This window comes from Streptomyces sp. NPDC045998, from assembly GCF_056430285.1.
In genome coordinates, this window is sequence record NZ_JBWKLJ010000001.1 from 172310 (window position 1) to 287652 (window position 115343).

Annotated in this window: 92 protein-coding genes and 4 tRNA genes (2 of these 96 running past the window's edge); 70 read left to right on the forward strand and 26 right to left on the reverse strand. The window is 72.0% G+C overall.

Annotation, left to right across the window (positions count from 1 at the left end):
* Both malQ and AC07FJ_RS00760 read left to right on the forward strand, forming a co-directional pair.
* Window positions 1–1295 carry the 3' portion of a 4-alpha-glucanotransferase gene (malQ, locus tag AC07FJ_RS00755; protein ID WP_479043852.1) on the forward strand. It extends 826 nt beyond the left edge of the window, so the window shows 1295 of its 2121 coding nt (coding positions 827–2121); its start codon lies off the left edge, out of view; the stop codon is at window positions 1293–1295.
* 20 nt (window positions 1296–1315) lie between these two features.
* Window positions 1316–1546 carry a hypothetical protein gene (locus AC07FJ_RS00760; RefSeq protein WP_468290884.1) on the forward strand — a complete coding sequence of 77 codons (231 nt, stop codon included), beginning with the start codon at window positions 1316–1318 and terminating at the stop codon, window positions 1544–1546.
* 100 nt (window positions 1547–1646) lie between these two features.
* Here AC07FJ_RS00760 and AC07FJ_RS00765 read toward each other — a convergent pair whose 3' ends face one another.
* Window positions 1647–2177 carry a MarR family winged helix-turn-helix transcriptional regulator gene (locus AC07FJ_RS00765; protein WP_479043855.1) on the reverse strand — a complete coding sequence of 177 codons (531 nt, stop codon included), beginning with the start codon at window positions 2175–2177 and terminating at the stop codon, window positions 1647–1649.
* A gap of 103 nt (window positions 2178–2280) precedes the next feature.
* On the opposite strand from AC07FJ_RS00765, the gene AC07FJ_RS00770 reads away from it, so the two are divergent.
* Together AC07FJ_RS00770 and AC07FJ_RS00775 are read left to right on the forward strand one after the other, a co-directional pair.
* Window positions 2281–3225, forward strand: coding sequence for an EamA family transporter (locus AC07FJ_RS00770; RefSeq protein WP_479043856.1), 945 nt, complete (start codon window positions 2281–2283; stop codon window positions 3223–3225).
* A gap of 28 nt (window positions 3226–3253) precedes the next feature.
* The gene (locus AC07FJ_RS00775; RefSeq protein WP_479043859.1) at window positions 3254–4192 is read left to right on the forward strand and encodes a DMT family transporter; all 939 of its coding nucleotides are present in this window, start codon (window positions 3254–3256) and stop codon (window positions 4190–4192) included.
* A 143-nt stretch (window positions 4193–4335) separates the two neighbouring features.
* On the opposite strand, the gene AC07FJ_RS00780 is transcribed toward AC07FJ_RS00775, so the two are convergent.
* Window positions 4336–4878 carry a peptidase inhibitor family I36 protein gene (locus AC07FJ_RS00780; RefSeq protein WP_479043861.1) on the reverse strand — a complete coding sequence of 181 codons (543 nt, stop codon included), beginning with the start codon at window positions 4876–4878 and terminating at the stop codon, window positions 4336–4338.
* Window positions 4879–5129: 251 nt separating this feature from the next.
* Here AC07FJ_RS00780 and AC07FJ_RS00785 point away from each other — a divergent pair, with 251 nt between their 5' ends.
* Complete coding sequence (locus tag AC07FJ_RS00785) at window positions 5130–6032, forward strand: LysR family transcriptional regulator (protein WP_479043864.1); 903 nt, start codon at window positions 5130–5132, stop codon at window positions 6030–6032.
* Between the two features lie 72 nt (window positions 6033–6104).
* On the opposite strand, the gene AC07FJ_RS00790 is transcribed toward AC07FJ_RS00785, so the two are convergent.
* A complete protein-coding gene (locus AC07FJ_RS00790) occupies window positions 6105–6761 on the reverse strand; it encodes a TetR/AcrR family transcriptional regulator (RefSeq protein ID WP_479043867.1) in 657 nt (218 codons plus the stop codon).
* A 143-nt stretch (window positions 6762–6904) separates the two neighbouring features.
* Here AC07FJ_RS00790 and wrbA point away from each other — a divergent pair, with 143 nt between their 5' ends.
* On the forward strand, window positions 6905–7516 hold the full coding sequence (wrbA, locus tag AC07FJ_RS00795) for an NAD(P)H:quinone oxidoreductase (RefSeq protein WP_479043869.1): 612 nt from the start codon (window positions 6905–6907) through the stop codon (window positions 7514–7516).
* A gap of 81 nt (window positions 7517–7597) precedes the next feature.
* The gene (gene alc, locus AC07FJ_RS00800) at window positions 7598–8743 is read left to right on the forward strand and encodes an allantoicase (RefSeq protein ID WP_479043872.1); all 1146 of its coding nucleotides are present in this window, start codon (window positions 7598–7600) and stop codon (window positions 8741–8743) included.
* A gap of 331 nt (window positions 8744–9074) precedes the next feature.
* Here alc and pepN (AC07FJ_RS00805) read toward each other — a convergent pair whose 3' ends face one another.
* From pepN (AC07FJ_RS00805) to AC07FJ_RS00820, 4 genes are all read right to left on the reverse strand, one after another.
* On the reverse strand, window positions 9075–11654 hold the full coding sequence (gene pepN, locus AC07FJ_RS00805; protein WP_479043874.1) for an aminopeptidase N: 2580 nt from the start codon (window positions 11652–11654) through the stop codon (window positions 9075–9077).
* Window positions 11655–11776: 122 nt separating this feature from the next.
* On the reverse strand, window positions 11777–12793 hold the full coding sequence (locus AC07FJ_RS00810; RefSeq protein WP_479043877.1) for an aspartate-semialdehyde dehydrogenase: 1017 nt from the start codon (window positions 12791–12793) through the stop codon (window positions 11777–11779).
* 166 nt (window positions 12794–12959) lie between these two features.
* Window positions 12960–16301: a S8 family serine peptidase gene (locus AC07FJ_RS00815; RefSeq protein ID WP_479043879.1), complete on the reverse strand. Its 3342-nt coding sequence runs from the start codon at window positions 16299–16301 to the stop codon at window positions 12960–12962.
* A 199-nt stretch (window positions 16302–16500) separates the two neighbouring features.
* A complete protein-coding gene (locus AC07FJ_RS00820) occupies window positions 16501–17049 on the reverse strand; it encodes a CGNR zinc finger domain-containing protein (RefSeq protein ID WP_479043881.1) in 549 nt (182 codons plus the stop codon).
* A gap of 133 nt (window positions 17050–17182) precedes the next feature.
* On the opposite strand from AC07FJ_RS00820, the gene AC07FJ_RS00825 reads away from it, so the two are divergent.
* From AC07FJ_RS00825 to AC07FJ_RS00835, 3 genes are all read left to right on the forward strand, one after another.
* On the forward strand, window positions 17183–17644 hold the full coding sequence (locus tag AC07FJ_RS00825; RefSeq protein ID WP_479043884.1) for a VOC family protein: 462 nt from the start codon (window positions 17183–17185) through the stop codon (window positions 17642–17644).
* A gap of 13 nt (window positions 17645–17657) precedes the next feature.
* Window positions 17658–18572 (forward strand): pyridoxamine 5'-phosphate oxidase family protein, encoded by a 915-nt coding sequence (locus AC07FJ_RS00830; protein WP_479043886.1) that lies wholly within the window; start codon window positions 17658–17660, stop codon window positions 18570–18572.
* 90 nt (window positions 18573–18662) lie between these two features.
* Complete coding sequence (locus tag AC07FJ_RS00835; RefSeq protein ID WP_479043888.1) at window positions 18663–19829, forward strand: serine hydrolase domain-containing protein; 1167 nt, start codon at window positions 18663–18665, stop codon at window positions 19827–19829.
* Between the two features lie 22 nt (window positions 19830–19851).
* Here AC07FJ_RS00835 and AC07FJ_RS00840 read toward each other — a convergent pair whose 3' ends face one another.
* Both AC07FJ_RS00840 and pepN (AC07FJ_RS00845) read right to left on the reverse strand, forming a co-directional pair.
* Window positions 19852–20847 (reverse strand): hypothetical protein, encoded by a 996-nt coding sequence (locus AC07FJ_RS00840; protein ID WP_479043891.1) that lies wholly within the window; start codon window positions 20845–20847, stop codon window positions 19852–19854.
* A gap of 323 nt (window positions 20848–21170) precedes the next feature.
* Window positions 21171–23726 carry an aminopeptidase N gene (gene pepN, locus AC07FJ_RS00845; RefSeq protein ID WP_479043894.1) on the reverse strand — a complete coding sequence of 852 codons (2556 nt, stop codon included), beginning with the start codon at window positions 23724–23726 and terminating at the stop codon, window positions 21171–21173.
* Window positions 23727–23860: 134 nt separating this feature from the next.
* On the opposite strand from pepN (AC07FJ_RS00845), the gene AC07FJ_RS00850 reads away from it, so the two are divergent.
* Window positions 23861–24502, forward strand: a complete 642-nt coding sequence (locus tag AC07FJ_RS00850; protein ID WP_479043897.1) for a mycothiol-dependent nitroreductase Rv2466c family protein — start codon at window positions 23861–23863, stop codon at window positions 24500–24502.
* A gap of 175 nt (window positions 24503–24677) precedes the next feature.
* Here the strand turns inward: AC07FJ_RS00850 and AC07FJ_RS00855 are convergent, their stop codons facing one another.
* The 4 genes from AC07FJ_RS00855 to AC07FJ_RS00870 all read right to left on the reverse strand — a co-directional run bounded on the left by AC07FJ_RS00855 (window position 24678) and on the right by AC07FJ_RS00870 (window position 29639).
* Window positions 24678–25322, reverse strand: coding sequence for a superoxide dismutase (locus AC07FJ_RS00855; protein ID WP_361415110.1), 645 nt, complete (start codon window positions 25320–25322; stop codon window positions 24678–24680).
* An 89-nt stretch (window positions 25323–25411) separates the two neighbouring features.
* Window positions 25412–26506 carry a glycerophosphodiester phosphodiesterase family protein gene (locus AC07FJ_RS00860; protein WP_479043900.1) on the reverse strand — a complete coding sequence of 365 codons (1095 nt, stop codon included), beginning with the start codon at window positions 26504–26506 and terminating at the stop codon, window positions 25412–25414.
* Between the two features lie 132 nt (window positions 26507–26638).
* Complete coding sequence (locus AC07FJ_RS00865) at window positions 26639–28102, reverse strand: amino acid permease (RefSeq protein ID WP_479043902.1); 1464 nt, start codon at window positions 28100–28102, stop codon at window positions 26639–26641.
* A gap of 136 nt (window positions 28103–28238) precedes the next feature.
* Window positions 28239–29639 (reverse strand): amino acid permease, encoded by a 1401-nt coding sequence (locus AC07FJ_RS00870; protein ID WP_479043905.1) that lies wholly within the window; start codon window positions 29637–29639, stop codon window positions 28239–28241.
* Between the two features lie 259 nt (window positions 29640–29898).
* Between AC07FJ_RS00870 and AC07FJ_RS00875 the strand changes: the two genes are divergently transcribed.
* Window positions 29899–30486, forward strand: a complete 588-nt coding sequence (locus AC07FJ_RS00875) for a biotin transporter BioY (RefSeq protein ID WP_468290945.1) — start codon at window positions 29899–29901, stop codon at window positions 30484–30486.
* Between the two features lie 118 nt (window positions 30487–30604).
* Here AC07FJ_RS00875 and AC07FJ_RS00880 read toward each other — a convergent pair whose 3' ends face one another.
* Window positions 30605–32038 (reverse strand): amino acid permease, encoded by a 1434-nt coding sequence (locus AC07FJ_RS00880; protein ID WP_479043907.1) that lies wholly within the window; start codon window positions 32036–32038, stop codon window positions 30605–30607.
* A 161-nt stretch (window positions 32039–32199) separates the two neighbouring features.
* Here AC07FJ_RS00880 and AC07FJ_RS00885 point away from each other — a divergent pair, with 161 nt between their 5' ends.
* Together AC07FJ_RS00885 and AC07FJ_RS00890 are read left to right on the forward strand one after the other, a co-directional pair.
* Window positions 32200–32688, forward strand: a complete 489-nt coding sequence (locus tag AC07FJ_RS00885; protein WP_479043910.1) for a ribose-5-phosphate isomerase — start codon at window positions 32200–32202, stop codon at window positions 32686–32688.
* Between the two features lie 236 nt (window positions 32689–32924).
* Complete coding sequence (locus tag AC07FJ_RS00890) at window positions 32925–33740, forward strand: Fpg/Nei family DNA glycosylase (protein ID WP_479043913.1); 816 nt, start codon at window positions 32925–32927, stop codon at window positions 33738–33740.
* Here AC07FJ_RS00890 and AC07FJ_RS00895 read toward each other — a convergent pair.
* A complete protein-coding gene (locus tag AC07FJ_RS00895; RefSeq protein WP_479043915.1) occupies window positions 33728–34957 on the reverse strand; it encodes a GNAT family N-acetyltransferase in 1230 nt (409 codons plus the stop codon). The genes AC07FJ_RS00890 and AC07FJ_RS00895 overlap by 13 nt on opposite strands.
* A gap of 106 nt (window positions 34958–35063) precedes the next feature.
* Between AC07FJ_RS00895 and AC07FJ_RS00900 the strand changes: the two genes are divergently transcribed.
* Both AC07FJ_RS00900 and AC07FJ_RS00905 read left to right on the forward strand, forming a co-directional pair.
* The gene (locus AC07FJ_RS00900) at window positions 35064–36209 is read left to right on the forward strand and encodes a SpoIIE family protein phosphatase (protein WP_468290960.1); all 1146 of its coding nucleotides are present in this window, start codon (window positions 35064–35066) and stop codon (window positions 36207–36209) included.
* Between the two features lie 6 nt (window positions 36210–36215).
* Window positions 36216–36665 carry an HD domain-containing protein gene (locus AC07FJ_RS00905; RefSeq protein ID WP_468291236.1) on the forward strand — a complete coding sequence of 150 codons (450 nt, stop codon included), beginning with the start codon at window positions 36216–36218 and terminating at the stop codon, window positions 36663–36665.
* Here AC07FJ_RS00905 and AC07FJ_RS00910 read toward each other — a convergent pair.
* A complete protein-coding gene (locus tag AC07FJ_RS00910; RefSeq protein WP_479043919.1) occupies window positions 36652–37842 on the reverse strand; it encodes an acyltransferase family protein in 1191 nt (396 codons plus the stop codon). The two genes, AC07FJ_RS00905 and AC07FJ_RS00910, sit on opposite strands and share 14 nt — an antisense overlap.
* Before the next feature lie 389 nt (window positions 37843–38231).
* Here AC07FJ_RS00910 and AC07FJ_RS00915 point away from each other — a divergent pair, with 389 nt between their 5' ends.
* Entirely contained in the window at window positions 38232–38426 is a 195-nt protein-coding gene (locus AC07FJ_RS00915; protein ID WP_479043922.1) for a hypothetical protein, read from the forward strand.
* 107 nt (window positions 38427–38533) lie between these two features.
* Here the strand turns inward: AC07FJ_RS00915 and AC07FJ_RS00920 are convergent.
* A tRNA-Gly gene (locus AC07FJ_RS00920) sits at window positions 38534–38604 on the reverse strand.
* 129 nt (window positions 38605–38733) lie between these two features.
* Here AC07FJ_RS00920 and AC07FJ_RS00925 point away from each other — a divergent pair.
* The 5 genes from AC07FJ_RS00925 to clpX all read left to right on the forward strand — a co-directional run bounded on the left by AC07FJ_RS00925 (window position 38734) and on the right by clpX (window position 43461).
* A tRNA-Pro gene (locus AC07FJ_RS00925) sits at window positions 38734–38810 on the forward strand.
* Between the two features lie 186 nt (window positions 38811–38996).
* On the forward strand, window positions 38997–40394 hold the full coding sequence (tig, locus tag AC07FJ_RS00930) for a trigger factor (RefSeq protein ID WP_479043924.1): 1398 nt from the start codon (window positions 38997–38999) through the stop codon (window positions 40392–40394).
* A gap of 288 nt (window positions 40395–40682) precedes the next feature.
* Window positions 40683–41300: an ATP-dependent Clp protease proteolytic subunit gene (locus AC07FJ_RS00935; RefSeq protein ID WP_361413483.1), complete on the forward strand. Its 618-nt coding sequence runs from the start codon at window positions 40683–40685 to the stop codon at window positions 41298–41300.
* Between the two features lie 66 nt (window positions 41301–41366).
* Window positions 41367–42041, forward strand: coding sequence for an ATP-dependent Clp protease proteolytic subunit (locus AC07FJ_RS00940; protein ID WP_361413486.1), 675 nt, complete (start codon window positions 41367–41369; stop codon window positions 42039–42041).
* Window positions 42042–42177: 136 nt separating this feature from the next.
* Window positions 42178–43461 (forward strand): ATP-dependent Clp protease ATP-binding subunit ClpX, encoded by a 1284-nt coding sequence (clpX, locus tag AC07FJ_RS00945; RefSeq protein WP_355360976.1) that lies wholly within the window; start codon window positions 42178–42180, stop codon window positions 43459–43461.
* An 84-nt stretch (window positions 43462–43545) separates the two neighbouring features.
* Here the strand turns inward: clpX and AC07FJ_RS00950 are convergent, their stop codons facing one another.
* Entirely contained in the window at window positions 43546–44499 is a 954-nt protein-coding gene (locus AC07FJ_RS00950; protein ID WP_479043928.1) for a hypothetical protein, read from the reverse strand.
* Between the two features lie 138 nt (window positions 44500–44637).
* Between AC07FJ_RS00950 and AC07FJ_RS00955 the strand changes: the two genes are divergently transcribed.
* The 18 genes from AC07FJ_RS00955 (at window position 44638) to AC07FJ_RS01040 (ending at window position 71667) form a co-directional block, all read left to right on the forward strand.
* On the forward strand, window positions 44638–47259 hold the full coding sequence (locus AC07FJ_RS00955) for a valine--tRNA ligase (protein ID WP_479043930.1): 2622 nt from the start codon (window positions 44638–44640) through the stop codon (window positions 47257–47259).
* A 71-nt stretch (window positions 47260–47330) separates the two neighbouring features.
* A complete protein-coding gene (gene folC, locus AC07FJ_RS00960) occupies window positions 47331–48848 on the forward strand; it encodes a bifunctional tetrahydrofolate synthase/dihydrofolate synthase (RefSeq protein ID WP_479043932.1) in 1518 nt (505 codons plus the stop codon).
* Window positions 48849–48855: 7 nt separating this feature from the next.
* A complete protein-coding gene (locus AC07FJ_RS00965; protein WP_479043934.1) occupies window positions 48856–49224 on the forward strand; it encodes a DUF4233 domain-containing protein in 369 nt (122 codons plus the stop codon).
* 96 nt (window positions 49225–49320) lie between these two features.
* Window positions 49321–49734 carry a nucleoside-diphosphate kinase gene (gene ndk, locus AC07FJ_RS00970; RefSeq protein WP_403551320.1) on the forward strand — a complete coding sequence of 138 codons (414 nt, stop codon included), beginning with the start codon at window positions 49321–49323 and terminating at the stop codon, window positions 49732–49734.
* A 272-nt stretch (window positions 49735–50006) separates the two neighbouring features.
* A complete protein-coding gene (locus AC07FJ_RS00975; protein WP_355360994.1) occupies window positions 50007–51026 on the forward strand; it encodes a rod shape-determining protein in 1020 nt (339 codons plus the stop codon).
* 150 nt (window positions 51027–51176) lie between these two features.
* Entirely contained in the window at window positions 51177–52157 is a 981-nt protein-coding gene (gene mreC, locus AC07FJ_RS00980) for a rod shape-determining protein MreC (protein WP_479043937.1), read from the forward strand.
* A gap of 4 nt (window positions 52158–52161) precedes the next feature.
* The gene (mreD, locus tag AC07FJ_RS00985) at window positions 52162–52827 is read left to right on the forward strand and encodes a rod shape-determining protein MreD (RefSeq protein ID WP_361413506.1); all 666 of its coding nucleotides are present in this window, start codon (window positions 52162–52164) and stop codon (window positions 52825–52827) included.
* Window positions 52828–52845: 18 nt separating this feature from the next.
* The gene (gene mrdA, locus AC07FJ_RS00990) at window positions 52846–55038 is read left to right on the forward strand and encodes a penicillin-binding protein 2 (protein WP_479043940.1); all 2193 of its coding nucleotides are present in this window, start codon (window positions 52846–52848) and stop codon (window positions 55036–55038) included.
* Between the two features lie 10 nt (window positions 55039–55048).
* Window positions 55049–56251 carry a rod shape-determining protein RodA gene (gene rodA, locus AC07FJ_RS00995; protein WP_361413512.1) on the forward strand — a complete coding sequence of 401 codons (1203 nt, stop codon included), beginning with the start codon at window positions 55049–55051 and terminating at the stop codon, window positions 56249–56251.
* A gap of 29 nt (window positions 56252–56280) precedes the next feature.
* Window positions 56281–57804 carry a CYTH and CHAD domain-containing protein gene (locus AC07FJ_RS01000; protein ID WP_479043941.1) on the forward strand — a complete coding sequence of 508 codons (1524 nt, stop codon included), beginning with the start codon at window positions 56281–56283 and terminating at the stop codon, window positions 57802–57804.
* 59 nt (window positions 57805–57863) lie between these two features.
* On the forward strand, window positions 57864–59789 hold the full coding sequence (locus AC07FJ_RS01005) for a TIGR03960 family B12-binding radical SAM protein (RefSeq protein WP_479043943.1): 1926 nt from the start codon (window positions 57864–57866) through the stop codon (window positions 59787–59789).
* Between the two features lie 83 nt (window positions 59790–59872).
* Window positions 59873–60928, forward strand: coding sequence for a hypothetical protein (locus tag AC07FJ_RS01010; protein ID WP_479043945.1), 1056 nt, complete (start codon window positions 59873–59875; stop codon window positions 60926–60928).
* A 124-nt stretch (window positions 60929–61052) separates the two neighbouring features.
* A complete protein-coding gene (locus AC07FJ_RS01015) occupies window positions 61053–61838 on the forward strand; it encodes a TIGR03936 family radical SAM-associated protein (RefSeq protein ID WP_361413521.1) in 786 nt (261 codons plus the stop codon).
* A 186-nt stretch (window positions 61839–62024) separates the two neighbouring features.
* Window positions 62025–66221 (forward strand): Rne/Rng family ribonuclease, encoded by a 4197-nt coding sequence (locus AC07FJ_RS01020; protein WP_479043947.1) that lies wholly within the window; start codon window positions 62025–62027, stop codon window positions 66219–66221.
* Between the two features lie 400 nt (window positions 66222–66621).
* Window positions 66622–67749: a DegT/DnrJ/EryC1/StrS family aminotransferase gene (locus tag AC07FJ_RS01025; protein WP_479043950.1), complete on the forward strand. Its 1128-nt coding sequence runs from the start codon at window positions 66622–66624 to the stop codon at window positions 67747–67749.
* A complete protein-coding gene (locus AC07FJ_RS01030; protein ID WP_479043952.1) occupies window positions 67746–68759 on the forward strand; it encodes a Gfo/Idh/MocA family protein in 1014 nt (337 codons plus the stop codon). Before AC07FJ_RS01025 ends, AC07FJ_RS01030 begins: the two co-directional genes overlap by 4 nt.
* Window positions 68756–70387: a glycosyltransferase family 2 protein gene (locus AC07FJ_RS01035; RefSeq protein ID WP_479043955.1), complete on the forward strand. Its 1632-nt coding sequence runs from the start codon at window positions 68756–68758 to the stop codon at window positions 70385–70387. Before AC07FJ_RS01030 ends, AC07FJ_RS01035 begins: the two co-directional genes overlap by 4 nt.
* The gene (locus tag AC07FJ_RS01040; RefSeq protein WP_479043958.1) at window positions 70384–71667 is read left to right on the forward strand and encodes a nucleotide sugar dehydrogenase; all 1284 of its coding nucleotides are present in this window, start codon (window positions 70384–70386) and stop codon (window positions 71665–71667) included. The genes AC07FJ_RS01035 and AC07FJ_RS01040 overlap by 4 nt, the downstream gene beginning before the upstream one ends.
* Before the next feature lie 145 nt (window positions 71668–71812).
* Here AC07FJ_RS01040 and AC07FJ_RS01045 read toward each other — a convergent pair whose 3' ends face one another.
* From AC07FJ_RS01045 to AC07FJ_RS01055, 3 genes are all read right to left on the reverse strand, one after another.
* Entirely contained in the window at window positions 71813–74071 is a 2259-nt protein-coding gene (locus AC07FJ_RS01045) for a glycosyltransferase family 4 protein (protein ID WP_479043960.1), read from the reverse strand.
* Complete coding sequence (locus AC07FJ_RS01050; RefSeq protein ID WP_361413540.1) at window positions 74068–75402, reverse strand: glycosyltransferase; 1335 nt, start codon at window positions 75400–75402, stop codon at window positions 74068–74070. The genes AC07FJ_RS01045 and AC07FJ_RS01050 overlap by 4 nt, the downstream gene beginning before the upstream one ends.
* Window positions 75403–75538: 136 nt before the next feature.
* Complete coding sequence (locus AC07FJ_RS01055; RefSeq protein ID WP_479043962.1) at window positions 75539–76150, reverse strand: acyltransferase; 612 nt, start codon at window positions 76148–76150, stop codon at window positions 75539–75541.
* A 327-nt stretch (window positions 76151–76477) separates the two neighbouring features.
* On the opposite strand from AC07FJ_RS01055, the gene rplU reads away from it, so the two are divergent.
* The 12 genes from rplU to AC07FJ_RS01115 all read left to right on the forward strand — a co-directional run bounded on the left by rplU (window position 76478) and on the right by AC07FJ_RS01115 (window position 91981).
* Entirely contained in the window at window positions 76478–76798 is a 321-nt protein-coding gene (gene rplU / locus AC07FJ_RS01060) for a 50S ribosomal protein L21 (protein ID WP_479043965.1), read from the forward strand.
* A 14-nt stretch (window positions 76799–76812) separates the two neighbouring features.
* Window positions 76813–77067, forward strand: a complete 255-nt coding sequence (rpmA, locus tag AC07FJ_RS01065) for a 50S ribosomal protein L27 (RefSeq protein ID WP_093613107.1) — start codon at window positions 76813–76815, stop codon at window positions 77065–77067.
* Between the two features lie 101 nt (window positions 77068–77168).
* Window positions 77169–78605: a GTPase ObgE gene (gene obgE / locus AC07FJ_RS01070; RefSeq protein ID WP_479043967.1), complete on the forward strand. Its 1437-nt coding sequence runs from the start codon at window positions 77169–77171 to the stop codon at window positions 78603–78605.
* Window positions 78606–78946: 341 nt separating this feature from the next.
* Complete coding sequence (locus tag AC07FJ_RS01075; RefSeq protein ID WP_479043969.1) at window positions 78947–80968, forward strand: glycosyltransferase family 4 protein; 2022 nt, start codon at window positions 78947–78949, stop codon at window positions 80966–80968.
* Between the two features lie 209 nt (window positions 80969–81177).
* Window positions 81178–82677 (forward strand): SDR family NAD(P)-dependent oxidoreductase, encoded by a 1500-nt coding sequence (locus AC07FJ_RS01080; RefSeq protein ID WP_468291044.1) that lies wholly within the window; start codon window positions 81178–81180, stop codon window positions 82675–82677.
* Between the two features lie 213 nt (window positions 82678–82890).
* A complete protein-coding gene (locus AC07FJ_RS01085) occupies window positions 82891–85041 on the forward strand; it encodes a hypothetical protein (RefSeq protein WP_479043971.1) in 2151 nt (716 codons plus the stop codon).
* Window positions 85042–85241: 200 nt separating this feature from the next.
* The gene (locus tag AC07FJ_RS01090) at window positions 85242–86525 is read left to right on the forward strand and encodes a glycosyltransferase family 2 protein (RefSeq protein ID WP_479043973.1); all 1284 of its coding nucleotides are present in this window, start codon (window positions 85242–85244) and stop codon (window positions 86523–86525) included.
* Between the two features lie 305 nt (window positions 86526–86830).
* Window positions 86831–87979, forward strand: coding sequence for a glutamate 5-kinase (gene proB, locus AC07FJ_RS01095; RefSeq protein WP_468291053.1), 1149 nt, complete (start codon window positions 86831–86833; stop codon window positions 87977–87979).
* 123 nt (window positions 87980–88102) lie between these two features.
* Entirely contained in the window at window positions 88103–88606 is a 504-nt protein-coding gene (locus AC07FJ_RS01100; protein ID WP_479043975.1) for a hypothetical protein, read from the forward strand.
* A gap of 248 nt (window positions 88607–88854) precedes the next feature.
* The gene (locus tag AC07FJ_RS01105) at window positions 88855–90159 is read left to right on the forward strand and encodes a glutamate-5-semialdehyde dehydrogenase (protein ID WP_479043977.1); all 1305 of its coding nucleotides are present in this window, start codon (window positions 88855–88857) and stop codon (window positions 90157–90159) included.
* 79 nt (window positions 90160–90238) lie between these two features.
* Window positions 90239–90844 carry an SCO2584 family spore wall biosynthesis protein gene (locus AC07FJ_RS01110; RefSeq protein ID WP_479043979.1) on the forward strand — a complete coding sequence of 202 codons (606 nt, stop codon included), beginning with the start codon at window positions 90239–90241 and terminating at the stop codon, window positions 90842–90844.
* Between the two features lie 63 nt (window positions 90845–90907).
* Complete coding sequence (locus AC07FJ_RS01115; protein ID WP_479043981.1) at window positions 90908–91981, forward strand: SCO2583 family membrane protein; 1074 nt, start codon at window positions 90908–90910, stop codon at window positions 91979–91981.
* A gap of 14 nt (window positions 91982–91995) precedes the next feature.
* Here the strand turns inward: AC07FJ_RS01115 and AC07FJ_RS01120 are convergent, their stop codons facing one another.
* Window positions 91996–93093, reverse strand: coding sequence for a M48 family metallopeptidase (locus AC07FJ_RS01120; RefSeq protein WP_479043984.1), 1098 nt, complete (start codon window positions 93091–93093; stop codon window positions 91996–91998).
* 225 nt (window positions 93094–93318) lie between these two features.
* Between AC07FJ_RS01120 and AC07FJ_RS01125 the strand changes: the two genes are divergently transcribed.
* From AC07FJ_RS01125 to AC07FJ_RS01160, 8 genes are all read left to right on the forward strand, one after another.
* A complete protein-coding gene (locus tag AC07FJ_RS01125; RefSeq protein WP_355355970.1) occupies window positions 93319–93480 on the forward strand; it encodes a hypothetical protein in 162 nt (53 codons plus the stop codon).
* A gap of 52 nt (window positions 93481–93532) precedes the next feature.
* Window positions 93533–94153 (forward strand): nicotinate-nucleotide adenylyltransferase, encoded by a 621-nt coding sequence (gene nadD, locus AC07FJ_RS01130; protein WP_468291070.1) that lies wholly within the window; start codon window positions 93533–93535, stop codon window positions 94151–94153.
* A gap of 19 nt (window positions 94154–94172) precedes the next feature.
* Window positions 94173–95927, forward strand: a complete 1755-nt coding sequence (locus AC07FJ_RS01135; protein ID WP_479043988.1) for an LCP family protein — start codon at window positions 94173–94175, stop codon at window positions 95925–95927.
* A gap of 82 nt (window positions 95928–96009) precedes the next feature.
* Window positions 96010–96447, forward strand: coding sequence for a ribosome silencing factor (rsfS, locus tag AC07FJ_RS01140; RefSeq protein ID WP_361413588.1), 438 nt, complete (start codon window positions 96010–96012; stop codon window positions 96445–96447).
* Window positions 96444–97097 (forward strand): histidine phosphatase family protein, encoded by a 654-nt coding sequence (locus AC07FJ_RS01145; protein WP_479045216.1) that lies wholly within the window; start codon window positions 96444–96446, stop codon window positions 97095–97097. Before rsfS ends, AC07FJ_RS01145 begins: the two co-directional genes overlap by 4 nt.
* A 155-nt stretch (window positions 97098–97252) precedes the next feature.
* Window positions 97253–97325, forward strand: a tRNA-Ala gene (locus tag AC07FJ_RS01150).
* 376 nt (window positions 97326–97701) lie between these two features.
* Window positions 97702–97869 carry a hypothetical protein gene (locus AC07FJ_RS01155; RefSeq protein ID WP_479043990.1) on the forward strand — a complete coding sequence of 56 codons (168 nt, stop codon included), beginning with the start codon at window positions 97702–97704 and terminating at the stop codon, window positions 97867–97869.
* A gap of 3 nt (window positions 97870–97872) precedes the next feature.
* A complete protein-coding gene (locus tag AC07FJ_RS01160) occupies window positions 97873–98106 on the forward strand; it encodes a hypothetical protein (RefSeq protein ID WP_010468484.1) in 234 nt (77 codons plus the stop codon).
* On the opposite strand, the gene AC07FJ_RS01165 is transcribed toward AC07FJ_RS01160, so the two are convergent.
* Complete coding sequence (locus AC07FJ_RS01165; protein ID WP_479043992.1) at window positions 98085–99395, reverse strand: glycosyltransferase 87 family protein; 1311 nt, start codon at window positions 99393–99395, stop codon at window positions 98085–98087. The two genes, AC07FJ_RS01160 and AC07FJ_RS01165, sit on opposite strands and share 22 nt — an antisense overlap.
* Before the next feature lie 133 nt (window positions 99396–99528).
* Between AC07FJ_RS01165 and AC07FJ_RS01170 the strand changes: the two genes are divergently transcribed.
* Window positions 99529–99601, forward strand: a tRNA-Ala gene (locus tag AC07FJ_RS01170).
* Window positions 99602–99654: 53 nt separating this feature from the next.
* Here the strand turns inward: AC07FJ_RS01170 and AC07FJ_RS01175 are convergent.
* Together AC07FJ_RS01175 and AC07FJ_RS01180 are read right to left on the reverse strand one after the other, a co-directional pair.
* Entirely contained in the window at window positions 99655–101247 is a 1593-nt protein-coding gene (locus AC07FJ_RS01175) for an NADH-ubiquinone oxidoreductase-F iron-sulfur binding region domain-containing protein (protein WP_479043995.1), read from the reverse strand.
* On the reverse strand, window positions 101244–102569 hold the full coding sequence (locus AC07FJ_RS01180) for a ferric reductase-like transmembrane domain-containing protein (RefSeq protein ID WP_479043996.1): 1326 nt from the start codon (window positions 102567–102569) through the stop codon (window positions 101244–101246). The genes AC07FJ_RS01175 and AC07FJ_RS01180 overlap by 4 nt, the downstream gene beginning before the upstream one ends.
* Window positions 102570–103175: 606 nt before the next feature.
* Between AC07FJ_RS01180 and leuS the strand changes: the two genes are divergently transcribed.
* From leuS to holA, 7 genes are all read left to right on the forward strand, one after another.
* The gene (leuS, locus tag AC07FJ_RS01185; RefSeq protein WP_479043998.1) at window positions 103176–106055 is read left to right on the forward strand and encodes a leucine--tRNA ligase; all 2880 of its coding nucleotides are present in this window, start codon (window positions 103176–103178) and stop codon (window positions 106053–106055) included.
* A gap of 137 nt (window positions 106056–106192) precedes the next feature.
* On the forward strand, window positions 106193–106993 hold the full coding sequence (locus AC07FJ_RS01190; RefSeq protein WP_479044000.1) for a hypothetical protein: 801 nt from the start codon (window positions 106193–106195) through the stop codon (window positions 106991–106993).
* A 67-nt stretch (window positions 106994–107060) separates the two neighbouring features.
* Entirely contained in the window at window positions 107061–107906 is an 846-nt protein-coding gene (locus AC07FJ_RS01195) for a DegV family protein (protein WP_479044002.1), read from the forward strand.
* Between the two features lie 175 nt (window positions 107907–108081).
* Window positions 108082–109128: a ComEA family DNA-binding protein gene (locus AC07FJ_RS01200; protein ID WP_479044005.1), complete on the forward strand. Its 1047-nt coding sequence runs from the start codon at window positions 108082–108084 to the stop codon at window positions 109126–109128.
* The gene (locus tag AC07FJ_RS01205) at window positions 109125–111635 is read left to right on the forward strand and encodes a ComEC/Rec2 family competence protein (protein ID WP_479044008.1); all 2511 of its coding nucleotides are present in this window, start codon (window positions 109125–109127) and stop codon (window positions 111633–111635) included. The genes AC07FJ_RS01200 and AC07FJ_RS01205 overlap by 4 nt, the downstream gene beginning before the upstream one ends.
* 11 nt (window positions 111636–111646) lie before the next feature.
* Window positions 111647–111892 (forward strand): hypothetical protein, encoded by a 246-nt coding sequence (locus tag AC07FJ_RS01210; protein ID WP_361413614.1) that lies wholly within the window; start codon window positions 111647–111649, stop codon window positions 111890–111892.
* A gap of 112 nt (window positions 111893–112004) precedes the next feature.
* A complete protein-coding gene (gene holA / locus AC07FJ_RS01215) occupies window positions 112005–112997 on the forward strand; it encodes a DNA polymerase III subunit delta (RefSeq protein ID WP_479044011.1) in 993 nt (330 codons plus the stop codon).
* A gap of 34 nt (window positions 112998–113031) precedes the next feature.
* Here holA and AC07FJ_RS01220 read toward each other — a convergent pair whose 3' ends face one another.
* Entirely contained in the window at window positions 113032–113487 is a 456-nt protein-coding gene (locus AC07FJ_RS01220; protein ID WP_479044013.1) for a DUF6223 family protein, read from the reverse strand.
* A gap of 218 nt (window positions 113488–113705) precedes the next feature.
* Between AC07FJ_RS01220 and AC07FJ_RS01225 the strand changes: the two genes are divergently transcribed.
* On the forward strand, window positions 113706–114857 hold the full coding sequence (locus tag AC07FJ_RS01225) for a sensor histidine kinase (protein WP_479044015.1): 1152 nt from the start codon (window positions 113706–113708) through the stop codon (window positions 114855–114857).
* Window positions 114854–115343, forward strand: the 5' portion of a protein-coding gene (locus tag AC07FJ_RS01230) for a response regulator (RefSeq protein WP_479044018.1). Its footprint extends 173 nt past the window's final position; the window shows 490 of its 663 coding nt (coding positions 1–490); the start codon lies at window positions 114854–114856; the stop codon falls past the right edge of the window. Before AC07FJ_RS01225 ends, AC07FJ_RS01230 begins: the two co-directional genes overlap by 4 nt.

The following is a 115343-nucleotide window of genomic DNA, read 5'->3' on the forward strand; positions in this document are numbered from 1 at the left end:
TGTACGCCGTACCGCTCGGCCCCGGCCGCGACGCCGCGCTGCGCGACTTCCGGGCCGCGCAGGGGCGCGCGCTGGAGGACCACGCCACATGGTGCGCGCTGGCCGAGCGGTACGGCGCCGACCGCGCCCAGTGGCCCGAGGACGTGCGCGACCCGCGTTCCGCCGCCACCGCGCGCGTACGGGCCGAGCTCGCCGACCGGGTCGACTTCCACTGCCGGCTCGCCTGGCTCACCGACGAGCAGCTCGCGGCCGCCGCGCGGGCGGCGCGCGAGGCGGGCATGGACGTCGGGATCGTCCACGACCTCGCGGTGGGCGTGCACCCGGACGGCGCCGACGCCTGGGCGCAGCAGGACGCCTTCGCGGCGGGCATGTCGGTGGGCGCCCCGCCGGACGCGTTCAACGCGCGCGGCCAGGACTGGGGCCTGCCGCCCTGGCGCCCGGACGCGCTCGCCGCCTCCGGCTACGCCCCCTACCGGGACCTGCTGCGCGGGCTGCTGCGGCACGCGGGCGCCCTCCGCATCGACCACGTGATGGGGCTGTTCCGGCTCTGGTGGGTGCCCGAGGGCCGCGAACCCACCGAGGGCACGTACGTCCGGTACGACGCCGAGGCCATGCTCGCGGTCCTCGCCCTGGAGGCCCACCGCGCGGGCGCCGTCGTGATCGGCGAGGACCTCGGGACGGTCGAGCCCGGTGTACGGGAGGCCCTGCAGCGGCGCGGCGTCCTCGGCACGTCGGTGCTGTGGTTCGAGCGGGACTGGGAGGGCGACCGGCGGCCGCTGGCCCCCGAGGCGTGGCGCGCGGACTGCGTGGCCACGGCGACGACGCACGACCTGCCGTCCACGGCGGCGCGGCTCACCGGCGAGCACGTCGAGCTGCGGCACCGCCTCGGCCTGCTGGCCCGGCCGCTGGAGGAGGAACGGGCCGAGGACGCGACCGAGGTCGCCGAGTGGCTCGCGTACCTGCGCGAGCTGGGGCTGCTGGAACAGGAGCCGGACGACGGGGCGGGCTCGCGCGACGAGGAGGCCGAGATCCGCGCCTTCTACCGCTTCCTGCGGCGCACGCCCGCGCGCATGACCGGGGTGTGGCTGCCGGACGCGGTGGGCGACCGCCGCCCGCAGAACCTGCCCGGGACGTGGGACCAGTACCCGAACTGGCGGCTGCCCGTCGCGGACGCGGAGGGCCACCCCGTCACCCTGGAGGAGCTGGCCGCCTCACCCCGGCTGCACGCCCTCATGGCGGTGCTCGGGACCGGTGCGGAGCCTCCTATGGGACCCCCGGGCGCGCGGCGCCTTTAGGCGTTCGCTACGTTTGCACCGTGGACAAGAAGAACGCCCTGCGCGCCGGCGCCGTCGCGGCCGGTACGACGCTGATGATGCTGCTCATGTCGTCCCCTGCGGTCGCGCTCGTCCGCGACGACGGCGACGACCCGGGCCCCGGCCTGAGCCTGATCGACACGCTCGGCCTGTTCGTGGGCGCCCCGATCCTGCTGTTCCTGGTGATCGCGGGTCTGGTGATGGTGCTCGACAAGTCCAAGAAGCAGGTCTGACGCCTCACTGAGGCTTTCCGAAGGCGCTGCACGGTGGTGAGACCGCCGTGCGGCGCCTTCGTGCGTTCTCCCGCGCCTTCTCCCGCGCCTTCTCCCGCGTTCACGCGCCCGTCGTCTTGAGCAGCTTGCGCAGCAGGGCCGCCAACTGCTCGGCCTCCTCCGGCTCCAGGGCGGCCGCCAGGGCCTCCCGCTGGACCGCCAGCCCGGCCGCCACGGCCGCGTCCACGAGCTCGCGGCCCCGCTCGGTGAGCGTCACCCGCAGGCCCCGCCGGTCGTTGGGGTCGGGGTTGCGGGTCAGCAGCCCGGCGCGCTCCAGCTTGTCGAGGCGGCCCGTCATGCCGCCCGTCGTGAGCATCAGCGTCGCCGACAGCTCGCGCGGCGAGAGCGTGTACGGCTCGCCCGAGCGGCGCAGCGTCGCCAGGACGTCGAACTCCCCGCGGGAGACCCCGAAGGGCGCGTACGCCTTGTCGACGCGGGCCCCCATGGAGTGGGTCAGCCGGTAGACGCGCCCGAAGACGGCCATGGGGAGGGTGTCGAGGTCGGGCCGTACGACCGCCCACTGGGCGGTGATCGCGTCGACGGCGTCCTGCTGCTCGGGGCCGGGGCCGGGGGCCGGAGTGGTCGGAGTCATGAGCGCAGTTTCCTTCGCGGTGCGTACGGGCGCAAAAGATGCTTGCAAGTAAGTTGCTTAGCGTTAAGCTACTTACCATCAAGCTAGTCGAAGGGGGATCCCGATGTCCCACAAGGCCGCAGTCGTAGCCCTCACCGCCCTCGCCCCGATCTCCTGGGGCTCCACCTACGCCGTCACCACGGAGTTCCTGCCGCCGGACCGGCCTCTGTTCACGGGGCTCATGCGGGCCCTGCCCGCCGGCCTGGCGCTGCTCGCGCTCACCCGGATGCTCCCGCGCGGCGCCTGGTGGGGGAAGTCGGCGGTGCTCGGGGCGCTGAACATCGGGGCCTTCTTCCCGCTGCTCTTCCTCGCCGCGTACCGGCTGCCCGGCGGTGTGGCCGCGGTCGTCGGCTCGGTGGGGCCGCTGTTCGTCGTCGGCCTCGCCGCGCTGCTGCTGGGGGAGCGGCCCACCGTGCGGGCGCTGGTGGCCGCGATCGCCGCCGCCTTCGGGGTGAGCCTCGTCGTGCTGAAGGCGGGCGCCGCCTTCGACCTCGTCGGCGTCCTCGCCGGGCTGGCCTCGGCGGCGTCCATGTCGGCGGGGACGGTGCTGACCAAGCGCTGGGGCCGGCCCGAGGGCGCCGGGCCACTGGCCATGACCGGCTGGCAGCTGAGCGCCGGCGGCCTGCTCATCGCGCCGGTCGCCTTCCTGGTGGAGGGCGCCCCGCCGGCCCTGGACGCGCGGGGGCTCGCCGGGTACGCGTACCTCGCGCTCGCCAACACCGCCGTCGCGTACTGGCTCTGGTTCCGCGGCATCGAGCGGCTGACCGCCACCGCCGCCACCCTCCTCGGGCCGCTCTCGCCGCTGACCGCCGCCGTCGTCGGGTGGGTCGCGCTGGGGCAGGCGCTGGGGCCGGTGCAGCTGATCGGCATGGTGATCGCCTTCGGTGCGACGCTCGCCGGGCAGTGGGCGACGAGGCCGCGACCCGTCACCACGGGAACGTTCAGCTCTACTGAAGAGAAGGCTCAGGAACTTTCGATGGACGCGATCGGTCCGGGGGTGCGACGGTAGGTCCACCGCACACCAGAAGGGGATCACCGTGGCAGTCCTGGACCGCGTCCGTAACGGCGAGACGACGACCGCGAGGAGAGGGGGGAGAGCCGGGCAGGCCGCCGGCCTCGGTCTCCTCCTCGCAGCCGTCGCCACGGTCGTCTGGTCCGGCAGCTTCGTCACCTCCCGCGCCCTGCACGACTCCGTCCCGCCCGTCCAGGCCGCCTTCTGGCGCTGGGTCGTCGCCATCCTCGCCGTCGCCCCCCTCGCGGCCCGCGCGACCTGGCGTCAGCGCCGGGTCATCCGGCGGCACTTCGGCTTTGTCACCCTCGCCTCGCTGCTCGGCGTCACCGTCTACAACACCCTCGTCAACCAGGCCGGGCTCACCACCTCCGCTTCCACCATGGGCATGGTCATGGCCGCCTCTCCCGTTCTGATGGCGGTGTACGAGCGGCTGGGAGGCGCCCGGCTCGGGCCACGACGGCTGGCCGGCCTGCTGATCGCCTGCGCCGGAGTGGTGCTGCTCGTGGGCAAGGGGTCCCTCGTCCCGGACTTCGCCGCCGGAGACCTGTGGATGGTGGCGGCGGCCGTCTCCTTCGCCTCGTACAGCGCCCTGCTCAGGCGGCGCCCGGCGGAGCTCGGCGGGACCGTCTTCCTGCTCACCACCTTCGTGCTGGGCGCGGTGATGCTGCTGCCGGCCTACGCGATCAGCGTCGCCGTGCAGGGCGGCTTCGAGGTGTCGGCGGGCACGGTCGGACCGCTGGTGTACGTCGGGGTGTTCTCCTCCGCGGTCGCCTTCTTCGCCTGGAACAAGGCGGTCTCGCTGATCGGCGCGGCCCGGGCGGGGGTCGTCTACTACCTCCAGCCGGTGTGCGTGGCCCTGCTGTCCTGGCTGCTGATCGACGAACGGCTCGGCGTGCTGCAGGGGGTCTGCATGGCGCTGATCCTGGGCGGCGTGATCCTCGGGACGGCCCGCGCGAAGGCGTGACGGCGGGGACGACGTGAGGGCCTCGGCCGCCGGTGGTCAATCGGCGGACGAGGCCCTCACGTGCTCGGGGTGGGGGAGGGAGGGTGCCGGGGTGACGCGGGGAGGTGCGTCACCCCGGCGAGGGGGGGTATCGGGTGCCGGTGTCAGCAGTTGACGACGTACCAGACCGGGTTCCAGTTGTAGCTGGAGGAGGCGGAGTACGCGCCCGGCGTGGTGAAGATGGTGTTCCGGTTGCTGTCCAGGAAGCGGGCCCGGGTGCCCGGCGTCTGGTTGTTGATCCAGGAGCCGTAGCCGGTCCAGTTGTCCAGGGCGTACGTGGCGCACCGGTAGAGGTTGAACTGCGCGCCGGTGAAGTTGGTGCCGGTGAACATGCAGAAGTTCTGGGCCGGGCAGTCGGCGCGGCCCTGTCGCGCGCCCGGCAGCGGCAGCACGATCTCGCCCTTTCCGTCGATCACGATCCGGTTGAGGGCGACCTGCGTGCCGCCGTGGCGGGCGAGGTGGGTGTCGACCTGCTCCTGGAGGTCTTCGGCCTCGTCGTCGTCCAGGCCCGCCGCCTCCGCCTCCGCGGCGAAGTCGTGGTGGCCGAGGACGGACGCGGCGGCGGCCGGGTTGGTCAGGCCGAACGCCATCGCGGCGACGAGTGCCATGACCGCGAACAGCGCCGCGGTCAGCTTGCGCAGTGTCATGCGGTGTTCCCCCTGTTTTCGGGACGAATGCCGTCGCGTGTGCGGCGGGCATGACTCTGAGTGTCCAAGCCTGTGCGAGCGCCAGGCAACCGGTTCCCGCGTTGCTGTCCGGTAGACGCCAAAGCCGCCTGGAGCGGCGGGAGTCGGCGGGTGCCGGCGGGTGCCGGCGGGTGTGGATGCGCGTCGGCGGGTGACGGTGTGCGTCGGGGCGCATCGGATGCGGCGGGGCGGCGGCGGATAGGTTGCGGACCATGACCGAGTGGGACATCAAGAAGCTCCAGATCCTGCGCACGCTGCGGGACCGCGGCACCGTGACCGCGACGGCGGAGGCGCTGCTGATGACCCCCTCGGCCGTCTCGCAGCAGCTGTCCAACCTCTCCAGGCAGCTGGGCGTGCGGCTGCTGGAGGCGCACGGGCGGCGCGTGCGCCTCACCGACGCCGCCCACCTCGTGCTGCGCCACGCCGAGGTGGTCTTCGCGCAGTTGGAGCGGGCGGACGCGGAGCTCGCCGGATACCTCCAGGGCGAGGCCGGCGAGGTGCGCGTCGGGGCCTTCTCCACCGCCGTGCCCGCTCTCGTCGTCCCTGCGGTCCTGCGGCTGCGCACCGCCCACCCGGGCCTGGAGGTGCGGGTCCGGGAGGCGGAGGCGGCCGAGGCGTACGAGCTGCTGTCGGCGGGGGCGGTGGACCTGGCGCTGTCGCTGGCTGCGCACGCGCCGACGGCCCGGGACCCCAAGTTCACGCGCGTGCCGCTGCTCGCCGATCCGCTGGACGTCGCCCTGCCGGCGGCGCATCCGCTGGCGGGGGCGCCGGGGCTGCGGCTGGCCGACCTGTCGGGGGAGCGCTGGATCTTCGGGGGCAGCGGCCCGTGGTCGGAGATCACCACGGCGGCGTGCGAGGCGGCCGGGTTCGTCCCGGAGCAGGCCCACTCGGCGGCCGGCTGGACGGCGATCCTGGCGATGGTGGAGGCGGGCATGGGCATCGCCCTGGTGCCGCGCATGGCGGCGGCGGAGCGGGCGACGGGCGTGGTGATGCGGGTCCTGGAGGCCGACCAGCCCCGCCGCCACGTCGTCGCGGCGGCCCGGCGCGGCGCGGAGTCGGCCCCGGCGGTCGCCCGCGTGCTCGCGGCCCTGCGCGAAGTCGCGGCCCTGAGGTAGGGCCTGCGTCGGGGCGCCGGCGTGGGATAGGGCCTGTGCCGGCGCCGGTCGGGCGGTGCGGGCCCGCGCCCGTCAGGCCGCCGGGGGTCTCGCCAGGCCCAGGAGGAGTTCGTCCGTCGCCGCCTTGACGCCGTCGAGCGTGCGGCCCTCGACGTGCGTCACACGGTGCATGAGGCTCGGCATGAACGGCGCCAGCAGCATGTGCGCCAGCAGCGCAGCGTCCCCGTCGGGCCGGATCCGGGCCACGAGCATCGCCGTGTGGGTGTGCATCGTGGCGTAGGCGCCGCTGTCGTAGCGCGCCAGCGGTCCCGCCTCCTCCGCCGCCAGCATCATGTCCCGCTGCTCGGCGACCCGGTCGGCGAGCGCGTGCAGGAACGCGCGCAGGCGCTGGAGGGGCGGTGCCTCCGGACCGAGCGGTGGCGGGCCGGACATGAAGGCCTGCTGGAAGCGCTTCTCGCGCTCGTCGAGCAGCGCGAACAGCAGCTGCGCGACATCGCCGAACCGGCGGTAGACCGTGCCCACGCCGATGCCGGTCGCGTGCGCGACCGCGTTCATGGTCAGGGCCCCCGGCCCCTTCTCCGCCACGATCGCGGCGGCGGCCTCCAGGATCCGGCGGCGGTTGTCCGCGGCGTCCGCGCGCTCCTGGCGCTCCGGACGTGCGGCGGCGGGCCCGTCCAGCAGCGGCAGGTCGATGCGGCGGGGCGGGCGCTTCGACGGCGGCGTGCTCATGGCCCGAGCATAGCGGAGTACCGGAAAACTATCCGGTTTCGCTGCCGGGAGCTCTTGCCATGCGGATTTCTATCCGCTTAACTCGTGGGTGACAGGAAGCGGATAACGATCCGCTTTCCCCGTATGTGTCGAAGGGTTACGTCATGGCTCCGAAGATCGCCGTTGTCTACTACTCCTCCACCGGCAACGTCCACCGCCTCGCCGAGGCGGTCGCCGAGGGCGCCGAGAAGGCCGGCGCCGAGGTCCGGCTGCGCCGCGTACCCGAGCTCGCCCCCGATGCGGCCATCGACTCCAACCCCGCCTGGCGCGAGCACGTCGAGGCCACCCGCGACGTGGAGGTCGCCACCCTCGACGACCTGGCCTGGGCCGACGCGTACGCCTTCGGCACGCCCACCCGGTACGGCAACGTCGCGGCCCAGCTGAAGCAGTTCCTCGACTCCACCGGCGGCCTGTGGCAGCAGGGCGCGTTCGCCGACAAGCCGGCCACCGGCTTCGTCAGCGCGTCCAACGCGCACGGCGGCAACGAGTCCACGCTGCTCGCGCTCTACAACACCATGCACCACTGGGGTTCCCTCATCGTCTCGCCCGGCTTCACCGACCCGTCGGTCTTCGCCGCCGGCGGCAACCCCTACGGCACCTCGCACGCCTCCGCCGCCGGAGCCCCCGGCGACAACGTGCTCACCGCCGCCCGCTACCAGGGCCGGCGCCTCGCCACGATCACCGCGCGCCTCGCCGGTACCGCGACCGCGTTCTGAGGCGACCTTTCAGCTGAGCTGAAGATCTATTGAAGGAACTTTCGATGGACCTGTTGGTTCCGCAGGGCCGACAGTAGGTCCATGACCTTCGACCCGAGCACCCAGGACGCCCCGGACCAGGACCCGCACGCCAACGACGCCGCGCCCTACGGCGGTGGCGACCCGTACGCCGACTACCGCGCCGGTGACTTCCCGTTCACCGACCTCGTCGACCTGGCCGACCGCCGCCTCGGTGCCGGAGTCGTCGCCGCCAACGACGAGTTCTTCGCCGAGCGCGAGAACCTCCTGGTGCGCGAGCGCGCGGTGTTCGATCCGGAGCACTTCGGGCACAAGGGCAAGATCATGGACGGCTGGGAGACCCGCCGTCGGCGCGGTACCGACGGCGAGAACCCCTTCCCGGCCCCCGAGGACCACGACTGGGCGATCGTCCGCCTCGGCGCCCCCGGCGTCATCCGCGGCGTCATCGTCGACACCGCGCACTTCCGCGGCAACTACCCGCAGCGCGTCTCCCTCCAGGCCGCCTCCGTCGAGGGCAGCCCGAGCCCCGAGCAGCTCCTCTCCGACGACGTGAAGTGGGAGGAGATCCTCCCGCCCACCCCCGTACGCGGCCACGCCGCCAACGGCTTCGCGATCGACGCCGAGCGCCGCTTCACCCACGTGCGCGTCTGCCAGCACCCCGACGGCGGCATCGCCCGCCTCCGCGTCCACGGCGAGGTCGTCCCCGACCCGGAGTGGCTGGACCTCCTCGGCACCCTCGACCTCGTCTCCGTACTCAACGGAGGCGTGTACGAGGACGCGTCCGACAAGTTCTACTCCTCGCCGACGCAGATCATCCTGCCGGGCACCTCCCGCAAGATGGACGACGGCTGGGAGAACCGCCGCCGCCGCGTCCGCGGCACCAACGACTGGGTGCGCTTCCGCCTCGCCGCGCAGGGTGCCGTACGGGCCGTCGAGATCGACACCGCGTACCTCAAGGGCAACTCCGCCGGCTGGATCTCCCTCCAGGGCCGCGACGGCGAGGACGGCGACTGGTTCGAGCTCATCCCGCGCACCCGGCTCCAGCCCGACACGCTCCACCGCTTCAAGCTGCCCGCCGAGGCCGTCGTGACCCACGTACGCCTCGACGCCTTCCCCGACGGCGGCATCGCCCGCATGCGCCTGCACGGCTCCCTCACGGAGCAGGGCGCGGCGGACCTGCGCGCCCGCTACGCGCGGCTCAACGGCTGACGGCCCGCTCGTTGGCCCGCTTGACGGCCCGCTCGATGGCCCGCTCGATGGCCGGCTGACCCGTCGGCCCACGGCTTCCGCCCGGCGGACGGCGCGCACGAACGCCCGCCCGCCGGGCGGATTTCCATCCACGACGAAGGGGCGCCCCCCGGGGGGAGGGCGCCCCTTTTTTTGGCGCTCGGTTCGGCTCCGGGGCGCCTAAGACGGTGTCGACGGTCGATCGTGCTCGGGTCGATCGTTCCTCACGACCCTCCGCGCTCCCCCTACCTTCGGCGGGGGGACCCCCATTCCTTTCGACACCGCCGCGCCCCTTCACCTCACTCGCGAGGTCTCACGCACCCGCCGCCCTGTCCGCCGCCTGCGCCTTCAGCGCCCGCTCCACGCCCGAACGGGACTCGGAGACCAGGCGGCGCAGCGCCGCGTTCGGCTCCGCGCTCGCGAGCCACGCGTCCGTCGCCGCCAGCGTCTCCTCGGAGACCTGGACCGCCGGGTAGAGGCCGACCGCGATCTGCTGGGCCATCTCGTGGGAGCGGGACGCCCACACGTCCTTGACCACGGCGAAGAACTTCTCCGTGTACGGGGCCAGCAGCTCGCGCTGGTCCGTCTGGACGAAGCCGCCGATCACGGCCTCCTGCACGGCGTTCGGCAGTTTGTCGGAGTCGACGACCGACGCCCACGCCTCGGCCTTGGCCTCCGACGTCGGGCGTGCCGCCCGCGCGGTGGCCGCGTGCCGCTCGCCCGCCGCCGTCTTGTCGCGGTCGTGCTCGGCGGCGATCTCCGGCTCGTCGTACACGCCCGTCGCGGCCAGCCGCTCCACGAACGCCCAGCGCAGCTCCGTGTCCACGACCAGGCCCTCGATCGTCTCGCGGCCCTCCAGCAGCGCCGCCAGCAGGTCCAGCTGCTGCGGCGTACGGGCGGTCGCCGCGAAGGCCCGCGCCCACGCCAGCTGGTGGTCGCTGCCCGGCTCGGCGGTGCGCAGGTGCGTCAGCGCCGCCTCCGTCCAGCGGGCCAGGCCCGTCTCGCGCCACTCCGGCGCCGCGTACAGGTCGAGGGCCAGCTTCACCTGGCGGTGCAGCGACTGCACCACACCGATGTCCGACTCCTTCGCGATGCCGGACAGCACCAGCTCCAGGTAGTCGCGCGTGGCCAGCTCGCCGTCGCGCGTCATGTCCCACGCCGACGCCCAGCACAGCGCGCGCGGCAGCGACTCGGTGAAGTCGCCCAGGTGCTGCTTCACCGTGGCCAGCGACTCCTCGTCGAGGCGCACCTTGGCGTACGACAGGTCGTCGTCGTTGAGCAGCACCACGGCCGGGCGGCGCACGCCCGCCAGCTGCGGCACCTCGGTGCGCTCGGTCGCCGTGACGTCCAGCTCCACCCGGTCCGTACGGACCAGCTTCCCCGACCCGTCGAGGTCGTACAGGCCGATCGCGATCCGGTGCGGCCGCAGGACCGGCTCGCCCTTCGCGCCGGCGGGCAGCGCGGGGGCCTCCTGGCGTACCGCGAAGGAGGTGATGACACCGTCCCCGTCGACCTCGATCTCCGGGCGCAGCACGTTGATGCCGGCCGTCTCCAGCCACGCCTTCGACCACGTCTTCAGGTCACGCCCGGAGGTCTCCTCCAGCGCGCCCAGCAGGTCCGACAGGCGCGTGTTGCCGAAGGCGTGGCGCTTGAAGTACGCCTGCACGCCCCGGAAGAACTCGTCCTCGCCGACGTACGCCACCAGCTGCTTCAGCACGGAGGCGCCCTTGGCGTAGGTGATGCCGTCGAAGTTGACCAGGACGTCGTCCAGGTCGCGGATGTCGGCCATGATCGGGTGCGTCGACGGCAGCTGGTCCTGCCGGTACGCCCACGTCTTCATCTGGTTCGCGAACGTCGTCCACGAGTGCGGCCAGCGCGAACCCGGCGCCGCCGCCTGGCAGGCGATGGAGGTGTAGGTGGCGAACGACTCGTTCAGCCACAGGTCGTTCCACCACTCCATCGTCACCAGGTCGCCGAACCACATGTGGGCCAGCTCGTGGAGGATGGTCTCGGCGCGCACCTCGTACGCCGCGTCCGTCACCTTCGAGCGGAAGACGTACTGGTCGCGGATGGTCACCGCGCCCGCGTTCTCCATCGCGCCCGCGTTGAACTCCGGCACGAACAGCTGGTCGTACTTGGCGAAGGGGTACGCGTAGTCGAACTTCTCCTGGAACCAGTCGAAGCCCTGCCGCGTCACCTCGAAGATCGCGTCCGCGTCGAGGAACTCGGCGAGCGACGGACGGCAGTAGATGCCCAGCGGCACGACCTGCCCGTCCGGGCCCTCGTACGTGCTGTGCACCGCGTGGTACGGGCCGACGATCAGGGCCGTGATGTACGTCGAGATGCGCGGCGTGGGCTCGAAGACCCAGACGTCGTCCTTCGGCTCGGGCGTCGGGCTGTTCGAGATGACGGTCCAGCCGGACGGCGCCTTCACGGTGAACTGGAAGGTCGCCTTCAGGTCCGGCTGCTCGAAGCTGGCGAACACCCGCCGCGCGTCCGGCACCTCGAACTGCGTGTAGAGGTACGCCTGGTCGTCGACCGGGTCGACGAACTTGTGCAGGCCCTCGCCGGTGTTCGTGTACGCGCAGTCCGCGACGACCGTCAGCTCGTTGCGCCCCTGCTTCAGGTGCTTCAGCGCGATCCGCGAGTCGCGGAAGACGGCCGCGACGTCCAGCGCGTGGCCGTTCAGGGTGACCTTGTGGACGGCCGGGGCCACCAGGTCGATGAACGTCTCCGCGCCCTCCTCGGCGGAGTCGAAGCGCACGGTGGTGACGGACCGGTAGGTGCCGCCCTCCTGCGCGCCGCTGAGATCCAGGTCGATCTCGTACGAGTCCACGGTCAGCAGCTTCGCCCGCTGCTGCGCCTCTTCACGGGTCAGGTTCGTGCCAGGCACCCGGTCATCTCCTCGTTGTGTGACGTTTGCGGCCATCCTTCCACGGACGCCAAGGGGCCGCCCCACCGTTACGGCGGGGCGGCCCCATCGGCATGAAACCCGAGGTCAGCCGGGCGGTGACGTCAGCCGTTCAGCTCGGCGGCGACCAGCTCCGCGATCTGCACGGCGTTCAGCGCCGCGCCCTTGCGCAGGTTGTCGTTGGAGAGGAAGAGCGCGAGGCCGTGCTCGACGGTCTCGTCCACGCGGATGCGGCCGACGTACGAGGCGTCCTTGCCGGCGGCCTGGAGCGGGGTCGGGATCTCGGAGAGCTCGACGCCCTCGGCGTCCTTCAGCAGCTCGTAGGCGCGCTCCACGCTGATCGGGCGCTCGAAGCGGGCGTTGACCTGGAGGGAGTGGCCCGAGAAGACGGGGACGCGCACGCAGGTGCCGGAGACCTTGAGGTCGGGGATCTCCAGGATCTTGCGGGACTCGTTGCGGAGCTTCTGCTCCTCGTCCGTCTCGAAGGAACCGTCGTCGACGAGGGAGCCGGCCAGCGGCAGCACGTTGAAGGCGATGGGGCGCTTGTAGACGCCGGGCTCGGGGTAGTCGACGGCCTCGCCGTCGTGGGTGAGCTCGGTGGCGCGCTCGGCGACGGCCTTGACCTGGCCGTCCAGCTCCGCGACGCCCGCCAGGCCCGAGCCGGAGACGGCCTGGTAGGTGGTGGCGACCAGGGCGGTCAGGCCCGCCTCCTGGTGCAGCGGCTTCAGCACCGGCATGGCGGCCATCGTGGTGCAGTTCGGGTTGGCGATGATCCCCTTGGGGCGGTCCTTGATCGCGTGCGGGTTCACCTCGGACACGACCAGCGGCACCTCGGGGTCCCGGCGCCAGGCGGAGGAGTTGTCGATCACCACGGCACCCTGGGAGGCGACCTTCTCGGCGAGCGCCTTGGAGGTGGCGCCACCGGCGGAGAAGAGCACGATGTCCAGGCCGGTGTAGTCGGCGGTGGAGGCGTCCTCGACGGTCACGCCGTCCAGGACGGTGCCCGCGGAACGGGCGGAGGCGAACAGCCGCAGCTGGTCGACGGGGAACTTCCGCTCGGCAAGGATCCTGCGCATGACCGTGCCGACCTGACCGGTCGCTCCGACGATTCCTACCTTCACGGGGACTCCTCCGTACGTGCTTGTCGGCCCTGGCGGCCTGGGTGCCTCACCCATGATGCGTATCACCTGACCGGGCTTGTCCAATTCATTGTCCGCGACGTGAGAAGCAGCACGCGAAGGGCGGGCGCCCGCAGGACGCCCGCCCTCACTCACCGTACGAGACGTGCTACGGCGTGACCTTGCCGATCATGACGCTGCCGCTGCCCGCGACCGTGCCGCGCGCCGTCACCAGCGACACCTCGCCGAAGAACTGCCGGCCCTCGGGGGCCTCGCCGTTCACCAGCACCTCGGCCGCGACCTGCGCCGACGCGCCCGTCGCCAGCTTCACCGGCTTGGCGGCGTCGACCTTGACCGTGCCGAGTGCGGACGAGAAGTACACGTCCTTGTAGTCGTACGTGGTCGAGCCGGCCGGGATCTCGTAGCCGATGACCTCGATCGTGTACGTACCGGCGGCCGGCTTGATCAGGGAGACGGACTCCTCCGAGTCGCCGTCCGCCGACGAGCCGACCTCCACGCCGTTCAGCGAGACGGTCAGGTCCAGGTCGGCCGCCTTGTCGGAGGTGTTGCCGATGGCGACGTCCAGCCGCTCGACGCCCTCACCGAGGGTGACCGTGCTGGTGTGCGTGGCGTGGTTGGCGAGGGTCGGCGTGGCGACCTTCGCGGAGCCGAGCGGGCCGCCCTTCAGCGTGCCGTCGATCGCGGCGAAGCCGTTGGTGACCTTCCAGTCCACCGCGGCCGGCGTGCCGACCTTCGCCTCGGGCACCGTCCGCACCGCCGGGTCGAAGGCCGCACCCAGCAGGGACACGTCCAGCTTGTACGGGTTGTCCAGGTCCGGCGAGGTGCGCCGCGCCTCGACCTCGATCTCCCAGACGCCCGGCGTCGGGTTGGCGTACGAGCGCGCGTCGGGGCGGCACGTGTTCGCCGGGTTGTAGTGCGGGTAGCACGCGTTGGACGCGGTGGTGTCGACGGGCACGCCGTACGGGTGGATGGCGATGAACCGGGTCTGGCTCTTCTCCTTCAGCCCGCCGAGCGCGACCTCCAGCGCCTTGGCGCCCTTGGGCACCGTGACGAAGTAGGACTTGTGGCTGTTGCGCTGCACGGTGCCGGTCGCGCTGTAGGCGTACGCGCTCGGCGCCGCCAGGTCGTACGCGACGACGACGGTGGCGAGGATCTGCTTGTCGACGCCCTCGGTGTCCTCGTCGTCGGCCTCCAGGATGGCGCTGTGCACGCCCGCGGAGCCCGGCTTGGCCTGCACCTTGACGGTGACGGGCTTGTTCAGCGGCAGGTCCACCTCGTCGTCGCCGAGGATGCGGAAGGTGCCGTCGTTGTACTTCAGGTCCAGCTCGTGCTCGATCGGCCGGTCCGGGCCGGTCGTGCGCGTGATGGTGACGTCGTAGACCTTCTTCTGGCCGGCCTTGAGGCCGCCCTCACGGTCGTAGATGCCGGTGCCGGGCTTCTTCAGCTCCTGCTCCAGCGCCGTGTCGACGGGCGCGGCGACCGTGTACTCGTGCGCGGTGGCCCCGTCCGTGATGGACTCCCAGGCGTCGACGACGTCGATCAGACCGGCGCCCTGCTCGTGCGCCGCGACACCCGAGATGCGGTTCGCGGTGCTGGTGAGCGCGGTGCGCAGGCTCAGCGGGGAGAGCGCGATCTTCCGCTGCTTGGCGGCGGAGATCAGCAGCGCGCTCGCGCCGGCCGCCTGCGGCGACGACATCGAGGTGCCGTTGAGCATGCCGTAGCCGGCGGGCAGCTTGTAGGAGGTCTCCGGGACGCCGGCGCCCGCCATCCACGTCGGGATGGTGTTGATCGCCGAGCCGGGCGCGGAGATCGTCGGGGTGAGGCCGCCGTCCTCACGCGGGCCGCGCGAGGAGAAGGGGAACATGGCGTACTTCTTCTCGACGACCGAGGCGTAGTTGGCGGCCCACGTCTCCTTGGAGATCGCGGCGCCGACCGAGACGACCTTGTCGGCCAGGCCGGGGTCCCCGATGGTGTTCAGGCCCGGGCCGGAGTTGCCGGCCGAGATGACCAGCTGGACGCCGTAGGTGTCGATCAGGCGGCCGTAGAGCGCGGCGCGCGCGTTGTCGCCGGAGTTGAGCGCGGGCAGGCCGCCGATCGACATGTTGACGATGTCGACACCGCGGTTGACGACCAGGTCCGCCATGCCCTCGGTCAGGGCGGTGTTGGTGCAGCCGCCGGACCAGGTGCAGGCGCGCGAGGAGACCAGCTTGGCGCCGGGCGCCGCGCCGTTCATCTTGCCGCCGAACAGACCGTGGGCGGCGGTGATGCCGGCCACGTGCGAGCCGTGGTCGGAGTTGACGACGCCGATGTTGACGAAGTCGGCCTTGTCCTTGTTGGCGTTGTAGACGACGTCCTTGCGGATCTCGACCACGAACGGGATGCGCTCCACGACGTCGGTCTCCGGCTTGTCCGTGCCGAAGTAGCCGACCTGGAACCCGTCCTTGTACGGCTTCATCGCGACGTCGTCGGTGAAGTCGTTGTTGCCGTTGAGGTCGACGCGCACGGTGCCGGCGGCCGCGTCGTACAGCACGCCCCACACGTCGGTGGTGTCACCGTCGCGGTTGAGGTCGCCGTTCATGTCGCCGCCCTTGGTGGCGGCCTCGCGGAAGTCGCGGTAGCGGTACGAGCCCTCGGGCGCCGTCCAGGTGCGGCCGTCGGCGGTGAACGTCGGGCCGGCCACCGCCGGGTTGTTCATCGGGCGCCAGGTGCCGTCGCCGTCGGTGACGGGGTGGGTGGCGGTCACCCAGTCGACGATCTTGCGCTCGCCGGTGGTGGTCTTCTGCAGCGCCGGGTGGCCCAGGTCCACGCCGGAGTCGAGGATGCCGATGGTCACACCGCGGCCGTCGGCCTTCGGGTACTTCTTGACGAAGTCCACCGCGCCGGTCTCGAAGGCTGGGTTGTACGGGTTCTTCGCCGGCGTCCGCGCGTCGGGGCCGGGGTACGTGGTGGCCGTCGAACCGGTCGTGGTACCGCCCTCCCCGACGGTACCCGCGTCCGGGGACGGGTCTTCCAGCGCGATCTCGTACTGGAGGTCGATGCCCTGCACCGAGGAGAGCTTGGCGGCCGCGGTGAGCGCGGACTTCGCCTTCCCGGTGGGCAGCGTGGCGCGGACGTAGCCGAGCTTGTCGTACGTCGTGCCGACCGTGGCGCCGGCGACGTCGTCGAACTGCTGGGCGACCTGCTCGGTCTGGCCGGGGGCCGTGGCCACCATGACGGTGACGGTCCGGTCGCCCTGGGCCTCCGCCTCGGCCAGCCGCTCGGCGTCGGCGGCGCCGAGCTTCGCGTCGGCGGCGGAGGCGTCCGACTTGGCCGGGGCCGTACCCGCGGGGGTGCCCGCCGGGTCGTCGGCGGCGAACACCGGGGCGGTGCCGGCCGCGGCCAGCGCGGCCACCAGGCCGGCGGCGACGACGCGGGCGGTGCGCCGAGCCGTCCGTCTGTGGCCGGGGGTCGAGCTCCCTGGTATGGAGCTCTGGGATTCGAGGGTGGTCATCTGCATCCCTGTATGTGAAAGAGACGGTCCGGTATGTGGTGCCGGATGACCGCTCACCCTTTCGCACGGGACAGGGGTTTGTGGAGAGCTGCCGGAGACGGGATGCGGGTTGTGGCGCACATCCGCCACTGTCGCTGATACGCCATGGGGGATGAACGGGGTCAAATCCCCGGTTTACGCAGGCTGTTCGGCTGAGCGTTCAACTTTCCTTGGTGCGCGCGTAGTGGCGGGAGGCCTTCGCGCGGTTGCCGCACACCGCCATGGAGCACCAGCGCCGGGTGCCGTTGCGCGAGGTGTCGAAGAAGTGCAGGACGCACGCCTCGTGGGCGCAGGCGCGGATCCGGTCGGGCGCGGTGCGCAGCAGGTCCAGGTAGTCGCGGGCGGCGAGCCAGCCGGGGCCCCAGGAGGGGTCGGCGAACTCGGCCTCCTCGGCGGGGCCTTCCGCGGTGAGCACGGCGCGGATGCGGCCGTGCGCGAGGACCTCGTTGAGTGCGGCGGCCGCGGCGGTGTCGCCGGGCCGGTCGACGGCGGCGGCGAGTGCGTCGCGGGCGGTGAGGGTGCGCTCCAGCGTGGGCGCGTCGGCCCGGAAGCGGGCGTCGGCGTCGAGACCGTTGGCCGCCAGCCAGACGGCCAGACCCTCGGGGCCGGTCAGCAGGTCCTGGGCGGCGCCGTCGTGCACCCAGCGGGTGTTGAGCAGATCGAGGGAGACGGGTTCGCCGACGAGCGGCCGCGGGTCCGGTGCGGGCATCTGTGGGCTCCCTTTCGCTGCCTGGCCGAGGCGCCTAACCCCTCAATCTTACGTAACTGGTTGCGCGCCCCCGAATCTAACCTCTAAAGTTCCAATCACAGGTTAGAAGCACGCCCAGGAAAGGGGCACCGCCATGACGGCGACCACCCACAGCACGCTCCGTACCGGCCACGTCGGCATCAACGTCACCGACCTCCCGCGCTCCCTCGCCTTCTACGGGGACGTCCTCGGCTTCGACGTCCTCGTCGAGGGCAAGGAGGACGGCCGGCGGTTCGCCCTCCTCGGCCGGGACGGCCGGCTCGCCCTCGCCCTCTGGCAGCAGGCCGAGGAGCCCTACGCCCCCGCCCGCGCCGGCCTGCACCACCTCGCCTTCGAGGTCGACACCATGGACGAGGTCCGGGCCGTCGAGGCCGAACTGCGATCGCTGGACGTGACGTTCGCGTACGACGGGGTCGTCGCGCACCGCGAGGGCGCGGCCTCCGGCGGGATCTTCTTCCACGACCCCGACGGCACCCGCCTGGAGGTCTACGCCCCCGTCGGCGCCGAGGAGGCACCGGCCCCCCACGCCGCCGCCCCCACCTGCGGCTTCTTCTAGGAGGCGGTCACCCGTGTCACGCCCCTACCACCAGGGATCGCTCGCCGTGCAGACCCGCGTCGGCGTCCGCGGCCTCGCCGACCACGTCGGCCGCTCCATCGGCCAGGACATCCGCCGGGTCGCCGCCGCCTTCCTGGAGCTCCAGCCCCTGCTGGTGATCGGCGCGCAGGACGAGCACGGCCGCGTCTGGAGCTCCCTGCTCACCGGCGCGCCCGGCTTCGTCCGGGCCACCGGGCCGCGCTCCGTGGCGGTGGCCGGGGGCGTGACGGACGGCGACCCGCTCGCCGCCACGCTGGCCCGCGCCGCCGACACCCCCGTCGGCACGATCGCCCTCGACCCGCGCACCCGGCGCCGCATGCGGCTCAACGGGACGGCCCGGCCCAGCGCCTCCGGCCTGGCCATCGCGGCGCGGCAGGTCTTCTCGAACTGCCCGAAGTACCTGCAGAAGCGGGAGCTGTACGCGCCCGGCGACGGCGCGGCGGCGCGTCCCGGCGCCGTACGCCGGAGCGACCGGCTCACCCCCGCGCAGCAGGAGTTCGTCCGCGCCGCCGACACCTTCTTCATCGCCACCGTCGCCCCCGGGCACGGCGCCGACGCCAGCCACCGGGGCGGCAACCCCGGCTTCGTCCAGGTCGCCTCGCCCACCGAGCTCGGCTGGCGGGACTACGCGGGCAACGGCATGTTCCTCACCCTCGGCAACCTGGAGGCCGACGCCCGCGCGGGACTGCTGTTCCTCGACTGGGCCACCGGCACCACGCTCCAGCTCACCGGCACCGCCCGCACCGCGTTCACCGCGACCGGCCGCACCGTCCGCTTCACCGTCGACGGGGTGCTGGAGCACGAGGGCGCGAGCCCGCTGCGGTGGTCGGCGGTGCCGGAGTACTCGCCCCACAACCCGGAGGCGGCGGAGGTGATCGAGGAAGGCTGAAACCGGCTCAACCCGGCGGCCCCGGTCAACTCCCCGCGCACCGGCGCGGTCCCCTCCACCGACCGCAGTCGAACAGCGAGGGGAACAAGCATGGCGATACGCAAGACGGCCCTGACGGCGGCGATCGTGGCGGCGGCCGTCGCCACCACCGCCTTCACCGTCCCGGCAGCCGCCACCGACCGCACCGACCGCACCACGCGCACCACGGACGGGCACGAGCGGACCCAGGCGGCCCTCGAAGCCGTCGTACGGGAGGGAGTGCCGGGCGTGCTCGCCCAGGCGCGGGACGGCGACGGCGTCTGGAACGGCACCGCCGGGGTCGCCGACCGCGACACGGGCCGCGAGCGCCACCCGAACGACCGCTACCGCGTGGCCTCCATCACCAAGACCTTCGTCGCCACCGTCGTCCTGCAACTGGAAGCCGAGGGCAGACTGGACCTCGACGACACCGTGGACCGCTGGCTCCCCGGCGTCGTACGCGGCAACGGCCACGACGGCCGGAAGATCACCCTCCGCCAACTGCTCAACCACACCAGCGGCATCTACGACTACACCTCCGACCCCGGGTTCCGGGCGAAGGTCTTCGGCCCCGGCTTCTTCCAGCACCGCTACGACACGTGGACTCCGCGGCAGCTGGTCGGCGTCGCGATGGGCCACCGGCCGAACTTCGCGCCCGGCACGGACTGGGCCTACTCCAACACCAACTACATCCTCGCCGGCATGGTCATCGAGAAGGCGACCGGACGGCCGTACGGAAAGGAGATCGAGCGCCGCCTCATCAAGCCGCTCAAGCTCCGCGCCACCTCCGTGCCCGGCACGGACGCGCGGATGCCGAAGCCCAGCGGCCGCGCCTACTCCACGCTCATGGCGGCGGAGCCGAACGCACCCGTCCACGACGTCACCGAGCTGAACCCGTCAGGGGCGTGGGCGTCCGGCGAGATGATCTCCGACTCGGCCGACCTCCAGCGGTTCGTACGGGCGCTGCTGAAGGGGAGGCTGCTGCCGCCGGCGCAGATGAAGGAGCTGACCACCACGGTCCCGGTCAGGGAGGGCGTGCCGTCCCCCCGCTACGGCCTGGGCGTGTACGTGGTCAAGCTGAGCTGCGGCACCGAGGTGTGGGGTCACACCGGCGGCATCCACGGGTCCGTCTCCAACGTGGTCGCCACCCGGGACGGGGAACACTCACTGGCGCTGAACCTCAACGGCGACTGGGCGGGCAACACGCAGGGGATCGTCGAAGCCGAGTTCTGCGGCTGAGCCCTCGCCGTAGCCCTCGCCCTCACCTGGGCAGCACCACGAGGTACGCGGCCGGGGCCCGGTCCCCGGCCGCCATCAGGGCCGTCCGCACCACGACCGCCTGCTGCTCCAGCGCCTCGCGCAGCTTGCGGGGCGTGAGGTGGACGACGGTGACGCCGAGCCGCTCCAGGTGCTCGCGCTTGCGTGTGTACGCGGTCCAGGTGCTCTCGTCGTCGTCCCGGCGCGACGAGCGGGTGTCGAGCTCGACGGCGACGGCCTGGTCCGGCCAGTAGGCGTCCACGCCGCCGAGGTGAGGGCCGCCGGGCAGCCGGAGGTCCACGTTCCACAGCGGGTCGGGCAGTTGGTGCACGCGCACCATCTCGTACAGCCGCTCCTCGGCCAGCGCCCGGCCGTCCGCGAGGAGCGCGTCGACGGCGTCCACGACGTGCGGCCGGGTCAGCAGCCGGGCGCGGTTGAACTCCCGGACGACGGCGGACGGTTCGCAGTACCCCTTCCGCACGGCCTCGGTGAGCAGCCGGCGCACGGTGTGGGCGTCGGCGAGGTGCGGGACGGCGTCCGCGAGGGCGCGGGCCACCGGGGCGACCGGGAGGCCCGTCACCTCCCGGGCCACCGGCGGGTCCGCCGAGGCGCGCACGATGCGCACGCACCCGGTGGACCGCAGCCGCCGGGTGCGCGGCACCAGCACGTCGATGTGGTCCAGCGCGGGCAGCGGCGGCGCGGCGGCGAACCGGTACAGCGCCAGCGCCGCCAGCCCGGTGATCATCGCCGCACCCTCACCGCCGGGCCGCCGCTCGGCGTACAGCAGCGCGGCGTGCAGCCGCTCCTCGCTGGTCGGCTGCCCGGGGCGCAGCAGGTACACGCCCGGCAGCACCTGCTGCCAGGGCCCGCCGGCCCGGCAGTGCGCGCCGGCCTCGGCGGCGGACACGCCCTGGGCCCGCAGCTGCGCGGCGGACAGCACGCGCCGCCGTACGTCGGAGGAGCCGGAGAGAGGACGGGGGGAGAGCGGGGTGTTGGTCATGCCCCGGGACTTCCCGCCAACTCCCCGCCCTCTAACCGTTGTTACAAGTCCGTCGACAATCCGGGACAACCCCGTCCTAAAGTACGGGCGTTCGACTGCCGATCAGGAACTCCCGCCCCCCCGGAACCCGCAGACCGAAGCCGCCGCCCGGCCCCCAAGCGGGCCCCGCCGGCCGGAGGGAACAGCCGCGCCCTAGCCGGGCGCCGTCGGGCGGGCCGGGCTCAGCCCGAGCCGCAGGCGGGCGCCGTCGGCAGCCCGGGGCCGCCCCGGCGCTCAGCCGGGCGCAGCCCGGCCCCAACCCGGGCCCGCCCCCAACGCCGGCCTCAGCCCGCCGCCGCGTCGCGCGCCTGGGCGCGCAGTGCGCGGGCCAGGTCGTCGCGGGCCTCCAGGACCAGGCGGCGCAGGGCCGGGGCGGACGCCTCGTGGGCGGCGAGCCAGGCGTCCGTCGCCTCCAGCGTCGACGGGTCGTCCTGGAGCGACGGGAACAGGCCCCGCACCACGTCCATGCCGATCTGGATGGACCGCTCCCGCCAGACGCGCTCGATCGCGTCGAAGTACTTCGGCGCGTACGGCGCGATCAGCGCCCGCTGCGACGGCTGGGTGAAGCCCGCGATCGTCGCCTCCACCAGCGCGTTCGACAGCGCGTCGGACTCGACGACCTGTGCCCACGCCTGCGCCTTGACCGCCTCCGACGGGCGGGCCGCCAGGCACCGCACCTGGTGGCGCTTGCCCGAGGCCGTGTCGTCGCGCGCCAGCTCGGCGTTGATCACGCTCTCGTCGGCGCGGCCGTGCGCGGCCAGCGGCCCCAGGAACGCCCAGCGCAGCTCCTGGTCGACGTCCAGCCCGTCGATCTTGGCCGAACCGTCGAGCAGCCCCTGCAGCAGCGCGAAGTCCTCGTCCCCGCTCGCCGTCGCCGCGAAGAACCGCGCCCACGTCAGCTGGTGCTCACTGCCCGGCTCCGCCGCCCGCAGCTCCCGCAGCGCGCCCTCCGCGACCAGCCGGCCGCCCTCCTCGCGCCACGCCGGGGCGGCGTAGTGCGTCAGCGCCGACTGCGCCCAGGCGTGCAGCATCTGCAGGACGCCGATGTCCGACTCGCGCCCCGCGAAACGCAGCACCAGCGCCACGAAGTCCCGCGCCGGCAGCAGCGCGTCCCGCGTCAGGTTCCACAGCGCCGACCAGCACAGGGCCCGCGCCAGGGGGTCGGTGATGTCGCCGAGGTGCTCGCGCAGGGTGTCCAGCGAGCCCTCGTCGAAGCGCACCTTGGCGTACGTCAGGTCATCGTCGTTGACGAGCACCAGCGCCGGGCGCTCGCTGCCCGCCAGCTCCGTCACCACCGTGCGCGCGCCGGTGATGTCCACCTCCGCGCGGGCGTACCGCACCAGCTCGCCGCCCTCGGACCGGTACAGGCCCACGGCCGCCCGGTGCGGACGCGGCTCGTCGCCCTCCTGCTCGACCGCGAGCTCCGCCACCCGGCCCTCGGCGTCGCACGTCACGGCCGGCGTGAGCACGTTGACGCCCGACGTCTGGAGCCAGGACCGCGCCCACGCCGTCATGTCGCGCCCCGAGGTCTCCTCCAGCACCGACAGCAGGTCGTCCAGGCGCGTGTTGCCGTACGCGTGCCGCTTGAAGTAGCGCCGGGCGCCCTCCAGGAAGGCCTCCCGCCCCGCGTACGCCACCAGCTGCTTCAGGACGGCCGCGCCCTTGGCGTACGTGATGCCGTCGAAGTTCAGCTTGGCGTCCTCCAGGTCACGGATGTCGGCCGTGATGGGATGGGTGGACGGCAGCTGGTCGGCCCGGTACGCCCAGGCCTTGCGGTTGTTGGCGAAGGTGACCCAGCTGTTGGTGAAGCGGGTGGCCTCGGCCAGCGAGAAGGACCCCATGAAGTCCGCGAACGACTCCTTCAGCCACAGGTCGTCCCACCACTTCATGGTGACCAGGTCGCCGAACCACATGTGCGCCATCTCGTGCAGGATGACGTTGGCCCGCCGCTCGTACGCCGCGCGCGTCACCTTGCCGCGGTAGATGTACTCCTCGCGGAAGGTCACCATGCCGGGGTTCTCCATCGCGCCGAGGTTGTACTCGGGGACGAAGGCCTGGTCGTACTTCCCGAAGGGGTAGGGGTAGTCGAAGTTGTCGTGGAAGAAGTCGAAGCCCTGCTTGGTGACGAGGAAGACGTCGTCCGCGTCGAAGTGCTTCGCCAGCCCCTTGCGGCACATCGCGCCGAGCGGGATCTCCAGGTCACCGCGCCGGTAGGTGTCCGTGACGTAGTGGTACGGGCCGGCCACCACGCAGGTGATGTACGTCGAGATCGGCGCGGTCTCCGCGAACCGCCAGACCCCTCCCTCCCGCGACTCCTCCACGCCGTTGCTCCACACCGTCCAGCCCTCGGGCGCCGTCACCTCGAAGCGGTACGGCGCCTTGAGGTCGGGCTGCTCGAAGTTGGCGAACACGCGCCGGGCGTCCGCCGGCTCGTACTGCGTGTAGAGGTAGACCTCGCCGTCCTCCGGGTCGACGAAGCGGTGCATCCCCTCACCCGTCCGGCTGTACGCGCACTGCGCGTCCACCACCAGAACGTTCTCCTCGGCCAGCCCCTCCAGGGCGACCCGCGTGCCGTCGAAGACGACTGCCGGGTCCAGCTCGCGGCCGTTGAGCGTGACGGCGTTCACCGACGGGGCGACCAGGTCCGCGAAGGTGGTGGCCCCCGGCGTGGCGCAGCGGAACCGGATCGTCGTCACCGACCGGAAGGTCCGCCGCTCGGACCCGCCGCCGGCGGCCTCCCCGACCGCGGACCGCAGGTCGAGAGCCACCTCGTACCCGTCGACGGTCAGCAGCTCGGCCCGCTCGCGGGCCTCGTCGCGGGACAGATTCTCACCGGGCACGGGCACTCCTTCGTAGCTCGTTCTGACAGCAGTGATCCTCCCATGTGCCTCTGACCGCCGGTATGGGGAATGCCGGTGGCGCCCGGTGGTGTTGCCCCCCTCAGGCACGCCCGACCCATCAGCTGAGGAGACGCATGTCCGAGAGCAGGACCACCGCCGACTTCTGGTTCGACCCCATGTGCCCCTGGGCCTGGATGACCTCCCGCTGGATGCTGGAGGTGGAGAAGGTCCGCCCGGTGGACGTGCGCTGGCACGTGATGAGCCTCGCCGTCCTCAACGAGCCGAAGATGGACGAGCTCCCCGAGGACTACCAGGCACTGCTCAAGACGGCCTGGGGCCCGGTGCGCGTCGCCATCGCCGCCCAGCAGCTGCACGGCGACGACGTGCTCGGCCCCCTCTACACCGCGATGGGCACCCGCTTCCACAACAAGGGCCAGGACGCCACCGACCGCGCGGTCCTGGAGGCGGCCCTGGAGGACGCCGGGCTGCCCGCCTCCCTCGCGAGCTACGCCGACAAGGACACGTACGACACGGAGCTGCGCGCCTCCCACAAGGAGGGCATCGACAAGGTCGGCCAGGACGTCGGGACGCCGGTCATCGCGGTCCCGGGCGCGGACGGCGAGCAGATCGCCTTCTTCGGCCCGGTCGTCACCCCGGCGCCGCAGGGCGAGGCGGCGGCCCGTCTGTGGGACGGCACGCTGATGGTGGCGTCGACGCCCGGCTTCTACGAGATCAAGCGGACCCGGACCGCCGGCCCGGACTTCAGCAACCTGTAACCTCCGGCGACCCGTAGGCCGGCGCCCCCCCGGACGCCGGCGTACGACAGCGGACGGCCCCCCGCGATTCACGTCATCGCGGGGGGCCGTCCTTCATCCGCCTGCCCGGTGAAGGTTGAGAAGACGATCACGAGCAGGACGATTCAACAGCGCCCCGGTCCGAGGGGCGCACGCGTCACGGCGCGATCAGCGGCGTGCGCTCCTTGGCCTGGGCGTACCGCTTGGCCACGTCCTGCCAGTTGACGACCTCCCACATGGCCTCGATGAAGTCCACCTTCTGGTTCTTGTACTGCAGGTAGAAGGCGTGCTCCCAGGCGTCGAACACCAGGATCGGCACCGAGCCCTGGCCGACGTTGCCCTGGTGGTCGTAGACCTGCTCGACGATGAGCCGGCCGCTGACCGGCTCGTACGCGAGGACGCCCCAGCCCGAGCCCTGCGTCGTCGCGGCGGCCTTGGACAGCTGCGTCTTGAACTTGGCGAAGGAGCCGAAGGACGCGGCGATCGCGTCGGCGAGCTCGCCCACGCCGTCGGCCGCCAGCGGCTCGCCACCGCCGCCGTTCTTCTTGCCGGTCATGTTGTGCCAGTAGATGGAGTGCAGGATGTGGCCGGAGAGGTGGAACGCGAGGTTCTTCTCCAGGCCGTTGATCGAGCCCCACTGCTCCTTGTCGCGCGCCTCTTCCAGCTGTTCGAGGGTGTCGTTCGCGCCTTTGACGTAGGCGGCGTGGTGCTTGTCGTGGTGCAGCTCGATGATCTGCGGGTTGATGACCGGCTCGAGCTCGGCGTAGTCGTACGGAAGTTCAGGAAGTGTGTAGATCGCCATGTCCGTGCCCTCCGACTGCTGCTGCATTCTGCTGCTTATTGCAAAGGCTGTGCAAGTGCAGGCTAACAGCAGGAAGGGTCGGAAGTTGATCAGCCCTTCGTCCTAGGCCGCGCGTCCCCGTCGCGTTCCCGCCACGCGTCCCGGGCGATCACCGCGAGATCGGGGAAGTCGGTCACCACGGCGTCCACCCCGAGCGCGTAGTGGCGCTCGTACTCGGTGAAGGCGTCCCCGAAGCCGTCCGGGTCGGTGCCGCGCCGCAGGTCGGCGGGGAGGTAGCGGTTCTCGGCGCGGAAGGTGTAGGCGCCGACGCGCAGCCCCGCCGCGTGCGCGTCCGCGAGCAGCGGGGACGGCGGCAGGAGGGACGACTTGTCGGGCCCGATCCAGCGCGCGTACGCGGCGATGGCGCGCAGCCCGGCGGGCGTCGTCATCTCCGCGTACGTGGCGGAGTGGGCGTACGGGCCGCCGCGCGTGCCGAGGGCCTGCCACAGCGGCACGCGCAGCCGCTCCTCCTCGGCGAGGCGCAGCAGGCTGGACGGCTCGAAGGACTGGATGACGCACTCGCGCGGACCGAGCCGGTTCCGGCGTACGGCCTCGGCGAGGACCGGCTCCAGGGGCAGGCCGAGGGAGCGGAAGTACGTCGGGTGCTTGGTCTCCGGGAAGACGGCCACGGTCCGGCCGTACCGCCGCGACAGCCCGCGCGCGAGGTCGACGACCTCCTGGAAGGTCAGCACCCGCTCGCGGCCGTCGAAGACGGTGTTCCGGTCGCGCACGAGGGGGAGGCGTTCGGCCGCCCGCAGGGTCTTCAGCTCGGCGAGCGTGAAGTCCTCGGTGAACCAGCCCGTCACGGACCGGCCGTCGACGGTCTTGGTGGTGCGGCGCCCGGCGAACTCGGGGCGCCGGGCGACGTCCGTGGTGGCCGAGATCTCGTTCTCGTGGCGCACCACCAGGTGGTGGTCGCGGGTGGCGACCAGGTCCGGTTCGATCCAGTCGGCGCCGCACTGGACGGCGAGGGTGTACGAGGAGGCGGTGTGTTCGGGGCGCCAGCCGGCCGCGCCGCGATGGCCGATGACGAGGGGGCCCGCATGGGGGGAGCCGGCGGCCCGGGACGGGGGAGCGGCCGGGGGAGCGGACAGGGCGGCCGTGGCACCGGCGCCCGCGGCGAGGAGGACGGAACGACGTCTCATACCGCCGGACGGTAGGCGGCCCCCGCGCACGGACCGGGCCGGTTCACCCGCCGTACGGCCGGGTTTCACCGAAAACGCCGAGGGCCCCGGCGCACACGGTGCACCGGGGCCCTGCAGTGGTTAAGGCTCGGGTCAGACCTTCTCGGGGGCCTTGGCCTCCGGCTGCGCGGACTCCGCGCGGGTCATCTGGAGGATGTAGCCGATCACCGCGAGCGTCAGCGTCAGCCCGCCCGTGAAGTAGAGCTGCTCGCGCGTGCCCTCGTCGCGGGCCATCAGCACGAAGACCGCCGCCATGCCGGCCAGCGCCACGTACGTCAGGTACGGGTACGCCCACATCTTCACGACCAGCTTCTCGGGCGCCTCCCGCTCCAGCCGGCGGCGCAGCAGCAGCTGCGAGACCGCGATGAAGAACCAGACCACGAGGATGATCGCGCCGATGGTGTTGAGGAGCCAGCCGAAGAGCCGGTCCGGGCTCCAGTAGCTGAGCAGCACGCAGACGAAGCCGATGACCGACGACGCGAGGACGGCGACGCGCGGCACACCGCCGGAGAGCTTCCCGAGCAGCTTGGGACCCCACCCGCGGGCGACCAGCGAGTTCGCCATGCGGGAGGCGCCGTAGATGTTGGCGTTCATCGCGGAGAGCAGGGCGATCAGCACGACGACGTTCATGGTCTGCTCGGCACCCGGGATGCCCAGGTGCTCCAGCGTGGCGACGTACGGGCCCTTCTTGGCGACCGACTCGTGCGTCCACGGCAGCAGCGTGACGACGACGGCCATCGAGCCGACGTAGAAGATGGCGATCCGCCACATGGCCGTGCGGACGGCCTTCGCGACGCCCTGCACGGGGTTCTCGGACTCGGCCGCGGCGATCGTGACCGTCTCCAGGCCGCCGTACGCGAAGACGGAGGCGAGCAGGCCGACGATCAGGCCCTCGGAGCCGTTCGGCATGAAGCCGCCGTGGCCGGTGAGGTTGCCGGCGCCGGGGGAGTCCGTGCCGGGCAGGAGGCCCAGGATGGCGAGGACGCCGATGCCCAGGAAGAGCACGATCGCGCCGACCTTGAGGGCGGCGAACCAGAACTCGAACTCGCCGAAGTTCTTCACGGCCGCGAGGTTCGTCCCGCAGAACACCACCATGAAGAGGGCGACCCACATCCACGGCGGGCTGTCCGGGAACCAGCCGACCATGATCTGGGAGGCGCCCATGGCCTCCAGGCCGACGGCCACGCAGAGCAGGAACCAGAAGGACCAACCCGCGGTGAAGCCCGCCCACGGCCCGATGGCCCGCTCGGCGTGCACCGAGAAGGAGCCGGACGCCGGATTGGCCGCCGCCATCTCGCCCAGCATGCGCATCACGAGCATGACGAGCGCGCCGGATATCGCGTACGCGAGAATGATCGACGGGCCGGCGGCGGCGATGGCGGTGCCGGAGCCGACGAAGAGGCCGGCGCCGATGACGCCGCCGAGGGCGATCATCGACAGATGCCGCTGCTTCAGTCCGCTGGCGAGCGGTACGTCGACGACCGGCGACGAGGTGCCGGCAGGCGTCGACTCGGCGGGGGCCGAGTCGGCGGATGCGGGCGCGGGGGTCCGAGACATGGGTGTGCCCTGTTCGTAGCTGAGACGGGGGGCTGCGTGTGGCCCACAGTCTGTGGGGGCGCACCGCTCACAGGGAACAGCGGACCGCTATACGGACACCGTGCTCACACATTGTGAAGGAATGAACACGAATTCTTCACAAATGGCGGCGCGTCCGCCACTCCCGGGCCGCCGCAACGATCAGGACAACCGCCGTCGCCCCGCCCGACCACAGCACCTGGGGGCGCGTCCCGTCGTCGGCCAGCATCAGCGCCACCACCGCCGCCATCGCGGCCAGCGCCGCGTACGTCAGCCACGGGAACCCCCACATGCGGAGGGACAGCCTCTCCGGCGCCTCCCGCTCGATGCGCCGCCGCAGCCGCAGCTGCGACACGGCGATCAAGCTCCACACGAACAGCAGCACCGCGCCGACCGCGTTGAGCATGTAGAGGAACACGGATTCCGGCCACTTGAGATTGAGCAGTACGGAGACGAAGCCGAACGCCACCGACGCCAGCACCGCCCGCCGCGGCACGCCTCCCCGTGACACCGCCAGCAGACCCTTCGGTGCCTCGCCGCGCTCCGCCAGCGAGAACACCATCCGTGAGGACCCGTACAGATTGGCGTTGAGCGCCGACAGCAGGGCCACGAAGACCACGATGTTCATGATCTGTCCGGCCGACGGCACCCCGACCGCGTCCAGCACCGCGACGTACGGGCTCTTCCCGGGCTCCATCGACGTCCACGGCAGCAGCGTCACCACGACCAGCATCGAGCCGACGTAGAAGAAGAGGATCCGCCACACGGCGCTGCGCACCGCGCGTGCCACGTTGCGCGCCGGGTCCTCGGACTCGGCGGCGGCGATCGTCACGACCTCCAGGCCGCCGAAGGCGAAGACCACCACCAGCACCCCGGAGACCACGCCGTCCCAGCCGGCCGGCAGGAACCCGCCCTGTCCGGTCAGGTTCGCCATCCCCACCGGATCCGTCTCCGGCAGCCACCCGAGGATCGCCGCCACCCCCAGCGCCAGGAACAGCACGATCGCGCCGACCTTCAGCGCCGCGAACCAGAACTCGAACTCGCCGAAGTTCTTCACTGCCGTCAGGTTCGTGGCCGTGAACACCACCATGAACACCAGCACCCAGGCCCACTGCGGCACGCCCGGCACCCAGCCGTGCGCGATCCGCGCCGCGCCCGACGCCTCCACCGCCAGCACCACCACCAGCAGGAACCAGTACAGCCAGCCGACGCTGAACCCCGCCCAGCGGCCCAGCGCCCGCTCGGCGTGCACCGAGAAGGCACCCGAGGCGGGCATCGCCGCCGACATCTCGCCGAGCATCCGCATGATCAGCATCGCCAGCGCGCCCGCGATCAGGTACGACAGCACGATGCCGGGCCCGGCGACCGCGATCCCGGCGCCCGAGCCGACGAACAGCCCGGCGCCGATCACCCCGCCCAGGCCCAGCATCGTCAGATGACGCTGCTTCAAGCCGTGCGAGAGGGGCTCGGGCTCCGGGGCAAGCGGGGCCGAGGGGGCGGCCGGAGGGGCGTCGTGCATGGTGCTCGTACTCTCGCAAAGGGTGCTGTTTGGTGGGAGCCCACAGTCTTCCCGCTGGAGCGCACCTGGCGCAAAAAGGACGGTCCGTCAGGACGTCCTAGTGACAAGGGTCACGCCGGACAGGGTGTGGGCGGCCGCCTTTGTACGAACTCCACCAAGTGCTCGGCCGGCGCTTTGTCATCGGCTGACGGTGATCGCCCGTTCACTCCTGGGCTAGCGTCAGCCTGTCCTCACCTGCCCTCACCCCGCGGAGCCCCCGATGAGCACTGCCGCCGCCCCCACCGTCCGTACCGGTACGGTCCTGGCCGACCTCCTGCCCGCCAGCCGCACCCGTGACATCGCGCTCGTCGTCGGCGGTGCCGCGCTCACCGGTATCGCCGCCCAGATAGCCGTCCAGCCGCCCGGCTTCGCGGTCCCCGTCTCCGGCCAGACCTTCGCCGCGCTCCTCGTCGGCACCGCGCTCGGCGCCCGCCGCGGCTTCCTCTCCCTCGCGCTGTACGTGATCGCCGGCGTGGCGGGCGTGCCGTGGTTCGCGCAGTCGAGCTCCGGGTACGCCATGCCGTCCTTCGGCTACATCCTCGGCATGCTGCTCGCCTCGACCGTCGTCGGCGCCCTGGCCCGGCGCGGGGCCGACCGCTCCGTGGCGCGCATGGCGGGCACGATGGCGCTCGGCTCCCTGATCATCTACGCCGTCGGCGTGCCGTACCTGGCGCTCGCCACCGGCATGACGCTGACCGAGGCCGTGGCGAAGGGCATGGTGCCGTTCCTCATCGGCGACGCCCTGAAGGCGGCGCTGGCGATGGGCGCGCTGCCGGCCGCGTGGAAGCTGGCCGGCCGCAAGGGCTGAGGCGGCGCCTCCGGCCGTACGAACCGGCCGCACGAACCGGCCGCACGAACCGGACGTACGAAAAGGCTCTCCGCACCCGATGGGGTGCGGAGAGCCTTCTCATGTCCCTCTGGTGTCCCTACGCGCGGCTCTGGCGCCGCATCGCGTCGCGCACCAGCGCGATCACCAGGACGACCGCGGCCACGGCCAGCGACAGGACGACCTGCTCACGCGCGTCCCCGCCCTTGTAGAGCATGTAGCCCAGCACGAAGGTGATCATCGCGATCGTCGCCCACGTCAGGTACGGGAAGAGCCACATCCGCACGACGAGCTTCTCGGGCGACTCGCGCAGGATGATCCCGCGCATCCGCAGCTGCGTGACGCAGATGACCAGCCACACGAAGAGGGCGACCGCGCCGGAGGAGTTCAGCAGGAACGCGAAGACGGTGTCCGGCCACTTGTAGTTGAAGAAGACGGCCACGAAGCCGAACAGCACCGACGACAGGATCGCGGCCTGCGGCACGCCCCGCGCGTTGGTCCGCGCGAACGCCCGGGGGGCCTCACCGCGCTGACCCAGCGAGAACGCCATCCGGGAAGCCGTGTACAGCCCCGAGTTGAGGCACGACAGCACGGCGGTGAGGACGATGACCTCCATGACCGTGCCGGCGTTGGGGATGCCGATCGAGTTCAGCGCGGCCACGTAGGAGCCCTTGTCCACGATGGACTTGTCGTTCCACGGCAGCAGCGTCAGGACGACGAAGATCGAGCCCAGGTAGAAGACCGCGATGCGCCAGATCACGCTGTTCGTCGCCTTGGTGACCGCCCGCTGCGGGTCCTCCGACTCGCCGGCGGCGAGGGTCACGATCTCGCTGCCCATGAACGAGAAGACCACCATCAGCACACCCGTGAGCACCGCTCCGGCGCCCATCGGGAAGAAGCCCCCGGTGTCCGTCAGGTGCGCGAAGCCCGCGCCCGGGTTGTCCGAGCCCGGCAGCAGGCCGAAGACGGCGAGCAGGCCGACCGCCACGAACGCGGCGATCGCCACGACCTTGATCCCGGCGAACCAGAACTCGAACTCTCCGTACGAGGAGACCGAGGCGAGGTTCGTCGCGGTCAGCACCACCATCACGATCAGGGCCCAGCCCCACTGCGGGACGGCCGGTATCCAGTGCTCCAGGATCTGGGCGCCGGCGGTGGCCTCCACGGCCAGCACCACGACCCAGAAGAACCAGTACAGCCAACCGATCGAGAAGCCGGCCCAGCGGCCGAGGGCCTGCTCCGCGTAGGCGGAGAAGGAGCCGGAGGTCGGGCGCGCGGCGGCCATCTCGCCCAGCATGCGCATCACGAACACGACCATCGCGCCCACGAGGGCGTACGACAGCAGGATGGCCGGGCCGGCGGCGGCGATACCGGCACCGGACCCCACGAAGAGGCCGGCGCCGATCACTCCGCCGATGGCGATCATGGACAGGTGGCGGTTCTTGAGTCCGGCCTTGAGACCGTCGGAGGACTGCGAAATGCCGGGGTCTCCGGTCGTTCCGCCTTCCTTCGGGAGGGTCGGCTGCGTCGTCATGGACGATTCCTTACGTCTGTGCGGTACTCGGGTGACGAGTCCGTGCATGCAAACACGGGACCCGTGAGGGCCGAAAGTCCCGATTCCGGATCGTGACCCTCGGGCACCCCGAGGGGCCCCGCTGACCGGCCATGGCCCGGGCGCGTGCCACACTCGTCCGCATGCGCGTGTACCTCGGTTCCGACCATGCCGGATACGAACTCAAGAACCACCTCGTCGAGTGGCTCAAGGCCCACGGCCACGAGCCCGTCGACTGCGGCCCCCACATCTACGACGCCCAGGACGACTACCCGCCGTTCTGCCTCCGCGCCGCGGAGAAGACCGCCGCGGACCCGGAGAGCCTCGGCATCGTGATCGGCGGCTCCGGCAACGGCGAGCAGATCGCCGCGAACAAGGTGAAGGGTGTCCGGGCGGCCCTCGCCTGGAGCGAGCGGACGGCCGCGCTGGGCCGCGAGCACAACAACGCCAACGTCGTCGCGATCGGCGGCCGCATGCACTCCCTGGAGGAGTCCACGAAGTTCGTGGAGACCTTCCTGAACACCCCGTACTCGGGCGAGGAGCGCCACACGCGCCGCATCGAGATGCTCTCGGCCTACGAGACCACCGGCGAGCTCCCCCCGATCCCGGCGCACCACCCCCAGCAGGACTGACCCCGGCAGACGAGAGGCCCCTCCCGACGGGTGGGGCCTCTTCCGCTGCGGCCACCCGGGCGCGGCACTCCCGCCGGGGGCCGCGCAGGATCACGGGGGCCTCGGCAACGGCCCGAGCCGTGAGCTCCCGGTTCCGGATGGGGGACGCCCCCGCTCCGTGAGGCCTCCGCCCGCGAGACGCCCCCGCTCCGAGAGGCCCCGCCCCACGAGGCCCCCGCCCCCGAGAGGAGAACCGCATGCCCGAAGGGCACACCATCCACCGCCTCGCGCAGGACCACCTCGCCCGCTTCGGCGGCCGCGCGGTCCGCGTCTCCAGCCCCCAGGGCAAGTTCTCCGACAGCGCCGCCCTCCTCGACGGCCGGGTCCTCACCACCGCCGACGCCCACGGCAAGCACCTCTTCCTCGGCTTCGACGAAGACGGGACCGACTGGGTCCACATCCACCTCGGCCTCTTCGGCAAGCTCGGCTTCGGCCCCACCCCCGCGCCCCCGCCGACCGACACCGTCCGCCTGCGCCTGGTCAACGGCGAGCACTACGCCGACCTCCGCGGCCCCACCGCCTGCGCCCTGATCACCGAGCCCGAGAAGCGGGCGATACACGAGCGGCTCGGCCCCGACCCGCTCCGGGACGGCGACGACCCCGGCAAGGCGTGGCGCCGCATCTCCCGGAGCCGTACCACCATCGCCGCGCTGCTCATGGACCAGAAGGTCATCGCCGGCGTCGGCAACGTCTACCGCGCCGAGGTGCTCTTCCGGCACGGCATCGACCCGTACCGCCCCGGCAAGGACCTCACCGAGGGCGAGTGGCACGCCATCTGGGACGACCTCGTGGCGCTGATGCGCGAGGGCGTGCGGAACAACCGCATCGACACCGTACGGCCCGAGCACACGCCCGAGGCGATGGGACGCCCGCCCCGCGTCGACGACCACGGCGGCGAGGTGTACGTCTACCGCCGGGCCAACCTGCCCTGCCACGTCTGCGGCGGCGAGATCCGCACCGCCGGCCTCGCCGCCCGCAACCTCTTCTGGTGCCCCGGCTGTCAGAAGCCGTGAGGCAGCCAGGGCGCGACGGATGAGCCGAAGGCCAGGGACGCCTCGGCCAGCGCGCCCCGCCGCAGCTCCCGCACCCGGCCCGCGGCCGCGAGCGACGCCAGGCTGAACCCGCCCAGGTACGCCGCGCCCAGGTCCCGTACCGACAGGGCCAGGTCCGGCGTGTCGCGCGTCCGGGAGCAGACGGCGCCCTTGGCGTCGCCGGACAGCCGCCAGCGGCCGGCGTTCCAGGGGCAGAAGGGGTCCTCCACCTCCAGGACCACGTCCACCGGCGTCTGGTAGGCCCGTGCCTCCAGCGCCGCGCCCGCCTCCACCAGCCGCACGTAGAGCCCGTCGCGCGGGCTCACCCCGCAGCGGCGGATGTCCGAGACGAGCAGCTGCCAGGCGTCGTCCACCGGACGGTTCCAGAACTGGACCGTCGTCGTCAGGTCGATGCCGAAGAGGTACCGCCACAGCGCCGCGTACGCCGCCGGGTCCAGCGCCCCCAGGTACCGCACGGTGATACGCCCCTTGGCGCCGGCCGGCTCGAACCCCGGCGTGTTGGTGTGCAGCGCGTACCCCACCACCTCACCGGCCCGTTCGGCCAGCACGCACTGGAGCGGCGAGGCGCCCCCGCGCTCACCCGGCGGGTCCAGCAGCGGCAGCCGCTCCCAGCCGGGCTTGCGGGCGATCATCCCCGGCCGCTCCGTCACCATGCGCGCGTACACCGCCTCGCACGCCGCGCTCGCCTCCGCGGGCGCCACGAGCCGTAGCCCTACGTCATCCGTCCCGTCCGGCACGGACAGCCGGACCCGAGTCGTGTCGATCTCCGCGCGCAACTGCTGGGTCGCGACGCCGTATCCGAAGCGCCCGTAGATGGGTTGCTCGGACGCCGTCAGCACCGCCAGCGGCTCCCCCCACTCCCGTACGTCATCGAGCTGGCGCCGCATCATCGACGTCAGCACGCCCCGCCTGCGGTGCGTCGGCGCCACGCTCACCATCGACACGCCGGCCGCCGGCACCAGCGCCCCGCCCGGCACGGAGAGCCGGAAGGAGAACGACCCGGCCGTACCGACGCAGGTCCCCCCGTCCCAGACGCCCAGCGAGCGCTCGCACTCGGTCAGCTCACGCCACAGCTCGCGCTCCTCCGGAGCCTCCGGCACGCCCCCGAACGCCAGCTCGAGCTGCCCGTACCAGCGGTCCCATTCGTCCGGGTGGAGCACCCGTAATTCCGTCGTCATATGCCATGCCTAGCAGCGGGGAGCGCCCGGGGCGACCCAATTTCGAACGCATTGTCATAGGGGTCCCCCTGCACGCGGGCCGACCGGATGGATAGGGTCCAGGCCAATGGCCCGTAGCGCACGAGTGGACGCGTACCTGGCCCGGATGCGGAAGTCGACGCGCCGGGCCCGTATCGCCCTGCGCAAATCCGCCGTGGACTACTTCCGCGGCGACGGCTCCGACTGGATCGCCTTCGCGGGCCTGCTGCTCACCGTCCCGGCCATCACGCTCTTCACCATCGCCAACCCCGTGTGGGCCGCACCGGCGGCGCTCGTCCTGCCGATCGTCGCCGGCGGCCTGCTGCTGCGCCCCGCGAGCCTGCTGGGCCTGTACGCGGCGGCCGCCGCGGCGCTGATCGTCGAGTCGCTGGCCCTCGGCCCGTATACGGAGGGCGCGGCGCGCGTCACCCCCGGCACGGTGCTCGTGGTGGCCGCGTGCGGCCTGTTCGGGCTGCTGCTGGCGCAGTTCCGCGCCCGCGTCGGCGTGCCCTGGCGGCGCGGCGGCACCATGCTGTTCGACCTGCGCGAACGCATCCGGGTCCAGAGCGCCCTGCCGGAGCTGCCCAAGGGCTGGCACCACGAGATGGCGCTGCGCCCGGCCGGCGGCCAGTCCTTCTCCGGAGACTTCGTCGTCGCGGCCCGCACCCACGGCGGCCGCACCCTGGAGGTCGTCCTCACCGACGTGTCCGGCAAGGGCATGGACGCGGGGTCGCGCGCCCTGCTGCTGTCGGGCGCCTTCGGCGGCCTGCTCGGCTCGCTGCCGCCGCACGGCTTCCTCCCGGCCGCCAACGGCTACCTGCTGCGCCAGGACTGGCAGGAGGGCTTCGCCACCTCCATCCACCTCGTACTGGACCTGGACTCCGGCGACTACGAGCTGCTGTCGGCGGGGCACCTGCCGGCGCTCCAGCTGCACGCGGGCAGCGGCCGCTGGGAGGAGAAGACCGGCGAGGGCCCGCTGCTGGGCGTGTACGACGGCGCCGAGTTCCACCCGGTCAAGGGCTCCCTGCGCCCCGGCGACGTGCTCATGCTCTTCACCGACGGCCTGGTCGAGGCGGCGGACCGGGACATCGCCGAGGGCATCGACCGCCTGACGGGCGAGGCGGACCGCTACGTCGCCTCGGGCTTCGAGGGCGCGGCCTGGCACCTCATCGAGGCGTGCGCGAAGGACGTCAACGACGACCGGGCGCTGCTGCTGATCACCCGGGAGGCGTAGGCGGCGATGACGTACCTGACGCTGGAAGAGGTCGAGGCGCTCGCCCGCGAGGCCCACGCCGGCCAGACCGACAAGGCGGGCCGCCCCTACGCCGAGCACCTCCGGGCGGTGGCCGAAGGGGTACGCGCGCGAGGCGGCGACGACGCCCAGACGGCGGCCGCGTGGCTGCACGACGCGGTGGAGGACGACCGGCTGTCCGAGGAGTGGCTCGCGGCCGCCGCGCTGCCGCAGGAGGTCAAGGACATCGTCCTGGCCCTCACCAAGCGGCCCGGCGAGGACCCCGCCGCGTACGCCGCCCGCGTCCTCGCCGTGCCGGGCGCCCGCCTCGTCAAGGAGGCCGACCTCGCACACAACGCGGACCCGGACCGCCTCGCCGTACTGGACGAGGCGACCCGGGCCCGGTTGACCGCGAAGTACGCGACGATGCGCGCGCTGCTGGGGCTCAGCCCTTCCTGAGCCCGTCGGGCTCCCTGCGGAACGCCCACTCCATCTCCGGCTCCGTCACGCACCGCAGGACGCGCCGCACCGGCGGCGTACACAGCAGCGTCACGGCCGCCGCGGCGGCCAGGGTCGTGGCGACCAGGCCGGCCGGCTCGGTGAGCCAGGGGTGCGCGGGGACGACCTCGAAGTAGTCGAGGGACTTCGTCAGGAAGCCGTGCAGCAGGTAGCCGCAGATGGTGCCCGCGCCCAGCACGGTGAACCAGGTCCGCCGGCCCGGCACCCACGCCAGGAACGCCACCGTCAGCAGCAGCGCGCAGGCGAACAGGCCCAGCGTCATCAGGGGCCCCGTCCACCAGGCGTACCCCAGCTCCGGGGCGCTGGTGGAGCGGTAGAACCAGCCCATCCGCACCCGCGGTGCCACCCAGTACGCGAACACCAGCGCCCCCGCGGCCAGCGGGAGCGCCGCCAGCCGCACCGGCCGGCTCCGTACCAGCGCGAAGTGCTCGGGCTTCAGGGTCACGCCCAGGACGAAGAACGGCAGGAACTGCAGGATCCGCTGGAGGTCCAGGTCATCGCTGATGTCCGGCGTGAGCGAGGCGAGGCAGGCGATCACCAGCGCCACCGGCAGCGGATGGCGCAGGGTGCGCCACAGGGGCGCGGTCAGCCGCCACACGAACAGCGCGATCAGGAACCAGGTCAGGTAGAAGGGGTCGGTCAGGCTGAAGACCTGCGCGGGGTCGCCGGCCCAGCGCCGGAAGAGCGTGTACGCCGTCTCGAACACGAGGTACGGCACGGCGATGCCGGTGACCAGCCGCCGCATCTGGTGCGGCTTGGCGGTGAAGGTGCGGGAGAAGTAGCCGGAGATGAGGATGAAGGCCGGCATGTGGAAGGTGTACACGAGCATGTAGAGGGCCCGGGTCGCCCGGCTGCCCTCCATGACGGGCTCCCACGCGTGCGCCACGGCCACGAGCACGATCGCCAGGTACTTGGCGTTGTCGAACCAGGGGTCGCGCCCGGCGCCCTGCGCACCCGTCGCGGCGCGCCGCGTACCCGTCCCGGCACCCGTCTCACCCGTCCTCACGGGTCTGTCGACGGTGCGTGCCTCCGGTGCCTCCGGTTCCTCCCGTGCTTGCGGTGCCTCTCGGGCCGGCGGGAGCGGGGCCCTTTGATTTCCCTGCGGAGCGTGGAACATCCCAGGCACCTTAGTAGCGCTCCGGCGTATTCGTAAAACGCTTGGGAAGGCGCGCCCATTCGCGGCTGACACGACCGTCAACCGTGCGATATGCCCCAATTAATCCCTCTTAAATGGGGCATATCGTTACGTGATTTTCGACGAAGAATTACCACACGGACACGCTGCGAATTTCTTGTGACCACCCTGTGTGCGGAGCGGAACCATCACTTGGAATGAGCAGTAATTTTTTCGGAACGCGCGGTGGCGGGATGGTTCGGTCCGTCGACGATGCGTCAGGGGGGCGGGATCCGGGCAAGGTTGGTGGCACGATGAGCCGAACGGGGGTGCGCCGGGCTGCCCGCCCCCGGCCGGCAAGCGGAGACCGACCGACCGAGGGTGTGATCAGTGTGGCCATCTCACTGTCCATGGTACTGCTGTTGGCGATCATCCTCGTGGTGATGATCCGCAGCGGCTCGATCAAAGCCGGGCCCGCGATCGTCGCCGCGCTCTTCGGCTTCTTCCTCGCCTCCACCGGGATGGCGCCGTCGATCCAGAAGTTCCTGGACTCGATAGCGTCCTCCATCAACCAGATCCGCTTCTGACGCCCCGGCCGCGCGGGTGCGCGCGCCGCACGCGGAAGCGAGGTGCGGCGAAACGCGTCAGGGCCAGGTCGGAGGATGAACCTCCGACCTGGCCCTGAGCCGGTGAGAGCGGGCGACGGGAATCGAACCCGCGTAGCTAGTTTGGAAGACTAGGGCTCTACCATTGAGCTACGCCCGCAAGCGGCGCACCGCAGGTCACGTGGGCCGCGGCACGAAGAGCATCGTAACGGGTCCGGGCCCGTCGCCGCACGCCCCTCAAACATGCCGACGCACCGCCCGCGGCCATGTACCCTACGTGTCGCACCGACGGGGTGTGGCGCAGCTTGGTAGCGCGTCCGCTTTGGGAGCGGAAGGCCGTGGGTTCAAATCCCGCCACCCCGACCATTCCCCCTCCGCGTTCCCGTCGCCGGGCGTGCCGCGCAACCAAGATCACATTGTGGGCCCGATCCCGCTTGCGGTTACTATGCAAGCTGCGTGCCCGTGTGTCTCTGTGACCGGGCCGATCAGCCGGGCCGCCCGACCAAGCGGCCCCGGCAGAAACCAAGAATCAGTCACCAAGGAGACCGAACCGTGAAGAGCGCCGTGGAGACCCTGAACCCGACTCGGGTTCGGCTCACTGTCGAGGTGCCCTTCGAGGAGCTCAAGGCCAGCCTCGACGCGGCGTACAAGAAGATCAACCAGCAGGTCACGGTCAAGGGCTTCCGTAAGGGCAAGATCCCTGCCCGGGTGATCGACCAGCGGTTCGGCCGGGGTGCGGTGCTGGAGGAGGCCGTCAACGACGCCCTCCCGAAGTTCTACACGGAGGCCATCAACGAGGCCGACGTCAACCCGCTGGGCCAGCCCGACGTGGACATCACCGAGCTGAAGGACGGCGAGCTGCTGGCCTTCACCGCCGAGGTCGACATCCGTCCGGCGATCGAGATCCCGGACTACTCCGGCATCGAGGTCACCGTCGACGCCGTCGAGGTCAGCGACGAGGACGTCGAGAAGTCCGTGGAGCAGCTGCGCGAGCGCTTCGCCTCCACCTCCCCGGTCGAGCGCGCCGCCGCCGAGGGCGACGTCGTGACGATCGACCTCGAGGCCAAGGTCGACGGCGAGGTCCTCCCGGACGGCGTCGCGAGCGGCGTGCAGTACACCATCGGCTCCGGCGAGCTCCTCGAGGGCATCGACGAGGCCGTCACCGGCCTGGAGGCCGGCGGCGAGGCCACCTTCACCTCCACGCTGAAGGGCGGCTCCGCCGAGGGCAAGGAGGCCGAGGTCACCGTCAAGGTCACCCAGGTCGCCGCCCGTGAGCTCCCCGAGCTCGACGACGACTTCGCCCAGATGGCGTCCGAGTTCGACACCCTCGACGAGCTGAAGGCCGACAGCCGCAAGCGCCTCGAGAACATGAAGCAGTACGACCAGGCCACCCAGGCCCAGGAGCGCGTCCTCGACGAGCTGCTGAAGCTGGTCGAGGTCCCGCTCCCCGAGAAGCTCCTCGAGGACGAGGTCAACACCCGCAAGCACAACCTCGAGCACCACCAGCTCGGCCAGATGGGCCTGACCCTCGACAAGTACCTGGAGCTCCAGGGCAAGACCGCCGAGGAGTTCGACGCGGAGACGCGCGAGCAGGCGATCAAGGGCATCAAGACCCAGTTCATCCTCGACGAGCTGGTCTCCCGCGAGAAGCTCAACGTCAACCAGGACGAGCTGACCGAGCACCTGATGCGCCGTGCCGCCTCCTCCGGCATGAGCCCCGACCAGTTCGCCAAGGCCGTCGTCGAGGGCGGCCAGGTCCCGATGCTGGTCGGCGAGGTCGCCCGCGGCAAGGCCCTCGCGGCCGTCGTCGAGGCCGCCAAGGTCGTCGACACCAACGGTGAGCCGGTCGACCTCGGGGACGACGAGGACGAGGCCGAGGAGGGCACCGAGGCCGCTGAGGCCGCCGCCGAGGCGTCCGAGGACGAGGCCGAGGGCAAGTCCGAGGCCTGAGCCTCACCCTGACCGCTCTGCGGTCCGGTAGAACGTCCGACGGGCCCGGCCCGCACCCCGCGTGCGGCCGGGCCCGTCGCCGTACGGACGTACAGGCGTACGGACGTACGCACTATGGACCCCAGGTAGCCCCCGGACCTTGCGCTCCCAGCGAACAGTCCGGGAAGCAGGATGGTGTTGTCCCACCTGCGCGTTAGGGTCCATGAGTACGAGGGCAGGGGGATACCCGCCAAAGTACGAAGACGCTGAGACGGCCGCCGGAGCCGTCAGAGACGAGCAGGTGGATACGTGACGAATCTGAAGCCTCACGCCGCGGGTGAGCCGTCCATCGGTGGCGGCCTCGGCGACCATGTCTACAACCGGCTGCTCGGTGAGCGGATCATCTTCCTCGGTCAGGCGGTGGACGACGACATCGCCAACAAGATCACCTCGCAGATGCTGCTCCTTGCCGCCGACCCGGACAAGGACATCTACCTGTACATCAACAGCCCGGGTGGCTCGGTGACGGCCGGCATGGCGATCTACGACACCATGCAGTACATCCCGAACGACGTCGTCACCATCGGTATGGGCATGGCGGCCTCCATGGGCCAGTTCCTCCTCACCGGCGGCACCGCCGGCAAGCGCTTCGCGCTGCCGAACACCGACATCCTGATGCACCAGGGCTCCGCCGGCATCGGTGGCACCGCCTCGGACATCAAGATCCAGGCCGAGTACCTCCTCCGTACGAAGAGGCGCATGGCCGAGATCACCGCGCACCACTCCGGCCAGACCGTGGAGACGATCATCCGCGACGGCGACCGCGACCGCTGGTTCACCGCGACGGAGGCCAAGGAGTACGGCCTGATCGACGACATCATGTCCGCCGCCGCGGGCGTTCCGGGTGGTGGCGGCACCGGCGCCTGAGCTGCCCGAGCAGCCGCGCCGTACCGCCCCAACCTCCCGCCTCACAGCCCGCCGAACGCCACCAGGATGGTGAACACCCACATGAGCAACTTCTCAGCGAGCGGCCTCTACACCGGCCCCCAGGTGGACAGCCGGTACGTCGTCCCCCGCTTCGTCGAGCGCACGTCCCAGGGCGTGCGCGAGTACGACCCGTACGCGAAGCTCTTCGAGGAGCGCGTGATCTTCCTCGGCGTGCAGATCGACGACGCCTCCGCCAACGACGTCATGGCGCAGCTGCTGTGCCTGGAGTCGATGGACCCGGACCGCGACATCTCCATCTACATCAACAGCCCCGGTGGCTCCTTCACCGCGCTGACGGCGATCTACGACACGATGCAGTTCGTGAAGCCGGACATCCAGACGGTGTGCATGGGCCAGGCGGCCTCCGCCGCGGCCGTGCTGCTCGCCGCCGGTACGCCGGGCAAGCGGATGGCGCTGCCGAACGCCCGCGTGCTGATCCACCAGCCGTCCGGCGGCACCGGCCGTGAGCAGCTCTCCGACCTGGAGATCGCGGCCAACGAGATCCTGCGCATGCGTACGCAGCTGGAGGAGATGCTGGCGAAGCACTCCACCCAGCCGATCGAGAAGATCCGCGACGACATCGAGCGCGACAAGATCCTCACCGCCGAGGACGCCCTCGCGTACGGCCTCGTCGACCAGATCGTCTCGACCCGTAAGAGCACCGCCGCGGCGGCTGCCTGACGGACCAACCTCCCCTTGGCGCGGTGTGAACCGTGCCAAGGGGGGCCCGTACGGGGGGCCCGGCAAGGTACCGTCGGATATGAGGCACCAGGAGCAGGCTGAACCAAGCCGCTCCCAGGCGAAGGGGAAGCACCTCGTGGCACGCATCGGTGATGGCGGCGACCTGCTCAAGTGCTCGTTCTGCGGAAAGAGCCAGAAGCAGGTGAAGAAGCTCATCGCAGGCCCCGGTGTGTACATCTGCGACGAGTGCATCGACCTCTGCAACGAGATCATCGAGGAGGAGCTCGCAGAGACCTCCGAGGTGCGGTGGGAGGAACTCCCCAAGCCGCGCGAGATCTACGAGTTCCTGGAGGGGTACGTCGTCGGGCAGGAGCCCGCGAAGAAGGCCCTCTCCGTCGCGGTGTACAACCACTACAAGCGCGTCCAGGCCGGCGAGAACGGCGGCGCGCAGGGCCGGGACGACGCGATCGAACTCGCCAAGTCCAACATCCTGTTGCTGGGCCCCACGGGCTCCGGCAAGACCCTCCTGGCCCAGACGCTCGCCCGGATGCTCAACGTCCCGTTCGCCATCGCCGACGCGACGGCGCTCACGGAGGCCGGGTACGTGGGCGAGGACGTCGAGAACATCCTGCTGAAGCTCATCCAGGCCGCCGACTACGACGTCAAGAAGGCCGAGACGGGCATCATCTACATCGACGAGATCGACAAGGTCGCCCGTAAGAGCGAAAACCCGTCGATCACGCGCGACGTCTCCGGCGAGGGCGTGCAGCAGGCCCTCCTCAAGATCCTGGAAGGCACCACGGCCTCCGTGCCGCCGCAGGGCGGCCGCAAGCACCCGCACCAGGAGTTCATCCAGATCGACACGACGAACGTCCTGTTCATCGTGGGCGGTGCCTTCGCCGGCCTGGAGAAGATCATCGAGTCGCGGGCGGGCGCCAAGGGCATCGGCTTCGGCGCGACGATCCGCTCCAAGCGCGAGATCGAGGCCAGCGACCAGTTCCAGGAGGTCATGCCGGAGGACCTGGTCAAGTTCGGCATGATCCCCGAGTTCATCGGCCGCCTCCCGGTCATCACCTCGGTCCACAACCTCGACCGCGAGGCCCTGCTGAAGATCCTCGTCGAGCCGCGCAACGCGCTGGTCAAGCAGTACCAGCGCCTCTTCGAACTCGACGGCGTGGAGCTGGACTTCGACCGCCCGGCCCTGGAGGCCATCGCCGACCAGGCGATCCTCCGCGGCACGGGCGCCCGCGGTCTGCGCGCCATCATGGAAGAGGTCCTGATGTCCGTGATGTACGAGGTCCCGTCCCGCAAGGACGTGGCCCGCGTCGTCATCACGGCGGACGTCGTCCACAACAACGTCAACCCGACGCTGGTCCCGCGGGTCGTCAAGGACCAGGGGCGCCACGAGAAGTCGGCGTGAGGCGCAAGGCGTAAGGCGTAACGCAGCGGCACAGCGAAGGGGCCCGCACGGTTCACCGAACCGTGCGGGCCCCTTCCGCTTGCGTCAGACCTTGGTGCGCGAAGCGTTGTACGCCTTCGCGGCCATCTCCGCGACCTGCTCCTGCGGCAGACCCTTGCCGCTGGTCATCATCTGGGCCATGTCCACGACGTTCACCGCACCGAGCGTGCTGTAGTCGGCCCAGACGCAGAGCGGCACCTCGAAGCTCTTCGGGCCCATGCCGCTCGCGTCCCCCTTCGGGACGGACTTGAGCAGCTGGCACTTCATCAGCGCGCCCTCGAAACCGGCCGGCTCCATGGCGGTGGGGCTGCCCACCAGCTCGACGGTGATGTCCTCGTCCGGCTCCTCCTTCGACTTCTTCTCGATCATCGCGAAGTAGCCGTCGAGCGCCTTCTCCGGGTCGGCGATCTCACCCCACAGGCCGTTCAGGCTCATGGACTTGCCCTTGAGAGGCTCGGACTCCGACCCCGCCTTGTAGTTGGCGCCCGCCTGCTGCGGATTCTTGATGCCAAGGAGCGTTTCCGCCTCCTGCTTCTCCTTGGCGTCCATCGTCTCCGAGCTGTCCTTCTCCTTCTTGTACTCGCCGACCGACGCCGCCGGGGTCAGCTTGTACCCCTTGGTGTCGTCCCCGACCGCGCCGTTGCCGCCGCCCGCGCCGAACACGAAGTACGCGCCCACACCCAGCGCCACGACCACGGCGACCGAGCCCAGGATGATGCCCGTCTTCTTGCCGCCGCCGCCCGAGACCGGCGGCGGGGGCGGCGGGTAGGCACCCGGGCCCGCGCCGTAGGGCTGCTGCGGGGGCTGGCCGTACGGGGCCGGCGGCTGCTGCGGGTAGCCGTAGCCCTGGGGCTGCGGCGGCGGGGCCTGCTGGGGGTAGCCGTAGCCGGGCTGGGGCGCCTGCGGCTGCTGCGGGGGCTGGCCGTAAGGGCCCGGCTGACCGTACGGTCCCGGCTGCTGGGGCTGTCCGCCGTACGGGCCCGGCTGGTTGTAACTCATTAAAGGGTTCCCCTCCGAATGCTTATGCGTTCCTCACATCCTGGCCGAAAGGGGTTCCCCATGGCACGGCGGGGGCCCACACCGTTACGGAAGATTCCCGTTTCAGTACGGGCCTGTGACACCTCTAAACTGTGGCCCGTGACCGAGAACACTCAGCAGCAGCCAGCATCCGTCCCCGAACTGCCGACCACCTACGCGCCGGCCGAGGTAGAGGGGCCGCTGTACGAGCGCTGGGTGGAGCGCGGTTACTTCGAGGCCGACGAGCACAGCGACAAGCCGCCGTACACCATCGTCATCCCCCCGCCGAACGTCACCGGCAGCCTCCACCTGGGCCACGCCTTCGAGCACACGCTGATCGACGCCCTCACCCGCCGCAAGCGGATGCAGGGCTACGAGACGCTGTGGCAGCCCGGCATGGACCACGCCGGCATCGCCACGCAGAACGTCGTCGAGCGCGAGCTCGCCAAGGAGGGCAAGTCCCGCCACGACCTGGGCCGCGAGGCCTTCGTCGAGCGCGTCTGGCAGTGGAAGGCCGAGTCCGGCGGCCAGATCTCCGGCCAGATGCGCCGCCTCGGCGACGGCGTCGCCTGGTCCCGCGAGCGCTTCACCATGGACGAGGGCCTCTCCCAGGCCGTCCAGACCATCTTCAAGAAGCTCTACGACGACGAGCTCATCTACCGCGCCGAGCGCATCATCAACTGGTGCCCGCGCTGCCTCACCGCCATCTCCGACATCGAGGTGGAGTACCAGGACGACGACGGCGAGCTCGTCTCCATCCGGTACGGCGAGGGTGACGACGCCATCGTCGTCGCCACCACCCGCGCCGAGACGATGCTCGGCGACACCGCCGTCGCCGTCCACCCCGACGACGAGCGCTACCAGCACCTCGTCGGCCGCGAGATCGAGCTGCCGCTCACCGGCCGCCGCATCCCCGTCGTCGCCGACGAGCACGTCGACCCCGAGTTCGGCACCGGCGCCGTCAAGGTGACCCCGGCGCACGACCCGAACGACTTCGAGATCGGCCAGCGCCACAACCTGCCGAACCTCGCCGTCATGGACGAGCGCGCCGTCATCACCGCCCACGGCCCCTTCCAGGGCCTGGACCGCATGGAGGCCCGCTCCGCCATCGTCGCCGCCCTGCGCGCCGAGGGCCGGATCGTCGCCGAGAAGCGCCCGTACGTCCACTCCGTCGGCCACTGCTCGCGCTGCAAGACCACCATCGAGCCGCGCCTGTCCATGCAGTGGTGGGTCAAGGTCGGTCCGCTCGCCAAGGCCGCCGGTGACGCGGTCCGCGACGGCCGGGTCAAGATCCACCCGCAGGAGATGGAGAAGCGGTACTTCGACTGGGTCGACAACCTCCACGACTGGTGCATCTCCCGCCAGCTGTGGTGGGGCCACCGCATCCCCGTCTGGTACGGCCCCAACGGCGAGGTCGTCTGCGTCGGCCCCGACGAGCAGCCCCCGGCCGGCGACGGCTGGCACCAGGACACCGACGTCCTCGACACCTGGTTCTCGTCCGGCCTGTGGCCGTTCTCCACGCTCGGCTGGCCCTCGCGATCCGACAGCCTCGCGAAGTTCTACCCGAACTCCGTCCTCGTCACCGGTTACGACATCCTCTTCTTCTGGGTCGCCCGGATGATGATGTTCGGCCTCTACGCGATGGACGGCACGCCGCCGTTCCACACCATCGCCCTGCACGGCATGGTCCGTGACCAGAACGGCAAGAAGATGTCGAAGTCCTTCGGCAACGCGGTCAACCCGCTGGACTGGATGGACAAGTACGGCTCCGACGCGCTGCGCTTCACGCTCGCCCGCGGCGCCAACCCCGGCATCGACGTCCCGATCGGCGAGGACTGGGTCCAGGCCTCCAGCAAGTTCGCCAACAAGATCTGGAACGCCACCCGCTTCGCCCTGATGAACGGCGCGACGATCGAGGGCGAGCTGCCCGACCCGTCCCGGATGTCCGCCACGGACCGCTGGATCCTGTCGCGGCTCAACAAGACGGTCGCCGAGGTCGACGCGTACTACGACGACTACCAGTTCTCGAAGCTGTCCGACGCCCTCTACCACTTCGCATGGGACGAGGTCTTCGACTGGTACGTCGAGCTGTCGAAGACCGCCTTCTTCGCCGGCGGCGAGGGCGCCCGGGTCTCCGGCCGGGTGCTCGGTGAGGTCCTCGACGTCATGCTGCGCCTGCTGCACCCGGTGGTCCCGTTCGTCACCGAGACGCTGTGGACGGCGCTCACCGGCGGCGAGTCCGTCGTCATCGCCGACTGGCCGAAGGACAGCGGCTTCCGCGACGAGGCCGCCGAGCGGGAGATCGAGCTCGTCCAGCGGGTCGTCACCGAGGTCCGCCGGTTCCGCAAGGAGCAGGGCCTGCAGGACGCCCAGAAGGTCCCCGCCCGCCTCACCCTCGACGGCACCGTCCTCGTCGCCCACGAGCCGGCCATCCGCCAGCTCCTGCGCCTCCAGCCCGAGGGCGACGCCTTCCAGGCCACCGCGACCCTCCCGGTCGCCGGCGCCACGGTCGCGCTCGACCTCTCCGGCACGATCGACGTCGAGGCGGAGCGCAAGCGTCTGACGAAGGACCTGGCCGCCGCCGAGAAGGAGAAGGCGCAGGCGAACGCCAAGCTCGGCAACGAGGCGTTCCTCGCCAAGGCCCCCGACCACGTGGTGGACAAGATCCGCGCCCGCCTCGCCAAGGCGGACGAGGACATCACCCGCATCGAGAGCCAGCTGGCGAACCTGCCGAAGGCGTAAGCCGCGGCATGACAGTGCCGGAGCGGCCCCGGAACCACTCGGTTCCGGGGCCGCTCCGTAGACTGGACCGCGTGAGTGAGCAGCCCCCCAGCCAGTCCAGCGACGATTTCGACGACTTCGACGAGATTGTCGAGGCCGAGACCGAGCGCGACCCCGACCTGGCGGTGATCGAGGCCGGCAGCCGTACGCTGCGCGCCCAGGCCGGACCGCCCCAGGCAGCCGACCTCGTGCCCGCACGGCCCGCCGACCCCGAGGTCGACAAGGCGCTGCGGGAGGTGGAGCAGGAGCTCGCCACCCGCTGGGGCGAGACCAAGCTGGAGCCGTCGGTCACCCGCATCGCGGCGCTGATGGACGTCCTCGGCGAACCGCAGCACACGTACCCGTCGATCCACATCACCGGCACCAACGGCAAGACGTCCACCGCGCGGATGATCGAGGCCCTGCTCGGCGCCTTCGACCTGCGCACCGGGCGCTACACCTCGCCGCACGTGCAGTCGATCACCGAGCGCATCAGCCTCGACGGCGCGCCGATCAGCGCCGAGCGCTTCATCGAGACGTACCAGGACATCAAGCCGTACGTCGAGATGGTCGACGCGCAGCAGGACTACCGGCTCTCCTTCTTCGAGGTGCTCACCGGAATGGCGTACGCGGCCTTCGCGGACGCGCCGGTCGACGTGGCGGTCGTCGAGGTCGGCATGGGCGGCAGCTGGGACGCGACGAACGTCATCGACGGCGACGTCGCCGTCGTCACCCCCATCTCCCTGGACCACACCGACCGCCTCGGCTCCACGCCCGCCGAGATCGCCGGCGAGAAGTCCGGGATCATCAAGGAGGGCGCGACCGTCATCCTGGCGCAGCAGCCGGTGGACGCCGCCCAGGTGATGCTGAAGAAGGCCGTCGAGGTCGACGCGACGGTCGCCCGCGAGGGCATGGAGTTCGGCGTCGTCGCCCGCGAGGTCGCGGTCGGCGGGCAGCTGCTGACGCTGCGCGGGCTCGGCGGCGAGTACGAGGAGATCTTCCTGCCGCTGTACGGCGCCCACCAGGCGCACAACGCGGCGGTGGCGCTCGCGGCGGTCGAGGCCTTCTTCGGCGTCGGCGCGCAGGCCGCGCGCACGCTCGACCTCGACACCATCCGGCGGGCCTTCGCCTCGGTCGCGTCGCCGGGCCGCCTGGAGGTCGTACGGCGCAGCCCGACCGTCGTCCTGGACGCGGCGCACAACCCGGCCGGCGCGCTGGCGACGGCCGACGGCATCACCGAGTCGTTCAACTTCTCCCGGCTGATCGGCGTCGTCGGCACGAGCGGCGACAAGGACGTGCGCGGCCTGCTGGAGGCGTTCGAGCCGATCTTCGCCGAGGTCGTCGTCACCCAGAACTCCACCCCGCGCGCGATGGACGCCGACGAGCTGGCCGCCATCGCCGTCGAGGTCTTCGGCGACGACCGCGTGGTGGTCGAGCCGCGCCTGGACGACGCGCTGGAGGCGGCGATCACGCTCGCCGAGGAGGAGAGCGAGTTCGCGGGCGCGGGCGTGCTCGTGACCGGCTCGGTGATCACGGTCGGCGAGGCCCGGCTGCTGCTGGGGAAGGGCTGAGGTTTCCATGCGTACGCTCTGCGCGTCCACGCTGATCGGCGAGTTCTTCGTGATCGGGTTCGCCGGTCTGGTGGCGATGAAGGACGACAGCCTGACGATGGGCACCGTATGGACGGTGTGCGGCGTCGCGATGGTGCTGTCCGTCCTGCTGTGCGGCATGATCACCCGCCCGGGCGGGCTCCAGCTCGGCTGGGCGCTCCAGATCGCGCTGATCGCGAGCGGCTTCGTCGTGCCGATCATGTTCTTCCTGGGCGCGGTCTTCGCGGGCCTGTGGTGGGCCTCGATCCACTACGGCCGCAAGATCGACGAGGCCAAGGCGAGGTGGGCGGCCCAGAGCGAGGCGGCCACGCCGCCGACCGGGACCCCGTCCGCCTGACGCCCCGGATCCAGGCCGGGACCGGGTGCCGCCGCCCGCCCCGGTCCCTGTAGCCTCACCTCACCGCACACGTATGCCTGCAAGGAGCCGTTACCCATGACCCAGCGCACGCTCGTCCTGCTCAAGCCCGACGCGGTCCGGCGCGGCCTGATCGGCGAGATCATCGGCCGTATCGAGCGCAAGGCCGGCTGGACCATCACCGCGCTGGAGCTGCGCGATCTGGACCAGGAGACGCTGGAGCAGCACTACGGCGAGCACAAGGGCAAGCCTTTCTACGAGCCGCTCGTGGCCTTCATGTCCTCCGGCCCCGTCGTCGCGCTCGTCGTCGAGGGCGAGCGCGTCATCGAGGGCGTACGGCAGCTGGCCGGGCCCACCGACCCGATCGCCGCGGCGCCCGGCTCCATTCGGGGCGATTTCGGCACCATCGTCCGGGAGAACCTGATCCACGCCTCGGACTCGGAGGAGTCCGCCATTCGGGAACTGAAGATTTTCTTCCCCGGTATTGCCTGACCTGCTGTCAGCCATACAGAGTCATACCGCGCTCACGACCTGGGGCGACCGAAGGAATTCGGTCGCCCTTCGGCATATGAACGCCACAACCGGGAACGCATCGCTCCGACACGTCGTCACCTATACAGAGGCGGGCCACCGCGCCGTGTCCGCGCAGGCGGCACTACGATGTGAATCTCCGCGCCACACCACCCACCTCGCCGACCTGAGAAGCCGTCAACGCTCTAATTGGGAAGGCCCGACGCATCCTCATGGGAAACAAGGGGAACTCAATGTCGTTCATCGGCCGTGACATGGCTGTCGACCTCGGGACCGCCAACACGCTGGTGTACGTCAGGGGTCGCGGCATCGTCCTCAACGAGCCGTCCGTCGTCGCCATCAACACCAACACCGGTGGCATCCTGGCGGTCGGCGCCGAAGCGAAGAAGATGATCGGCCGGACCCCCGGCAACATCGTCGCCGTCCGCCCTCTGAAGGACGGCGTCATCGCCGACTTCGAGATCACCGAGCGGATGCTCAGGTACTTCATCCTGAAGATCCACAAGCGCCGTTACCTCGCCCGCCCCCGGGTCGTGGTCTGCGTGCCGTCGGGGATCACCGGGGTCGAGCGCCGCGCCGTCATCGAGGCGTCCACGCAGGCCGGCGCGCGCCAGGTGCACATCATCGAGGAGCCCATGGCCGCGGCCATCGGCTCCGGCCTCCCGGTCCACGAGGCCACCGGCAACATGGTCGTCGACATCGGCGGCGGCACCACCGAGGTCGCCGTCATCTCCCTCGGCGGAATCGTCACGGCACAGTCCATCCGGGTGGCCGGCGACGAGCTGGACAACGCGATCATCCAGCACGTCAAGAAGGAGTACAGCCTCCTCCTCGGCGAGCGGACCGCCGAGCAGATCAAGATCACCATCGGTTCGGCGTTCGACCTGGAGACCGACGAGCACACCGAGATCCGTGGCCGGGACCTCGTCTCCGGACTGCCCAAGACCGTGGTCATCTCGGCCGCCGAGGTCCGCAAGGCCATCGAGGAGCCGGTCAACGCCATCGTCGACGCCGTCAAGACGACGCTCGACAAGTGCCCGCCCGAGCTGTCCGGCGACGTCATGGACCGCGGCATCGTCCTCACCGGCGGTGGCGCCCTGCTGCGCGGCCTGGACGAGCGGCTGCGCCGCGAGACCGGCATGCCGATCCACATCGCCGAGGACCCGCTGGACTCGGTGGCGCTCGGCTCCGGCAAGTGCGTCGAGGAGTTCGAGGCGCTCCAGCAGGTCCTGGACGCCCAGCCCCGCCGCTAGCCGGCGCGTGGGCGCGTCGGCGCGTGAGCGACGGTCAGCCGTACGGGTGCAGTCGTACCCGTACGGCTCATCGTTGATCCGGTAGTACAGACCCAGTAGTACAACGGCACAGCACACACATTCCTACGAGGAAGGGCACGGCCGCCCCACGTGAGGGACACACGAGAAAGCCGGCTACTCCTGGTCCTGCTGGTAGCCATCGCGTTCGCGCTGATCACGGTGGACATCCGCGGCGGCGAGGAGTCACCCGTCGACGGCGCCCGGCGGGCCGCCGCGACGGTCTTCGGCCCCGTCGAGAACAGCGTCGCGTCCGCGGTCGACCCGATCGGCAACGCCATCGCGGCCGTACGGGACTCCGGGGAGCGCCACAGCCGCATCGCGCGGCTGGAGCGCGAGAACGCCGCGCTGAAGGCGAGACTCGGCAGCGACGACCGCAACCGCGCCCGGGTGCGCGAGCTCGACGGGCTGCTGAAGAAGGCCGGCGCCGGCCAGTACGGCATCAAGGCGGCCGAGGTCATCGCCATAGGAGCCGCCCAGGGCTTCTCGTGGACCGTCACCATCGACGCCGGCTCGACCGACGGCATCCAGCGCGACATGACCGTCATCAACGGCGACGGGCTCGTCGGCCGCGTCACCACCGTCGGGCCGAGCACCGCGACCGTCCTCCTCGCCAACGACCCCGACTTCACCGTCGGCACCCGCATGGAGAAGACCGACGAGCTCGGCTTCGCCACCGGCCAGGGCGACCGGCCGCTGTCCGTGCAGCTCCTCAACGGCAAGGCCAAGGTCAAGCCCGGCGACCGGCTCGTCACCTTCGGCTCGCAGGCCAACAAGCCCTTCGTACCCGGAGTCCCGGTCGGCGAGGTCGTCCGCGTCGACCCGTCCGGCGGCGACCTGACCCGCACCGTGTTCGTCCGCCCGTACGCCGTCTTCAGCAAGCTCGACATCGTCGGCGTCGTCGTCCAGTCGCCGCGCACCGACCCGCGCGACACGGTCCTGCCGCCCCGGCCCACGCCCGAGCCGACCGTGACCGTCACGGTCACCCCGAGCCCCACGGGCACCGGCGCCCCGAGCGGCGCCCCCAGCGGTCAGCCCAGCGGTGCCGCCACCGGCCGGCCGGAGGAGGAGTAAGACCATGCGCTTCAACCGGATCCTGCTCTCCACCACCCTGGTCGTCGTCGCGCTCGTCCTCCAGGTCTCGATCCTCGCCCGCCTCCAGCTCCCCGGCGCCGTCCCCGACCTGCTGCTGCTCGTCGTCCTCGCCCTCGCCTTCGTGTACGGGCACGTCAGCGGCGCCCTCATCGGCTTCGGCGCCGGCCTCCTCGCCGACCTGGCCCCGCCCGCCGACCACGCCGCCGGCCGCTACGCGCTGGTCCTGTGCGTCATCGGCTACCTCGCGGGCCTCACCAAGCCCGAGAACGGGCAGTTGCGCTCCGCCACCGGCCCCATGGCCATGGTGGTCGCCGCCGCCGCCGTCTCCACCCTGCTGTACGCGGGCGTCGGCGCCCTCGTCGGGGACACCGCCGCCCGCCACGTCGGCCTGGTCCCGCTGCTGATCAGCGCCGTCGTCTACGACCTGCTGCTCGCGCCGTTCACCGTGCCGCTGATCATGGCGCTCGCCCGACGCGCCGAGAACGACCCGCTCGCCGACACCACCACCGCCGGCACGGACGTCTCCACCGGCTGGATGGCCTCCGGCACCGGCCTGCGGATCGGCAGCCAGCGCAGCGGGCTGCGCATCAAGGCCGCCCGCAGCAGGGCGGCCCGGGCCGGGCGCATCAAGGGCGTCAAACGACTCTGACCAAGGGGGTACACGCGTATGGGCAACATCCCCGAGACGGGCCGGACCCCCCGGGTCCAGATCCGGCTCATCGCCATCCAGGTCCTGGTCTTCTCCATGTTCCTCACCCTCGTCGGCCGCCTCTGGTTCCTCCAGGTCCGCAACGGCGACGAGTACACCGAGGAGGCCCGCAGCAACCACGTCCAGCAGGTCGTGGAGCCCGCGGTCCGCGGCTCCATCCTCGACGCCCGCGGCATCCCCCTCGCCGACAACGAGACGCGGCTGGTGGTCTCGGCCTCGCGTACCGAGCTGATGAAGATGAAGGACGACGGCAAGGGCGTCCTCACGCGGCTCGCCGCGGTCCTGGGGATGGAGCCCAAGGAGGTCACGGACAAGGTCCGCCTCTGCGACGCCGACACCCCCCAGCCCTGCTGGAACGGCTCCCCGTACCAGCCGATCCCCGTCACCGACGAGGCCACCCCCAAGCAGGCGCTCCAGATCCGCGAGCGCGCCGAGGAGTTCCCCGGCATCACCGCCGAACCCGCCGCCGTACGCCGCTACACCGCGCCCGGCGGGGCCCGTGCCGCGCAGGTGCTCGGCTATCTGTCGCCGGTCACCGACCAGGAGATCGAGAAGGCCAAGGACACCGACTCGCCGTTCCTCCGCTCCGACATGGTCGGCCGCTCCGGCCTGGAACGCACGTACGACAAGGCGCTGCGCGGCAAGGCCGGCGTCACCCGCTACGAGGTGGACAAGCTCGGCCGCGTCCTCGGCGAGTCCGAGTCCGACCCCGGCCGCCCCGGCTCCAACGTCGTCACCTCCATCGACGCACGCGTGCAGGCGGTCGCCGAGTACGAGCTCCAGCAGGCGATGAAGACCGTCCGCAAGGAGACCGACAAGATCACCGGCCGCCCGTACGCGGCCGACGCGGGCGCCGTCGTCGTCATGGAGTCCAAGACCGGCCGCGTCATCGCGATGGCCTCCCAGCCGGACTACGACCCCAACGCCTGGGTCGGCGGCATCTCCGCCAAGGAGTACGCCAAGCTCACCGGCAAGGGCTCCAACTACCCCCTCCTCAACCGCGCCATCCAGGGCCAGGCCCCCGCCGGCTCCGTCTTCAAGGTGGTGTCCGCGAGCGCCGCCGTCCGGGCCGGCTACCCCTTCGACAGCCGCTACAACTGCTCCAGCTCCTACAGCCTCGGCGGCCGCAGCTTCGCCAACTTCGAGTCCAAGGGGCACGGCCCCATCACGCTCGGCGACGCCCTCAAGTTCTCCTGCAACACCGTCTTCTACGCACTCGGCCACAAGGAGTGGCAGCGCGACGGCGGCCTCAAGCCGAAGCACCCCCGCGACTGGTTCTACCGGACCGCGCGCGAGTTCGGATTCGGCTCCGAGACCGGCATCGACCTGCCCAACGAGGTCACGGGCCGCATCCCCGACCGCCACTGGAAGCAGAGCTTCTGGGCGGCCAACAAGGACTCCTGGTGCAAGCAGGGCAAGAAGGGCGGCAGCTACGTCGAGCAGATCGCCTACGAGAGCTGCCTCGAAGGCAACCAGCTGAAGGCCTTCGACAGCATCAACTTCGCCATCGGCCAGGGCGACGTCCTCATCACCCCCATCCAGCTGGCCACCGCCTACGCCGCCATCAGCAACGGCGGCACCCTCTACGACCCCACCATCGGCAAGGCCGTCATCAGCCCCGACGGCCGGAGGATCGAGGAGATCAAGCCGAAGGCCCACGGCCGGCTGCCCGTCGACGCCGAGACCATCAGCGACCTCGACAAGGGCCTGCGCTCCGTCGTCGAGCCCGGCGGCACCGCCGCCTGGCGGTTCGGCGGCTGGCCCCAGGACAAGATCCCGATGCGCGCCAAGACCGGCACCGCCCAGGTCTACGGCAAGCAGACGACGTCCTGGTTCGCCACGTACACCGACGAGTTCACCATCGTCATGACGATCTCCCAGGGCGGTACGGGCTCCGGCGCCTCCGGCCCCGCCGTGCGCAACATCTACGACGCCCTCTACGGCCTCGACGACGAGGGCAACCAGGACCTGGGGCGCGCCCTGCTGCCCAAGCCGCAGGCCACGCTGCCGAAGATCCAGCCCGACGGCACGATCGAGGCGCCGCCGATCAAGCCGTACGATCCCGAGGAGCAGAAGGTCGACCCGGCCGAGCAGGGCGACGGCGACGACGAGCAGCAACTCGCCGGACCGCCCGGCGTGTGGAGGGACTGACACCAGCACCATGGCCGGAACCAACAACTTCTCCGTCCCCCGGTACGCGCCCGAACGGCGCGGCGCCTGGGCGAAGCTGACCGCACGCGACTCCTGGGTGCGCAGGCTCGACTGGCCGCTGCTCTTCTCCGCGCTCGCGCTCTCCTTCGTCGGATCGCTGCTGGTGTGGTCCGCCACCCGCAACCGCACCGAGCTCAACCACGGCGACCCGTACTACTTCCTGCTGCGCCACGTCCTCAACACCGGCATCGGCTTCGCCCTGATGGTCGGCACCCTCTGGCTCGGCCACCGCACCCTGCGCGGCGCCGTGCCCGTGCTGTACGGCATCTCGGTGGTGCTGGTGCTGCTCGTCCTCACCCCGCTCGGCGCCACCATCAACGGCGCGCACGCGTGGATCGTGATCGGCGGCGGATTCTCGCTCCAGCCCTCCGAATTCGTGAAGATCACGATCATCCTCGGCATGGCGATGCTCCTCGCCGCGAAAGTCGACGCGGGCGACCAGCTCTATCCCGACCACCGCACGGTCGCCAAGTCCCTCGGCATCGCCGTACTGCCCATGGCCATCGTCATGCTGATGCCGGACCTCGGCTCGGTGATGGTCATGGTCGTCATCGTGCTCGGCGTGCTGCTCGCCTCCGGCGCCTCCAACCGCTGGGTCCTCGGCCTCATCGGCGCGGGCGCCATCGGCGCCGCCCTCGTCGCCGCGCTCGGCGTCCTCGACGAGTACCAGATCAACCGCTTCGCCGCCTTCGCCAACCCCGAGCTCGACCCCGCCGGCGTCGGCTACAACACCAACCAGGCGCGCATCGCCATCGGCTCCGGCGGGCTGTACGGCGCGGGCCTCTTCAACGGCCACCAGACCACCGGCCAGTTCGTCCCCGAGCAGCAGACCGACTTCATCTTCACCGTCGCCGGCGAGGAACTCGGCTTCATCGGCGCCGGCACGATACTCGCGCTGCTCGGCGTGGTCCTGTGGCGCGCCTGCCGCATCGCCCGCGAGACGACCGAGCTGTACGGCACGATCGTCGCCGCCGGGATCATCGCCTGGTTCGCCTTCCAGTCCTTCGAGAACATCGGCATGACGCTCGGCATCATGCCCGTCGCCGGACTGCCGCTGCCGTTCGTCTCGTACGGAGGGTCGTCGATGTTCGCGGTGTGGGTGGCGATCGGACTGCTCCAGTCGATCAGGGTGCAGCGGCCGATGTCGGCGTAGACCCCCTCCCGCGGGGTATTCCGATTCGAATGACGGCGGATACGAAGCGTGCTGATACGAAGCGTGAGATCGAGCGGAAGTACGAAACGGGCCCCGACATCCGGCTGCCCCGCCTGAAAGGCGCGGCCGGGATCGCGGAAGCGGCCGACCGGGGCGTCGCCGAGCTGGACGCCGTCTACTACGACACCGCCGACCTCCGCCTCGCCGCCGCCGGGGTCACCCTGCGCCGCCGCACCGGCGGCGAGGACGCCGGCTGGCACCTCAAACTGCCCGTCGCCCCGGACGTGCGCGACGAGGTGCGCGCCCCGCTCGGCGACGGAGTGCCGGAGCCGCTCGCCGCGCTGGTCCGCGCCCGGACCCGGGGCGCGGAGCTCACGCCCGTCGTACGGCTGCTGTCGGCCCGCGACGTACGCCACCTGCTGGACGCGCGGGGCACGCTCCTCGCGGAGCTCTCCACGGACACGGTCCGCGCGCAGCTGCTCGACGGCACCCCGGGGCGGGCCGAGTGGACCGAGGTCGAGGTGGAGCTCGCGGACGGCGGCGACCCCGCCGTCCTGGACGCCGTGGAGAAACGCCTCCGCAAGGCGGGACTGCGGCCCGCCGCCTCCGCCTCCAAGCTCGCCCGGGCGCTCGCCGACACCGGCCGGCAGGCACCGCCGCGGCGGGAGAAGACCGGAGACACCGCCGGGGACCACGTCCTGCGCTACCTCCGCGCCCAGGCCGAGGCGCTGCAGGCCGCCGACGCCGCCGTACGCCGCGACCTGCCGGACTCCGTCCACCAGATGCGCGTCGCCACCCGCCGCCTGCGCAGCGCGCTGCGCTCGTACCGCAAGGTCCTCGACCGCGCGGCCACCGATCCGGTCGCCGAGGAGCTCAAGTGGCTCGGCGGCGAGCTCGGCGTCGACCGCGACCAGGAGGTGCTCACCGAACGGCTCACCGCCCGCATCGACGCCCTCCCCGGCACGCTGGTCCTCGGGCCGGTACGCGGCCGGCTCCGCGTCTGGGCCACCGCCGGACGCGCCGGCGCGCGGGGCCGCACCCTCGCCGTCCTCGACACCGACCGCTACCTCGCCCTGCTCGACGCCCTCGACGCGCTCCTCACCGACCCGCCGCTGCGCCCGGCAGCCGGAAAGCCCGCGGCGAAGGTGCTGCCCCGGGCGGTCCTCACGGAGTACGAGCGCCTCGCCGCCCGTGTCGACCGCGCCCTCGCGCTGCCGCCCGGCGAGGAGCGCGACCTCGCCCTGCACGCCGCCCGCAAGGCCGCCAAGCGCACGCGGTACGCCGCCGAGGCCGCCGCCCCCGCCCTCGGCAAACCGGCGAAACGCCTCGCCCGGCGCGTGAAGTCCGTCCAGAAGGTCCTCGGCGACCACCAGGACAGCGTCGTCGCCCGCGCCACCCTGCGGGACCTGGCGATCAAGGCGTACGCGGCGGGGGAGACCGCCTTCACCTGGGGCTTGCTGTACGGCCAGGAGCAGGCGAGCGCGGCCGAGCGGGAGCGGGAGCTGGGGGAGGTGTGGGCGAGGGCGTCGGCGGGCAAACTGCGGCGGCTCTGACCGTCCGGGCACCGGGGTACGCTAGAGAGTCGCCCTGCCAGCTCACGAAGGTTCGCGAGATGCCTGCCGAGTCCGTCTTCCCTCAGCTCGAAGCTCTGCTTCCGCATGTGCAGAAGCCGATCCAGTACGTCGGCGGTGAACTCAACTCCACCGTGAAGCCCTGGGAGGAGTGCGACGTCCGCTGGGCGCTCATGTACCCCGACGCGTACGAGGTCGGGCTGCCCAACCAGGGCGTCATGATCCTGTACGAGGTACTCAACGAGCGCGAGGGCGTCCTCGCCGAGCGCACGTACAGCGTGTGGCCGGACCTCGAGGCGCTGATGCGCGAGCACAACGTGCCGCAGTTCACGGTCGACAGCCACCGGCCGGTCAAGGCCTTCGACGTCTTCGGCCTGAGCTTCTCCACCGAGCTCGGCTACACCAACATGCTCACGGCGCTCGACCTCGCGGGCATCCCGCTGGAGTCGAAGGACCGGACGATCGACGACCCGATCGTGCTCGCCGGCGGCCACGCCGCCTTCAACCCCGAGCCGATCGCGGACTTCATCGACGCGGCGATCATCGGTGACGGCGAGCAGGCCGTGCTCGACATGACCGAGATCATCCGCGCCTGGAAGGCGGAGGGCCGCCCCGGCGGCCGCGAGGAGGTCCTCTTCCGCCTCGCGAAGACCGGCTCGGTCTACATCCCCGCGTTCTACGACGTCGAGTACCTCCCCGACGGCCGCATCGGCCGCGTCGTGCCGAACAGGTCCGGCGTGCCGTGGCGCGTGTCCAAGCACACCGTCATGGACCTCGACGAGTGGCCGTACCCGAAGCAGCCGCTCGTCCCGCTCGCCGAGACGGTCCACGAGCGCATGTCCGTCGAGATCTTCCGCGGCTGCACCCGCGGCTGCCGCTTCTGCCAGGCCGGCATGATCACGCGCCCCGTGCGGGAGCGAAGCATCACCGGCATCGGCGAGATGGTCGAGAAGGGTCTGAAGGCGACCGGCTTCGAGGAGGTCGGCCTGCTGTCGCTCTCCTCCGCCGACCACTCCGAGATCGGCGACATCGCCAAGGGCCTCGCCGACCGGTACGAAGAGGACAAGATCGGCCTGTCCCTGCCCTCGACCCGCGTGGACGCCTTCAACGTCGACCTCGCCAACGAGCTGACCAGGAACGGCCGTCGGTCCGGTCTCACCTTCGCCCCCGAGGGCGGCTCCGAGCGCATGCGCAAGGTCATCAACAAGATGGTCTCGGAGGAGGACCTGATCCGTACGGTGTCCACCGCGTACGGCAACGGCTGGCGCCAGGTGAAGCTGTACTTCATGTGCGGCCTGCCCACCGAGACCGACGACGACGTGCTCCAGATCGCCGACATGGCGGCCAACGTCATCGCCGAGGGCCGCAAGGTGTCCGGCCAGAACGACATCCGCTGCACCGTCTCCATCGGCGGCTTCGTGCCCAAGCCGCACACGCCGTTCCAGTGGGCCCCGCAGCTGAGCGCCGAGGAGACCGACGCCCGCCTGGAGAAGCTCCGCGACAAGATCCGCGGCGACAAGAAGTACGGCCGCTCCATCGGCTTCCGGTACCACGACGGCAAGCCGGGCATCGTCGAGGGCCTGCTCTCGCGCGGCGACCGCCGCGTCGGCGCCGTGATCCGCGCCGTGTACGAGGACGGCGGCCGCTTCGACGGCTGGCGCGAGCACTTCAGCTACGACCGCTGGATGGCGTGCGCCGAGAAGACGCTGCCGCAGTACGGCGTCGACGTCGACTGGTACACCACGCGCGAGCGCACGTACGAGGAGGTCCTGCCCTGGGACCACCTGGACTCCGGTCTCGACAAGGACTGGCTCTGGGAGGACTGGCAGGACTCGCTCGACGAGACCGAGGTCGAGGACTGCCGCTGGACGCCGTGCTTCGACTGCGGTGTCTGCCCGCAGATGGACACCCACATCCAGATCGGCCCGACGGGCAAGAAGCTGCTGCCGCTCACCGTGGTGAAGTAGCCGCGGGACCGCTCGCGTCACGTCCGCGCAACGGCCCGGCCGGGGGAGGAAACCCCTGGCCGGGCCGTTGCGTCATCCCAGGCATGGACATGGAGAAGCGCGGCCCCGAGGCGTACGAGGGCGGCGAGGGATGCCTGACGACGGTCATCAGGATCCCGGTGCGGATCGTGGTGCTGCTCGTCGTCGTACCCGTACGGATGGTCTGGGACGTTCTGACCGTCTGCGGCCGCTTCCTCGAACGCGTCCTGCTCCGCCCGCTCGACAGGGCGCTGGGCTGGGTGTGGGACACCCTGCTCGCGCCCGTCGGCCGGGCCGTCGCCCGCCTCGTGCGGGGGCTCGTCCACTACGGCCTCGTCGTGCCCGCCGTCTTCGTGTACCGGTGGGTCCTCGCGCCGGTGGGGCGGGGCGTCGCGTGGCTCGGCAGCGGCCTCGCCGCGGCGGTGGTGTGGGTGGTCACCACCCTGATCGTCACCCCGCTGGCCTGGCTCTTCCGTACGGTGCTGCGACCGCTCGGGCACGGCGCGGGCCTGGTCCTGCGGGCCGTGTTCGTCTGGCCGTGGACCGCGCTGTACCGGTGGGTGCTGACGCCGCTGTACGTCCACGTCCTCACGCCGCTGGGCCACGGCGCGGTGTGGCTCGGCACGGCGGTGGTCAGGGCGCTGGTCGTGGTGCCCGCTGTCTTCCTCCACCGCTGGGTGCTGCGCCCCCTCGGGCGCGGTCTGCTCGCCGTCGGCCGGGAGATCGTCGCGGCGGCCGAGGTCGCGTGGCGCGTCGCCGGATACGTGTCGCGGGCCGTCGGGCGCGCGCTGGTGTGGCTGGCCTGGAACCTGCTGGGGCGTCCGGCCGCCTGGTTCTACCGCGGCGTGTGCGTGCCCGTCGGGCACGCGGTCCGCGACCACGTCTGGCGTCCGGCCCGCAAGGCGGCCGCCGAGGCGGGGCGCGCCGTGAAGGCCGCGCTCGTCTCCGCAGGTGAGGTGGTACGCAGGGCCCGTCGTGACGCGTGGCGCGCGCTCGTCGGCGGGGCTTCCGCGCGGCAGCCCCTGGAACCTTCTTCCGTCCCGGCGCGTACTCTGGGTAGTACAACGACCGCTCCTGGCGCGGCGCCCGCACCCGAGATCTCCCTGCGAAAGCGGGGGTGAGCCGGGCGGGACCCCCGGGAGCCGCCCGAATTTCGTGGGCGGCGCGCCACCCGCGCCCGCCCCGCACCGAGGAGAAGAACCACTGGGCAAGCGACAGCCCGAAGGCCCGCCGCCCGCACCGGCAGTGCAGCGCATTCGCCTGCGCTACACCAAGCGCGGCCGCCTCCGGTTCACCAGCCACCGCGACTTCCAGCGTGCGTTCGAGCGTGCGCTGCGCCGCGCCGAGGTGCCCATGGCGTACTCGGCGGGCTTCACCCCGCACCCGAAGGTGTCGTACGCCAACGCCGCCCCCACGGGTACGGGCTCCGAGGCCGAGTACCTGGAGATCGCGCTCACCGAGCCGCGCGACCCGGACACGCTGCGGGAGCTGCTCGACGAGTCGCTGCCGGACGGGCTCGACATCATCGACGCCGTCGAGGCCCGTACGTCCGGACTCGCCGACCGGCTGACCGCCTCCGTATGGGAGCTCCGGCTCGACGGGGTGGAGGTCGAGGACGCCGAGCGCGCCGTCGCCGCCTTCCTCGCCGCCGACACCGTCGAGGTGCGGCGCAAGACGAAGAACGGCATGCGCGACTTCGACGCCCGGGGCGCCGTGGCGGACCTCCAGGCCGCTCCCGCGCCGGGCGATAGGCCCGGAGAGGGGCCCTGTGCGATACTGCGGCTGGTTGTTCGGCACGTGACACCTGCCGTACGACCCGACGACGTCCTGTCCGGTCTCCGAGCTGTGGCCGACCTGGCGCCGCCGGTCCCCGCAGCGGTGACCAGGCTGGCGCAGGGGCTCTTCGACGAGGAGTCCGGCACGGTGACCGACCCGCTCGCGCCCGACCGCGAGGCAGTCACGGCCGCCCCACCCAAGGCCGCCGGACTCGCTTCCGCGACGGCGGCGCCCGAAGGTCCAGGTTCCGCGTAGGAGCGGTCGTCGCAGCGCGGCCCTGGTACTCGGGAGCCATCTGGGTCGGGCCGCGTGGACACACAACAGACTTTTCGCCAGGCCGTGCGCAGTCCGTGTACGGAACCGGCGAGCCAGACATAACAGCTCCCGTGCGGCGCCCGCGCCTGACGCGGCGCCCGGGAGCGTGACGGGAGAACCGCCCGCATGCTCGAGCCGAACGACACCGGCGTGACCGCCGGTAACCACAACAGCGAAGAGAACAACTCTCCGAGCGACACGCTGCCCCCGCGCCGTCGGCGCCGCGCCGCGTCGCGCCCGGCGGGCCCGCCGAGCGCCGCCACCGGCGCGCCGGAGGCCGCCGAGGTCGTGGTGCAGGACACGCCGCCGGCCGCCGCGCCGCAGCCGCAGGAGCCCGCCGAGACCCCGGCCGCCGCCGAGGCGCCCGCCCCGGCGCGTCGCCGCGCCACGCGCAAGGCCACGGCGCCTGCCGGTGCGCCTGCGGTGGAGGCCCCGGCCGCCGCTGAGGAGACCCCCGCTCCCACGCGCCGTCGTGCCACCCGTAAGGCCACGGCGCCTGCTGGTGCGCCCGAGGTCGAGGCCCCGGCCGCCGCCGAGGAGACCCCTGCTCCGACCCGTCGTCGTGCCACCCGTAAGGCCACGGCGCCTGCTGGTGCGCCCGAGGTCGAGGCCCCGGCCGCCGCCGAGGAGGCCCCCGCAGAGGAGACCCCCGCTCGTACGCGTCGTCGTGCCACGCGTAAGGCGACCGCGCCCGCGGGTCCGCCGAAGGCCGTCGAGGTGGAGCAGGCCGCCGGGGAGCCGGCCGTCGAGGCCGTCGCCGAGACACCTGCCGAGACGCCTGCCGAGGTCGAGGCCCCGGCTGCCGCCGAGGCGCCCGCGCCCGCTCGTTCGCGTCGTCGTGCCACGCGTAAGGCGACCGCGCCCGCGGGTCCGCCGAAGGCCCTCGAGACCGAGACGCCCGCCGTGGAGCCCGTGCAGGAGCCGGCCGTCGCCGAGACGCCTGCCGAGGCCGAGGTCGAGGCCCCGGCTGCCGCCGAGGCGCCCGCGCCCGCTCGTACGCGTCGTCGCGCCACGCGCAAGGCCACCGCGCCCGCCGGCCCGCCGAAGCCGGAGGCCGAGGAGGCCGCCGCCGAGGAGGGCGAGACCCTGCCCGCCGGCACCGTCGCGCAGATCGCGGCCGACGAGGACGAGGTCGCCGCAGCCGAGCGCGCCGCCTCCCGTGGCCGTACCCGCCGCCGTGCCGCAGCGCCGCAGTTCACCACCGACCCGGCGCACAAGACGGAGCGCCGCCGTGCCACGCGGCCCGCCGTGCCCGTCTTCCAGGCCCCGGTCTTCACCGAGCCGATGTTCCAGACGCCGGAGACCGCGGCCGCCGCCGCTGCCGCCCGTGCCGCCGAGCAGGACGAGGACGAGGCCCCCGAGACCACGCAGGCCGCGCCGGTCGCGCAGGCCGCCCCCGTCGCCGAGGCCGCCGAGCCGGCGGAGACCGGTGGGCGCCGTCGCCGTCGCCGCCGGGGCGAGCCCGCGGAGCCCGTCGCGCCCGTCGCCGAGGCCCCGGAGCCGGAGGAGGCCGAAGAGGCCGAGGAGCCCGAGACGGAGGCCGCGGCCGCCGAGGAGGGCGAGGAGTACGAGGACCGGCCCTCCCGTCGCCGCCGCCGTGGTGGCCGTCGTCGCCGCCGTGGCGAGATGACCGACGCGGACGAGGCCCGCGAGGAGGCCGAAGAGGCCGAGGAGCCCGAGGAGGCCGAGGCCCAGGCGGACGAGGACGATCACGACGCCGAGGACGCCGAGGAGGGTGACGAGCACGAGGGCGGCACCCCCTCCGCCGCCGGGACCAGCAGCTCCCGCCGTCGCCGTCGCCGTCGTCGCCGCACCGGTGAGGCGCCCGCCGAGGCCGAGGTGGCCGAGGAGGACGGCGTCCGTACGGTCGTCAAGGTCCGCGAGCCGCGCCCGGCCCGCGAGAAGGCCGAGCCGTCCGACGAGGTGCAGTCCATCAAGGGCTCGACCCGCCTGGAGGCGAAGAAGCAGCGCCGCCGCGAGGGCCGCGAGCAGGGCCGCCGCCGCGTGCCGATCATCACCGAGGCCGAGTTCCTCGCCCGCCGCGAGGCCGTCGAGCGCGTGATGGTCGTCCGCCAGAGCGGCGAGCGCACCCAGATCGGCGTCCTCGAGGACAACGTGCTCGTCGAGCACTACGTCAACAAGGAGCAGGCCACCAGCTACGTCGGCAACGTCTACCTGGGCAAGGTCCAGAACGTCCTGCCGTCCATGGAGGCCGCCTTCGTCGACATCGGCAAGGGCCGCAACGCCGTCCTGTACGCCGGTGAGGTCAACTTCGAGGCGCTCGGCATGGCCAACGGGCCGCGCCGCATCGAGACCGCGCTCAAGTCCGGCCAGTCCGTCCTCGTCCAGGTGACGAAGGACCCGATCGGCCACAAGGGCGCCCGCCTCACCAGCCAGGTCTCGCTGCCCGGCCGCTACCTGGTGTACGTGCCCGAGGGCTCGATGACCGGCATCAGCCGCAAGCTGCCCGACACCGAGCGCGCCCGGCTGAAGACCATCCTCAAGAAGATCGTCCCCGAGGACGCGGGCGTCATCGTGCGCACCGCCGCCGAGGGCGCGAGCGAGGACGAGCTGCGCCGTGACGTCGAGCGGCTCCAGGCGCAGTGGGAGGACATCCAGAAGAAGGCGAAGAGCGGCAACGCCCCGACCCTTCTCTACGGAGAGCCGGACATGACCGTCCGGGTCGTCCGCGACATCTTCAACGAGGACTTCTCCAAGGTCATCATCAGCGGTGACGAGGCCTGGGAGACCATCCACGGGTACGTGTCCCACGTGGCGCCCGACCTCGCCGACCGGCTGCAGCGCTGGACGTCGGAGGTCGACGTCTTCGCGACGTACCGGATCGACGAGCAGCTGATGAAGGCGCTCGACCGCAAGGTCTGGCTGCCGTCCGGCGGCTCGCTGGTGATCGACAAGACCGAAGCCATGGTCGTGATCGACGTCAACACCGGCAAGTTCACCGGTCAGGGCGGCAACCTCGAGGAGACCGTCACCAGGAACAACCTGGAGGCGGCCGAGGAGATCGTGCGCCAGCTGCGCCTGCGCGACCTGGGCGGCATCGTCGTCATCGACTTCATCGACATGGTGCTGGAGTCCAACCGGGACCTCGTGCTGCGGCGCCTGCTGGAGTGCCTGGGCCGGGACCGTACGAAGCACCAGGTCGCCGAGGTCACCTCGCTGGGCCTGGTCCAGATGACCCGCAAGCGGGTGGGCCAGGGCCTGCTGGAGTCCTTCTCCGAGACCTGCGTCCACTGCAACGGCCGTGGCGTCATCGTCCACATGGAGCAGCCGACCACCGTGGGTGGCGGCGGCAACGGCGGCAAGCGGGCCAAGAAGCGCGCCCGCGCGGCCGAGGCCGCCGAGGCGGCGGAGGCTCTCGAGACCGCCGAGGCCGTCGAGACCCCGGCGGCCGAGGCCGAGCCGGAGTTCGAGACCGAGGCCGAGCTCGCCGCGGAGGCCGCCGCCCCGGTGGCCGTCGACGAGCCCTTCCGCCCCGACGAGGAGCTGTACTCCAGCGTCGCGGAGGCCGAGGCCGCCGCGGGCCGCGGACGTGGCCGTCGCCGGGTGACGCGCAAGGCCACGGCCCCGGCCGGTGCCCCGCGCGCCGCCCAGGAGCCCGCGCCGCAGCCGGCGCTCGCCCAGGTGGCTCCGGAGACCGTGGAGGTGGAGGCGGTTCCGGCCGTCGCCGCCGCGGCCGCCCCGGTGGAGGCTCCCGTGCAGGAGGCGGCGGAAGCGGCCCCCAAGGGCCGTACGCGCCGCCGTGCCACGCGTAAGGCGACGGCGCCGGCGCCCGCCGAGGCCCCGGCCCCGGTCGAGTCCGAGGCCCCGCGGCAGGCGGAGCCGGAGCCGCGGCCCGAGCCGGAGCAGCCGAAGCAGGCGGAGCCCGTCGCCGAGCCGGTCGCACCGGAGCCGGTCGCCGAGGAGGCCCCCGTGGCCGCCCCGCCGCGTGCCCGGCGCCGCGTGGTCCGCAAGGTCACCGCTCCCGCCGGTTCCCCGGGGGGCGCGGCGGAGGCCGCGATCGTCGTGGTGAAGAGCGCCCCGGCCGAGCCGGAGGCCCAGGCACCGGACACGGCGGAAGCCGAGGCCGCGGCCGAGCCCGAGGCCCCGGCCGAGAAGGCGACCGCGCGCAAGACCGCCAAGAAGGCCACGGCCAAGAAGGCGGCCACCAAGAAGACGGCGGCCGCCAAGAAGACCGCGGCGAAGAAGACGACCGCCAAGAAGGCCGCCACGAAGGGCACCACGGCCAAGAAGGCGACGGCCAAGAAGACGGCCGCCGCCGAGCAGGCCGCCGCCCCCTCCGTGACGGCTGTCACGGAGGACTGACGGCAGACCCACGGGCCGGTCGCTGTTCGGCCGCCGGCCGGGGGAACGCTCCCCGGCTGACGGTTGAACACTTCGCAAGGCCCAGCGGAACGTTCCGCGTCCCGCCCCGGGATTCCCCGGGGCGGGACCCGGATTTCGTTTCGCAATCGATGCCTTCAGGCGTTAACAGGCCCGAAATTGACGAGGAAATTCCTGATAATGTGACGCCGGTCGCTGCCGTGGGCGGGCCCCGCCCGGAGACTACGGCGGTGACCGACCCGGTTCCGGGACAGACCGGTCCCAGCAATCCTCGGTAGGGCGTCGGCATCGCGCCGGAGGGGTACGCGCGGCCTCGCGAGACGTCCGCTCACCCCCAGACCTCTGCCAAAAGAGCTCTTGCGGTGTTCATAGGAGGACGTCCATGCCGAGCATCAACGAGCAGCCCATCCCCGCTGCCCGCCCGGTCATCGGTGAAGAAGAGATCGAAGCCGCCGTACGCGTACTGCGCACCGGCCGTGTCGTGCAGGGCCCCGAGGTAGCGGCCTTCGAGGAGGAGTTCTCGGAGCTGGTCGAGGGCCGGCACTGCGTCGCCGTCAACTCCGGCACCTCGGCGCTGCACCTTCTGCTGATGGCCATGAACATCGGCCCGGGCGACGAGGTGATCGTCCCGTCCTTCTCCTTCGCCGCCTCGGCGAACGCGGTCCGCCTGGTCGGCGCCGACGTCGTCTTCGCGGACATCGAGCGGGACAGCTTCAACCTGGACCCCGCCGCCGTCGAGGCCGCCATCACCCCGCGTACCGCCGCGATCATGCCGGTGCACATCTACGGCAACCCGGCCGCCATGGACAAGATCATGGCCATCGCCGACAAGCACAAGCTCGCGGTCGTCGAGGACGCCTGCCAGGCGCACGCCGCGGCCCTGAACGGCACCCCGGTCGGCGCCTTCGGCACCGGCGGCACCTTCAGCTTCTACCCGACGAAGAACATGCACTCCCTCGAGGGCGGCATGGTCTCCACCGCGGACGCCGAGATCGCCCGCACCCTGCGCCTGCTGCGCAACCAGGGCATGGAGCAGCGGTACGCGAACGAGATCGTCGGCGCCAACATGCGCATGACCGACGTGAACGCCGCCATCGGCCGCGTGCAGCTCGGCAAGCTCAACGGCTGGACCGAGCAGCGCATCGCCAACGCCGCGTACCTCTCGGAGCACATCACCGCCGCGAACGTCGTCACGCCGGTCGTCGCCGAGGGCGCGCGCCACATCTACCACCAGTACACGATCCGCGTGACCGGCGGTGAGGGCGCCCGCGACGCCGCGATGGCGAAGCTCACCGAGGCCGGCGTCGGCAACGCCGTGTACTACCCCACCCCGATCCACCGGCTGAAGCCGTACTGGGAGCCGGACCAGAAGGCGGGCCGCACCTGGGACCTGCCCGAGACGGAGAAGGCCGCGGCCGAGGTCGTCTCGCTGCCCGTGCACCCCTCGCTGACCCAGAACGACCTGGAGCGCATCGTCACCGCCGTGAACGCGCTGGGAGAGAACCTGTGACTGCTGCTGGACTGCGGGCCGGCCTCATCGGCCTCGGCTCGATGGGACGCCACCACGCCCGCGTACTGGCCGGGCTCGACGGCGTGACCCTCGTCGGAGTCGTCGACCCGATGGGCGACAAGAACGGCTGGGCCCAGGGCGCGCCCGTCCTGTCCACCGTCGAGGAACTGATCTCGCTGGGCATCGACTACGCCGTCGTCGCCTGCCCGACCGCGCTGCACGAGGAAGTCGGCCTGAAGCTCGCCGAGGCCGGCGTGCACGCCCTGGTCGAGAAGCCCGTCGCGGACACCGTCGAGGGCGCCCGCCGCCTCGTCGAGGCGTTCGAGTCGCGCGGCCTGGTGGCCGGCGTCGGCCACATCGAGCGCTGCAACCCGGCGCTGCGCTCCCTGCGCACCCGCCTGGAGGCCGGTGAGCTGGGCGACGTCTACCAGGTCGTCACCCGCCGCCAGGGCCCCTTCCCGCACCGCATCGCGGACGTCGGCGTGGTCAAGGACCTCGCGACGCACGACATCGACCTGACCGGCTGGGTGACGGGCCAGGAGTACACCTCCATCGCCGCCCACACGGTGTCCAAGTCCGGCCGCCCGCACGAGGACATGGTCTCCGCCGTCGGCCAGCTGTCCGACGGCACGATGGTCAACCACCTGGTGAACTGGCTGAGCCCGCTGAAGGAGCGCTTCACCTCCGTCACCGGTGAGCGCGGCTGCTTCATCGCCGACACCCTCACCGCCGACCTCACCTTCTACTCGAACGCCGCCGTGGCGACCGAGTGGGAGGCGCTGCGCGCGTTCCGCGGTGTCGCCGAGGGCGACATGATCCGCTACGCCATCCCGAAGCGCGAGCCGCTCCTGGTCGAGCACGAGCTCTTCCGCGACGCCGTGCTCGGCGAGTCGGAGGACATCTGCACGCTGCGCCAGGGGCTCCGTACGGTGGAGGTGGCCGCCGCGGTCCTCGAGTCCGCCAACAGCGGTGTCACCGTGCGGCTCTCCCCGGAGGACTCAGCGAGTTGACCACGCCCGATGTCACCGTCGTGGTAGCCGTCTACAACACGATGCCGTACCTGACCGAGTGTCTGAACTCGCTCGTCGGGCAGAGCATCGGCCTGGACCGGCTCGAGGTCGTGGCCGTCGACGACGGCTCGACCGACGACAGCGGCCGGGAACTGGACCGCTTCGCGGAAAAGTACCCGGGCACTGTCAAGGTGATCCATCAGGAGAACTCCGGCGGCCCCGCCGCGCCCAGCAACCGGGCGCTGGAGGTGGCCACCGGCCGGTTCGTGTACTTCATCGGCTCCGACGACTACCTCGGCGAGGAAGCGCTGGAGCGGATGGTCGCCTGTGCCGACAAGCACGGCTCGGACATCGTGGTCGGCAAGATGGTCGGCACCAACGGCCGCTACGTCCACCAGGCGCTCTTCAAGCAGAGCGACCCGGACGTGAGCCTGTACGACTCGGCGCTGCCGTTCACGCTGGCCAACACCAAGCTGTTCCGGCGCGAACTGGTGGAGAAGTACAAGCTGCGCTTCCCCGAGGACATGCCGGTCGGCTCCGACCAGCCGTTCACCATCGAGGCGTGCGTCCGGGCCGCCAAGATCTCCGTCGTCGCCGACTACACCTGCTACTACGCGGTCAAGCGCGGCGACGCCTCCAACATCACCTACCGCGCCAACCACCTCGCCCGCCTTCACTGCGTCAGCGAGATCATGCGGCGCGCGGCGGAGCTGATCGAGGCCGGTCCGAAGCGGGACGCCGTCTTCCAGCGCCACTTCACCTGGGAGCTCGCCAAGCTCATCCAGGAGGACTTCCCCACCCTGGACCGGGAGACGCAGACCGAGGTGTGCGCGGGCATCGCCCGGCTCGCGGACCTCTACTTCACCGACGCCATCCGCGACAAGCTCGACGTGAAGCGGCGCGTACGCATCGGGCTCGCCCAGCGCGGCGCCGTCGACGAGCTGGTGCGCGCCATCGCGGACGAGACCGAGCACGGCGCCCCGCCGTTCCTGCTGGAGAACGGCCGCGCCTTCGCCCGCTACCCCGGCTTCCGGGACGCCCGCCTCGGGCTGCCCGACCGGCTCTTCGAGGTCATCGCGGAAGCCGTACCCCGGCAGCTGGCGGAGGGTACGGCGCTGCTGGCCGCCGACTGGGAGCAGGACGCCGACCAGATGGCCGTCCGGCTCGCGGTGCGGATCCCCGTCACCGGCGAGACCGGCTCGGCCACCGTACGGGCGGCCGCCAAGGCCATGCCCAAGAGCGCCGACAAGCCCGGCGGCCGCCGGCTGCCCGCCGGCACCGACCTGCCGCCCGCCCCGCCCGGCGAGCAGACCCGCGAGGAGACGGCCGACGGCACCGGCACGGTGCTGCGCGTCCGGCTCCCCCTGGAAGCCCACCGGGCCAAGCTCGGCATCCGCGTCTACGTGGACGTGGCGGGCTCCGTGTACGAGATCCCGGTACCGGTCCGCGGCCAGCCGCTGCCGCTGGCCCGGCGCTGGCGCGAGCGGGTCCCGTACCGTGTCTCCGCCAACGCCAACCCCAAGGGGCGGCTGGTGATCACCACGGCTCCGCTCTGGGAGCCCTCGCCCGGCGTGGGCAAGCGACTGCGCCAAACGATGTCCCGTGTGAAGAGGAAACTGACCCGATGAATATCTGTGTAGTCGCGCTCGGCAAGATCGGCCTGCCGCTCGCCGTGCAGTTCGCCGCCAAGGGCCACAAGGTCATCGGCGCGGACGTCAACGAGAAGGTCGTCGAGCTGGTCAACGCCGGCACCGAGCCCTTCCCCGGCGAGCACGACCTGGACCGCCTCCTCAAGGAGACCGTCGGCGCCGGGCTGCTGTCCGCGACCACCGACACCACCGCCGCCGTCGCCCAGTCCGACGCCGTCGTGGTCGTCGTCCCGCTGTTCGTGGACGCCGAGGGCACCCCGGACTTCGGCTGGATGGACTCCGCGACGAAGGCGATCGCCAAGGGCCTCAAGCCCGGCACCCTCGTCTCCTACGAGACCACCCTGCCGGTCGGCACCACCCGCACCCGCTGGGCGCCGATGCTGGAGGAGGGCTCCGGCCTGAAGGCCGGCGAGGACTTCCACCTGGTCTTCTCCCCGGAGCGCGTCCTCACCGGCCGCGTCTTCGCCGACCTGCGCCGCTACCCCAAGCTCGTCGGCGGCATCGACGAGGCCTCCACCCGGCGCGGCGTGGAGTTCTACGAGCAGGTCCTCGACTTCGACGAGCGCAAGGACCTGCCGCAGGCCAACGGCGTGTGGGACCTGGGCACCGCCGAGGCGTCCGAGCTCGCCAAGCTGGCGGAGACGACGTACCGCGACGTCAACATCGGCCTGGCGAACCAGTTCGCCCGCTTCGCCGACCAGAACGGCATCGACGTCAAGAAGGTCATCGAGGCCTGCAACTCGCAGCCGTACAGCCACATCCACCAGCCGGGCATCGCCGTCGGCGGCCACTGCATCCCGATCTACCCGCGGATGTACCTGTGGAACGACCCGGAGGCGACCGTCGTGCGCTCGGCCCGCGAGGCCAACGCCGCGATGCCCGAGTACGCCGTCGACCTGCTGGCCGCCGCGTACGGCGACCTGACCGGCGTCAACGTGCTCGTGCTGGGTGCCGCGTACCGCGGTGGCGTGAAGGAGACCGCCTTCTCCGGCGTCTTCCCGACCGTCGAGGCCCTCAAGGCGCGCGGCGCGGTGCCGTTCGTCTCCGACCCGATGTACACCGCCGAGGAGCTCGAGGCGCACGGCCTGACCGCCCACCGGGGCGAGAAGGTCACCGCCGCGATCCTCCAGGCCGACCACGCCGAGTACCGCACCCTGACCCCGGCGGACCTGCCGGACGTCACCGTGCTGGTCGACGGCCGCCGCACCACCGACCCGGCCGCCTGGAAGGGCGTGCGCCGCGTCGTCATCGGCGGCTGACGCTCTCCGACGTACTCCACCGGCGAGGCCCTGTCGCGTACCGCGGCGGGGCCTCGCCGTTTCTCCGTCCACCCTCGGAGGTGCGCGTACGCACGACGGCCGGTTCCCCACGGGGGAACCGGCCGTCGTGCGTACGCGGTGCGGATCAGGACGCGGTGGTGTCCACCACCGGCAGGTGCTCGAACCTGGCACGGTCCATCTCGTTGGTGACGCGCAGCTCCGGATGGGCCTGCGCGATCCGCCACGCCGTCGGGGCCGCGTTGGTGTCGCAGGCGACCACGAAGTCCGTCGGGTCCAGCCGCAGCTGGGGCAGGATCTCCCGCTCGGCGATCTTCGCGTAGATGCGCGGGCGCACCACCCGGTAGCCGCGGTGGAACACCTTCTTGTGGAAGCTGCCCGCCAGCTTGCTGTGGGCGCGCCAGGTCGCCTTCACGGCGAGCTCGGGCGCCACCTTGTCGCGCTGCCGGCCGGCCAGCCGGTCCACGCGCCGCAGCACCGCGCGCGGGGCGCGGTAGACGACGAAACGCTCACCGCGCGGGATGAGCAGCCGTTGCTCGGCCTTCTCGATGTTGTGGACCTGCACGCGCTCGTCGAGCTGCGTACGCGTCCAGGCGCCCTCCCTGGCCGTGACCAGGTGGACCTCGACGCCCCGGGCGGCCAGGTAGTTCGCGTAGTCGGCGACGCGGCGGGGCCGGGCGGGGGTGTAGGCGAGGAGGAGGGCCCGGCCGGGAGCCGCCGCGGGGCCGGCCGCGCCGTCCTCCGCCTGCGCGGCCCGCGCCTCGACCGCCGCTACGGCCGCGGCGACCTCGGCGTCGACCGCGTCCTCGGGCTCCGGGTCCGGCTCGATGGCCGGGGCCCGGTCCTCGTACACCTCGATGAGCCGGCGGCCGACGACCGCGCGGCTGTACCGGGAGACCAGCACCTCCCGGGCCTTGTCCAGGTCGAGCTGGTCGAAGCGCTCGCGCAGCTCCCAGTAGGCGTCGACGATGACCTGGGGGTCGTCGCTGACGTCCATGAGCCCGCCGGCCAGTTCCTCTATGCCGGCGAGGGTCTCCTCGGGGCCGCGGCTGCGGGTGACGAGCACGGGCAGGCCCGCGGCGTTGGCCTCGACGACGGTCATGCCGAAGGTCTCGGCGCGGCTGGCGTGCACCAGGAGGTCGTACTGGTGCATGAGGCCGTTGACCTCCTCGGGCTGCACGGGCGGCAGGATCGTGAAGCGGTCGCCCAGCCCGAGCTCCTCCGCCCGCTCCAGCAGCTGCTCGCGCAGGGAGCCCGCGCCGACCATGGTCAGCGTGGCCTCGGGCTCCTTCTCGGCGACGAGCGCGAAGGCCTCCAGCAGCGGGACGACACCCTTCGCGGGGAGCAGCCGGCCGACGTACAGCCACTTGAGCAGCTTCTCGGAAGGCTTCGCCTCAGCGGTGAACCGCTCGAAGTCGATCACGTTCGGCACGATGCGGATCTTGCCGTCGTGGTGCGGGAACTCGCTCACGATCTGGTCGCGCAGGTGCTTGCTCACGCAGAGGAACTCGTCGGCGCGGTGCAGCACCTCGTCGTACAGCTTGCGCCCGGCCGGCTGCCGGAAGATCTTCTCCAGGAAGGAGGAGTGCTCGGTGACGACGATGCGCGCGTCGGGCCGGGCCAGGTGCATGGCCAGGACACCGCCGTAGATGCCGGTGTGCGCGTGGATCACGGGCGCCTCGATCCGGCCGGTGGGCAGGGCCTTGCGCAGGGCCTCCTCCTGGCGGGCGACCCAGACGGCGTAATTGCGGCGGACGCTGATGGGCACCGGCACGCGCGTGACGACGCCCTCGGGCGTGTCCAGCACCGGGATCAGCTCGCGCCGCTCCAGGAACCGCTCGGCGGTGGCCTTGATCGCGTCCTGGAGGAGCGGATCGGCGCTGCCGGGCCAGTCCTCCGTGTGCAGGATCGAGATCCGGTCGTAGTGGTGCCCGACGGCCTCGTTGGCGGCCTGCACGAACGACCCGGCGAACGGGTTGTTGGGGGAGGGGTACCAGGGCGTGACCACCGCGAGGTCGGCCGGCTCGGTGACCCGCTCCGTGCTCTCGTACGGCTCCAGCCGGAACTCCAGGCCCGGGCGGCGGCGCAGGGCCGTCCAGGCGACCGGGAGCGCCTGCGCGTCACCCGCGACGAGGAGGTCGGCGCCCTTCAGCGGCCCGTCCTTGGCGAGGACCAGCTTGCGGGCGGACCGCCAGGCGGAGCCCTTCTTGTTGAGCCCGGCCCGCAGGACCCGTACGCCGGGGATCTCCGGCAGGTCGTCCCACGCCGCGTGAGCGGAGACCACCAGGACGACCTCGCGTCCGGCGGCGGCCAGGTTCTCGACGTGGACGCGGGTGCCGCGGACCCGGGACTCCCCGAGCGCGAGATAGAGGACGTGGGTGCTCATCGGTGCTCCTCCACCAGCTTGCGCATCCGCTGTTCCCAGGGGCCGAGCGTCGCCGCACGGGTGTACTTGTGGGCGTGCTCGACGGCGAGCTCGTGCTGCGTGCGGTCGACCGCGCGGGCGGCCTCGGCGGCGGCGATGAACGACTTCGCGACCTGCTCCGCGGTGAGCTCACCGCCGGCGAACCAGAGCGGGTAGCCGTCGAGGACCTCGGTGGCGGCGATGTCGGGCTTGTGCACCGAGACGATCGGCTTGCCGGAGGCCATGTACTCGAAGACCTTGCCCGAGGTGACGTACCGCGCGCCCGGCACGCAGAAGACCAGCGCGTCGGTCTGCGCGTACACGGCCTTGGCCTCGGTCTTGCCGAAGGCGCCGTGGTAGCGCACCCCGATGTTCTCCTCCAGCGGCAGCCGCTTCGTCAGCGTCGCCACGTCGGCGGGGAAGAAGCCCAGGTGGCCGTGGATGTTCAGCTCGGCGTCCCGGAGCAGCGGGTGGCTGCGTGCGATGCGCCAGCCGTCGAAGAGCTCGTCGAGGGGAAGGTACGAGGTGACGGTGCCCAGGTAGCCGAAGCGCAGCGGGCGGTCCGGGGCGGGCGGGACGAACTCGGAGTCGCCGAGCAGCTCCGGCTCCCAGCCGTTGGGCACCACGGTCATGCGCTCGGCGGCGTACGGGTAGCGCTCGATGTGCCACTGCCGCATGCCGTCGTTGACGAAGACGGCCTCGGAGGCGTCACGGAGGACCTTCGCCTCCCACTCGAAGGCCTTGCTGTCCTCCTTGAACTTCAGCTGCTCGGTGAACTGGTTGAAGGTCCACGCGTCGCGGTAGTCCACCGCGTACGGGATCTTCAGCAGCTTGCTGAGCATGTGCGCCGCGATGAAGGAGGCGAACGGGTTCCCGGTGGCGATGATGAGGTCGAACTTCTCCTTGAAGTGCGCCTTCACGGCGTGGGTGAGGACGCCCGGGATCCAGGAGAGGTAGTGCTCGGGAAGGACCTTGGTCTGGAAGAGCTTGTAGAAGCTCGCGGCGAGGGTCGGGAAGTTGCGGCGCAGGCGGCCGAACTGCCGGACGTCCTTCTCCCACGCGTAGTACGCCATGGGGGGCCGGACCACCCGGACGCGCGGGTCGACGGTGTCCTCGAGGGAGGGGTCGCAGGCGTTCTGCAGGTACGTCTCGAAGAACTCGCGGGGGGCCGTGCAGACGGTTACGTCCCAGCCGGCTTCGGCGAAGTGGTTCGCAGTGGCGCGGCCTCTGAAGACACCACTTGCACGGCTGGGCGGAAAGAAATACGCGAGATACAGAACGCGTGGCCGGCGTCCGCTTGATCCGAGCGGCATGACAGTGGTGGAACCCTTCCCTCAAGGCAAAATGCGTCCATGCTATCGGACGCTTGATGTGCGTGTCCGGTTCTGTGGCGGAGCCGCGGTCGCCTGTGTGGCTGGTCACTCCGGGCGGCCGGCCCTCGGCTCAGCCTCAGGCGGAGAGGTCCCCGCGCTCCGACAGGACCCCGTCCTTCTCCTCGTACAGCGCGCCGGTCTTCGGGCAGGCCCAGACCCCGGGCTCCCCGTCCCGCTCGACCAGCCGGACGCCCTCCCGGCCGACCCAGCCGATCCGACGGGCCGGGACACCGACGACCAGGGCGAAGTCGGGCACGTCCTTGGTGACCACGGCGCCTGCCGCGACCATCGCCCACCGTCCGATGCGGACCGGGGCGACGCACACCGACCGCGCGCCGAGCGAGGCGCCCTCGGCGACCTTCACCCCGACGGCCTCCCAGTCGCTGCCCCGCTTCTGCCGGCCCTCGGGGTCCACCGACCGGGGGTTGTGGTCGTTGGTGAGCACGACCGCCGGCCCGACGAAGACGCCGTCGGCGAGCTCGGCGGGCTCGTACACCAGGGCGTAGTTCTGGATCTTGACGTTGTCGCCGATGCGGACGCCGGTGCCGATGTACGCGCCGCGCCCGACCACGCAGGCCTCGCCGAGCCGCGCGTTCTCCCGGATCTGGGCGAGCTCCCAGACGCTGCTGCCGGCCCCGATCTCAGCGGTCTCGTCGACCTGCGCGGTGGGCTGGACCCTGTAGTTCACTCTGACGCCTTTCCCAGTGCCTCTTCGCGGAGTGAGCATACGTGGGAGAGAAAACGCAACCGGTCGGCCGGTCGCCGGTCCGGGCCGGTAATGACGCCCAAGGGGGACGGCCATACCGTCCACCGGCCCGGTTTGACCCCTCCACCCGCGCCCCGTAACCTTGACCGTCGGCGTGTTTCCATGCGCGCCAGCTCCTGAGCACCTTCCTCCGGCGGGCCATCGGCCCCGGTCGGAGAGGCCGCTCATCCACCCGGATAGTCACGGACCTCGCCGGTCCGTGCGAGCGGCTGGCATCAGGAGTTCCCGTTCACGAGCAAGGAGAGAACCGTGTACGCCATCGTGCGCAGCGGTGGTCGCCAGCACAAGGTTGCTGTCGGCGACATCGTTGAGGTTGACAAGATTTCCACTGCCAAGGTTGGCGACACGGTCGAGCTCTCGACCCTGCTCGTTGTCGACGGCGACTCCGTGACCAGCGACCCGTGGGTGCTGGCCGGCATCAAGGTCACGGCCGAGGTCGTGGACCACCACAAGGGCGCCAAGATCGACATCCTGCGCTACAAGAACAAGACCGGCTACCGCCGTCGTCAGGGCCACCGCCAGCAGTACACGGCGATCAAGGTCACGGCGATCCCGACGGCCGCGAAGTAAGGGACTGAGGAGACATGGCACACAAGAAGGGCGCATCGTCCACCCGGAACGGTCGCGACTCCAACGCTCAGCGGCTCGGCGTGAAGCGCTTCGGCGGTCAGGTCGTCAACGCCGGTGAGATCCTGGTCCGCCAGCGTGGCACCCACTTCCACCCGGGCACGGGTGTCGGCCGTGGTGGCGACGACACGCTGTTCGCGCTGCAGGCCGGTGCGGTTCAGTTCGGTACGCACCGCGGCCGCAAGGTCGTGAACATCGTTCCGGCTGCCTAAGCCACTTACGAGAGGCGGACCTCACTTCCCGTATCGGGAAGCGGGTCCGCCTTTCGCTTGTTGCACCGAAGACAATTCCTACGTAACTGGAGGCATAGGACATGACCACCTTCGTGGACCGCGTCGAGCTGCATGTCGCCGCGGGTAACGGAGGCCACGGCTGTGCCTCCGTTCACCGGGAGAAGTTCAAGCCGCTCGGCGGCCCCGACGGGGGCAACGGCGGCCGTGGCGGCGATGTGATCCTGGTCGTCGACCAGTCGATCACCACCCTGCTGGACTACCACCACTCCCCGCACCGCAAGGCCACCAACGGCAAGCCCGGCGAGGGCGGCAACCGCTCCGGCAAGGACGGCCAGGACCTGATCCTGCCCGTGCCGGACGGCACCGTCGTGCTGGACAAGAACGGCGAGGTCCTCGCCGACCTGGTCGGCCACGGCACCTCGTACGTCGCCGCCGAGGGCGGCCGCGGCGGCCTCGGCAACGCCGCGCTGGCCTCCGCGCGCCGCAAGGCGCCCGGCTTCGCGCTGCTCGGCGAGCCCGGCCGGTCCGGCGACATCGTCCTGGAGCTCAAGACCGTCGCGGACGTGGCCCTGGTGGGTTACCCCAGCGCCGGCAAGTCCTCGCTGATCTCGGTGCTCTCCGCCGCGAAGCCCAAGATCGCTGACTACCCGTTCACCACCCTCGTGCCGAACCTGGGCGTGGTCACCGCCGGCTCCACCGTCTACACGATCGCCGACGTGCCGGGCCTCATCCCGGGCGCCAGCCAGGGCCGGGGCCTCGGCCTCGAGTTCCTGCGCCACGTCGAGCGCTGCTCGGTCCTCGTCCACGTCCTGGACACGGCGACCCTGGAGTCCGACCGCGACCCGGTCTCCGACCTCGACGTCATCGAGGAGGAGCTGAAGCAGTACGGCGGCCTCGACGACCGCCCGCGCATCGTCGTCCTCAACAAGATCGACATCCCGGACGGCCAGGACCTCGCCGACATGATCCGCCCGGAGCTGGAGGAGCGCGGCTATCGCGTCTTCGAGGTCTCGGCCGTGGCCCGCACGGGTCTGAAGGAGCTCTCCTTCGCGCTCGCCGAGATCGTCTCGAAGGCGCGCGCGGCCAAGCCCAAGGAGGAGGCGACCCGGATCGTCATCCGCCCGAAGGCGGTCGACGACACCGGCTTCAGCGTCACGCGCGAGGAGGACGGCCTCTTCCGGGTGCGCGGCGAGAAGCCGGAGCGCTGGGTGCGCCAGACGGACTTCACCAACGACGAGGCCGTCGGCTACCTCGCCGACCGCCTCAACCGCCTCGGTGTCGAGGAGGCGCTGATGAAGGCGGGTGCCCGCGCCGGCGACGGCGTGGCGATCGGCCCCGAGGACGACGCGGTCGTCTTCGACTGGGAGCCCACGATGATGGCGGGCGCCGAGATGCTCGGCCGCCGCGGCGAGGACCACCGCTTCGAGGCCCCGCGCCCCGCGGCCCAGCGCCGCAAGGACCGCGACGCCGAGCGCGACGAGGCGCTCCGCGAGTTCGAGGGCTTCGAGCCCTTCTAGTCCGGTCCGCCGGGACCTCTCGCGGGCTGTCCGGTCCGCCGGGAGCCCTCGCGGGCTCCGCGACACCCGGCGCCACGCGGGCCGGGGCCACGCGGCCGTGCCTTCGCGGTGCCCGGCGCCGCGCGGGCCGGGGCCACGCGGCCGTGCCTTCGCGGTGCGCGGCACCCCGTCGGCCGGGGCCACGCGCCCGGGGCTCTGCGCCACACCGGCCCCCGGGATCGGCACCCTGCGAGCCGGCTCGGACGGATTGCCTCCGTTCGCGCACAACCTCAGCCGTCGAACAGCCGTCTAGCTACGAGGGGCCGAGCAGAACCGCCCCCGGCACATCGAACGGAGCGTTGATGAAGATCTCCTTCCTCATCCACACCATCTACGGCATCGGCGGCACCATCCGCACCACGCTCAACCTCGCGGAAGAGCTCGCCGACCGCCACGAGGTGGAGATCGTGTCGGTCTTCCGGCACCGCGACATCCCGCTCTTCGACATCGACCCCCGCATCACCGTCGTCCCGCTCGTCGACACCCGCCCCTCCTCGCCCACCAACGAGAAGGAGCACCCGCTCCTGCTCCAGCCCGCCGAGTTCTTCCCCCGGAACGAAGCGCGCTACAAGGAGTACGGCAAGCTCACCGACGAGCGCGTCCGGGCGCACTACGCCACCGCGGGCTCCGACGCGGACGTCGTCATCGGCACCCGCCCCGGACTCTCCGCGTACGTCGCGCAGTTCGCGCCCTCCGGCGCCGTGCTCATCGGCCAGGAGCACATGACGCACCATCACCACAAGACGGCCCTGCGCAAGGAGATGTACGCGCACCTCGACGCGCTCGACGCGTACGTCACCGTCTCCGAGGGCGACGCCCGGGTGTGGCGCGAGCGGATGCCGCTGCCCGCCACGCGCGTGCTGGCCATCCCCAACAGCGTGCCGGAGCCGCCCGTCGCGCCGTCGGACGTCTCCGGGAAGACGGTGGTCGCCGCCGGGCGGCTCTCCCCGGAGAAGCAGTACCACGTCCTGATCGACGCCTTCGCCAAGGTCGTCAAGGCCCGTCCCGACTGGGACCTGCGCATCTACGGCTGGGGCACCGAGCGGGACAAGCTCCTCGCCCGCATCGAGGAGCTCGGCCTGTACAACAGCGTCCGCCTCATGGGCCCGCACTCGCCCATCGAGCCGGAGTGGGCGAAGGGCGCCATCGCCGCGTCGACCTCGCGCCACGAGTCGTTCGGCATGACGCTCGTCGAGGCGATGCGCTGCGGCCTGCCGGTGGTCTCCACCGACTGCGACTACGGCCCGCGCGAGATCCTCAAGGACGGCGAGGACGGCATCCTCGTACCCGTGGGCGACGCCGACGCGGTCGCCACCGCGCTGCTGAGCCTCATCGACGACGAGGAACTGCGCCGCAAGATGGGCGCCGCCGCCCTGCGCAACGCCCGCCGCTTCCACCCCGCCCAGGTCGCCGAGCAGTACGAGCGGCTCTTCGGGGAGCTGCGCACCGCCGCCGCCCAGCGCGCCGAGGCCGGCGGCTACGCCCCCGTCGCCGACTGCGTGGTCGAGCCCGACGGCGCCGTGACCGTCACGCTCGCCGGCCCGCACCGCGACGGACTCCACCTCGCCTGCGTACGCACCGACGACCGCACCGACGACCACCGCTTCCCCTTCGACTCCGAGGGCCGCGCCACCATCCCGGCGGACGCCGTGTTCCACGAGGGCATCTGGGAGGGGTCGGTGGAACTGCCCGGCTCCGGGCGCCGCGTCCGCATCACCACCCGCTCCATAGACCAGCGCGGCGCGATGCGCGCCCGGGACCGCGTCACCGACGGCGTACGCACCCTCGTCCCGTACCCCAGCAAGCCCAAGAAGCAGCTCCTGCTCCGCTCCTGGGTGCGCCCCGTCCACGCCGAGGCCGCCGATGTCCAGGTCTCGCGGGGGGAGATCACCGTTTCCGGTGAACTGATCGGCGCCGCGCCGGCACCGGACGCCCCCACCCTGATCGTGCGCCGCCGCGGCCGCGGCTCCGTCGACCTCACGTACCCCGGCACCTGGCAGGGCGACGGACGGTTCCGCTTCACCTTCCCGGCCGCCGGCCCCGCCGCCCACCAGACCGCGGCCAACCAGTGGTGGGACCTGCTCGTGCGGTACGCGCCCGGTGCCGAGCCCGTCCGCCTCGCCCGCGTCCTCGACGACATCGTCGACAAGGGCCCCGTCTTCGGCTACCCCGGCACGCGGCTGCGCAAGAAGCGCCCCTACGCCCTGCTGCGCATCGTGGCCCGCAGGCTGCGGGGCCTCCCGCAGCAGTACGTGCGGGTCCGCCCGGCGTACGCCGACACCAACGACCTGCTGGTCAATGTCGCCGATGTGCCGGTCAAGTAACCGGCTCCGCACACCGTCATCACACTCCGCCGTCCCCCGTGTGGCGTCGGTCACCGAACGCCCTTCCGGATACCGGAACAACTCCCCAGGCCACGCGGTGAACACGGGGTGTCCACCCGGTGCCGGGGGCCTGCTGTCCGCCTTGCGGGACGGTCACGGAGAGTGCGACCATCAGCCCGTCCCCCCGTCGTCGCAAGGTAGGTCGTTCTGTGTCAGCGCCGCATGAAGCCAAGACCCGCACCACAGCAGTCGTCCTGGCCGGTGGTACCGGCCAGCGGGTGGGCCTCGCGATTCCCAAGCAGCTGCTGAAGATCGCGGGCAAGGCGGTCATCGAGCACACGCTGACGATCTTCGAGCAGGCCGAGTCCGTCGACGACGTGATCGTGCTGATGGCGCCTGGTTTCGTGCCCGACGTCGAGAAGATCATCGCCAAGGCCGGGCTGACCAAGGTCACCCGCGTCCTGGAGGGCGGCGCCACCCGCAACGAGACGACTGAGCGCGCCATCCGCGCCCTCGGCGAGGGGCTCGCGGAGGGCGAGGACCGCAACGTCCTCTTCCATGACGCCGTCCGTCCGCTTCTGTCACAGCGTGTGATCAAGGACTGTGTCGAGGCCCTCGACCGCTACCAGGCCGTCGACGTCGCCATCCCGTCCGCGGACACGATCATCGTGACCCGCACCCACGGCGAGGACGGCGAGTTCATCACCGACGTCCCGGACCGCTCCCGGCTGCGCCGCGGCCAGACCCCGCAGGCGTTCAAGCTCTCCACGATCCGCAAGGCGTACGAGGTCGCCGCCGGCGACCCCAACTTCCAGGCCACCGACGACTGCTCCGTCGTGCTGAAGTACCTGCCCGACGTGCCGATCCACGTCGTGCCGGGCGACGAGTACAACATGAAGGTGACCCAGCCGGTCGACGTCTTCATCGCCGACAAGCTCTTCCAGCTGGCCTCCACCGCCGCGCCCCGCCAGGCCGACGAGGCCGCCTACCGCGAGCAGCTCTCCGGCAAGACCGTCGTCGTCTTCGGCGGCTCGTACGGCATCGGCGCCGACATCGCCGCTCTCGCCGAGCGCTACGGCGCCACGGTCTACGCGCTGGGCCGCTCCACCACCGGCACCCACGTGGAGAACCCCGACCACGTCGACGCCGCGCTGGCCAAGGCGTACGCGGAGAGCGGCCGCATCGACTACGTGATCAACACCGCGGGCGTGCTGCGCATCGGCAAGCTCGCCGAGACCGACAGCGCCACCATTCAGGAAGCGCTCAACGTCAATTACCTCGCGCCCGTGCACATCGCCCGCGCGTCGTACAAATACCTGGTCGAGACCAAGGGGCAGCTGCTGCTCTACACCTCCTCCAGCTACACCCGCGGCCGCGCCGAGTACAGCCTTTACTCCTCGACCAAGGCCGCCATGGTGAATCTCACCCAGGCCCTCGCCGACGAATGGGCCGGCGATGGAATCCGGGTGAATTGCGTCAACCCCGAGCGCACCGCGACCCCCATGCGTACGAAGGCGTTCGGCCAGGAGCCGGCCGGCTCGCTGCTGTCCTCCGAGGCCGTGGCCCGGACCTCGCTGGACGTGCTGTTGTCCGAGCTCACCGGCCACGTCATCGACGTACGACAGCAGGACCCGACCGCCGGTGCGAGCGAGGCGTCGGGCTTCGAGCAGGCACTGGCGTCCGTTCTGGACCGTCAGGGAGATGTGTAATACTCGGCGGATCGCAGAATCTCATGATCTGGATCGCTTGATGTGCAATTCGGGCCTCTGTGTCGCCTCACCGCGAATACAGGGGCCCGAGTTCGTGAACCCCCGGGTTCACGGGCCTCGAGTTCATGAACCACCGGTTCACGGGCCCGTGGCTCCTGAACCCCCCCGCATCGCAATGAATAAACCGGCACCCCCCTCTGGAGCAGGTTCTTCGTGATTTCGACCGCCATTCGCCTGGTACGCGTGGGCAGCGCGTCGGAGCTGGCCGCGGCAGTCCTGATGGGACTGGGCTATCCGTGCGTCATGCTCGCCGCGCTCATCCCGAACCTCTGGTTCTTCGCGGCCGCCGGTGCCGTGACCTATGTCGCGGACTGGTATCTGCACCAGAAGAAGAGCTACTTGATCAACCGGCTGAGCAAGGTCAGAGCCGGCCTGCCGATCCGCTTCCTGCTGCGCCAGCTGCTGCTGATCCTGCTGCTCGCCCGCGAGAACCTCGCCGAGCAGCCGGTCTTCTACGCCGCCGTCGCCTGCTTCCTGCTCTTCTACGGCCTCCAGGCCCCGCAGGGCGCCCTCGCCACCCTCATCCGGCTGCGGCGCACCATGCCGGTCGTCACCCGCAACATCGACCTGCACGCCGTGCGCATCCCGGACGCCCCGCCGCGCGCGCTGCTGAATCGGTCCGCCGAGAAGATGCTGCACCTCGACATCCCGGCCGTCGCGGGCGTCATCATCGCCGCCGCCACCGGCGCGAACACCGTCGCGTACGCCGGTGTCGCCGCCACCCTCGCGCTGGGCCTGCTCTACACCCTCGTCCTCGTCCCGTACCTGCGCCGGGGCCGCCGCGTGCCGGCCGCGGGCGCGGTCCTCAAGGCCGTCGGCACCTGGCTCGGCGAGTACCAGCCGACCGTCGCGCTGTACTTCTCGGGCTCCGACGACTCCGCGTACCAGGTCAACATGTGGCTGGAGACGATGGAGCAGGCCGACGGCCGGCCGATCGTCATCATGCGCGAGCGCAACCTGGTCAAGAAGCTCAACCCGACGTCCGTGCCGGTCCTGTGCGTGCCCGGCGGGCAGCACCTGATGGCGATGGACTTCTCCTCGATCCGCGTCACGCTCTACGCGGCCAACGTCGGCAAGAACATCCACATGCTGCGCGTCCCGACGATGAAGCACGTCTTCATCGGGCACGGCGACAGCGACAAGCTCGCCAGCGTCAACCCCTTCTCCAAGGTGTACGACGAGGTCTGGACCGCCGGCCAGGCGGGCCGCGACCGGTACGCGCTCGCCGACGTCGGCGTCCGCGACGAGGACATCGTCGAGGTCGGCCGCCCGCAGCTCGCGCCGATCACGACCTGGACGGGCACGCCGAAGAACCCGATCCCGACCATCCTGTACGCCCCCACCTGGGAGGGCTGGGACAACAACCCGGGCAACACCTCGCTGCTGCTGGCCGGCGAGAACATCATGAAGCGGCTGCTGAACGCGCCGAGCCCGGTCCGCGTGATCTACAAGCCGCACCCCTTCACCGGCCTGGTCAACAAGAAGGCCAAGGCCGTCGACGAGCGGCTGCAGAAGATGGTCGCCGCCGCCAACGCCGCCCGCGCCGCCGACCCGCGCTGGGCGAAGGAGATCGCCGCCGCGCAGGCGTCGCAGAGCGCGGCGCGCGCCGAGCTCGCCCGTATCGAGGCCCGGATCGCCGAGCTCTGCCGCCCCGGCCGCAAGGGCGGCGACGAAGCCGAGGAGTCGCGCGTCTCGCTCGCCGACCCGCACCGCCTCGCCGAGATCAAGCGGCTGCGCGCGCAGTGGAACGACGCGTACTGGCGCTCCTTCGGCTGGTGGGAGCACCGCGTCGTCACCGGCCCCGAGCCGAAGCTGTACGACTGCTTCAACGAGTCCGACGGCATGGTCTCCGACATCTCCAGTGTCGTGTCGGACTTCATCGCGAGCGGCAAGCCGTACGCCGTGACCGACTCCGCCGAGCTCGGCGTCGACGAGTTCAAGCGCCAGAACACCGCGGTCCGCGCCGCGGTGATCCTCTCCAACAGCGCCGCCGAGCTGGACGAGCTGCTGGCGGCCGTGGCCGACCCGGCCGCCGACCTCCTCGCGGCGGAGCGGCGGCGGCTCAAGCGGTACCTGCTGGGCCCGGACGAGCCGACCTCCATGGAGCGGTTCAACGCGGCGGTCCGTGCCCTCGCCACCAAGGCGGAGGCCCGCAACCGCGGTGTGGCGCAGCGGCTGGGCGGCCAGCGGATCGGCGAGCTGGACGCGGAGGCCACGGCGGGAGCGGACGTGGTGACCGACACCGTGGCCGAGAAGGGCGCGGAGGAGACCACGGAGGAGGCGGCCGCCCCCGTCGCGACCTGACGCGGCGCGGACGTACATCGCCGTACACCGCCGTAGACGTCGGCGTACACACAACGGCCCGTAAGTCCCTCGTACGAAGGGGACTTACGGGCCGTTGTGCGTGCCGACACATGCGCGACACGGCTCGGGGGCACCATGACGCACTGACGGACGGCCGTCGTCCGTTTACCGTTCACCGCTTACCGCCGTAGTGGGTGCCGATGCCTGAGACCACTCCCGACGCTTCCGTCACTCCCGATGTCAGCGTGATCATCGGGGCCTACGAAGCCATGCCGTACCTGGTGAAGTGCCTGGACTCGGCCGAGGCGCAGACCATCGGCCCGGAGCGCATGGAGATCATCGCCGTCGACGATGGCTCGACGGACGGCACCGGCGAGTACCTGGAGGAGTTCGCCGCCCGGTCGGCCGTGCCGACGAGGGTCGTGCGGCAGACCAACTCCGGTGGCCCCAGCGGCCCGCGCAACACCGGGCTGAAACTGGCCCGCGGCCGGTACGTCTTCTTCCTCGACGCCGACGACTACCTCGGCGACGAGGCCCTGGAGCGGCTCGTCGCGATGGCCGACAGGGCGGGCACGGACGTGGTGCTCGGCAAGACCGTCGGAGTCAACCGCAACGCCGCCAAGTCGATGTGGGGCCGTACCGTCGAACGCGCCGACATCTTCACCTCCAACGTCAAGTACACGCTCAGCGCCCAGAAGCTCTTCCGGCGGGAACTGCTGATGCGCCACGGCATGCGCTTCGACGAGTCGCTGCGTACGGGCGAGGACGCGCTGTTCACGCTGGAGGCGTACCTGCGCGGCAACGGCGTCTCGGTGGTCGCCGACTACGTCTGCTACTACCTGGTGGGCCGCGAGGACGGCAAGCACGTGACGAAGAGCGGGAGTTACACCCTGCGCTTCGACTCGGCGAAGGCGCTGATGGAGCTGATCGCCCGGCTCGTGCCGAAGGGCCGGAAGCGCGACCTGCTGATGCTGCGGCCGTTCATCGTCACGCTGCTGCCGCAGTTCGGGCCGGTGCTGCTCAAGCAGTCGCCCGAGGTGCTGCGCCACAAGATGGAGCTGGCGGCGCCCCTGATGGCCGCGTACTGGACACCGGGCGTCGCGCGCCGGCTCAAGCCCGAGGACCGGCTGCGGCTGACCTGCGTGGCGCTGAACAAGCCGGAGGCGCTGCGAGAGGTGGTCGCGTATCTGAAGGCGGGCACGCCTCCGGAGCGCGTGCGCCGCTGGGGCCGCGCGTACCTGGCGTACCCGCACTTCCGCGACCCGGTGGCGGGCATCCCCGACGCCGCGTACGAGCTCCGCGGCGCCGGGGGCCCGCGCGCCGCCGTCCGCGCGGCCGCTCGCCGCATCCTGCGCCGCGCCTACCGCCGGACCCGGCGCCTCGCGGGCACCGCCCTGCGCCGCCTGCACCTGCGCGGCCCGCGCGCCACCGCCCGCACGCCACGCACGGCGACTCCCGGAGAGGCGGCCCGGGAAGCGGCGTGAGGGCCGGGCGCGGGCGGCGAGCGGACGGGTGGCGGCCATCGGGCGTAGGGGTCCGGCTGCGCGGGGCACGCGCGCGGGTGACGCGTACGCCGGGGGGATCGGATTCGGCCGCTTTCGCGACGGCTCACGCCGGGCGCCCCAGCAGCGCCCGCGCGCCCGCGTGGAGAGGGGCCCGCGCGCCCACCCCCGGCGGGTCGGGTGCCCGCGCGGAGAGGGGCCCGGTGCGGCGTCGGCGTGTCCAGCGCGCTGTCCACGCGCTGAAACACGCGCGCGCCGACCACCGCCCCTGGCATAGATTTCCCCATGTGACAGCAGTGGCAAGGCAGTACGTAACGGAAGCCCGCAGGATCGTCGTCAAGGTCGGCTCCTCGTCCCTGACCACCGCGTCCGGCGGCCTCGACGCCGACCGCGTCGACGCCCTCGTCGACGTACTCGCCAAGGTCCGCGGCGGCGGGGACGGCGGCGAGAAGGAGATCGTCCTGGTCTCCTCCGGCGCCATCGCCGCCGGCCTCGCACCCCTCGGCCTCGCCCGCCGCCCCAAGGACCTGGCCCGCCAGCAGGCCGCCGCCAGCGTCGGACAGGGCCTGCTCGTCGCCCGCTACACCGCCTCCTTCGCCCGCTACGGCGTACGCGTCGGCCAGGTGCTGCTCACCACCGACGACACCAGCCGCCGCGCCCACTACCGCAACGCCTACCGCACCCTGGACCAGCTCCTCGCCATGGGTGCCGTGCCGATCGTCAACGAGAACGACACCGTTGCCACGGACGAGATCCGGTTCGGCGACAACGACCGCCTCGCCGCGCTCGTCGCCCACCTCGTCCGCGCTGACCTGCTGGTCCTGCTCTCCGACGTGGACGGGTTGTACGACGGTGATCCGTCGAAGCCCGGCACCTCGCGGATCGAGGAGGTGCGCGGACCGGAGGACCTGGAAGGCGTGGAGATCGGTTCCGCGGGCAAGGCGGGCGTCGGCACCGGCGGCATGGTGACCAAGGTGGAGGCGGCCCGGATCGCCGCCGCCGCGGGCATCCCCGTCGTCCTGACCTCCGCCAGCCGGGCCGCCGACGCCCTCGCGGGCCGCGACACCGGCACGTACTTCCGGCGCACCGGCCGGCGCTCGGCGAACCGGCTGCTGTGGCTCGCCCACGCCTCGACCCCGCAGGGTGCGCTGCTCCTCGACGAGGGCGCCGTACGCGCCGTGGTGCAGGGCAAGAAGTCGCTGCTCCCGGCCGGTATCGCGGGCTTCGAGGGCGACTTCGCGGCCGGCGACCCCGTCGAGCTCCGCGACGCCGCGGGCCGGGCCGTCGCCCGCGGGCTGGTGAACTTCGACGCCAAGGAGATGCCGCAGCTCCTGGGACGTTCCACCCGAGAGCTCGCGAAGGAGCTGGGTCCGGCATACGAGAGAGAAGTCGTACACAGGGACGATCTGGTCGTCCTCCAGCCCCAGAACGGCTGAAAGTCCCGCCATCCGCCGGAGACCTTCACCAAAACAGCCCCACGTTCCGCTCAGGACTGGTCAACTTTGTGTCGGGGGGTAAGCGGGGTGACAGCACGAGAACGCATCAACAGGAGGCCGCCGGTGAGACGAGCGCGCCCGGGGGCACTGCCCCGAGGGACGACCGAACGCGCCCTGACGAGTGTCGAGGCCGGGGCCGATTTCGCCGACGCCGGGCACGGTGACGCCGCCGCCGGCGACGCGGAGGCCGTCCGCGAGCCCGACCGGCAGCCCCGGGACCGCCAGGTGTCGAAGCTCTGGCACATCACCCTCAGCGTCTCGGGCCAGGAGGCGCCACTGACGGAGGTCAGGCGAGCCCTGGAGCAGCTCGCGCACGACCACCCGTTCCTGCTGACCAGCAGATACGCCAACGACCACGCCGAGATCCGGTACTGGGAAGAGGCCCGCGACCTGCACGACGCCGCCGCGGTGGCCCTACGGCTGTGGGGCGAGCACCGGCAGAGCGCCAAGCTGCCGCCCTGGGAGATCGTCGGCCTCGAGGTCATCGACCGGGAGACCTACCACCTGCGGATCGCGGAGGGGTACGGCCCGCCACCGGCGGCTCCCGTCGGCGTCCACCCGTACTGACCGGTGCTCGCGGCGAGCCGGTCCGGGGGCGGTCACCTGGGCCGGCCGCTGGATGGTCGCCGTGAGCGCCGTCAGCGAGCGCCGTGAGCGCCGTGAGCGTGTCGCCGCCTGTCGCCGGTTGCTGCGGGTCGGCCGGCCGACGCGCGGCGGTTCGCGCGCCGGTTCACCGAGGGGACGATTCCGAGACGGGCGTCTCGCAGTGCGGGATATGTGACGGATGCCCGCCCTCCGCGCATTACCCTGCGGGCATGACCTCGCACTCCGCCCCCACCCCCTCCATCACGCCGTTCGACGACATGTCGCCGGTCGCCCGCGCCGCCTACCGGGCCCGCGCGGCCGCCGCCGACATCGCGCCGCTGCCGCGCGCGACGAAGGACGACGCGCTGCTCGCCATGGCGGACGCGCTGGAGGTCCGCACCAGCGAGATCGTCGAGGCGAACGCCGAGGACGTGGCGCGCGCCCGCGAGGCCGGCACCAGCGAGTCGATCATCGACCGCCTCACGCTCACCCCGGAGCGCGTCCGGGCCATCGCCGCGGACGTCCGCGACGTCGCCGCGCTGCCCGACCCGGTGGGCGAGGTGGTGCGCGGCTCGACCCTCCCCAACGGCATCGACCTGCGCCAGGTCCGCGTCCCGCTCGGCGTCGTCGGCATCATCTACGAGGCCCGGCCCAACGTGACCGTCGACGCCGCGGCCCTGTGCCTGAAGTCCGGCAACGCCGTACTGCTGCGCGGCTCCTCCTCCGCGTACTCCTCGAACACCGCCCTCGTCCGCGTCCTGCGCGACGCCGTCGGCGGCGCCGGGCTCCCCGCCGACGCCGTGCAGCTGGTGCCCGGCGAGTCCCGCGACTCGGTACGGGAGCTGATGCGCGCCCGCGGCCTGGTCGACGTCCTGATCCCGCGCGGCGGCGCCTCGCTGATCCGCACCGTCGTCGAGGAGTCCACCGTCCCGGTCATCGAGACCGGCACCGGCAACTGCCACGTCTACGTCGACGCCCAGGCCGACCTCGACATGGCCGTCGACATCCTGATCAACTCCAAGGCGCAGCGGCCCAGCGTCTGCAACGCCGCCGAGACGCTCCTCGTCCACCGCGACATCGCCGACGCCTTCCTGCCGCGCGCCCTGGAGGCCCTCGCCGAGGCGGGCGTCACCGTCCACGGCGACGAGCGGGTCGTCTCGTACGGCGACGGCTCCAAGGCCACCGTCGTGGCGGCCACGCCGGAGGACTGGGAGACGGAGTACCTCTCGTACGACATCGCCGCGGCCGTCGTCGACTCGCTGGAGGCCGCCGTCGCGCACATCCGGCTCTGGTCCTCCGGTCACACCGAGGCGATCGTCACCACCTCGCAGGCCGCGGCCCGCCGCTTCACCCAGCTGGTGGACTCGACGACGGTCGCCGTGAACGCCTCCACGCGCTTCACGGACGGCGGGCAGTTCGGCTTCGGCGCCGAGATCGGCATCTCGACGCAGAAGCTGCACGCCCGCGGCCCCATGGGCCTGCCGGAGCTGACGTCGACGAAGTACATCGTCACGGGCGACGGCCACACCCGGTAGGAGCGCGAGGGCGACGCGAGGGCAGGGAGGTTTCGCACTCTCCCTGCCCGAACCGCCCTCCCGCGACTACCCTGAAAGCGTGCCGGACGACGTGGGGGGCAAGCCGTTCCAGGACGGCTGGGAGCCCGACGACGACCGCGGGGGCGCGGACCAGGACTTCGCCTCCGTGGTGTTCGACGAGGACTTCGTACGGGCCGCCGCATTTCACGAACCGACCGCCGTCGAGCGGCTCTTGGCCGCCGCCCAAGCCCGTGCCGCCTCCACTGACACCGACGGCAACGCCGACGGCGCGTACGACGACGCGTACGGGCCCACCCCCGCGTGCGGCTGCGAAGGCCAGTACGGCGACGGCGACGACCGCTGCCGGGGCCACTGCCAGGGACCGTACGGCCCGCACGGCGGCACCCTGCGCCCCTACCGGCCCAGCGCCCGCTGGCACCGCCCGGTGGCCTGGGTCCTGGCCGTGCTCCTGGGCGTCGGCATGGTCGCCCTCGCCTTCGCGGCCGTGTACCGGGGCGCCTCCGGCAGCCGCGACGACCAGGTCCCGGCCCCGGCGACGACCGGCGCGACCGGCGTGACCGGGAGGAGCGGCTCCGACGAGCCGCACGCGACCGCGTCCGCCCCCTCGGCCTCCGCCGCCCACACCGCCCCGGCACCTCTCCCGGCGGCACCGCACACGCCCTGAAACCGCCCTGAGCGCCCGCCCGGGGCGCGTTTACGGGAGGTCCCGCCGACCTACCCTGAAGGTATGGCACGGAGTGGCGACCCGCCCGAGGGGGCGCCCGAGGGGCTCCCTGGCGGTGGCGAGGACGAGTACCGATCCGTCGTCTTCGACGAGTCGTTCGTCCGAGCTGCCCGGCTCCAGGAGTACTCCGCGCGGGAGCGCCTGGCCGAGCACACCGAGGCCGTACGCCGCCGCCCCGCCTGGCGGCCACGCGGCGGCTCCCGCCCCGGCGCGCTCGCCCTCGTCCTGGTCGTCGCCCTGGCCTTCGCCGCCGCCATCTACGCGGGCGCCCGCCCCTTCCAGCCACTGCCTGACCGGCCCGCCGAGCCTCTGCGCAGCACGATCGTCCCGCTGGCCCCGCGGGGCCTGGTCCCGGGCGGTGACCCCGACGACCTGTACGCGCGCAGCCCCGCCGCCGCGTTCCACACCGGCGCCGCCGGTGTCGCCCTGCCCCCGGCGCGCCGTACCACCCACTTCACGGAGAGCCAGGTGGTGGCCGCGCTGAAGACCGTGCAGGACTACCTGGTGCGGTCGGCGCTCACCCCCGACGTCCTGACGGGAGGCTCCGTCCGGCCGGTGCGGCTGCTGCTCGACCCCGACCAGCTGGCGCAGTTCGACCGCAGCGTCACGTCGCCGGCCGACGACGGGCGGCACGCGGCGACCGGCTGGCTGGTGCGGTTCGACCCGGACGAGGTGGCCCTGGCGACCACCGCCGTACGCGCACGTGGCACCATCCGCGTGACCGAGGGGCTGTCCGACGCCCTGGAGGTGACGACGGACCACACCTTCGTCTACGCGCTGCGCCCGGCCGCGGCGGACGGCGACACGGCCGCCGCCTCCCTCTTCACCGTCCGGCGCGAGCTGCGCTTCCGCTTCGACCGCGAGGACCTGCGGATGCACCGCACCGAGCTGGTGAGCAGCCGCGTGCTGGCGGGACCGCAGTCCTGCTCGGCCGACGCGGCGGGCGCGATGCGGCCGCTGCTGGCCGGCCGGAGCGCCACCGCGGAGGGCCCCGCGGTCACCGATCCGTACGCCAGGGACCGCGCCGCCACCCCGCTCTGCGGCACCCTGGCCCCCCACGCCCAGCCGACCGGCTGAACCCGGCGGCCGGCTCAGGCGTCGCCGCGCTCGCCGCCCGCCTTACCGCCGCCGCTTCCCGCGCTGCCGCCATCGGCTCCGTTGCCGCCGTTGCCGCCGGTGAACCGGTCGCGGAGCTTCCCGCCCAGGTCACCGGCGCCGCCGGCTATGTCCCCGACCAGCTTCATCAGAGGGTCCTTGCTGGTGCGCACCGACTCGGCGTAGTGGGACGCCGACTCGCGGAAGGAGTCCGTGACGGAGGTGTCCTTGTCGTCAGCGCGCCGCGGGTAGTGCCCGTCCATGATCCGCTGGTAGTCGCGGCTCTCCGCCCACTTCTTCAGCTCGGCCGCCCGGACCGTGGTGAACGGGTGGGAGCGCGGCAGCACGTTGAGGATCTTCAGCACCGAGTCGCGCAGATCGCCCCCGGCCTCGTACTCCTCGGCCTGCTCCAGGAACGCGTCCACGTTCATCTCGTGCAGGTGGTTACCACCCGCGATCTTCATCAGGCCGCGCATCGACGCCCGCAGGTCCTGCCCGACCAGCAGCCCGGCCCGGTCCGCCGAGAGCTCCGACTTGCGGAACCACTCCCGCAGCGCCGTCACGATCGCCATGATCGCCACGTTCCCCAGGGGTATCCAGGCGACCTTGACCGCGAGGCCGGTGAGGAACAGCAGCACCGTGCGGTACACCGAGTGGCCCGACAGGGCGTGGCCCACCTCGTGGCCGATGACCGCCCGCATCTCCTCCTCGTCCAGCAGCTCCACCAGCCCGGTGGTGACCACGATGATCGGCTCGTCGAGGCCGATGCACATGGCGTTGGGCTTCGGGTCCTGCGTGACGTACATCGACGGGACCTTCTCCAGGTCCAGGATGTAGCAGGCGTCGCGCAGCATCGCGTGGAGGTGGGCGAACTGCGCGTCGCTCACCCGCACGGAGTCGGAGAGGAAGAGCAGCCGCAGGCTGCGTTCCGGCAGCAGGCCGCTCAGGGCCTTGAAGACGGTGTCGAAGCCGCTGAGCTTGCGCAGCGCGACGAGCGCCGAGCGGTCCGCCGGGTGTTCGTATGCGCGTGAGGAGATGCCCGGAAAACGCGTGCGCTGCCTGCTCGGCACGTTTTCGGCACTGCTGTCTGCCATGGATGATGCCCCCTCTTCGTACGAGCCCCGCCTCGTCCCCCCTGACGCACCCCAGAGTAGGTGCTGGCGCCCTCGGGCAGGCGGCCTGTGGATAACTGTGAACTCAGACGCGGGGGACGGCCCGGAAGATGACAACGCCTGAGTCGGCGTGAGCGTGCCCGCAGCGCCCGCATACGATGTGCGCGAAGTCTCCGCTCCGATTCCCGATGGATAGGCCTTCCGAAGATGAGCATCCCCAGCACCGCCGCCTCCCTCGTCACGCTCGCCGAGGGCTCCGAGCACGGCGGCAACCACGAAAGCCTCAGCCCCTACCTCACCGGTATCGGTGCCCTCGTCGCGCTCCTCCTGCTGCTGTGGATCACCACGCGTTTCAACCGCGACCGCTGAGCCCCGGGCCGCCGGGACCGGGTGCGCCGCCGTGCCAGTAGGCTCTGCACGCATGGGAGACCAGGAAGTGCCTACCAGTCCCGGCAAACGCCGACTCGGCGTGATGGGTGGGACGTTCGACCCGATCCATCACGGACACCTGGTGGCCGCCAGCGAGGTGGCCGCGCTGTTCCACCTGGACGAGGTGGTGTTCGTGCCGACCGGACAGCCGTGGCAGAAGACCCACAAGACGGTGTCCCCGGCGGAGGACCGCTATCTGATGACGGTCATCGCCACGGCGTCCAACCCGCAGTTCTCGGTCAGCCGCCTCGACATCGACCGGGCGGGGCCGACGTACACCATCGACACCCTGCGGGAACTGCGTGCCCTCAATGAGGACACCGACCTCTTCTTCATCACCGGGGCGGACGCGCTCTCCCAGATCATGCCGGGATGGCGCAACGCCGAGGAGCTCTTCTCCCTCGCCCACTTCATCGGGGTGACGCGCCCGGGCCACGACCTGTCGGACGACGGGCTGCCCAAGGGCGGGGTGACCCTGGTCGAGGTGCCGGCGCTGGCCATCTCGTCCTCGGACTGCCGGGCGCGGGTCGCGGCGGGCGATCCGGTCTGGTACCTGGTGCCCGACGGCGTGGTGCGCTACATCGACAAGCGCCAGTTGTACCGCGGCGAGTGAGCCACGGAGAGGGGCACCGGTGAACGACCAGCAGAACCCGTACGACCCGTACTACCCGCCGCAGCCGCAGATCGTCGGCTACGACGAGTACGGGCAGCCGGTGTACCAGCAGGCCCAGCAGCAGTACGACCCTTACGCGCAGCAGCAGCAGGTGCAGGGGCAGGTGCCGCAGCAGCAGTACCAGCAGGGGTATCAGCAGCAGGGACAGCCGCAGGGCCAGGGCTACGGGTACGAGTCCTACGACGGCTACCCGCAGGGCTACTCGCAGGACCAGTCGGCCCAGGCGCCCCAGGCACCCCAGGGGTACGGGTACGACGGCTACCCCGGCACCGGTTACGACGCCGGCCGGCAGTGGATCCCCCAGCAGGCCGAGCCCCAGCCCCAGCCCCAGCCGGTGTCCCCGCCCGAGCCGGAGCCCCGGCCTGGGCGTGCGGCGACCGCGTCGCCCTCCTCCGTACCCGGCCCGCGCCGGCCGGCGGCGCCGGGGCCCGACCGGGAGGGTGAGCGGGAGGCCGACCGCGAGTACCGCACCGAGCAGTTCGCCTTCGTCGAGGATCCGGACGAGGACTCCGAAGACGTCATCGACTGGCTCAAGTTCACCGAAAGCCGCTCCGAGCGGCGTGAGGAGGCCCGTCGCCGGGGCCGCAACCGGGTCATCGCCCTGGTCGTCGTCCTGACCGTCGCCCTCATCGGCGGCGTGGGCTACCTCTGGGCCTCGGGCAACCTGCCCGGCCTCGGGGGCGAGGAGGCCAAGCAGGGCGGCACCGCCGCCGGCGGCCCGCAGAAGCGCGACGTGATCGTCGTCCACCTGCACAACACCAAGAGCGACGACACCTCCACCGCGCTCCTGGTCGACAACGCCACCACCAAGCAGGGGACCACGGTCCTGCTGCCGAACGCCCTCTCCGTCGCCCACGACGACGGCACCACCACCACCCTCGCGAAGTCCGTCGACGAAGACGGCTCGGCCGGCACCCGCGAGGCCATCGGCGCCCTGCTCGGCACCGAGATCTCCGGTACGTGGCGTCTCGACACGCCCTACCTGGAGAACCTCATCGAGCTCGTCGGCGGCGTCGACCTCACCACCGACACGGAGGTGCCCGCGGCCAAGAAGGGCGAAGCGCCCCTCGTGCCCAAGGGCGAGAACCAGACGCTCAACGGGCGCATGGCCGTCGCGTACGCCACCTACCGCGGCGCGGGAGAAGCGGAGGCGGCGCAGCTCCAGCGGTTCGGCCAGGTCGTGTACGGCGTCCTGCGCAAGATGTCGGACGACCCGCGGGCCGCCACCGTCACCGTGGAGACGCTCGCGCAGATCCTCGACCCCTCCCTGCCCGAGAAGGACCTGGGCGCCTCACTGGCCAAGCTCGCCGAGCACGCCAAGGGCGGCGACTACAAGACGGAGCTGCTCCCCGTCCAGCAGGACGGCACGCTCAGCGAGGAGGCCGCGCGGAGCGTGGTCAAGGACGTCCTCGGCGGCTCGGTCACCGCACCCGCGCAGGGTTCCGCCGTGCGCGTGGGCGTCAAGAACGCGTCGGGTGACGAGGACGCCACCGAGAGCGCCCGGATCGCCCTGGTCAACGGCGGCTACGCCGTCATCGACGGCGGCAAGGCCGACTCCGTGTCGTCCTCGCAGGTCATCTACGGTGACGCGGCCCAGAAGGCGAAGGCCGTGGAGGTCGCCAAGACCCTGGGCCTGCCCGCCGAGGCGGTCGAGAAGGGCACGACAGCGGCGAACGCGGACGTCACGGTCGTCCTCGGCCGGGACTACGAGTGAGCGCGTGAGCTAATCGTTTGCCGGGCTGTCGGCGGTACGTGAGACCCTGGGGGTGTTCCCGACCGCCGACGAAAGCCTGCTTGTGACCGCCACTGACCGTTCCATCGAGCTCGTGACGACCGCCGCCCAGGCGGCGGCCGACCGGCTCGCGCACGACATCATCGCCTACGACGTGAGCGACGTCCTGTCGATCACCGACGCCTTCCTGCTCGCCTCCGCGCCCAACGACCGCCAGGTCAAGTCGATCGTCGACGAGATCGAGGAGCGGCTCAACAAGGAGCTGGGCGCCAAGCCCGTCCGCCGCGAGGGCGACCGCGAGGCCCGCTGGGTCCTGCTCGACTACGTCGACATCGTCGTCCACGTACAGCACAGCGAGGAGCGGGTCTTCTACGCCCTGGAGCGGCTGTGGAAGGACTGCCCCGAGCTGCCGCTGCCCGAGGACGCCGTGAAGACCCGCGGCAAGGCCGAGGAGCACGCCCGGCTCATGGGCGCCGAGGGCGCGGACGGTGAGCTGAGCTGAGCGGCACCAAGGGCGGCAGGGGCCGCCGCATAGTCCTCTGGCGCCATGGCCAGACCTCGTGGAACCTGGAGCGCCGCTTCCAGGGCTCCACGGACATCGAGCTCACCGAGACCGGCGTCGCCCAGGCGCGCCGGGCCGCCAGGCTGCTCGCCGCGCTGCAGCCGGACGCGATCATCGCCTCCGACCTGAAGCGCGCGGCCGCCACGGCCGGCGAGCTGTCCGCGATCACCGGCCACCAGGTCAGCCACTACTCCGCGCTCCGCGAGACGTACGCGGGCGAGTGGCAGGGCCTGACGCACGACGAGATCGTCGAGCGGTACGGCGAGCAGTACGCCGCGTGGAAGCGGGGCGAGCCGGTGCGGCGCGGCGGCGGCGAGCTCGAGAGCGAGGTCGCCGACCGGGCCGCTCCGGTGGTCCTGGAGCACGTCGAGAAGCTGCCCACGGACGGCACGCTCGTCGTGGTCAGCCACGGCGGCACGATCCGCACGACCATCGGCCGGCTCCTCGGCCTGGAGGCGCGCCACTGGGAGAGCCTCGGCGGTCTCTCCAACTGCTGCTGGTCGGTCCTGGGCGAGGGGGCCCGCGGCTGGCGGCTCCTGGAGCACAACGCCGGAACGCTCCCCGAGCCCGTCCTCGGCGACGACGACTGACGACTGCGGCTCACGACTGCGACTGTCGACGGCCCACGAAGCCGCGACGCGGTCCCGACGCAGTCCCGACGGCGCTCACGGACCCGGATTTCACTTTCCGGCAGGTGGCAGGCTAAAGTTCTTCTTGTTCGCAGCGCGGAGCGCGAAGAACACGAGGGGCTATAGCTCAGTTGGTAGAGCGCCTGCATGGCATGCAGGAGGTCAGGAGTTCAATTCTCCTTAGCTCCACAAGCACCGGATCCCGTCCCCACCTGGGGGCGGGATCCTGCGTTTCGGGGCCTTCCTCTGGCGACTCATGCGCGCACTTCTCGATCGCCCGGTCCCGTCGATCGACGGCGATACCGAGGTCATCCTCGCCACCGTCACCCACCTGGGACGGCTGATCGGCGTCGAGACCTTTGGCACACTCTTCCTCAGCCGCTTCCCTGCGCCGGGGGCGTACGCGTCAGCCGGGGCGCTGTGGGTATGCGCCCTGGCGCCGCCACCGCGTCGATCATGGGAGCGGCCACCGGCCCGGTCCGCCGACCCCGCTGCCCCCCTTGCGGGGTCATGGCAGAATCGGACGGCCGGAGGGGGACGACGTCCGGACGGGAGGGAGTGCGCGATGGCCGCTAGCAGTTTCGAGGAACCGGCTGCCCGGCTCGCCGCGTCGTCACAGACGAACGTCGGCCTCAGTTGCCCCTCGTGCGGCTCCTCCCACGTCGCCCAGATGCTCGGTGACAACGGCGGAGTGTCCTATGTGTGCACGTCCTGCGGCCACAGCTGGAGCTGACTGATGGGTGCGCACAGGCGGAAATGCGACTGGTGCGGCAGCGGCACGCCGATCGTTCGCGACATGGACCCGGTCAACCCCGCGTACCAGTACTGGTGCGAGGAGTGCGCGCGGGCCCTGATCATAAAAGGCGACCCCATCGAGACCTACCGGGAACTCGAAGGGGAGCCCATCTACGGGCGCCTGCTCGACGAGCACTGCACCCTCAAGCGGTTCTACTCCTTCGCCACGGCCTGACCGGCCTGACCGGCCTGACCGGCCTGACCGGCCTGAACCGGCTGCACGGCCTGGACAGCCCGGACGTCTCGGCCCGGTTGGCCGGCCTGTCGGCGACGGCCGAGGCCCAGGCGTACCGCGAAGGCCGTCAACAGGCCCAGCCCCACCAGGGTGTAGAGCCCGGACAGCAGCATCTGCCCCGCGTTCTGGTGCAGTTCCAGCCGTACGGGGGCGGGCTGGTGAGGCACCCACCACAGGGCGAAGGACGCGAAGACCAGCCCGACGGCGGCCGTCCACGCCGTACTCACGCGGGTCGCCAGCAGGATCAGCATCGGCACGCACCACACCCAGTGGTGCGACCAGGAGATCGGGCTCACCAGCAGCGCCGTTGTCGCGCACGCCACCACCGCCATCGGCCGGTCCCCGCGCAGCGCGGCCAGCACCGCCACGGCCAGACCGGCGACCCCCACCAGGACCGCGGCGGCCAGCCACCAGTGCCCGGGGTCGGTGGTGTGCAGCAGCCGGGCCAGCACCCCGCTCAGGGACTGGTTGGCCGTCTCCTCCTTACGCCCCACCCGGCTGGTCTCGAAGATCATCTCGGTCCAGAAGCGGCGCGAGTCGTACGGGAGGATCACGGCGGACGCCACGGTCACCACGGCGAACACCCCCGTCGCCGTCGCCGCCTGCCGCAGCCACGCGTTCCACGCCCAGCCGTGCGCACGCGCGCGTGCCACCCCCACCAGCAGCAGGAAGACGACGAAGAGCCCCGGCGTCAGCTTGACGGCCGTGGCCAGGCCTATGCCCACGCCGGCCCACCGGTTGTTCTCCCGCCGGGTCAGGTCCCACAGCACCGCCACCGCGATGAGCAGGTTGATCTGCCCGTACCGCAGCGTCGTCCACACCGGCTCGCACCACACCAGCACCGCGGCCGCCCACAGCGCCGTCTCCGGCCGCTCCCGGCCCACCAGGCGCAGTGACAGCCGCACCAGGGCCAGCAGCAGGAGCAGGTTCCCCGCGGTGGCGAGGGTGCGCATCTCCGGGACGCCGAGCAGCGTCAGCGGCGTGAACAGCAGCGCCGCGAAGGGCGGGTACGTCGTCGGCAGGTTCGCCGATGTGGCGCGCATCGCATAGAGGTCGCCGCCCGCGAGTACGGTCTCGCCCTCCGCCCGGTAGACCGACAGGTCCAGCATCGTGACGTTGGCGGCGCGCTGCGCCACCCAGAAGGCCACGAAGGACAGCAGGCAGGCCGCCACCGCGGCGGGCAGGGGCAGGCCCCGCAGACGGGCGCGCAAGTTCAGGGTCACGGTCACGAGGGGCGACGCTACCGGCCGGAGCCCTTCCGGCCGTAAACGGATTTGGTGAACCACCGGGGGGACCGTGTAATGTTCTCTGTGTCGCCGCGAGGGAAACCGCAAGGGAAACCGAGCGAACGACACACCGCAAGGGGCTATAGCTCAGTTGGTAGAGCGCTTGCATGGCATGCAAGAGGTCAGGAGTTCAATTCTCCTTAGCTCCACAAGCACCAGAGGCGGGCCATCCGGATCGGATGGCCCGCTTCTCTGTCTCCGGTCAACCCCGCCCGCTGCCCAGGGCCTTGCGGGCGGCGCTCGGCAGCGCCGGACGGCCCTGACGGCCGACGCGGTCCTCCTCGGAGCGTTCCAGGCGCAGCGCCAGTTCGGGACAGCGGCGTACGGCCAGCTGCGCGCGCGTGCGCAGGTGCACGGGCACGGACGCGTCCGCGAGCACCGGGTAGCCGTCCCGGCCCATCCGGATCAGCTCCGGCACGATGTCCGCGCACAGCCCGTGCCCCTTGCACAGGGTCCAGTCCACGGCCAGCTTCTCGCCGCTCGGGATGGACTCCTCGGCCTCCTGGTAGCCCGGCTCCGGCAGCGGCAGCACGCCGATCGTCGGACGCCCGCAGCCGCCGTGCAGCACGTGCGCGGCGAGATCGTCCGTGAACGCCGACAGCGTCGAGCCGAAGAAGCGCGCCGACCCGTCGGGGTGCTTGCACACGCCCCGGCCCTTCACCGCCTGCGTCACCTCGCGCAGCGCCTCCAGAGCGGCCGGTCCGCCGCCGTTCAGCACGTCCGACAGGCCCCCCGCCGCAGCCGGCAGGCCCAGCCGGCACGGGCCGCACTGGCCGGCCGTCTCCGCCGCCAGCCAGTTCGCCACCCGCTGCGCCTCACCCAGCGGACACGTCTCCGGGCCGATCGGCAGGATCGCGCCCGCCCCGAGGGAGCCGCCCACGGCTGCCAGGGACTCGCGTGAGACGACGGCGTTGTGCACGGCCATGGCGTCGATCCAGTTGCCGTGGTAGCCGCCCGTGAGGACGCCCTGGGGCTGCGGAGGGGCGCCGGCCATCTCCAGGACGTATCGCAGCGGGACGCCCGTCGGTACCTCCACCACCATGGGACGCGCGACCGCGCCGGAGATCGTCAGCATGACCGTGCCGGGCTCGCTCTCCAGGCCGGTGTGGCCGTAGCGCCGGGCGCCGATCCGCCCCGCGACGGCCAGCTGCGCGAACGTCTCCGCGTTCGACAGGAGCGTCGGCGCGCCGCCCACCCCGGACTCGGCGGCCCGCTCGCGGCGGCCCGGCGGGATCGCCGGACCACCGCCCGCCGCGCGGATGACGGAGGACGCCTCCCCGGAGACCATCCGTTCCGGCGTACGCACCACCCGGGCGCGCAGCTGCTGTCCGCGCCGGTCGGAGAGCCCTCTCTCGGCCAGTGCGGCACGGATGGAGATCTCCGTGGAGTTGCGCGTCACGGCGACGATCAGGGTGCGCGCGCCGAGCGCCTCGGCGGCCAGCAGGGCGCCGTCCAGGATGAGGTGCGGGGCGCGGTTGAGCAGGACCGTGTCCTTGCGGCAGGCCGGCTCGCCCTCGCTGCCGTTGACCACCACCACGGGCCGCACCCCGCGCCGTATCGCCGCCTTGGCGACCGCGCGCAGCTTCTTGCCGAAGGGGAAGCCCGCGCCGCCCCGCCCGCGCAGGGAGATCTCCTCGGCGAGCTGGGCCAGCCGCTCCCCGGGTATCGGCTCGAGCGGGCCGTGCACCTTGAGGTGCATCTGCAGGTCCAGCCGCTCGACCAGGTCGAAGCCCTGGGTCAGGTGCGGGAGGCCGACGACGCGGACTTCGGGGACGTCGGGGAGCGGGGCGTTCACGGGCGGTCTCCTGCGGGTGCGGACCACGGTTCACCGGCCGGCGGGTACTGGAACGGGCCGGGAGCGGGGTCGGTGGGGCTGTTGTACGAGGGGCTGTTGTACGAGGGGGAGGGGTACGAGGGCGGGGTGGGGGACTGGGCGGGCGGCGGAGGCGACGGGGTGGGCCAGTACCCGGGGCGGGTCGCGGGCTCGTCGGGGACGACGGGCAGTTCCTCCGTCATGGGGATGCGCTCGGCCAGTGGGATCTCCTGGGTGGGGATGCCGGGGACGAAATCCGGGATACCTGGGATACCCGGGATACCCGGGACATCAGGGGCGGCGGCCGGGACACCCGGGGCGCTCGCGTTGCCGCGGGAGACCGCGCGGTAACCGGCGGAGAGACCGGCCCCCGCAGCCGGCCGTTCCGCGGCGACCGGGTCGTACAGGGGAGCCCGGGACGGCGCCGGGTCGAAGGCGGGCGACGGCTGTGCGCGGCGTCGCCGGCCGAAGGGCCGGTCGGAGAGGCGTTCCGAAGGCCGTACGGAGGGGCGTTCGGAGGGGGAGAAGGACGGGGAGGGCGAGGGGAACGGGGAGGGGGACGGAGAGGGAGACGGTTCGGGGGCGGGCGCCGCGCCGGGCAGCGGGGACACCGACAGGTCGCGCCGGGCGGGCTCCGCGTCCCGCTGCGCGGCGCCCTGTCCTATCAGCGCCAGCAGGCGGGCCGCCAGGCGGTCCTGCACGGGCCGGGGCAGGAGCCGTACGGACACGGCCGCGGCGACGCCCGCGAGCGCCAGGCAGTACATGGTGACCACCCAGGTGGCCGCCGGGCGGCCCGCGTACAGGCCGTGGATCAGCGCCGCGCACCAGGCCGGGTACGCCAGCATGTGCAGCGGCCGCCAGCGGGCCGCGATGCTGCCGCGTCCGGCGAGGGCGCTCCGGGCGGCGCCGGTGGACGCGGCGATCACCATCAGCAGGCCCGCCAGGGACCCGAAGCCGATGAGCCCGGCCGTGCCGGACAGCCCGAGCCCGAAGGGGATGAGGGCCCCGATGAGCTGCGTGTGGCCCAGGGAGACCTTGACGGTGGCGTGCAGGAGGAGGAAGCCGAGGGAGGCGACCGCGGTGCTCCGGTGGACGGCCTGCGCGAGCAGCCGGTGACGGGTGGACAGGAGCAGCCGGTCGGTGGCGATCAGACCCCATGCGACGGAAGCGGTGAGCGACACCAGGGACAGCACGCCCGTGGTGAAGTCCAGCGCGGCGCGGAAGCTGTCGCTGCCGCCCACCGCGAGCAGGGGTATGAGCACCACGGCCGCCACGGACAACCCGCCCTGCACCGGCCGGCTCATGCCGCCCTTCAGTGTGGGCGGCGATGAACGGATTTTGCGATGAGGGTTCATGGGGAGCGACTCCAGTGGTGCGGAAAAGAGGTCCCGGAGCCGCATGCTAGGTCGACGCATACCAACCAGTACGAGGTTTGAGCCTTTATGGCTCGGATCACCGGCAACTGACTCTGGGGTTGCCCTGGATAGGGTCGATACGCGGAGTAACCGGAGCGGCTCCCGTGGCCGGGCCTCAGCATTCACGGCACGCGCGCGGCACCCGTACGGCAGCGCACGTGAGATCCGCGCGGCACGCGCACGGCTCCGTACGCCAGCGCACGTGACATCCGCGCGGCACGCGCGCGGCGGCCGCCAGGGTGCGGCACCCACGCGGCGCCACCCGGCACGGGCAGGGCACGCGCGGGGCACGGGCCCACACGGCGGAACCTCGGTGCGGCCCGTCCGGGCCCTGCGGTACCCTGGCGCCATGCGTGCCGTACGCCTTCTGCTTAGCGAGCCGCGCTGATCAGTCCCGACGGTTGATGAATCCGGTCGGAATCGGCGCGGCGTCCCCTCCTGTGCGAGGGGATTTTTCATTTCGTGGCAGAGACGATCGATGGAGCTTTAAGGATCATGAGCGAGACGAATTCCGCCGCCGAGGCGGCGGCCCCGCATCGTTACACGGCGGCCATGGCCGCCGACATCGAGGCACGCTGGCAGGACTTCTGGGACGCCGAGGGCACGTACGAGGCGCCGAACCCGAGCGGGGACCTGGCCGGTGACCCGGCCGTCGTCGCCCGCCCCAAGAAGTTCATCATGGACATGTTCCCGTACCCCTCGGGCGCGGGCCTGCACGTCGGGCACCCCCTGGGCTACATCGCCACCGACGTCTACGCCCGCCACCAGCGCATGACCGGTCACAACGTCCTGCACACGCTGGGCTTCGACGCCTTCGGCCTGCCGGCCGAGCAGTACGCCGTCCAGACCGGCACCCACCCGCGTGTGTCGACCGAGGCGAACATCGAGAACATGAAGGTCCAGCTGCGCCGGCTGGGCCTGGGCCACGACAAGCGCCGGTCCTTCGCGACGATCGACCCGGACTACTACAAGTGGACCCAGTGGATCTTCCTGCAGATCTTCAACTCCTGGTACGACGAGGAGGCGAAGAAGGCCCGCCCGATCGCCGACCTGGTCGCCCAGTTCGAGAGCGGCGAGCGCGCCGTACCGGGCTCCGTCCCCGGCTCCACGCGCGCGTGGAGCGAGCTGACCGCCGCCGAGCGCGCCGACGTCCTGAGCGGCTACCGGCTGGCGTACGCCTCCGACGCGCCGGTCAACTGGTGCCCCGGTCTGGGCACCGTCCTGGCCAATGAGGAAGTGACGGCCGACGGCCGCTCCGAGCGCGGCAACTACCCGGTCTTCAAGGCGAAGCTGCGCCAGTGGAACATGCGCATCACCGCCTACGCCGACCGCCTGCTGGACGACCTGGACGCGCTGGACTGGCCCGAGGCCATCAAGCTGCAGCAGCGCAACTGGATCGGCCGCTCCGAGGGCGCGCGCGTCGACTTCGCCGTCGGCGAGGACGCCATCACCGTCTTCACCACCCGCCCGGACACCCTGTTCGGCGCCACCTACATGGTGCTGGCGCCCGAGCACGAGCTGGTCGGCAAGATCGTCCCGGAGGCCTGGCCCGCCGGCACCCACGCCCTGTGGACGGGCGGTCACGCGACCCCTGCCCTGGCCGTCGACGCCTACCGCAAGCAGGCCGCCGCCAAGTCCGACGTCGAGCGCCAGGCCGAGGCCAAGGAGAAGACCGGCGTCTTCACCGGCGCGTACGCCACCAACCCGGTCAGTGGCGAGCAGGTCCCCGTCTTCATCGCCGACTACGTCCTGATGGGCTACGGAACCGGCGCCATCATGGCCGTCCCGGCGCACGACAGCCGTGACTTCGCCTTCGCGCGCGCCTTCGACCTGCCCATGCGCTGTGTCGTCCAGCCCTCCGACGAGCGCGGCACCGACCCGTCCACGTGGGACGACGCCTTCGACTCGTACGACGCGACCATCGTCAACTCGTCGAACGACGACGTCTCGCTGGACGGCCTGGGCGTCGTCGACGCCAAGGCCCGCATCACCGAGTGGCTGTCCGAGAAGGGCATCGGCGAGGGCACCGTCAACTTCCGGCTGCGCGACTGGCTGTTCAGCCGTCAGCGGTACTGGGGCGAGCCCTTCCCCATCGTCTACGACGAGGACGGCGTGGCGCACGCGCTGCCCGAGTCGATGCTGCCGCTGGAGCTGCCCGAGGTCGACGACTACTCGCCGCGCACCTTCGACCCGGACGACGCCGACACCCAGCCCGAGACGCCCCTGTCGCGCAACGAGGACTGGGTCAACGTCACCCTGGACCTGGGCGACGGCCCGAAGAAGTACCGCCGCGAGACCAACACCATGCCCAACTGGGCCGGTTCCTGCTGGTACGAGCTGCGCTACCTGGACCCGCACAACGACTCGGCGCTGGTCGACCCGGCGATCGAGCAGTACTGGATGGGCCCGCGCGAGGGACAGCCGCACGGCGGTGTCGACCTGTACGTGGGCGGCGCCGAGCACGCCGTACTGCACCTGCTGTACGCCCGGTTCTGGTCCAAGGTGCTGTACGACCTGGGCCACGTCTCGTCGGCCGAGCCCTTCCACAAGCTGTACAACCAGGGCATGATCCAGGCCTTCGTCTACCGGGACGCGCGCGGCATCGCCGTACCGGCCGCCGAGGTCGAGGAGCGGGACGGTGCCTTCTGGTACCAGGGCGAGAAGGTCAGCCGCGTCCTGGGCAAGATGGGCAAGTCCCTGAAGAACGCCGTCACTCCGGACGAGATCTGCGCCGAGTACGGCGCCGACACCCTGCGCCTGTACGAGATGGCCATGGGCCCGCTGGACGTCTCCCGCCCCTGGGACACGCGCGCGGTGGTGGGCCAGTACCGGCTGCTGCAGCGGCTGTGGCGCAACATCGTGGACGAGGCGACCGGCGAGGTCACCGTCGTCGACGCCGAGCCCGACGAGGACACGCTGCGCGCCCTGCACAAGGCGATCGACGGCGTGTCCCAGGACATGGCGGCGATGCGGTTCAACACGGCGATCGCCAAGGTCACCGAGCTGAACAACCACCTGACCAAGTCGGGCACCCCGGTGTCGCGTTCCGTCGCCGAGCGGCTGGTGCTGCTGGTCGCCCCGCTGGCGCCGCACATCGCCGAGGAGCTGTGGCACCGGCTGGGCCACACCGACTCCGTGGTCCACCAGGACTTCCCGGTGGCCGACCCGGCGTACGTCGTGGACGAGACCGTCACCTGCGTCGTCCAGATCAAGGGCAAGGTCAAGGCGCGGCTGGAGGTCTCCCCGTCGATCACCGACGCCGAGCTGGAGGCGCTGGCCATGGCCGACCCGGCCGTCGTCGCGGCGCTGGGCGGCGCGGACATCCGCAAGGTGATCGCGCGGGCGCCGAAGCTGGTCAACATCGTCCCGGCGTAGCGCGTTCCGGGCATAACGCCTGGGTGGTTTCCCTTACGGGCAGGTTGGGGGTTTCGATGGAACCCCCGACCTGCCTGTTCCGTTTACCGTGGAGGAACACGGGCGCGAGCGTCCGGCACCGAAACCGAGGGGACTTCATGGAAGCCGCGATCCTGATCCTGGCGCTGCTCTTCGTCGCCTTCGTCGCGCTGGGCGTGTACGTGTCCGTCAAGGTGGTCAAGGGCGTCAAGCGCGGCGTCGACCGCACGATCACCCAGGCGCGGCGCACCGTCGAGGACACCACCCTGCGCGCCAAGAGCTACGGGCAGGGCGGCGTCGTGGGCGAGCTGGCGCAGCTGCGGCTGAAGCTGCGCACCTCGATGCGTGCCACCCAGGAGGCGCTGGAGGCGGCCGCGCGGGAGGACGCCTCGGTCAAGGAGTCGCTGGAGCTGTTCCGGCGGCTCAGCGCGCACGGGCACGAGCTGGACGAGGACCTGCGGCGCATGGAGCGGGACCCGGACCGGTCCAGGGTCGCCGAGCAGCTGCCGGACCTGCGGGAGCGCACGCAGCGGATCACGGACTCGGCCGACTCCCTGCGGTGGGCGGCCCGGGACCGGGCGCGGAGGTTCGCCGACGACGAGCTGGAGACGCTGAGCGCCCAGATCGACATCGAGGCAGGCGCGCTACGGCACTGGTCGGCGGAGCCCCCGATGACGGCGGAGTCGTCGTCGGCGCAGACCGGGCGCGGTGCGGACCGCCGGGATGGCCGGGGAGCCGGTGACGGTGCGGACGGCGGTGACGCTGGGGATGACTTGACATGGCCGGAGGCGCCCCCGGCGCAGGCGAACGACGGCGCTGCGTCGGGCCGGGGCGAGCGGCCGGCGATCACGGCGCGCGACCCCCGGCAGCCGCACCCCTATTCATGGCAGAAGTCCACCCGGCCCGAGACCACGAACTGACCCGAACCGAGCACGGCGACGGGGGCGGACTGCCATGGGACGGCCGCCTGCGGGTAACCTCCCGGTCATGTCCCGCCATGTCGCTATCGTCACCGATTCCACGGCCTACCTGCCGCCGCAGACGATGGAGCGGCACGGCATCGCAGCGGTGCCGCTGACCGTCGTACTCGGCGACCAGGCCCTCGAGGAGGGCACCGAGATCTCGGCCCGCTCCCTCGCCCTCGCCCTGCAGAAGCGGCGCTCCGTGACCACCTCTCGGCCGAGCCCCGAGACGTTCGCGGCAGCGTACCGGGCGGCCGCCGAGCGAGGCGCCGACGGAATCGTGTCCCTGCACCTGTCGGCCGAGTTCTCGGGCACGTACGACGCGGCCGTCCTGGCCGCGAAGGACGCCCCGGTGCCGGTGCGGGTGGTCGACACCGGCATGGTCGCCATGGCGCTCGGCTTCTGCGCACTCGCGGCCGCCGAAGCGGCGGAGGCGGGCGGCACGCTGGACGACGCGGTCGCGGCCGCCGAGAAGCGTGCCGCCGGGACCTCCGCCTACTTCTACGTCGACACCCTCGACTACCTGCGCCGGGGCGGCCGCATCGGCGCGGCCCAGGCGCTGCTGGGCTCGGCGCTCGCCGTCAAGCCGCTGCTGGAGCTGGAGGGCGGCCGGATCGAGCTGCGCGAGAAGGTGCGCACGGCGTCGAAGGCCATCGCCAGGCTGGAGGAGATCGCCGCCGACCGGGCGGGCGCGAGCCGGGTGGACGTCGCCGTTCACCACCTGGCGGCCCCGGAACGGGCCGCCGCACTGGCGGACCGGCTGCGCCGTCGGATCCCCGACCTCGCCGAGCTGCACGTCAGCGAGGTGGGCGCGGTGATCGGTGCGCACACCGGGCCGGGGCTGCTGGGCGTGGTCGTCTCGACGTGGTGACGGCGTTGCGGTGAGGGCGTTGCGGTGACGGCGCCGTGGTGATGGCGTTGCGGTGACGGCGAGCAGGCTCGGACGTCGCTCGTTCGGGTGAGCGGTTTTTCCACAACTCCTGGGTTATCCACCACTTTTGGGGCTGCTCGGCAGGTTCGGGCGTATGTGCGTACTGTGTTGCGCCATGACGAACCGAACACGCACAGTGACGAGTCCCGCGACGAGCGGGCCCGGGCGGATGCCGGGATCAGACGGACGGAGCCGTACCCGCGCCCGCGCTCGTGTCCACGCCCGCACCCGCACCCGCAACCGGGTACGGCGACAGGCCCACGACGAGCATGCGGCCATGGCACCCCGCCGACGTGCGGAGGCGCTCTTCGACGGTACGGGGGCCTTCGAGGCCTTCGACGGTACGGCGGCGTACGCGATGCCGCCGCCTCCGGGTGCGGCCCTCACCGCGGCCGACCCGGAGGCACCGGAGACGGGGGTAGGGGCGGAGACGGAGACGGGGACGGCGTCGGCCGAACCGCGAGGAGCCCGCGAGCGGTGGTGGCCCGCGCTGCGCGACCGGTTACCGCTGTGGCTGCAACTGCGGTGCGGAGTCGAGCCCAGGGCGCTCGCCGCGCTCGCGGTGGTACTGGTCGTGGCGGCCCTCGTGGCCGGACGGTACTTCTGGGCCGGGCGGCCGGAGGCCGTGCACGCTCCCGAAGTCGTCGGGGCGGCGGAGCCGGCGGCCGCCCCGACGCCTGGAACGGCCGGCCCGCCGGTGCCGACCGCCTCGCCCCCGGCCGTGGTCGTCGACGTGAGCGGCAAGGTGCGGCGGCCCGGCGTACTGCGGCTGCCCGCCGGGTCGCGGGTCGCCGACGCGCTGCACGCGGCGGGCGGCGTCCGGCCGGGCACGGACGTCTCCGGCCTCAACCGGGCGCGCCTGCTGATGGACGGCGAGCAGGTGCTCGTGGGCGTCACCCCCGCGCCGCCTGGGCCGGCACCCAGTTCAGGCCCGGGCGGTGCGTCCGGTCAAGCGGGTGCGGCGGGTGCGGGGCCCGTGAGCCTCAACACCGCCACCGTCGAACAGCTGGACGCACTGCCCGGCGTCGGGCCCGTACTGGCCCAGCACATCGTCGACTACCGCACCCGGCACGGGGGCTTCCGGTCGGTCGATGAGCTCCGCGAGGTCAACGGGATCGGCGACCGCCGGTTCTCGGACCTCCAGCCCCTGGTACGGCCATGACCCCCGGGACCGCCCCGGCCCGCGCGCCGGTCCACGCCGCGTCCGGCCACCCGCTCGGTGCCGCCAACCCCCGGCAGGAAGAACCTGCCGACCTGCGGCTCGTGCCTCCGGCCCTGGCCGCGTGGGTGGCGGCGGCCCTCGCGGTCGGCGCGCCGGGATGGTGGACCGTCGCGGGAGTGGTCGTCGGCGTCGCGGCGGCGCTCGGGCTGCTCGCCCGCGTGACGGTACGTCGGCGGCGGCGCGCACGCTCGTCGCCCGGTGGGCGGTGGCGTGCGAACGCCACCGCGTGCGCCGCCGTCCTGCTGTGCGGCGCCGCGGGCGGGGCATCGGCCGGCCTTCACGGCGCCGATCTGCGGCGGGGGCCACTGCCGGGGCTGGCGCGGGAGTACGCGCGCGTCACCCTCGACGTCACGGTCACCTCCGACCCGCGCCCGGTGCGGCGGGACGGCGGCCCGGCCGGCACGCGCTCGGTCGTCCTCGACGGCGAGGCTACACGCGTCGCGGTGACCCGCGGCGGCGCCACCAGGATTCGCACCCCCGTGCTGCTGATCGTGCCCGTCGAAGCCGGGTGGCAGCGGCTGCTGCCCTCCACCGGGGTGCGCGTGGCCGCGCGGCTGGCCCCGCCGCAGCGCACGGCGGACCGGTTCGCCGCCGTCGTACGCGTCGGCACCGGGCCACCGCGCGTGACCGGGCCGCCGAACGCGCTCCAGCGCACCGCCGGAAAGCTGCGCTCGGGCCTGCGCACGGCGACGGACGGGCTGGCGCCCGACGCCCGCTCGCTGCTGCCTGGGCTGGTCGTCGGCGACACCTCCCGCATCCCGCCCGAGCTGTACGACGCCTTCCGGGCGACCGACCTCACGCACCTGCTCGCCGTGTCCGGCAGCAACCTCAGCGTCGCGCTGCTGCTGCTCATCGGCAGGCCGGGCTCGGCGCTGCGGGCGGAGCGCGGCGGGCTGGCACCCCGGCTGGGGCTCGGGCTGCGGGCGACCGCGCTCATCGGCGGGGCGCTCACGCTCGCCTTCGTCGTGGTCTGCCGGCCCGACCCGAGCGTGCTGCGCGCCGCCGCCTGCGGACTGATCACGCTGCTCGCCATCGGGACCGGGCGCCGCAGATCCCTCATCCCCGCGCTGGCCGCCGCGGTGCTGCTGCTGGTGCTGTACGACCCGTGGCTGGCGCGCAGCTACGGCTTCCTGCTGTCCGTGCTGGCGACCGGGTCCCTGCTCACCCTCGCCCCGCGCTGGAGCACCGCGCTGCGGCGGCGCCGGGTGCCGCCCCGCATCGCGGAGGCGCTGGCCGCGACCGCGGCGGCCCAGGCCGTGTGCGCGCCCGTGGTGGTGGTCTTCGCGGCCCGGGTGAGCCTGGTGGCGATCCCCTGCAACCTGCTCGCCGAGCTCGCGGTGGCCCCGGCGACCGTCCTCGGCTTCGCCGCGCTCTCCGCGGCACCCGTGGCGATGCCGGCGGCCCGGCTGCTCGCCGAGTGCGCGGGGTGGCCGGCCGGGTGGATCGCCTCCGTCGCCCGCGCCGGGGCCGCGCTGCCCGGGGCGGAAGCCGGCTGGCCGGGCGGCTGGCGGGGCGGACTGCTGCTCGCCGCCGCCACCGGTGCGGCCCTGCTGCTGGCCCGGCGGGTGCCGTACCGCTCGCTCGTGGCCGCCGCCTGCGCGGCGCTGCTGCTGGTCGCGGTGGTGCGGCCGCCCCCGCTGACCCGGCTCGTCACCGGATGGCCGCCGCCGGGATGGCTCTACGCGATGTGCGACGTCGGGCAAGGCGATGCGATGGTGCTCGCGGCCGGTCCGGGCGCGGGCGTGGTGGTGGACGCGGGACCCGACCCGCGGCCCGTGGACCGGTGCCTGCGCGACCTCGCTGTGAGCCGCGTACCGCTCGTGGTGCTCACCCACTTCCACGCCGACCATGTCGCCGGACTGCCCGGGGTGCTGCGGGGGCGCGAGGTCGGTGCCGTCCAGACCACGAGCCTCCGGGAACCGGCGGGCCAGGCCGCGTTCGTCTACCGGACGGCCCGCGCCGCCGGGGTGCCCGTCATACCCGCGGCACCGGGGGAGCGGCGCCGGACCGGCGCCCTGGAATGGCGCGTGCTGTGGCCGGAAGCCCGGCCCGGCCCGAGCCTCGAGGGGCCGAACGACGCCAGCGTCACGCTGCTCGTCCGCGCCGGGACAGGAGGTTCCCCGGTGACGCTGCTTCTCCTCGGCGACCTCGAACCGCCCGCGCAGCGGGGGCTTTTGCGGGCCCACCCGGACCTGCCGCCGGTCGACGTGCTCAAGGTGGCCCACCATGGCTCGTCCCATCAGGACCCATGTCTGATGGACCGCGTCCGGCCCCGGCTCGCCCTGGTGTCGGCAGGCCGGGACAACGACTACGGCCATCCGTCACCGCGTACGGTCGCCGCCCTGCGCGACGGGGGAGCGGTGGTGCTGCGCACCGACCGGGACGGCCCGATCGCGGTCACCGGCACCGGGCGGGACCTGCGGGCCACGGCCCGGAACCGGCATTGAACAATGGTCCTGTGAACGATGTGAGACATGTGCTGGTGCTGCCCGACCGGGATGCCGCGGAGGAGGTGGCCGAGGCCCTCGGCGACCGGTTCGGGCTTGACGAGGAGCCGCAGTTGGTACGGGACGCGCTGGCCGGCGAGGACGACGCCGAGGACGCGCAGTGGCTGGTGGTCGTCGAGGACCCGGAGGCCCGGCTCGCCGCGGCCGAGCTGGACGAGTTCGCGGCGGAGTGGGACGGCTGGCGCGAGGAGCCGTAGACAGAGCTGTTGAGGGTCTCGGAGACGGAGCTGCAGAGGAAGCCGTAGGCGCGGCCGCGGGAGGGGCCGGGCGGGGACGGGTTGTCGGTGGCGCGTGCGATCCTGGTTCGCGATGGCCACCAGAAAGAACGCGACCGACGACCCCCTCGCCCCCGTCACCCTGGCCGTGGGCCAGGAGGAGCTGCTCCTGGACCGCGCGGTGCAGCAGGTGGTGGCGGCCGCCCGCGCCGCCGACGCCGACACGGACGTCCGCGACCTCACCGCCGACCAGCTGCAGCCGGGCATGCTCGCCGAGCTGACGAGCCCGTCGCTCTTCGCCGAGCGCAAGGTGCTGATCGTGCGGAACGCGCACGACCTCTCCGCCGAGTCGGTCAAGGACGTCAAGACCTACCTCGGGGTGCCCGTCGAGGAGGACATCACCCTCGTTCTGGTCCACGCCGGCGGCGCCAAGGGCAAGGGCCTGCTCGACGCGGCACGCAAGGCAGGGGCACGCGAGGTCGCCTGCCCGAAGACCACCAAGCCCGCGGAGCGTCTGACGTTCGTGCGCGGCGAGTTCCGCGCGCTGGGCAGGTCGGCGACGCCCGAGGCGTGCCAGGCGCTCGTCGACGCGATCGGCAGCGACCTGCGGGAGCTCGCCTCCGCGGTGTCGCAGCTCACCGCGGACGTCGAGGGCACGATCGACGAGGCGGTCGTCGGCCGGTACTACACCGGCCGTGCGGAGGCCTCCAGCTTCAACGTCGCCGACCGGGCGGTGGAGGGCCGGGCGGCCGAGGCCCTGGAGGCCCTGCGCTGGTCGCTCGCGACGGGTGTCGCGCCCGTGCTGATCACCAGCGCCCTGGCGCAGGGCGTGCGCGCCATCGGCAAGCTGTCCTCGGCGCGGGGCGGCCGCCCCGCCGACCTCGCCCGCGAGCTCGGCATGCCGCCCTGGAAGATCGACCGCGTGCGGCAGCAGATGCGCGGCTGGACGCCGGACGGCGTGGCCGTGGCGCTCCGAGCGATCGCGGAGGCGGACGCGGGGGTCAAGGGCGGCGGGGACGACCCGGAGTACGCCCTGGAGAAAGCGGTCGTCGCCATCGCCCGCGCGGCCCGCTCCCGTCGCGGTTGAGGCCGCCTCCCCCGGCTGTCGGCAGCCGTAGGGGTCAGCCGCTGCGCCGGGTACGGGCCAGGGCCAGCGCACCGAGGGCCGTGCCGGTCAAACCCACCAGCATGGCCACGTAGGCCCCGCCCAGCCCGTTGCCGGTGCCGAGGCCGCCGTCGGACGAGGCCGCGACCAGCCCACCGAGGGTCATGCCGATCAGCCCCGCCACCATGGCCACCACGGCCCCGACCGGTCCGCCGGCAGTGCCGAGACGCCCGGCGGGGCGGGCCAGGGTCAGCCAGGCGATCACCAGGCCGGCCAGCCCCAGCAGGGCTCCCGTGGTGGCTCCGAGTCGCCCGAGGCCGAAGTCGTGGACATCGGCGGCCACCACCAACTGGGCCGAGGAATGCGCGGCCGCCGGTGTCGTGAGCACGGTGCCCATGAGCACGGTGGCCGCGAGCACGGTGCCCGCGAGCGGGGGAAGCGGGGTGGCGGTAAGCAAGCGACGAACGGACATCGAGGTGCTCCTTCTCTTCCTGCGACCGGTGTCACCCGAGCATCCCCGCTCGCCCCGTCCCCGGTCGTCCGCCCCGCGCAGGCAATTCGCACTGCCGCCGACGCCGTGTCCGGCTGCCGCAGGCGCCGCAGCAGGCGCGGAAGTACCGCGCGTGCGGTAGTGGCCGCTGGTCCGCAGGGCCGACTCGCCCGTAGCCGGCGGACGGCTAGGGTGCGCGCATGAGTGCTGGTGAGCCCGGTGTCCGGGCCCGCGTAGGAGACTGGGGCATCGCCGTCGGCGTGGCGGCGGCACTGCTGACGACCGGGCTCTCCGGCATCACCGGGCCGGCCGGGCAGCGTTCCGCCGTGACCGTTGACGTACTCGGGTACGCCCTGCTGGCGGTCGGCGGGCTGGCCCTTGCCGTACGCCGCCGGGCACCGGTCGCCGTCCTGGCCGTCACCGGGCTGTGCGCGGCGGGCTACCAGGCGGCAGGCTTCGATGTGCCCGCCGTCGGGTACCTGTTCGCCGTATACGCGGCCGTGCGGGCGGGACACCGGACCGTCACGGTGGTGAACAGCGTGGCCTTGCTCGCCCTCCTCCCGCTCGCTGCCCTGGCCTCGGGCCTGCACGACACGGGCCAGGCGTTCGCGCAGGCCCGAGGCGCCCTCGAAATCGCCTGGCTTGTCGCGGCCGGCGCCGCGGGTGAGGCGCTGCGGCAGGCCGAGCGGCGGGCGGACGAGGCCGAGCGCACGCGGGAGGAGACCGCGCGGCGCCGCGCCGACGAGGAACGGCTGCGTATCGCGCGCGAGCTGCATGACTCGCTCACCCACCAGATCTCGGTCATCAAGGTGCAGGCCGAGGTCGCCGTACACGTGGCCCGCAGGCGCGGCGAGGACGTACCGCCCGCCCTGCTGGCAATCCAGGAAGCCGGACGCGAGGCGGCCAGGGAGTTGCGGGCGACTCTGGAGGCGCTGCGCGACGACGACACGGCCCCGCCGCGTGGGCTCGACGACGTACCGGAACTGGTGGAGCGGGCTCGTGCCATCGGCCTGGACGCGACGCTGACGATCGAGGGGCGACGGGACGGCGTGCGCGTGCCGACGGCGGTGGACCGCACCGTCTACCGGATCGTCCAAGAGTCGCTCACCAACATCGCCCGTCACGCGGACGCCGCCACGGCGTCGGTGCGGATCGACTGCCGACCGGACATCCTCGCCATACGCGTCGATGACGACGGCCGAGCGACACCGGACACCGCCCCCACCCCCGGTCTCGGCCTGCTCGGCATGCGGGAACGCGTCACCGCCCTCGGCGGCCGCCTGCGCGCGGAACCGCGCGGCGACGGCGGCTTCACCGTCCAGGCCGAACTCCCCGTGGAGAAGACGTCATGATCCGAGTCCTCCTCATCGACGACCAGCCGCTCATCCGCAGCGGCTTCCGCGCACTCCTCGACCTCGAGGACGACATCGAGGTGGTGGCCGAGGCCGCCGACGGGCGGGAGGGTGTGGAGCTGGCCGGGAAGCACCTGCCTGACGTCGCGCTCATCGACATCCGGATGCCGGTCGTCGACGGCATCGAGGCCACCCGGCGCATCGCCGCCGACCCGGCTCTCTCCCAGGTGCACGTCGTCATCCTGACCAACTACGGCCTGGACGAATATGTCTTCGACGCACTGCGCGCCGGCGCCGCCGGGTTCCTCGTCAAGGACGTCCTGCCGGAGGACTTTCTGCACGCCGTCCGGGTCGCGGCGCGCGGCGACGCCCTGCTGGCCCCGTCCATCACGCGCAAGCTCATCAACCGGTACGTCACCCAGCCGCACCCCGCCAACACCGTGCGGGGCCTGGAAGAGCTGACCGGCCGGGAGCGGGAGGCCGTCG

Coding starts and splice junctions, on each gene's coding strand:
- AC07FJ_RS01205 (WP_479044008.1), top strand. CDS start 109,125: ATGACCCCCGGGACCGCCCCGGCCCGCGCGCCGGTCCACGCCGCGTCC.
- AC07FJ_RS00905 (WP_468291236.1), top strand. CDS start 36,216: ATGACGTACCTGACGCTGGAAGAGGTCGAGGCGCTCGCCCGCGAGGCC.
- AC07FJ_RS01075 (WP_479043969.1), top strand. CDS start 78,947: ATGAAGATCTCCTTCCTCATCCACACCATCTACGGCATCGGCGGCACC.
- AC07FJ_RS00965 (WP_479043934.1), top strand. CDS start 48,856: ATGCGTACGCTCTGCGCGTCCACGCTGATCGGCGAGTTCTTCGTGATC.
- AC07FJ_RS01020 (WP_479043947.1), top strand. CDS start 62,025: ATGCTCGAGCCGAACGACACCGGCGTGACCGCCGGTAACCACAACAGC.
- AC07FJ_RS00850 (WP_479043897.1), top strand. CDS start 23,861: ATGTCCGAGAGCAGGACCACCGCCGACTTCTGGTTCGACCCCATGTGC.
- AC07FJ_RS00780 (WP_479043861.1), bottom strand. CDS start 4,878: ATGACACTGCGCAAGCTGACCGCGGCGCTGTTCGCGGTCATGGCACTC.
- AC07FJ_RS01225 (WP_479044015.1), top strand. CDS start 113,706: ATGAGTGCTGGTGAGCCCGGTGTCCGGGCCCGCGTAGGAGACTGGGGC.
- AC07FJ_RS00840 (WP_479043891.1), bottom strand. CDS start 20,847: ATGACCAACACCCCGCTCTCCCCCCGTCCTCTCTCCGGCTCCTCCGAC.
- AC07FJ_RS00865 (WP_479043902.1), bottom strand. CDS start 28,102: ATGTCTCGGACCCCCGCGCCCGCATCCGCCGACTCGGCCCCCGCCGAG.
- rpmA (WP_093613107.1), top strand. CDS start 76,813: ATGGCACACAAGAAGGGCGCATCGTCCACCCGGAACGGTCGCGACTCC.
- AC07FJ_RS00765 (WP_479043855.1), bottom strand. CDS start 2,177: ATGACTCCGACCACTCCGGCCCCCGGCCCCGGCCCCGAGCAGCAGGAC.
- AC07FJ_RS01105 (WP_479043977.1), top strand. CDS start 88,855: ATGACCTCGCACTCCGCCCCCACCCCCTCCATCACGCCGTTCGACGAC.
- mreD (WP_361413506.1), top strand. CDS start 52,162: ATGCGCTTCAACCGGATCCTGCTCTCCACCACCCTGGTCGTCGTCGCG.
- nadD (WP_468291070.1), top strand. CDS start 93,533: ATGGGAGACCAGGAAGTGCCTACCAGTCCCGGCAAACGCCGACTCGGC.
- AC07FJ_RS00820 (WP_479043881.1), bottom strand. CDS start 17,049: ATGCCCGCACCGGACCCGCGGCCGCTCGTCGGCGAACCCGTCTCCCTC.
- AC07FJ_RS00875 (WP_468290945.1), top strand. CDS start 29,899: ATGAGCACTGCCGCCGCCCCCACCGTCCGTACCGGTACGGTCCTGGCC.
- AC07FJ_RS00880 (WP_479043907.1), bottom strand. CDS start 32,038: ATGACGACGCAGCCGACCCTCCCGAAGGAAGGCGGAACGACCGGAGAC.
- AC07FJ_RS00885 (WP_479043910.1), top strand. CDS start 32,200: ATGCGCGTGTACCTCGGTTCCGACCATGCCGGATACGAACTCAAGAAC.
- wrbA (WP_479043869.1), top strand. CDS start 6,905: ATGGCTCCGAAGATCGCCGTTGTCTACTACTCCTCCACCGGCAACGTC.
- AC07FJ_RS01220 (WP_479044013.1), bottom strand. CDS start 113,487: ATGTCCGTTCGTCGCTTGCTTACCGCCACCCCGCTTCCCCCGCTCGCG.
- mrdA (WP_479043940.1), top strand. CDS start 52,846: ATGGGCAACATCCCCGAGACGGGCCGGACCCCCCGGGTCCAGATCCGG.
- AC07FJ_RS00825 (WP_479043884.1), top strand. CDS start 17,183: ATGACGGCGACCACCCACAGCACGCTCCGTACCGGCCACGTCGGCATC.
- rodA (WP_361413512.1), top strand. CDS start 55,049: ATGGCCGGAACCAACAACTTCTCCGTCCCCCGGTACGCGCCCGAACGG.
- AC07FJ_RS00785 (WP_479043864.1), top strand. CDS start 5,130: ATGACCGAGTGGGACATCAAGAAGCTCCAGATCCTGCGCACGCTGCGG.
- AC07FJ_RS01005 (WP_479043943.1), top strand. CDS start 57,864: ATGCCTGCCGAGTCCGTCTTCCCTCAGCTCGAAGCTCTGCTTCCGCAT.
- AC07FJ_RS00870 (WP_479043905.1), bottom strand. CDS start 29,639: ATGCACGACGCCCCTCCGGCCGCCCCCTCGGCCCCGCTTGCCCCGGAG.
- AC07FJ_RS00770 (WP_479043856.1), top strand. CDS start 2,281: ATGTCCCACAAGGCCGCAGTCGTAGCCCTCACCGCCCTCGCCCCGATC.
- AC07FJ_RS00900 (WP_468290960.1), top strand. CDS start 35,064: ATGGCCCGTAGCGCACGAGTGGACGCGTACCTGGCCCGGATGCGGAAG.
- AC07FJ_RS00890 (WP_479043913.1), top strand. CDS start 32,925: ATGCCCGAAGGGCACACCATCCACCGCCTCGCGCAGGACCACCTCGCC.
- AC07FJ_RS01000 (WP_479043941.1), top strand. CDS start 56,281: ATGACGGCGGATACGAAGCGTGCTGATACGAAGCGTGAGATCGAGCGG.
- AC07FJ_RS01155 (WP_479043990.1), top strand. CDS start 97,702: ATGGCCGCTAGCAGTTTCGAGGAACCGGCTGCCCGGCTCGCCGCGTCG.
- AC07FJ_RS00835 (WP_479043888.1), top strand. CDS start 18,663: ATGGCGATACGCAAGACGGCCCTGACGGCGGCGATCGTGGCGGCGGCC.
- ndk (WP_403551320.1), top strand. CDS start 49,321: ATGACCCAGCGCACGCTCGTCCTGCTCAAGCCCGACGCGGTCCGGCGC.
- AC07FJ_RS01180 (WP_479043996.1), bottom strand. CDS start 102,569: ATGAGCCGGCCGGTGCAGGGCGGGTTGTCCGTGGCGGCCGTGGTGCTC.
- AC07FJ_RS01010 (WP_479043945.1), top strand. CDS start 59,873: ATGGACATGGAGAAGCGCGGCCCCGAGGCGTACGAGGGCGGCGAGGGA.
- AC07FJ_RS01025 (WP_479043950.1), top strand. CDS start 66,622: ATGCCGAGCATCAACGAGCAGCCCATCCCCGCTGCCCGCCCGGTCATC.
- AC07FJ_RS01125 (WP_355355970.1), top strand. CDS start 93,319: ATGAGCATCCCCAGCACCGCCGCCTCCCTCGTCACGCTCGCCGAGGGC.
- obgE (WP_479043967.1), top strand. CDS start 77,169: ATGACCACCTTCGTGGACCGCGTCGAGCTGCATGTCGCCGCGGGTAAC.
- AC07FJ_RS01045 (WP_479043960.1), bottom strand. CDS start 74,071: ATGAGCACCCACGTCCTCTATCTCGCGCTCGGGGAGTCCCGGGTCCGC.
- alc (WP_479043872.1), top strand. CDS start 7,598: ATGACCTTCGACCCGAGCACCCAGGACGCCCCGGACCAGGACCCGCAC.
- AC07FJ_RS00975 (WP_355360994.1), top strand. CDS start 50,007: ATGTCGTTCATCGGCCGTGACATGGCTGTCGACCTCGGGACCGCCAAC.
- AC07FJ_RS01120 (WP_479043984.1), bottom strand. CDS start 93,093: ATGGCAGACAGCAGTGCCGAAAACGTGCCGAGCAGGCAGCGCACGCGT.
- AC07FJ_RS01040 (WP_479043958.1), top strand. CDS start 70,384: ATGAATATCTGTGTAGTCGCGCTCGGCAAGATCGGCCTGCCGCTCGCC.
- AC07FJ_RS00895 (WP_479043915.1), bottom strand. CDS start 34,957: ATGACGACGGAATTACGGGTGCTCCACCCGGACGAATGGGACCGCTGG.
- leuS (WP_479043998.1), top strand. CDS start 103,176: ATGAGCGAGACGAATTCCGCCGCCGAGGCGGCGGCCCCGCATCGTTAC.
- AC07FJ_RS00910 (WP_479043919.1), bottom strand. CDS start 37,842: ATGTTCCACGCTCCGCAGGGAAATCAAAGGGCCCCGCTCCCGCCGGCC.
- AC07FJ_RS01050 (WP_361413540.1), bottom strand. CDS start 75,402: ATGCCGCTCGGATCAAGCGGACGCCGGCCACGCGTTCTGTATCTCGCG.
- AC07FJ_RS00940 (WP_361413486.1), top strand. CDS start 41,367: ATGGTGAACACCCACATGAGCAACTTCTCAGCGAGCGGCCTCTACACC.
- AC07FJ_RS00790 (WP_479043867.1), bottom strand. CDS start 6,761: ATGAGCACGCCGCCGTCGAAGCGCCCGCCCCGCCGCATCGACCTGCCG.
- AC07FJ_RS01200 (WP_479044005.1), top strand. CDS start 108,082: ATGACGAACCGAACACGCACAGTGACGAGTCCCGCGACGAGCGGGCCC.
- AC07FJ_RS00855 (WP_361415110.1), bottom strand. CDS start 25,322: ATGGCGATCTACACACTTCCTGAACTTCCGTACGACTACGCCGAGCTC.
- AC07FJ_RS00815 (WP_479043879.1), bottom strand. CDS start 16,301: ATGACCACCCTCGAATCCCAGAGCTCCATACCAGGGAGCTCGACCCCC.
- holA (WP_479044011.1), top strand. CDS start 112,005: ATGGCCACCAGAAAGAACGCGACCGACGACCCCCTCGCCCCCGTCACC.
- AC07FJ_RS01160 (WP_010468484.1), top strand. CDS start 97,873: ATGGGTGCGCACAGGCGGAAATGCGACTGGTGCGGCAGCGGCACGCCG.
- AC07FJ_RS01115 (WP_479043981.1), top strand. CDS start 90,908: ATGGCACGGAGTGGCGACCCGCCCGAGGGGGCGCCCGAGGGGCTCCCT.
- AC07FJ_RS01195 (WP_479044002.1), top strand. CDS start 107,061: ATGTCCCGCCATGTCGCTATCGTCACCGATTCCACGGCCTACCTGCCG.
- AC07FJ_RS00860 (WP_479043900.1), bottom strand. CDS start 26,506: ATGAGACGTCGTTCCGTCCTCCTCGCCGCGGGCGCCGGTGCCACGGCC.
- AC07FJ_RS01090 (WP_479043973.1), top strand. CDS start 85,242: ATGCCTGAGACCACTCCCGACGCTTCCGTCACTCCCGATGTCAGCGTG.
- AC07FJ_RS00950 (WP_479043928.1), bottom strand. CDS start 44,499: ATGAGTTACAACCAGCCGGGCCCGTACGGCGGACAGCCCCAGCAGCCG.
- AC07FJ_RS01190 (WP_479044000.1), top strand. CDS start 106,193: ATGGAAGCCGCGATCCTGATCCTGGCGCTGCTCTTCGTCGCCTTCGTC.